This window comes from Thalassospira sp. MIT1004, assembly GCF_001858545.1.
GTDB lineage: Bacteria > Pseudomonadota > Alphaproteobacteria > Rhodospirillales > Thalassospiraceae > Thalassospira > Thalassospira xiamenensis.
Window position 1 is genome coordinate 171,381 of record NZ_MCAO01000042.1, and the last position, 112,603, is coordinate 283,983.

General features: G+C 55.6%; 117 protein-coding genes and 4 tRNA genes (2 of these 121 only partly in view). 85 read left to right on the plus strand and 36 right to left on the minus strand.

The features are described from left to right. A protein-coding gene (locus BC440_RS14830; RefSeq protein WP_063096180.1) for a YeaH/YhbH family protein crosses the window boundary here: on the minus strand, positions 1-1,308 show its 5' portion. The gene continues 42 nt to the left of window position 1, outside the view; the window shows 1,308 of its 1,350 coding nt (coding positions 1-1,308); the start codon lies at positions 1,306-1,308; its stop codon lies beyond the left edge, outside the window. Positions 1,309-1,454: 146 nt separating this feature from the next. After that, positions 1,455-3,401, minus strand: a complete 1,947-nt coding sequence (locus BC440_RS14835) for a PrkA family serine protein kinase (RefSeq protein ID WP_007092241.1) — start codon at positions 3,399-3,401, stop codon at positions 1,455-1,457. A 663-nt stretch (positions 3,402-4,064) separates the two neighbouring features. Between BC440_RS14835 and BC440_RS14840 the strand changes: the two genes are divergently transcribed. The 7 genes from BC440_RS14840 to BC440_RS14870 all read left to right on the plus strand — a co-directional run bounded on the left by BC440_RS14840 (position 4,065) and on the right by BC440_RS14870 (position 9,812). Beyond that, the gene (locus tag BC440_RS14840; protein WP_007092240.1) at positions 4,065-4,400 is read left to right on the plus strand and encodes a rhodanese-like domain-containing protein; all 336 of its coding nucleotides are present in this window, start codon (positions 4,065-4,067) and stop codon (positions 4,398-4,400) included. 209 nt (positions 4,401-4,609) lie between these two features. Next, complete coding sequence (locus tag BC440_RS14845) at positions 4,610-5,164, plus strand: XRE family transcriptional regulator (RefSeq protein WP_063096178.1); 555 nt, start codon at positions 4,610-4,612, stop codon at positions 5,162-5,164. A gap of 10 nt (positions 5,165-5,174) precedes the next feature. Continuing rightward, entirely contained in the window at positions 5,175-5,711 is a 537-nt protein-coding gene (locus BC440_RS14850) for a GNAT family N-acetyltransferase (protein WP_071240393.1), read from the plus strand. Between the two features lie 297 nt (positions 5,712-6,008). Continuing rightward, the gene (gene dctP, locus BC440_RS14855) at positions 6,009-7,007 is read left to right on the plus strand and encodes a TRAP transporter substrate-binding protein DctP (RefSeq protein ID WP_071240394.1); all 999 of its coding nucleotides are present in this window, start codon (positions 6,009-6,011) and stop codon (positions 7,005-7,007) included. A gap of 164 nt (positions 7,008-7,171) precedes the next feature. Continuing rightward, positions 7,172-7,660: a TRAP transporter small permease gene (locus BC440_RS14860; protein WP_071240395.1), complete on the plus strand. Its 489-nt coding sequence runs from the start codon at positions 7,172-7,174 to the stop codon at positions 7,658-7,660. Then, positions 7,657-8,925 carry a TRAP transporter large permease gene (locus BC440_RS14865; RefSeq protein WP_071240396.1) on the plus strand — a complete coding sequence of 423 codons (1,269 nt, stop codon included), beginning with the start codon at positions 7,657-7,659 and terminating at the stop codon, positions 8,923-8,925. Before BC440_RS14860 ends, BC440_RS14865 begins: the two co-directional genes overlap by 4 nt. Positions 8,926-8,930: 5 nt before the next feature. Next, positions 8,931-9,812, plus strand: a complete 882-nt coding sequence (locus BC440_RS14870; RefSeq protein WP_071240543.1) for an isocitrate lyase/PEP mutase family protein — start codon at positions 8,931-8,933, stop codon at positions 9,810-9,812. 66 nt (positions 9,813-9,878) lie between these two features. Here the strand turns inward: BC440_RS14870 and BC440_RS14875 are convergent, their stop codons facing one another. Continuing rightward, positions 9,879-10,271, minus strand: coding sequence for a RidA family protein (locus BC440_RS14875; protein ID WP_071240397.1), 393 nt, complete (start codon positions 10,269-10,271; stop codon positions 9,879-9,881). A 140-nt stretch (positions 10,272-10,411) separates the two neighbouring features. Between BC440_RS14875 and BC440_RS14880 the strand changes: the two genes are divergently transcribed. Continuing rightward, a complete protein-coding gene (locus BC440_RS14880; protein WP_071240398.1) occupies positions 10,412-11,017 on the plus strand; it encodes a TetR/AcrR family transcriptional regulator in 606 nt (201 codons plus the stop codon). Between the two features lie 345 nt (positions 11,018-11,362). On the opposite strand, the gene BC440_RS14885 is transcribed toward BC440_RS14880, so the two are convergent. Then, positions 11,363-11,656, minus strand: coding sequence for a CopG family transcriptional regulator (locus BC440_RS14885; protein WP_071240544.1), 294 nt, complete (start codon positions 11,654-11,656; stop codon positions 11,363-11,365). A gap of 336 nt (positions 11,657-11,992) precedes the next feature. On the opposite strand from BC440_RS14885, the gene BC440_RS14895 reads away from it, so the two are divergent. Beyond that, positions 11,993-12,928: a hypothetical protein gene (locus BC440_RS14895; protein ID WP_175484496.1), complete on the plus strand. Its 936-nt coding sequence runs from the start codon at positions 11,993-11,995 to the stop codon at positions 12,926-12,928. 70 nt (positions 12,929-12,998) lie between these two features. On the opposite strand, the gene BC440_RS14900 is transcribed toward BC440_RS14895, so the two are convergent. Both BC440_RS14900 and rlmB read right to left on the minus strand, forming a co-directional pair. After that, positions 12,999-13,075: transfer RNA gene (locus BC440_RS14900), tRNA-Thr, on the minus strand. 141 nt (positions 13,076-13,216) lie between these two features. Next, on the minus strand, positions 13,217-14,089 hold the full coding sequence (rlmB, locus tag BC440_RS14905) for a 23S rRNA (guanosine(2251)-2'-O)-methyltransferase RlmB (RefSeq protein ID WP_071240401.1): 873 nt from the start codon (positions 14,087-14,089) through the stop codon (positions 13,217-13,219). Positions 14,090-14,282: 193 nt separating this feature from the next. On the opposite strand from rlmB, the gene BC440_RS14910 reads away from it, so the two are divergent. From BC440_RS14910 to BC440_RS15125, 44 genes are all read left to right on the plus strand, one after another. Further along, positions 14,283-14,367: transfer RNA gene (locus BC440_RS14910), tRNA-Tyr, on the plus strand. 37 nt (positions 14,368-14,404) lie between these two features. Continuing rightward, a tRNA-Gly gene (locus BC440_RS14915) sits at positions 14,405-14,478 on the plus strand. Positions 14,479-14,554: 76 nt separating this feature from the next. Beyond that, positions 14,555-15,745 carry an elongation factor Tu gene (tuf, locus tag BC440_RS14920; protein WP_040059651.1) on the plus strand — a complete coding sequence of 397 codons (1,191 nt, stop codon included), beginning with the start codon at positions 14,555-14,557 and terminating at the stop codon, positions 15,743-15,745. Positions 15,746-15,877: 132 nt separating this feature from the next. Next, positions 15,878-15,953: transfer RNA gene (locus BC440_RS14925), tRNA-Trp, on the plus strand. A gap of 49 nt (positions 15,954-16,002) precedes the next feature. After that, entirely contained in the window at positions 16,003-16,200 is a 198-nt protein-coding gene (gene secE, locus BC440_RS14930) for a preprotein translocase subunit SecE (protein WP_007092435.1), read from the plus strand. A gap of 3 nt (positions 16,201-16,203) precedes the next feature. Then, positions 16,204-16,734: a transcription termination/antitermination protein NusG gene (gene nusG / locus BC440_RS14935; RefSeq protein WP_071240402.1), complete on the plus strand. Its 531-nt coding sequence runs from the start codon at positions 16,204-16,206 to the stop codon at positions 16,732-16,734. A 103-nt stretch (positions 16,735-16,837) separates the two neighbouring features. Continuing rightward, a complete protein-coding gene (gene rplK / locus BC440_RS14940) occupies positions 16,838-17,266 on the plus strand; it encodes a 50S ribosomal protein L11 (protein ID WP_007092433.1) in 429 nt (142 codons plus the stop codon). 4 nt (positions 17,267-17,270) lie between these two features. Further along, a complete protein-coding gene (rplA, locus tag BC440_RS14945; RefSeq protein WP_007092432.1) occupies positions 17,271-17,969 on the plus strand; it encodes a 50S ribosomal protein L1 in 699 nt (232 codons plus the stop codon). A 282-nt stretch (positions 17,970-18,251) separates the two neighbouring features. Then, positions 18,252-18,770 (plus strand): 50S ribosomal protein L10, encoded by a 519-nt coding sequence (gene rplJ / locus BC440_RS14950; protein WP_037991699.1) that lies wholly within the window; start codon positions 18,252-18,254, stop codon positions 18,768-18,770. Positions 18,771-18,816: 46 nt separating this feature from the next. Beyond that, positions 18,817-19,194, plus strand: a complete 378-nt coding sequence (gene rplL, locus BC440_RS14955; RefSeq protein WP_071240403.1) for a 50S ribosomal protein L7/L12 — start codon at positions 18,817-18,819, stop codon at positions 19,192-19,194. 364 nt (positions 19,195-19,558) lie between these two features. Beyond that, complete coding sequence (gene rpoB, locus BC440_RS14960; RefSeq protein WP_007092429.1) at positions 19,559-23,725, plus strand: DNA-directed RNA polymerase subunit beta; 4,167 nt, start codon at positions 19,559-19,561, stop codon at positions 23,723-23,725. A 105-nt stretch (positions 23,726-23,830) separates the two neighbouring features. Continuing rightward, entirely contained in the window at positions 23,831-28,024 is a 4,194-nt protein-coding gene (gene rpoC, locus BC440_RS14965; RefSeq protein ID WP_007092428.1) for a DNA-directed RNA polymerase subunit beta', read from the plus strand. A gap of 374 nt (positions 28,025-28,398) precedes the next feature. After that, entirely contained in the window at positions 28,399-28,770 is a 372-nt protein-coding gene (gene rpsL, locus BC440_RS14970) for a 30S ribosomal protein S12 (protein ID WP_007092427.1), read from the plus strand. A 12-nt stretch (positions 28,771-28,782) separates the two neighbouring features. After that, positions 28,783-29,250 carry a 30S ribosomal protein S7 gene (gene rpsG / locus BC440_RS14975; protein WP_007092426.1) on the plus strand — a complete coding sequence of 156 codons (468 nt, stop codon included), beginning with the start codon at positions 28,783-28,785 and terminating at the stop codon, positions 29,248-29,250. A 27-nt stretch (positions 29,251-29,277) separates the two neighbouring features. After that, positions 29,278-31,359 (plus strand): elongation factor G, encoded by a 2,082-nt coding sequence (gene fusA / locus BC440_RS14980; protein WP_007092425.1) that lies wholly within the window; start codon positions 29,278-29,280, stop codon positions 31,357-31,359. Between the two features lie 28 nt (positions 31,360-31,387). Beyond that, positions 31,388-32,578 carry an elongation factor Tu gene (tuf, locus tag BC440_RS14985; protein WP_040059651.1) on the plus strand — a complete coding sequence of 397 codons (1,191 nt, stop codon included), beginning with the start codon at positions 31,388-31,390 and terminating at the stop codon, positions 32,576-32,578. A 118-nt stretch (positions 32,579-32,696) separates the two neighbouring features. Continuing rightward, positions 32,697-33,005, plus strand: a complete 309-nt coding sequence (gene rpsJ, locus BC440_RS14990; RefSeq protein WP_007091508.1) for a 30S ribosomal protein S10 — start codon at positions 32,697-32,699, stop codon at positions 33,003-33,005. A gap of 16 nt (positions 33,006-33,021) precedes the next feature. Continuing rightward, entirely contained in the window at positions 33,022-33,738 is a 717-nt protein-coding gene (gene rplC / locus BC440_RS14995) for a 50S ribosomal protein L3 (RefSeq protein WP_007091507.1), read from the plus strand. A 5-nt stretch (positions 33,739-33,743) separates the two neighbouring features. Beyond that, positions 33,744-34,364, plus strand: a complete 621-nt coding sequence (gene rplD / locus BC440_RS15000; RefSeq protein ID WP_007091506.1) for a 50S ribosomal protein L4 — start codon at positions 33,744-33,746, stop codon at positions 34,362-34,364. After that, positions 34,361-34,663, plus strand: a complete 303-nt coding sequence (locus BC440_RS15005) for a 50S ribosomal protein L23 (RefSeq protein WP_007091505.1) — start codon at positions 34,361-34,363, stop codon at positions 34,661-34,663. The genes rplD and BC440_RS15005 overlap by 4 nt, the downstream gene beginning before the upstream one ends. A gap of 3 nt (positions 34,664-34,666) precedes the next feature. Next, positions 34,667-35,494 carry a 50S ribosomal protein L2 gene (gene rplB, locus BC440_RS15010; protein ID WP_007091504.1) on the plus strand — a complete coding sequence of 276 codons (828 nt, stop codon included), beginning with the start codon at positions 34,667-34,669 and terminating at the stop codon, positions 35,492-35,494. A gap of 16 nt (positions 35,495-35,510) precedes the next feature. Further along, entirely contained in the window at positions 35,511-35,789 is a 279-nt protein-coding gene (gene rpsS / locus BC440_RS15015; protein WP_007091503.1) for a 30S ribosomal protein S19, read from the plus strand. A gap of 2 nt (positions 35,790-35,791) precedes the next feature. After that, positions 35,792-36,172, plus strand: coding sequence for a 50S ribosomal protein L22 (gene rplV / locus BC440_RS15020; RefSeq protein ID WP_007091502.1), 381 nt, complete (start codon positions 35,792-35,794; stop codon positions 36,170-36,172). Next, complete coding sequence (gene rpsC / locus BC440_RS15025; RefSeq protein WP_007091501.1) at positions 36,172-36,858, plus strand: 30S ribosomal protein S3; 687 nt, start codon at positions 36,172-36,174, stop codon at positions 36,856-36,858. The genes rplV and rpsC overlap by 1 nt, the downstream gene beginning before the upstream one ends. A gap of 12 nt (positions 36,859-36,870) precedes the next feature. Continuing rightward, positions 36,871-37,290: a 50S ribosomal protein L16 gene (gene rplP, locus BC440_RS15030; RefSeq protein ID WP_007091500.1), complete on the plus strand. Its 420-nt coding sequence runs from the start codon at positions 36,871-36,873 to the stop codon at positions 37,288-37,290. Positions 37,291-37,296: 6 nt separating this feature from the next. Continuing rightward, positions 37,297-37,497 (plus strand): 50S ribosomal protein L29, encoded by a 201-nt coding sequence (rpmC, locus tag BC440_RS15035; RefSeq protein ID WP_007091499.1) that lies wholly within the window; start codon positions 37,297-37,299, stop codon positions 37,495-37,497. Between the two features lie 26 nt (positions 37,498-37,523). Continuing rightward, positions 37,524-37,757 (plus strand): 30S ribosomal protein S17, encoded by a 234-nt coding sequence (rpsQ, locus tag BC440_RS15040; protein WP_007091498.1) that lies wholly within the window; start codon positions 37,524-37,526, stop codon positions 37,755-37,757. A gap of 34 nt (positions 37,758-37,791) precedes the next feature. Next, positions 37,792-38,160 carry a 50S ribosomal protein L14 gene (gene rplN, locus BC440_RS15045; RefSeq protein WP_007091497.1) on the plus strand — a complete coding sequence of 123 codons (369 nt, stop codon included), beginning with the start codon at positions 37,792-37,794 and terminating at the stop codon, positions 38,158-38,160. Then, positions 38,160-38,477, plus strand: coding sequence for a 50S ribosomal protein L24 (rplX, locus tag BC440_RS15050; protein ID WP_007091496.1), 318 nt, complete (start codon positions 38,160-38,162; stop codon positions 38,475-38,477). Before rplN ends, rplX begins: the two co-directional genes overlap by 1 nt. A gap of 11 nt (positions 38,478-38,488) precedes the next feature. Beyond that, positions 38,489-39,028: a 50S ribosomal protein L5 gene (rplE, locus tag BC440_RS15055; RefSeq protein WP_007091495.1), complete on the plus strand. Its 540-nt coding sequence runs from the start codon at positions 38,489-38,491 to the stop codon at positions 39,026-39,028. A 14-nt stretch (positions 39,029-39,042) separates the two neighbouring features. Then, positions 39,043-39,348, plus strand: coding sequence for a 30S ribosomal protein S14 (rpsN, locus tag BC440_RS15060; RefSeq protein ID WP_007091494.1), 306 nt, complete (start codon positions 39,043-39,045; stop codon positions 39,346-39,348). Between the two features lie 12 nt (positions 39,349-39,360). Next, entirely contained in the window at positions 39,361-39,759 is a 399-nt protein-coding gene (rpsH, locus tag BC440_RS15065; protein WP_007091493.1) for a 30S ribosomal protein S8, read from the plus strand. Between the two features lie 12 nt (positions 39,760-39,771). Then, complete coding sequence (gene rplF, locus BC440_RS15070; RefSeq protein ID WP_007091492.1) at positions 39,772-40,305, plus strand: 50S ribosomal protein L6; 534 nt, start codon at positions 39,772-39,774, stop codon at positions 40,303-40,305. A gap of 11 nt (positions 40,306-40,316) precedes the next feature. Next, the gene (gene rplR / locus BC440_RS15075; protein ID WP_007091491.1) at positions 40,317-40,670 is read left to right on the plus strand and encodes a 50S ribosomal protein L18; all 354 of its coding nucleotides are present in this window, start codon (positions 40,317-40,319) and stop codon (positions 40,668-40,670) included. Positions 40,671-40,681: 11 nt separating this feature from the next. Beyond that, positions 40,682-41,263: a 30S ribosomal protein S5 gene (gene rpsE / locus BC440_RS15080; protein WP_007091490.1), complete on the plus strand. Its 582-nt coding sequence runs from the start codon at positions 40,682-40,684 to the stop codon at positions 41,261-41,263. A gap of 6 nt (positions 41,264-41,269) precedes the next feature. Next, on the plus strand, positions 41,270-41,464 hold the full coding sequence (gene rpmD / locus BC440_RS15085; RefSeq protein ID WP_007091489.1) for a 50S ribosomal protein L30: 195 nt from the start codon (positions 41,270-41,272) through the stop codon (positions 41,462-41,464). A 30-nt stretch (positions 41,465-41,494) separates the two neighbouring features. Continuing rightward, entirely contained in the window at positions 41,495-41,980 is a 486-nt protein-coding gene (gene rplO / locus BC440_RS15090) for a 50S ribosomal protein L15 (RefSeq protein ID WP_071240404.1), read from the plus strand. An 81-nt stretch (positions 41,981-42,061) separates the two neighbouring features. Next, on the plus strand, positions 42,062-43,408 hold the full coding sequence (gene secY, locus BC440_RS15095) for a preprotein translocase subunit SecY (RefSeq protein ID WP_071240405.1): 1,347 nt from the start codon (positions 42,062-42,064) through the stop codon (positions 43,406-43,408). A gap of 37 nt (positions 43,409-43,445) precedes the next feature. Beyond that, entirely contained in the window at positions 43,446-44,090 is a 645-nt protein-coding gene (locus BC440_RS15100) for an adenylate kinase (RefSeq protein WP_037990968.1), read from the plus strand. Positions 44,091-44,210: 120 nt separating this feature from the next. Continuing rightward, positions 44,211-44,579 (plus strand): 30S ribosomal protein S13, encoded by a 369-nt coding sequence (rpsM, locus tag BC440_RS15105; protein ID WP_007091485.1) that lies wholly within the window; start codon positions 44,211-44,213, stop codon positions 44,577-44,579. A gap of 15 nt (positions 44,580-44,594) precedes the next feature. Next, complete coding sequence (gene rpsK / locus BC440_RS15110; RefSeq protein ID WP_007091484.1) at positions 44,595-44,987, plus strand: 30S ribosomal protein S11; 393 nt, start codon at positions 44,595-44,597, stop codon at positions 44,985-44,987. 120 nt (positions 44,988-45,107) lie between these two features. After that, positions 45,108-46,124: a DNA-directed RNA polymerase subunit alpha gene (locus tag BC440_RS15115; protein ID WP_007091483.1), complete on the plus strand. Its 1,017-nt coding sequence runs from the start codon at positions 45,108-45,110 to the stop codon at positions 46,122-46,124. A 196-nt stretch (positions 46,125-46,320) separates the two neighbouring features. Then, positions 46,321-46,752: a 50S ribosomal protein L17 gene (gene rplQ, locus BC440_RS15120; RefSeq protein ID WP_007091482.1), complete on the plus strand. Its 432-nt coding sequence runs from the start codon at positions 46,321-46,323 to the stop codon at positions 46,750-46,752. Between the two features lie 229 nt (positions 46,753-46,981). Then, positions 46,982-48,421 carry a DegQ family serine endoprotease gene (locus BC440_RS15125; RefSeq protein WP_007091481.1) on the plus strand — a complete coding sequence of 480 codons (1,440 nt, stop codon included), beginning with the start codon at positions 46,982-46,984 and terminating at the stop codon, positions 48,419-48,421. A gap of 99 nt (positions 48,422-48,520) precedes the next feature. Here BC440_RS15125 and BC440_RS15130 read toward each other — a convergent pair whose 3' ends face one another. Both BC440_RS15130 and BC440_RS15135 read right to left on the minus strand, forming a co-directional pair. Then, on the minus strand, positions 48,521-49,735 hold the full coding sequence (locus tag BC440_RS15130) for an MFS transporter (RefSeq protein WP_071240406.1): 1,215 nt from the start codon (positions 49,733-49,735) through the stop codon (positions 48,521-48,523). A gap of 45 nt (positions 49,736-49,780) precedes the next feature. After that, positions 49,781-50,188 (minus strand): PadR family transcriptional regulator, encoded by a 408-nt coding sequence (locus BC440_RS15135; protein ID WP_083379383.1) that lies wholly within the window; start codon positions 50,186-50,188, stop codon positions 49,781-49,783. A gap of 152 nt (positions 50,189-50,340) precedes the next feature. Between BC440_RS15135 and BC440_RS15140 the strand changes: the two genes are divergently transcribed. From BC440_RS15140 to BC440_RS15160, 5 genes are all read left to right on the plus strand, one after another. Continuing rightward, complete coding sequence (locus BC440_RS15140; RefSeq protein ID WP_037990961.1) at positions 50,341-51,651, plus strand: replication-associated recombination protein A; 1,311 nt, start codon at positions 50,341-50,343, stop codon at positions 51,649-51,651. 119 nt (positions 51,652-51,770) lie between these two features. Continuing rightward, entirely contained in the window at positions 51,771-52,376 is a 606-nt protein-coding gene (locus BC440_RS15145; protein ID WP_007091477.1) for an NAD(P)H-dependent oxidoreductase, read from the plus strand. Positions 52,377-52,584: 208 nt separating this feature from the next. Continuing rightward, positions 52,585-53,112: a DUF1499 domain-containing protein gene (locus BC440_RS15150; protein ID WP_051682309.1), complete on the plus strand. Its 528-nt coding sequence runs from the start codon at positions 52,585-52,587 to the stop codon at positions 53,110-53,112. Positions 53,113-53,213: 101 nt separating this feature from the next. Next, the gene (crcB, locus tag BC440_RS15155) at positions 53,214-53,606 is read left to right on the plus strand and encodes a fluoride efflux transporter CrcB (protein WP_007091475.1); all 393 of its coding nucleotides are present in this window, start codon (positions 53,214-53,216) and stop codon (positions 53,604-53,606) included. Further along, positions 53,603-54,700 (plus strand): RluA family pseudouridine synthase, encoded by a 1,098-nt coding sequence (locus tag BC440_RS15160; protein WP_071240407.1) that lies wholly within the window; start codon positions 53,603-53,605, stop codon positions 54,698-54,700. The genes crcB and BC440_RS15160 overlap by 4 nt, the downstream gene beginning before the upstream one ends. 88 nt (positions 54,701-54,788) lie before the next feature. Here BC440_RS15160 and BC440_RS15165 read toward each other — a convergent pair whose 3' ends face one another. Further along, on the minus strand, positions 54,789-55,061 hold the full coding sequence (locus BC440_RS15165; RefSeq protein WP_007091473.1) for a hypothetical protein: 273 nt from the start codon (positions 55,059-55,061) through the stop codon (positions 54,789-54,791). A gap of 203 nt (positions 55,062-55,264) precedes the next feature. Between BC440_RS15165 and BC440_RS15170 the strand changes: the two genes are divergently transcribed. Together BC440_RS15170 and BC440_RS15175 are read left to right on the plus strand one after the other, a co-directional pair. After that, positions 55,265-55,963, plus strand: a complete 699-nt coding sequence (locus tag BC440_RS15170; RefSeq protein ID WP_007091472.1) for an HAD-IA family hydrolase — start codon at positions 55,265-55,267, stop codon at positions 55,961-55,963. Then, positions 55,953-56,438: an SRPBCC domain-containing protein gene (locus BC440_RS15175; RefSeq protein ID WP_071240408.1), complete on the plus strand. Its 486-nt coding sequence runs from the start codon at positions 55,953-55,955 to the stop codon at positions 56,436-56,438. The genes BC440_RS15170 and BC440_RS15175 overlap by 11 nt, the downstream gene beginning before the upstream one ends. 6 nt (positions 56,439-56,444) lie before the next feature. Here the strand turns inward: BC440_RS15175 and BC440_RS15180 are convergent, their stop codons facing one another. Continuing rightward, positions 56,445-57,059 carry an HAD family phosphatase gene (locus BC440_RS15180; RefSeq protein ID WP_037990956.1) on the minus strand — a complete coding sequence of 205 codons (615 nt, stop codon included), beginning with the start codon at positions 57,057-57,059 and terminating at the stop codon, positions 56,445-56,447. Between the two features lie 279 nt (positions 57,060-57,338). On the opposite strand from BC440_RS15180, the gene BC440_RS15185 reads away from it, so the two are divergent. Next, positions 57,339-58,163, plus strand: coding sequence for a dienelactone hydrolase family protein (locus tag BC440_RS15185; RefSeq protein WP_071240409.1), 825 nt, complete (start codon positions 57,339-57,341; stop codon positions 58,161-58,163). An 80-nt stretch (positions 58,164-58,243) separates the two neighbouring features. Here the strand turns inward: BC440_RS15185 and BC440_RS15190 are convergent, their stop codons facing one another. The 3 genes from BC440_RS15190 to BC440_RS15200 form a co-directional block, all read right to left on the minus strand. Further along, positions 58,244-59,014, minus strand: coding sequence for an ABC transporter permease (locus BC440_RS15190; protein WP_007091468.1), 771 nt, complete (start codon positions 59,012-59,014; stop codon positions 58,244-58,246). A gap of 18 nt (positions 59,015-59,032) precedes the next feature. Then, positions 59,033-59,827 (minus strand): ABC transporter ATP-binding protein, encoded by a 795-nt coding sequence (locus BC440_RS15195; RefSeq protein ID WP_071240410.1) that lies wholly within the window; start codon positions 59,825-59,827, stop codon positions 59,033-59,035. Positions 59,828-59,904: 77 nt separating this feature from the next. After that, positions 59,905-60,927: an ABC transporter substrate-binding protein gene (locus BC440_RS15200; RefSeq protein ID WP_063093731.1), complete on the minus strand. Its 1,023-nt coding sequence runs from the start codon at positions 60,925-60,927 to the stop codon at positions 59,905-59,907. A 265-nt stretch (positions 60,928-61,192) separates the two neighbouring features. Between BC440_RS15200 and BC440_RS15205 the strand changes: the two genes are divergently transcribed. Beyond that, the gene (locus BC440_RS15205) at positions 61,193-61,912 is read left to right on the plus strand and encodes an ATP12 family protein (RefSeq protein WP_247643581.1); all 720 of its coding nucleotides are present in this window, start codon (positions 61,193-61,195) and stop codon (positions 61,910-61,912) included. Positions 61,913-61,948: 36 nt separating this feature from the next. Here the strand turns inward: BC440_RS15205 and BC440_RS15210 are convergent, their stop codons facing one another. Beyond that, positions 61,949-62,926: an ABC transporter ATP-binding protein gene (locus tag BC440_RS15210; RefSeq protein ID WP_071240411.1), complete on the minus strand. Its 978-nt coding sequence runs from the start codon at positions 62,924-62,926 to the stop codon at positions 61,949-61,951. Positions 62,927-63,233: 307 nt separating this feature from the next. Here BC440_RS15210 and BC440_RS15215 point away from each other — a divergent pair, with 307 nt between their 5' ends. The 3 genes from BC440_RS15215 to BC440_RS15225 all read left to right on the plus strand — a co-directional run bounded on the left by BC440_RS15215 (position 63,234) and on the right by BC440_RS15225 (position 67,575). Further along, positions 63,234-64,766 carry a carboxyl transferase domain-containing protein gene (locus BC440_RS15215; protein ID WP_007091463.1) on the plus strand — a complete coding sequence of 511 codons (1,533 nt, stop codon included), beginning with the start codon at positions 63,234-63,236 and terminating at the stop codon, positions 64,764-64,766. A gap of 32 nt (positions 64,767-64,798) precedes the next feature. Beyond that, complete coding sequence (locus tag BC440_RS15220) at positions 64,799-66,799, plus strand: acetyl/propionyl/methylcrotonyl-CoA carboxylase subunit alpha (RefSeq protein ID WP_071240412.1); 2,001 nt, start codon at positions 64,799-64,801, stop codon at positions 66,797-66,799. Between the two features lie 86 nt (positions 66,800-66,885). Next, complete coding sequence (locus BC440_RS15225; protein WP_071240413.1) at positions 66,886-67,575, plus strand: hypothetical protein; 690 nt, start codon at positions 66,886-66,888, stop codon at positions 67,573-67,575. 113 nt (positions 67,576-67,688) lie between these two features. Here BC440_RS15225 and BC440_RS15230 read toward each other — a convergent pair whose 3' ends face one another. After that, positions 67,689-68,231, minus strand: a complete 543-nt coding sequence (locus BC440_RS15230) for a TetR family transcriptional regulator (RefSeq protein ID WP_071240414.1) — start codon at positions 68,229-68,231, stop codon at positions 67,689-67,691. Between the two features lie 66 nt (positions 68,232-68,297). Between BC440_RS15230 and BC440_RS15235 the strand changes: the two genes are divergently transcribed. From BC440_RS15235 to BC440_RS15255, 5 genes are all read left to right on the plus strand, one after another. Continuing rightward, the gene (locus BC440_RS15235; protein ID WP_071240415.1) at positions 68,298-69,374 is read left to right on the plus strand and encodes an alcohol dehydrogenase family protein; all 1,077 of its coding nucleotides are present in this window, start codon (positions 68,298-68,300) and stop codon (positions 69,372-69,374) included. Positions 69,375-69,606: 232 nt separating this feature from the next. Further along, on the plus strand, positions 69,607-70,353 hold the full coding sequence (locus BC440_RS15240; protein WP_071240416.1) for an HAD family hydrolase: 747 nt from the start codon (positions 69,607-69,609) through the stop codon (positions 70,351-70,353). A gap of 16 nt (positions 70,354-70,369) precedes the next feature. After that, positions 70,370-70,729, plus strand: a complete 360-nt coding sequence (locus tag BC440_RS15245) for a DUF1244 domain-containing protein (RefSeq protein WP_071240547.1) — start codon at positions 70,370-70,372, stop codon at positions 70,727-70,729. A gap of 23 nt (positions 70,730-70,752) precedes the next feature. Then, positions 70,753-71,067: an acylphosphatase gene (locus tag BC440_RS15250; RefSeq protein WP_051682165.1), complete on the plus strand. Its 315-nt coding sequence runs from the start codon at positions 70,753-70,755 to the stop codon at positions 71,065-71,067. A 192-nt stretch (positions 71,068-71,259) separates the two neighbouring features. Further along, on the plus strand, positions 71,260-72,126 hold the full coding sequence (locus BC440_RS15255) for a 5'-nucleotidase, lipoprotein e(P4) family (protein WP_071240417.1): 867 nt from the start codon (positions 71,260-71,262) through the stop codon (positions 72,124-72,126). A gap of 52 nt (positions 72,127-72,178) precedes the next feature. On the opposite strand, the gene BC440_RS15260 is transcribed toward BC440_RS15255, so the two are convergent. From BC440_RS15260 to ftrA, 7 genes are all read right to left on the minus strand, one after another. Continuing rightward, entirely contained in the window at positions 72,179-72,928 is a 750-nt protein-coding gene (locus BC440_RS15260; RefSeq protein ID WP_071240418.1) for a DUF4336 domain-containing protein, read from the minus strand. 39 nt (positions 72,929-72,967) lie between these two features. After that, the gene (locus tag BC440_RS15265; RefSeq protein WP_071240419.1) at positions 72,968-74,383 is read right to left on the minus strand and encodes an FAD-binding oxidoreductase; all 1,416 of its coding nucleotides are present in this window, start codon (positions 74,381-74,383) and stop codon (positions 72,968-72,970) included. Between the two features lie 34 nt (positions 74,384-74,417). Then, positions 74,418-75,413, minus strand: a complete 996-nt coding sequence (locus tag BC440_RS15270) for an L-threonylcarbamoyladenylate synthase (RefSeq protein ID WP_175484497.1) — start codon at positions 75,411-75,413, stop codon at positions 74,418-74,420. A 72-nt stretch (positions 75,414-75,485) separates the two neighbouring features. Next, the gene (locus BC440_RS15275; protein ID WP_071240420.1) at positions 75,486-78,896 is read right to left on the minus strand and encodes a DEAD/DEAH box helicase; all 3,411 of its coding nucleotides are present in this window, start codon (positions 78,894-78,896) and stop codon (positions 75,486-75,488) included. Between the two features lie 516 nt (positions 78,897-79,412). After that, positions 79,413-81,488 carry a HAMP domain-containing methyl-accepting chemotaxis protein gene (locus BC440_RS15280; RefSeq protein WP_071240421.1) on the minus strand — a complete coding sequence of 692 codons (2,076 nt, stop codon included), beginning with the start codon at positions 81,486-81,488 and terminating at the stop codon, positions 79,413-79,415. A 229-nt stretch (positions 81,489-81,717) separates the two neighbouring features. Further along, entirely contained in the window at positions 81,718-82,539 is an 822-nt protein-coding gene (gene cysQ / locus BC440_RS15285; protein WP_071240422.1) for a 3'(2'),5'-bisphosphate nucleotidase CysQ, read from the minus strand. A gap of 153 nt (positions 82,540-82,692) precedes the next feature. Further along, complete coding sequence (gene ftrA, locus BC440_RS15290; RefSeq protein ID WP_071240423.1) at positions 82,693-83,688, minus strand: transcriptional regulator FtrA; 996 nt, start codon at positions 83,686-83,688, stop codon at positions 82,693-82,695. Between the two features lie 134 nt (positions 83,689-83,822). Between ftrA and BC440_RS15295 the strand changes: the two genes are divergently transcribed. Both BC440_RS15295 and BC440_RS15300 read left to right on the plus strand, forming a co-directional pair. After that, on the plus strand, positions 83,823-84,224 hold the full coding sequence (locus BC440_RS15295; protein ID WP_007091450.1) for a rhodanese-like domain-containing protein: 402 nt from the start codon (positions 83,823-83,825) through the stop codon (positions 84,222-84,224). 82 nt (positions 84,225-84,306) lie between these two features. Further along, entirely contained in the window at positions 84,307-84,789 is a 483-nt protein-coding gene (locus tag BC440_RS15300; RefSeq protein ID WP_071240424.1) for a GNAT family N-acetyltransferase, read from the plus strand. Here the strand turns inward: BC440_RS15300 and BC440_RS15305 are convergent. After that, positions 84,779-85,159 (minus strand): DUF2750 domain-containing protein, encoded by a 381-nt coding sequence (locus BC440_RS15305; protein WP_071240425.1) that lies wholly within the window; start codon positions 85,157-85,159, stop codon positions 84,779-84,781. The genes BC440_RS15300 and BC440_RS15305 overlap by 11 nt on opposite strands. Then, the gene (amrB, locus tag BC440_RS15310) at positions 85,156-86,634 is read right to left on the minus strand and encodes an AmmeMemoRadiSam system protein B (RefSeq protein ID WP_071240426.1); all 1,479 of its coding nucleotides are present in this window, start codon (positions 86,632-86,634) and stop codon (positions 85,156-85,158) included. The genes BC440_RS15305 and amrB overlap by 4 nt, the downstream gene beginning before the upstream one ends. 102 nt (positions 86,635-86,736) lie before the next feature. Here amrB and amrS point away from each other — a divergent pair, with 102 nt between their 5' ends. Beyond that, positions 86,737-87,855 (plus strand): AmmeMemoRadiSam system radical SAM enzyme, encoded by a 1,119-nt coding sequence (gene amrS, locus BC440_RS15315; RefSeq protein WP_071240427.1) that lies wholly within the window; start codon positions 86,737-86,739, stop codon positions 87,853-87,855. 73 nt (positions 87,856-87,928) lie between these two features. After that, positions 87,929-88,393 (plus strand): GNAT family N-acetyltransferase, encoded by a 465-nt coding sequence (locus tag BC440_RS15320; protein ID WP_071240428.1) that lies wholly within the window; start codon positions 87,929-87,931, stop codon positions 88,391-88,393. Between the two features lie 6 nt (positions 88,394-88,399). Here BC440_RS15320 and BC440_RS15325 read toward each other — a convergent pair whose 3' ends face one another. Continuing rightward, a complete protein-coding gene (locus BC440_RS15325) occupies positions 88,400-89,635 on the minus strand; it encodes an NnrS family protein (RefSeq protein WP_071240549.1) in 1,236 nt (411 codons plus the stop codon). A gap of 276 nt (positions 89,636-89,911) precedes the next feature. Between BC440_RS15325 and BC440_RS15330 the strand changes: the two genes are divergently transcribed. Next, positions 89,912-91,381, plus strand: coding sequence for a leucyl aminopeptidase (locus tag BC440_RS15330; protein WP_071240429.1), 1,470 nt, complete (start codon positions 89,912-89,914; stop codon positions 91,379-91,381). A gap of 80 nt (positions 91,382-91,461) precedes the next feature. Here BC440_RS15330 and BC440_RS15335 read toward each other — a convergent pair whose 3' ends face one another. After that, positions 91,462-92,409 (minus strand): hypothetical protein, encoded by a 948-nt coding sequence (locus tag BC440_RS15335; RefSeq protein ID WP_071240430.1) that lies wholly within the window; start codon positions 92,407-92,409, stop codon positions 91,462-91,464. A gap of 114 nt (positions 92,410-92,523) precedes the next feature. Here BC440_RS15335 and BC440_RS15340 point away from each other — a divergent pair, with 114 nt between their 5' ends. Next, complete coding sequence (locus BC440_RS15340) at positions 92,524-92,979, plus strand: DNA polymerase III subunit chi (protein ID WP_037988818.1); 456 nt, start codon at positions 92,524-92,526, stop codon at positions 92,977-92,979. A gap of 16 nt (positions 92,980-92,995) precedes the next feature. Here BC440_RS15340 and BC440_RS15345 read toward each other — a convergent pair whose 3' ends face one another. From BC440_RS15345 to BC440_RS15355, 3 genes are read right to left on the minus strand one after another with little or no spacing between them, the layout of a single operon-like run. Beyond that, on the minus strand, positions 92,996-93,613 hold the full coding sequence (locus tag BC440_RS15345; RefSeq protein ID WP_007091440.1) for a hypothetical protein: 618 nt from the start codon (positions 93,611-93,613) through the stop codon (positions 92,996-92,998). Positions 93,614-93,643: 30 nt separating this feature from the next. Beyond that, positions 93,644-95,947, minus strand: a complete 2,304-nt coding sequence (locus BC440_RS15350) for a protein-arginine deiminase family protein (protein ID WP_071240431.1) — start codon at positions 95,945-95,947, stop codon at positions 93,644-93,646. 7 nt (positions 95,948-95,954) lie between these two features. Further along, a complete protein-coding gene (locus BC440_RS15355) occupies positions 95,955-96,806 on the minus strand; it encodes a hypothetical protein (protein ID WP_071240432.1) in 852 nt (283 codons plus the stop codon). 312 nt (positions 96,807-97,118) lie between these two features. Between BC440_RS15355 and BC440_RS15360 the strand changes: the two genes are divergently transcribed. From BC440_RS15360 to BC440_RS15370, 3 genes are all read left to right on the plus strand, one after another. Further along, positions 97,119-97,931 (plus strand): ATP-binding cassette domain-containing protein, encoded by an 813-nt coding sequence (locus tag BC440_RS15360; protein ID WP_071240433.1) that lies wholly within the window; start codon positions 97,119-97,121, stop codon positions 97,929-97,931. 2 nt (positions 97,932-97,933) lie between these two features. Continuing rightward, on the plus strand, positions 97,934-98,593 hold the full coding sequence (locus BC440_RS15365; RefSeq protein WP_007091436.1) for a methionine ABC transporter permease: 660 nt from the start codon (positions 97,934-97,936) through the stop codon (positions 98,591-98,593). Positions 98,594-98,660: 67 nt separating this feature from the next. After that, positions 98,661-99,461, plus strand: coding sequence for a MetQ/NlpA family ABC transporter substrate-binding protein (locus BC440_RS15370; protein WP_007091435.1), 801 nt, complete (start codon positions 98,661-98,663; stop codon positions 99,459-99,461). Between the two features lie 156 nt (positions 99,462-99,617). Here the strand turns inward: BC440_RS15370 and BC440_RS15375 are convergent, their stop codons facing one another. The 7 genes from BC440_RS15375 to BC440_RS15405 all read right to left on the minus strand — a co-directional run bounded on the left by BC440_RS15375 (position 99,618) and on the right by BC440_RS15405 (position 107,515). Then, complete coding sequence (locus tag BC440_RS15375; RefSeq protein WP_175484498.1) at positions 99,618-102,401, minus strand: DUF2339 domain-containing protein; 2,784 nt, start codon at positions 102,399-102,401, stop codon at positions 99,618-99,620. 214 nt (positions 102,402-102,615) lie between these two features. Then, on the minus strand, positions 102,616-103,347 hold the full coding sequence (locus tag BC440_RS15380) for a thioredoxin family protein (RefSeq protein WP_247643583.1): 732 nt from the start codon (positions 103,345-103,347) through the stop codon (positions 102,616-102,618). 150 nt (positions 103,348-103,497) lie between these two features. Beyond that, positions 103,498-104,193 (minus strand): GNAT family N-acetyltransferase, encoded by a 696-nt coding sequence (locus BC440_RS15385; RefSeq protein WP_071240436.1) that lies wholly within the window; start codon positions 104,191-104,193, stop codon positions 103,498-103,500. Positions 104,194-104,198: 5 nt separating this feature from the next. Beyond that, positions 104,199-105,848, minus strand: coding sequence for an MFS transporter (locus BC440_RS15390; protein ID WP_071240437.1), 1,650 nt, complete (start codon positions 105,846-105,848; stop codon positions 104,199-104,201). 139 nt (positions 105,849-105,987) lie between these two features. Beyond that, positions 105,988-106,458: an SRPBCC domain-containing protein gene (locus BC440_RS15395; protein ID WP_071240438.1), complete on the minus strand. Its 471-nt coding sequence runs from the start codon at positions 106,456-106,458 to the stop codon at positions 105,988-105,990. A gap of 6 nt (positions 106,459-106,464) precedes the next feature. Next, entirely contained in the window at positions 106,465-106,830 is a 366-nt protein-coding gene (locus tag BC440_RS15400; protein ID WP_071240439.1) for a metalloregulator ArsR/SmtB family transcription factor, read from the minus strand. 37 nt (positions 106,831-106,867) lie between these two features. Further along, positions 106,868-107,515: a LysE family translocator gene (locus BC440_RS15405; RefSeq protein WP_071240440.1), complete on the minus strand. Its 648-nt coding sequence runs from the start codon at positions 107,513-107,515 to the stop codon at positions 106,868-106,870. 175 nt (positions 107,516-107,690) lie between these two features. Between BC440_RS15405 and BC440_RS15410 the strand changes: the two genes are divergently transcribed. The 6 genes from BC440_RS15410 to BC440_RS15435 form a co-directional block, all read left to right on the plus strand. Continuing rightward, positions 107,691-108,329 (plus strand): VOC family protein, encoded by a 639-nt coding sequence (locus tag BC440_RS15410; protein WP_071240441.1) that lies wholly within the window; start codon positions 107,691-107,693, stop codon positions 108,327-108,329. Positions 108,330-108,438: 109 nt separating this feature from the next. Beyond that, positions 108,439-108,765, plus strand: a complete 327-nt coding sequence (locus BC440_RS15415; RefSeq protein ID WP_071240442.1) for a helix-turn-helix domain-containing protein — start codon at positions 108,439-108,441, stop codon at positions 108,763-108,765. A gap of 33 nt (positions 108,766-108,798) precedes the next feature. After that, positions 108,799-109,884, plus strand: a complete 1,086-nt coding sequence (arsB, locus tag BC440_RS15420; RefSeq protein WP_071240443.1) for an ACR3 family arsenite efflux transporter — start codon at positions 108,799-108,801, stop codon at positions 109,882-109,884. Positions 109,885-109,893: 9 nt separating this feature from the next. Beyond that, positions 109,894-110,313, plus strand: coding sequence for an arsenate reductase family protein (locus tag BC440_RS15425; RefSeq protein ID WP_071240444.1), 420 nt, complete (start codon positions 109,894-109,896; stop codon positions 110,311-110,313). A gap of 10 nt (positions 110,314-110,323) precedes the next feature. Continuing rightward, on the plus strand, positions 110,324-111,019 hold the full coding sequence (gene arsH / locus BC440_RS15430; RefSeq protein ID WP_210766364.1) for an arsenical resistance protein ArsH: 696 nt from the start codon (positions 110,324-110,326) through the stop codon (positions 111,017-111,019). Positions 111,020-111,296: 277 nt separating this feature from the next. Continuing rightward, on the plus strand, positions 111,297-112,603 hold the 5' portion of the coding sequence (locus BC440_RS15435) for an autotransporter domain-containing protein (RefSeq protein WP_071240446.1). Its footprint extends 856 nt past the window's final position; 1,307 of the gene's 2,163 nt are visible here — the first part of the coding sequence; its start codon is at positions 111,297-111,299; its stop codon lies off the right edge, out of view.

Here is a 112,603-nt window from a genome sequence, read left to right on the forward strand (position 1 = left end):
AAACAGTTCCCGGAAGACCGGGAAGATATCGGCGGCCTTGGTCACCCGTTTAAGGGCAAATCGCGCATTGGCGCGGGCAACCGGGGCATAGGCCTTCCAAAGCGCGGTTTCGCCTTCGGCGGAGGAAAAAATCTCGGCCTCGCGCTCGTCGGTGATTTCGATATAGGCGTAGTACTGGCATTTCGGCAAAAGGTCCTCGGCCAGCAAGGCCGTGCATTTTGCCCCGTCGTTGGAATAATTATCGCCGTCCGATGCCTGGGCGGCATAGATGTTCCATTGATCGGTCGGGTAACGATCCTTCATCACCCGTTTCATTTCTTCCAGCGCGGTCGAAACGATGGTGCCGCCGGTTTCGCGTGAATAGAAAAACGTTTCCTCGTCCACTTCGGCGGCGCGCGATGTATGGCGGATGAACACCACATCGACATGTTCGTAGCGGCGATGCAAAAACAGATGCAGCAGCATGAAGAACCGTTTCGCCAGTTCCTTCATCTGTTCGGACATCGATCCCGACACATCCATCAGACAGAACATGACGGCCTGGGTGTTCGGATCGGGGATTTGCTGAAACTGGTTGTATCGCGTGTCGATGGGATCAATGAACGGGATCGCCTTCATGCGGCGCTTGGCTTCTTCAAGATCGGCCAGAAGCCCGTGAAGGGTATCCTCATCGGGCTTGGTCAGTTTGCTGGACGGGCGTTTTTCGGCCTTGGCCTGAAGGGCGGCGATTTTTTCTTCAAGGTCGCGGATTTCGGCGGTTTTCGGGCGGCGCAGGCCAATCCGGCGCGCCAGAGAATTGCGCATGGTGCGCACAAGGCTAAGGTTGGCGGGGGTTCCGTCCGATGAAAAACCCGCGCGCGCCGTGCGAAAGGCGGTGGTCTGTTTCAGGCTTTTTTTCAAAAGGTCGGGCAGTTCCAGATCTTCGAAAAAGATATCAAGGAACTCGTCACGCGACAGGGTGAACTGAAATTCGTCTTCACCGTCGCCATCGGGGCTGGCCTGTGATCCGCCTGCACCGCCATCGCCACCTTGCGGACGGGCAATCCGGTCGCCGGGGACAAACTTTTTATTGCCGGGCAGCACATAATTGCGATCCCCGCCGCGGCGTGCGTGATGAAAACCCGGTTCATGCAGGGTCTTGCCCGGAATGGTGATGGAATCGCCGCTATTGATATCGGTGATGCCACGCGTGCGAATGGTGTCTTCTACCGCCTTTTTGATCTGTGCCTTTGCGCGCCGCATAAAGCGCTGCCGGTTGCCAAGACTTTTGCCTTTCGGGTTCTTGCGGCGGTCGACGATATAAAGCATGGGCAGTTACATCCTTGCTTGCGCACGTATCGTTTCGAGAACCCCGGCCGACGGATCGTTGGAAAACCGTCGACCGGGAGCTCGGTGCACCGGGCGGACAAGGGGACAAACCGCCCGGTGCGGGTCGGCAAAGCCGCAGCTTGGGCTTAACCGGCCTTATTGACACGCATGTACCATTCGACCAGACGGCGTGTCTGACGTTCGGTATAGCTTCGATCAATCATGCGTTTGACGAACTCGTTGTGTTTCTTCTCGGTGTCGCTGTCTTTTTTCGATCCGAATGAAATCACCGGCAGCAGGTCTTCGACCTGGCTGAACATGCGTTTTTCGATGACTTCGCGCAGTTTTTCATAGGACGTCCATGCCGGGTTCTTGCCCTTGTTATTGGCGCGTGCGCGTAGGGCAAACTTGACGACCTCGTTGCGGAAATCCTTCGGATTGGCGATGCCCGCGGGTTTTTCGATCTTGGACAGTTCCTGATCGATGATCTTGCGATCCAGCAACTGACCGGTATCGGGGTCCTTGAAGTCCTGATCCTCGATCCAGGCATCGGCATAGGCAACATAACGGTCAAACAGGTTCTGGCCGTAATCGGAATAGCTTTCGAGATAGGCCTTCTGGATTTCCGCCCCGATGAACTCCGCATAACGCGGGGCCAGTTCGGATTTGATGAAATCCATGTAATCCTTTTCGCGTTCTTCGGGGTATTGTTCACGCCGGATCGCCTGTTCGAGCACATACATCAGATGTACCGGGTCGGCCGCGACCTCGTGGGTGTCATGGTTGAAGGTTTCCGAAAGCACCTTGAAGGCGAAACGGGTTGAAATGCCGTCCATGCCTTCGTCGACACTGGCGGTATCGCGATATTCCTGCATCGATTTTGCTTTGGGGTCGACATCCTTCAATGTTTCGCCGTCATAGACGCGCATCTTGGAATACAGGTTTGAATTTTCGTGTTCTTCAAGGCGCGACAGAACCGAAAACTGTGCCAGCATTTTAAGCGTACCGGGCGCGCAGGACCCCTGTTCCAGTTCGGATCCCTGCAATAGTTTGTCGTAAATCAGGGTTTCTTCTGTCACCCGCAGGCAATAGGGAACCTTGATCACGCTGATACGGTCGATAAAGGCCTCGTTATTCTTGTTGGCCTTGAAGGTTTGCCATTCGGCCTCGTTCGAATGCGCCAGAATAAGGCCCTGGAACGGGATCGCACCAAGGTTTTCGGTGCCGATATAGTTGCTTTCCTGCGTTGCCGTCAGCAACGGATGCAGCATCTTGATCGGGGCCTTGAACATCTCGACAAATTCAAGAAGTCCCTGATTGGCGCGGTTAAGCCCGCCGGAATAGCTATACGCGTCCGGGTCGTTCTGGCTGTAATATTCAAGTTTGCGGATATCGACCTTGCCGACCAGTGACGAAATGTCCTGATTGTTTTCATCGCCCGGTTCGGTTTTGGCAATCGCAATCTGGCGCAGGCGCGACGGGATCAGTTTTACGACCGAGAATTTGGAAAGATCGCCGTTGAATTCATCAAGCCGTTTCACCGCCCATGGCGACATCAGCCCGGTCAGGCGGCGTTTGGGGATGCCGTATTTGTCTTCGATGGCATCGCCCATTTTGGCCGGATTAAACAGGCCAAGCGGGCTTTCGAAAACCGGGCTGATCTGATCGCCGGCTTTGAGCACGTAGATCGGCTCGACCTCCATCAGTTCCTTTAACCGTTCGGCAAGCGAGCTTTTACCGCCGCCAACCGGGCCCAGCAGATAAAGAACCTGTTTGCGTTCTTCCAGTCCCTGGGCGGCATATTTGAAGAAGCCAACGATGCGTTCGATGGTTTCTTCCATGCCAAAGAAATCTTCAAAGGCGGGATATCGTTTGATGGTGCGGTTCAGGAAAATTCGGCCGAGACGGGAATCGGTCGAGGTGTCGATCATTTCGGGTTCGCCGATTGCCTTGATCATCCGCTCGGCTGCGGATGCGTAGGCTGATGGATCATCGCGACATAGATTAAGATAGTCCCGGATGGTTAGTTCGGTTTCGCGTTTTCCGTCATAGCCTTCCGCATACAGCTCGAAGATGTCCTTGTCTTCAGCCATGGCGCGGTCTCCTTTCCAACGTTATCGCACTTCTGTCAGATGTCGTTTCCTGTGTTCTTTTGATCTTGGGGCTTAACCGGCATGATGGCCGGATTGCCCGATCCTGTTGCAAGACGGCAGCGGGTTTGCTGCACTGCGGTGGCATTGAAAGTAGCCGCCGTTCATTCTGTCTACGTCCGAAATAAACGAATCGTTCAATCGGTCGGTGAGTAAATAAACTAATGAACTTTATTTAAGGTTCGTTTAAAGGTCTGCCAGATGATGGCAAAGAAAATGGGTTTGATGACTTTTTAGAATGGCTTGCAATATTTGCAACCGGCAATGGTAATAGTCAAAGTCCCGCTTTGCGGCGACCCAAAGTCACTTTTTCCTAGGGGCGGGCGTAGCCGGTGAATGCACCCGGATAAGGTCCGCTCCTGTGACCCTGTCTCTTTGACGTGGGGCTTCCGGTATCATTCCGCAATGGTCAAGCTACGAATATTGTTGGTAAAAACGCTTGCGAAACGATCACGTCGAAGTGACCGGGCCGGATGCCGGGAAACCGGCACTCTGACGGCGAATTCATCCGCCGTACCCATTTTGCAATTGCACAGTCAAACAGCAAAATTATATCAGTTCTGTCTTTCTACTGTGCGCCAAACCCGCCCCGAAGGGAAGTATCGAATGACCGATGGTAGCGTGAATTTCGTCGAAAGTGGTGAACTTGATCACCTGATCGCACAGGGTAACGTGACCCTGATTGACGTCCGCGAACCCGACGAATTCAGGTCCGGTCATATCAGCGGGGCGATCAATATGCCGACCTCGACTTTCGATATTCCGGCACTTGTCGACCTTGCCGACGATACAGAGACGGATTTCGTGTTCATTTGTGCCGTCGGACAGCGATCTTTCGGGGCTGCCAACGCCGTTCTGCCGCATCTTGATTGCAAGGTGATGAACCTGAAGGGCGGTTTGCAAAGCTGGACACGCGACGGGTTTGATCTCGCCCAAGGCTAACAAACGCGCCTTGTGCCCCCGTCCCTATGTGCTTCTGTATGTGTTTCTGTGCTCGAAGCGCAATGCAGAGGCGGCTTGGCATTGCAAACCGATCCTCTCAGAGCTGCTTCTTTCTTCGTCCCTTCATTCGCTGCCTCATTCAATAACGACGATGATTCTCGTTGACGATTTCCCGTATATGGGATTAATTCCCTGATATGAAATTTTGAATGAGTAATATGATGGATCGGAAGATTGCGGAGCGGCTTGCTGCGTTGCGGGCGGAGCGGGGTTGGTCGCTTGAGGAGCTGGCGGCGCGGTGCGATGTCAGTCGGGCCAGCCTGTCGCGGCTTGAGAATGGCGAGGTCAGCCCGACGGCGCATGTTCTGGGCAAGCTTTGTGCCGCCTATGGCCTGCCGATGTCACGCCTGATGCAGATGGTCGAGGACGGGTTTGTTCCGCTCGTGCATCGCGGTTTGCAGCGGATCTGGGTCGACCCCGAAACCGGCTTTTTCCGGCGGTCGGTTTCGCCGCCATCGCGGGATTTGATGGCAGAGGTCCTCGAATGCGAACTCGATCCCGGCACACGGATCGAGTATGGGGGATCGCCACGCGACGGGCTTGAACATCATCTGGTGATGCTGGCCGGGCAACTGCGTGTCACGGTGGAGGGCAAGACCCATGAGCTTGATGTCGGGGATTGCCTGCGATACCGGCTTTCGGGGCCCAGCAGCTTTGAAGCACCTGCGGAAACCAGCGCGCGCTACCACCTTTTTATCGTATGAGGCCCCAAAAATGAGCGATCAGATCACCATTGCAAGCTTTGACGCCGATCAGCTTGAAAGCCACCTTGAGGCGTTTGGCGAGATGCTGCATGCCTGCGTACATGACGGGGCCAGCATCGGGTTTATCGACCCGTTTGACACCGAGGATGCGGTGGCATTCTGGCGCGATATGGTCCTGCCTGCAATGCGGGGCGGGAAGCGTGATCTGTTTGTCGCATTGGCGGACAACAAGGTGGTCGGAACCGTGCAGCTTGATTGCGCGACCATGCCCAATCAGGTCCATCGTGGCGAGGTCTGCAAACTGATGGTCCATCCGCACTATCGTCGTCTGGGCATTGCGCGGAAACTGATGGAGGCACTGGAAAAACGGGCGTTTGCGAAAGCACGTCATCTGCTTACACTTGATACGAGAACAGGCGACAGTGCCGAGCCGCTTTATGCCTCGCTCGGTTTTGAAACGGCGGGCGTGATCCCGGCCTATGCCCGCGATCCGTTTTCCGAAAAACTGAGTGCAACCACCGTGATGTATAAGCGGCTTGCTGTGTAATACGCTGGTGGACGATTCCCGTATTCTGTATTCAAAACCGTTTTGCTGGCATGCCAGATTGCGTAGAAAAAGTGAATAATCAGCCCGATTATTCATGTTTTGCGGCGCAGCATGACATGGCCTGAATGGTCGATTTTTCCCTGAAATAAAGGACATTCATGCTGCTGTGCGGTGCACTAAGGGTTAATGCGTGTGACAGTGGTATGACCAAAACATCTTGAATGCCAAACCGGGTTGAGCGCATCTTTGCGCCTGAAAGCTTTTGTATAAAATAAAAAAACCCGGAGGACGTTCGTCATGAAGAAATTTGCCCTTGCGGCGGCCCTGATGGCTGCCGTTGGTTTTACCGGCATGACCCATAATGCCGTTGCGGCCGATCTGACCCTGCGGATTTCGCTGCAACTGCCGATGAAAAGCCACCTTGGCCAGAACCTTTTGATGTTCAAGAACGAGGTCGAGGAAAAATCGAACGGCGATATCGCGGTCGAGATTTATGACAGTGCGCAGCTTTACAAGGACAAGGAAGTTCCCGCCGCCGTCGGTTCCGGGGCGATTGAAATGGGTGTGGCGTCGCTGACCCGTTATGTCGGGGATGTTCCGGCGGTTGACGTGTTCTATCAGCCGTTCCTGCTTGATTCCGAAGAGAAAGTCCGTGCCGCCGTTGCCAAGGGATCGCCGGTGCGTGGTCCGCTGGACGAGGCGATTGCCGATACCGGTGCGACCGTTCTGTGGTGGCAGGCTTATGGCGGATCGATCATGCTGTCGAATGGTGGCCCGATCAAAGGCCCGGAAGGTCTTAAAGGCCAGAAAGTCCGCGTCTTTTCCAAAACCCAGGGCGATTTCATTTCAGCAGCCGGTGGTGCGCCGACCCTTGTTTCCGGGTCCGAGCAGTATATCGCCTATCAGCGTGGCACGGTTGATGTCGGCATGACCGGCATGTCGGGCGTCAAATCCCGCCAGCTTTGGGAAGTCATGGATACGGTGACCGTCACCAACGATGCCGATGTTGAATTCATCGTGGTGATCAATACCGATTTCTGGAACGGCCTTTCGGATGCGCAGCGTGACATCATTTCGACCGCAGCAATGAACGCGGAAAAAGACGTCCGTGATCGCATGTCATCGATCGAAGCCGAGGCCTATGCCGAAGCCAAAGCCAACGGCATGACCGTCTATACCCCGACCGACGAGGAAATGGCGGCATGGCGTGAAGTAGCCAAACCGGTTTACGATGAATTCCTCAACCATACCGGCGATCTGGGCAAGCAGGTTTTTGATGCGGCCAGCAAGCTTTAAGCCTTGCCCGGTGATTGCAGACTGAACTGCCAATAAGGAAGACGTCACCGCATTTTGGGCAACCAAGCCGTTGCGGTGATGTCTTTTCATCTATTCATCTGTCTCTCTTTTCAGGAGGCGGTCGTGACCGGGGCGCATATTCCCGGCACGGCCAAGATTTCATAATGTTTGATCGTTTGATGCTTTTGCTGGCCTGGATCGCGGCCCTGCTGTTTGTCGCAGCGGGTGTGATGCTGACCTATGAGGTCGTGGCCCGGTATTTCTTTATCCGCCCCACCATCTGGGCGGCAGAGCTTTCGCAGCTTTGCCTGATCTGGGGATCGTTGCTTGGCATGCCATGGGCATTGGCGGCACGGCGGCATATTTCCGTCGACGCGGTGACCCGCCTTTGCAAACCTTCGATGCGCCGTCTGCTTGAAATCATCGCGATGGCGGTGGTTCTGGTGTTTTCCGTGATGGTGACGGTCAAGGGCTGGGAAATCTTTTTTGAAAGTTTCGAGCGGGGCCGCACCAGCGGCACGATGCTTGACCTTCCGGCATGGGTTGCCGAAATCCCGGTCGTGATCGGTTTTGCGCTTCTGGCTGTTCAGGCCGTCATTGAAATTGTCGGCGTGATCCGCGGCAAGGATATTCCGGAAGGGGCGCACGAATGACGATTATCCTGACACTTGCGGCAATGTTCGCCTTGCTGCTTATTCGTGTGCCGGTGGCCTTTGCGCTGGGCGGGCTTGGCCTTGCCATGCTGATCCTTGGCGGGTTTTCGCCGCTGATGGCACCGCAGGCGATCCTGTCGACACTGGATGGTTTTATCCTGCTGTCGGTGCCGCTGTTTTTGCTGATGTCCAATATCCTGCTGCGTGCCGGGGTCGGTAATGACCTGTTTGCCGCGGTCAGTGCGTGGGTCGGTCATTGGCCGGGCGGGCTTGCGGTGGCGACGATCCTGTCGTGTGGTGTGTTTGCCGCGATTTCGGGATCATCGGTGGCAACCGCGGCCACGATTGGCACGGTGGCCATCCCGGAAATGGTCCAGCGCGGCTATAACAAGCGTTTCGTCTATGGCCTGATGGCGGCGGGCGGCACGCTTGGCATCCTGATCCCGCCATCGATCCCGATGATCATTTATGGTTTCGTGACCGAAGAATCGGTGATTTCGCTTTTCCTTGCCGGGGTCGGGCCGGGCATTGCGTTGCTGTTGCTGTTTATCGTCTATTCGATGATCTATGCCCGTTTCGGCGGGCAGGAACGTGAACCCAAACGCGGCTGGGAGGAGCGCAAGCGCGCCACGTTAAAGGCCCTGCCTGCGGTTCTTCTGGCGGTGCTGATCATATCGGGGATCTATTCCGGGGCCTTTACCCCGACGGAGGCCGCGGCGATTGGCTTTGCCGCTGCCCTTCTGATTACGGCGGGGATGCGGGTTCTGACCTGGAAGGCGTTGAAGCTTGCGATTTTCGATACCATGGCGACCACGGTTGCGATCATTCTGATCATTGCCGGGGCCAAGGTGTTTGGCAAGGCGATCACGCTGTATCGCATCCCGCAGGATATCTCGATGATGATCAGCCAGGGGATCGATACCGAATTTGGCTTTATCATCGTGGTGACGGTCGTGTTGCTGATCATGGGGCTGGTGTTTGAAGCATTATCAATGGTGCTGATCATGACGCCGGTTCTGTTGCCAGCGGCCCTGGCGCTTGGCTTTGATCCGATCTGGTTCGGGGTCTATATGGTGATCATGGTTGAATGCGCGCTGATCACGCCGCCGGTGGGGCTCAACCTTTATGTCATTCAGTCGGTGGCGAAAACGCGATTGGGCGAGGTGGCGCGCGGTGTGTTGCCGTTCCTGCTTCTGATGTTCCTGACCGCGGCCATTCTGTATGTCTGGCATGATCTTGCCCTTTATATACCCTTTAAAATGTGACGCTTATGACCAAACAAATCTCTCCTGCCGATAAACTCCGTGCGCTTCTGGCAACGGGTGATCTGATTACCATGCCGTGCTGCTTTGATGCGCTGTCGGCCAAGCTGATCGAACAGGAAGGCTTTGGCCTGACTTTCATGTCGGGCTTTTCGGCCGCGGCATCGCGGATTGGCGAACCTGATCTTGGCCTGATGTCTTATGGCGAAGTGCTTGATCAGGCGCGCAACATCACTGATGCGGTTTCGATCCCGGTGATCGGTGATGGCGATACCGGTTATGGAAACGCGATGAATGTGAAACGCACCGTGGCGGGCTTTGCCAAGGCCGGCTGTGCCGCGGTGATGATCGAGGATCAGCTTGCGCCGAAGCGTTGCGGTCATACCAAGGGCAAGGAAGTTGTTGGCCGGGACGAGGCATTTGATCGTATCAAGGCCGCCGTCGATGCCCGCGAGGCCGGGGCGGATATCCTGATCCTTGCGCGTACCGATGCCCGGCATCAGCATGGTTTGAGCGAGGCGATTGATCGGGCCGCGAAATTTGCCGAACTGGGTGCGGATATCCTGTTTGTCGAAGCCCCGAAAACCGTCGCGGAAATGCGTGAACTTTGTGCGGCCCTGCCGGGGCCGAAAATGGCCAATATCGTCGAGGGCGGGGAAACCCCCGATCTGACTCCCGATGAACTGAGTGATATCGGCTATCAGATTGCGGCTTATCCGTTATCGCTTATGGCGGCCGCCATGAAGGCGATGGTTGAAACCCTGCAATTGATGAAAGCGGGCAAGCCGCGCACCGATATGCTGATGGATTGGGGCCAGTTGCGCAATCGCATCGGGTTTGATGCCTATTACGAGGAATCGGAACGCTACGCGACCTCGAAACGCGGGTAGGGCAAGCGTTCATCTGATTGTCGGTCAAACGGCGCGCGAGGGGATTCTCGCGCGCCGTTTGGTGTTTTAGCCCGGAATGCGGGCGATAACCTTGATTTCGAAGTCAAACCCGGCCAGCCAGTTGACCCCGATTGCGGTCCAGTTCGGATAGGGGGCTTCGGGGAAAACGTCACCCTTTACCTTCATGATCGTTTCAAACTGGTTTTCGGGATCGGTGTGGAAGGTCGTGACATCGACGATATCGTCAAGCGTGGCTCCACCAGCCTTGAGCGTTGCTTCAAGATTGGCGAATGCCAGACGCACCTGTGCCTCGAAATCCGGTTCGGGCGAACCGTCAGAGTGGCTGCCGACCTGACCGGAAACGAACAGAAGATCGCCCGATTTGATCGCGGCGGAATAGCCATGTTCGGCATAAAGGGCATGCCGGTTGGCCGGGAAAACGGCGTTACGCTGTGCCATGTGGATTTATCCTTGTATCCGGGTGTGCAGTTTCACATACGATACGTATATAAAACTCAGATACATTGCGTATGTCAAGTTTTATATACGTAGCGTATGTGGAGTGATATGTGTCGGGTAATTTACCAAGGAGGATCGCAATGGCCGCACGGCGTCGCCAGGAAACGATGGAAGAAAACCGCGAAAAGCTTGTTTCGGCGGGGCGAAAGGCGTTTGGAACGCAAGGCTTTGCCGCGGCGTCGATGGATGAATTGACCGCATCGGTTGGCCTGACGCGGGGCGCGCTTTATCACAATTTCGGCGATAAAAAGGGGCTGCTTGCGGCCGTTGTCGCGCAGGTCGATGGCGAAATGGCCGCACGTGCGCGGGCGGCCAGTGCCAGCGCCGGGGACGGGTGGCAACAGCTTCTCGCGGAGGGGGCGGCCTATATCGCGATGGCGCTTGATCCCGAGGTGAGGAGAATCGTTCTGCTTGACGGGCCAGCCATTCTTGGCGATCCGTCACATTGGCCCAGCCAGAATGCCTGCCTTGAGGCCACCAAAGAAGCGGTCGAAAGGCTGATTGCCGACGGGGTTATGAAGCCCGTCGATACCGATGCCGCCGCCCGGCTGCTGTGCGGTGCTGCCCTGAATGCGGCGTTATGGGTTGCGGACAGTGATGATCCGAAATCAGCCTTGCCCAAGGCGGTTGATGCCTTCAGCCTGATGGCCGAGGGGTTTCTGGTCGAGAAACGCAAAGGGCTTTAGTTCCCGATTTTCTGACGGGAACCGGGCGTGTTGCAGGCCGTCGGACCCGGCCAGTTGTTTGATATCAGTCGTCGCCAAGCTGAACGGTCGCGTCGCGGGCGGTGTGCAAAACACGCATGATAGCAAGCCCCGACGGTATCACGCGGTAGTAGATCGCATAATTTCTGTGGTGATGAACACGAAGGCCCGGTGACAGGTAATCGCGTTTCGGGCCAAGTTCGGGATTCAGACAAAGAGGATCAAACCGTTCCCTGATTTCATGGAGCAGTCGTGTCGCCGCATCGGGATTATCCGTGGCGATAAAGGCCCAGATTTCAGCAAGATCATTCTGGGCCGTGGCGGTGATCAGGAGCGGGAGCGGCTTTGTAATATCTTCTGCCCCCGTTCTGCGATTCTGTTGACGTCGAATGTGTCAACCCGTCCTTCTGCAATGTCCCTGTCGGCAACGGCGATATCTGCCCGCAAGGTTTCAAGCTCGGTTGCGCGGAGCTTGCGCTTATGCTGCCAGTCACGAAGGGCTTCACGGATGATCTCGCTGCTTGACGCATAGGCACCTTCGTTCAGGGCGGAACGCATGGTATGGGCCATTTCCCGCGTCACAGTGACAGTCATTCGTTCTATCGCATTGTTCTCGCCCATGATCATTCTCCAAGTCTTGATAGTATGACTATATCATACTTTATTGCCTTCATCATCTCTGATTGCGCGCATGGCGGGGCTGGGAGAGCGCACACAGGATTCCCGTTCCGGTTTTACCGAAAAACTGGCACTATCGCGCAAATCCCGCGATACGGGTCTATCGCGCCATTCAGGGCGTGATGGGGACGGCATTTGTTTTACTGGGTGGGCGGTTGATTGCGAATTGATTGATCTTTCGCAAATTGGAAAAGGCGATATTTGCTAAAGCAGGGGCATTTATTGTTACGTTTATCTAAGGTGCTAATTTGTACCTTTAAGGGTTTTAGGGGATATTTAGTGGCGCATCGGAACTTCAAAATTCCTTGGAACCTAGAAGATTGCTGTCCGTGTGGTAGTAATAATTCTTTTGGAAACTGTTGTTTCGATAAGAACTTTGGTTTTAAGGCTCGACGGCCAAATTTGAAACCGACAGGAGAATGCACTGGATATAGAAACCCTCGCTGTTATTTGGGGGTTAGTGCCAACTGCAGTAAAGAAATATCAAAGGAACACTATATTTCTCATAGCTTGCTTAAACAATTTGAGAGGCTAAGAGTTACCGGAATTCCTTGGGATCCAAATCCCATTGAGTTACCTGCAAAAAAACTAACTTCAAAAATTCTCTGTCAAAGGCACAACAACGCTCTATCAAAATTGGACGCTGAAGCAGGGCGTTTTTTTGAAGCCATAGATGACGCTATGAAGCATGCCTCAGAAAAATCACTTTCCAGAAAGGCAAAAAACTTTCTTCTTAATGGAGATGCTTTTGAATTGTGGGGAGTAAAGACCATAGCTGGTTTATACCACGCTAAAGTTTCTCAGGCTCATGGTCAGATTTTGAAGGGAAAGTACAGTATTTCAGACTCTACTATTTCCACTTCTTTGATGGGCCGTGGATTGCCTCAACCTTTAGGCTTGTATATCGGGCAGGCTGGGAACGCGATCCTCCCATCTCTAAAGTTTAGTCCATTCATTTCTGAAAAATTAGCTCTCACATCTGGCCTTAAGGTAATTATGGCTGGAGCTGAATTTGATTTTTTAATCGATACAAATGGCGCGAACTCGAGCTTCCTTCATAACAATCGTTACTACAGGCCAAGTATGGTCGAAATAATTGGAGCACGTAGAAATGCGAGGATTTTTCTAACTTGGGCTAATGATCTTGGAGTGATTAAAAAGGCCGTCACATTGAATCTGAGCAAATTCAAACGGCCTAATCCTGATTTCTTTTAAATGATTACGAAATTTAAGCAGCCAAAAGAAAACCCCGCAGCCAAAAGGCGATGCGGGGTTTTCTTTTTAATGGTGCCGGCAGAGAGACTCGAACTCCCAACCTTCGAATTACAAATCCGCTGCTCTACCAGTTAAAGCTATGCCGGCGTGGGCGGCGCGAAACATAGTCCGGGATGCGCGCGATTGCAAGCCTTTGATGCAGGGAAAATAGCATCAAATTTTGCGGCATATTTTCCCTGCTTCTGGCGGTGCCCTGGCTGCCGGGAATCCCGGCTTTGGGCCTTGTTCCTAGCGACGATACAGCTCGTACAGGGCAACTGCTGCCGCGTTGGACACATTGAGGCTTTCGATGCGGTCCGACATCGGTAGTTTGACGAGGAAATCGCAATTTTCACGCGTCAGACGGCGCAGGCCTTCGCCCTCGGAGCCCATGATGATGCCGACCCGGCCCTTGAGCTTGGCTTCGGCCAGTGTTTGTTCGGCATAGCCATCCATACCGGCCAGCCAGAAATTCGCACCTTTAAGTTTCTCGATGGTCTGGCTGAGGTTGCCCGCGTGAATATAGGGCACGGTTTCAAGCGCGCCGCTGGCCGATTTTGCCAGAACACCGGTTTCGGGCGGGGCGTGACGGTCCGGCACGATGACGGCAGCCGCGCCAAAGGCCGCCGCACTGCGGAGAATCGCGCCGACATTGTGCGGGTCGGTGACCTGATCAAGGATCAGGACCGTGCATTGTTCCTCGTCCCTTGTGTCGGCAATCAGTTCTTCGACCGAAATCTGGGGCAGGGGGGCGCAATGCATCGCCATGCCCTGATGGACGGTGCCCGGTGGCAGCATTTCATCCAGATCGGTGCGCCCGGCTGCGTCCAGCTGGACATCGGTGCGTTCGGTATCGGCGAGGGCAGCGACAATTTCATCACGCACGGCCTCGGACGCCCAGATTTTGTGAATCGTGCGTTGCGGATTGTAAATCGCGTTCAGAACCGGGTGACGACCAAATAGAATCAGGCGCGAAGCCCCACCGGCATTGCCGCCGTCACGACCGCGTTTTCGTCCGCGACGCGAATTGCCATCGCGTTTATCATCGTCTTGCGGGAAGCTGTCGCCCGGACCCGTCCCGGTCGAACGGTTGGCAGAACGTGAATTGTTGCGACGCGACATAATGGCGGAAACCTCCGGACGGTAAGGGTGTGAATGCTGTTTGTTTCGCTTTGGAACGAAAGCACGGGGAACATATAGGAAAGGAAATACGATTTCGTGTTTTTTTTGCTGTTGACAAGGAAGGGCCCTGCAACGTATTCCCTCCCTCGCCGAACGAAGCCGGGGGCAACCCCGACAACGTTTTGACCCTGATGGAGGGGTGGCAGAGCGGTCAAATGCAGCGGACTGTAAATCCGCCGACTTAGTCTACGCAGGTTCGAATCCTGCCCCCTCCACCATTCTCTCGCCCTCGCGAGAGCTCGCAATAAAAAATATGCGGGTGTAGCTCAATGGTAGAGCAGAAGCCTTCCAAGCTTACGACGAGGGTTCGATTCCCTTCACCCGCTCCAGATTTTATATGATCCCGTCGGCTCGTGCGGTGGGTTCTTACGTGTTTTTTTTGGTTCGGATTAGGATCTGAGTGTAATGGCTAAAGAAAAGTTTGCGCGTACAAAACCGCACGTGAACGTTGGCACCATCGGCCACGTTGACCACGGTAAAACCACGCTGACCGCAGCGATCACCAAAGTTCTCGCAGAGAGCGGCGGCGCATCGTTCCAGGACTACAGCATGATCGACAAAGCACCAGAAGAGAAAGCTCGTGGTATCACGATCTCGACCGCGCACGTCGAATATGAAACGGCGAACCGCCACTATGCGCACGTCGACTGCCCGGGCCACGCTGACTATGTCAAGAACATGATCACCGGTGCGGCACAGATGGACGGCGGCATTCTGGTTGTTTCGGCAGCTGACGGCCCGATGCCGCAGACCCGCGAGCACATCCTGCTCGCCCGTCAGGTTGGCGTTCCGGCCCTCGTCGTGTTCATGAACAAGGTTGACCAGGTCGATGACGAGGAACTCCTCGAACTCGTCGAAATGGAAATCCGTGAACTTCTGTCGTCCTACGACTTCCCGGGCGACGATATTCCGATCGTTAAAGGTTCGGCTCTTGCTGCCCTTGAAGGTCGTGATGACGCGATTGGCAAAGAAGCGATCCTGAAGCTGATGGAAGCTGTTGACAGCTACATCCCGGCACCGGAACGTCCGAAAGACCGTCCGTTCCTGATGCCGATCGAGGACGTGTTCTCGATCTCGGGTCGTGGTACGGTTGTTACCGGTCGTGTTGAAACCGGTATCGTCAAGGTTGGTGAAGAAGTCGAAATCGTCGGTATCAAAGACACCGTCAAAACGATTGTCACCGGCGTTGAGATGTTCCGCAAGCTGCTCGATCAGGGTGAAGCTGGCGACAACATTGGCGCGCTGCTGCGCGGCACCAAACGTGAAGACGTCGAACGTGGCCAGGTTCTGGCGCATGTCGGCTCGATCAAGCCGCACACCAAGTTCACCGCAGAAGCTTACATCCTGACCAAGGATGAAGGTGGCCGTCACACGCCGTTCTTCTCGAACTACCGTCCGCAGTTCTACTTCCGTACCACTGACGTCACCGGCTCGATCGAGCTGCCGGCAGGCACGGAAATGGTTATGCCGGGCGACAACGTCCAGATGACCGCGACCCTCATTGCACCGATCGCAATGGACGAAGGTCTGCGTTTCGCAATCCGTGAAGGCGGTCGTACCGTCGGTGCGGGTGTTGTTGCGAAAATCATCGAATAATTTTTGAAGATTTGCACCATTGGGTGCTTGATCTTTGATGTGCGGGCGGATATAAGCCGCCCGCACACCCTGCCGCCCGGGCAGGACTGTGTCGGAAAGGCCTGAAGAAATTCAACTTTCTGATTACCTTGTAGGAGTGTAGCTCAGTTGGTAGAGCATCGGTCTCCAAAACCGAGGGCCGTGGGTTCGAGTCCCTCCGCTCCTGCCATTTACCCGGGTCCTGGAATTGAATTTTTGAAAGCGGTGTAACCCCGACAATGGCTAAAACGTCGCCGGCACAATTCGTACAGCAGGTTCGCACCGAGGCCAAAAAGGTCTCGTGGCCGTCCCGCAAGGAAACAACCGTTTCGACCATCATGGTTTTCGTCATGGTGGCCTTGGCGTCTGTTTTCTTTTTTGTTGTCGATCAGCTTCTCGCCTGGGGCGTTCAGTTGATCTTTGGTGTCGGGGGTTAAGTCATGGCGCATCGCTGGTACGTTTTGCACGTCCATTCGGGTTTTGAGAAAAAAGTCGCCCAGTCGATCCGCGAGCAGTCCATCAAGAAAGGTCTTGAGGGCGAAATCAAAGAGGTCCTGGTTCCGACGGAAGAAACTGTCGAGGTTCGTCGCGGTGCGAAGGTTAATGCCGAGCGGAAGTTTTTCCCCGGTTACGTGCTGCTGAATATGGACCTGACGGATGAGAGCTGGCATCTGGTGAAGAACACCGCCAAGGTCACCGATTTCCTTGGCAGCCGTGGCAAGCCGATGCCGATTTCCGAAAAGGAAGCCCAGCACATCCTGCATCAGGTGCAGGAAGGTGTCGAGCGTCCGAAGTCGACCATTTCGTTCGAGGTTGGCGAGGAAGTCCGTGTTTCCGACGGTCCGTTTGCATCGTTTAACGGTGTCGTCGAAGGGGTTGATGAAGAACGTTCGCGCCTTAAGGTGTCGGTTTCGATCTTCGGTCGTTCAACCCCGGTCGAGCTGGAATATACCCAGGTCGAAAAGCTTTAACGAGCTTATCAAGTGAAGTTTCTGTTTGCGTGATGCAGGCAGTTTTTAAAGCGCGGGAGGTCAGCCATGATCGTACCGCGCGCTTCTGTAATGAGGTACTCTAATGGCGAAGAAAATCGACGGCTATATCAAGCTGCAGATTCCCGCCGGCAAAGCCAACCCGTCGCCGCCTGTCGGCCCGGCTCTTGGTCAGCGCGGCGTGAATATCATGGAATTCTGCAAGGCGTTCAACGCAGCGACCCAGCAGATGGAACCTGGGATGCCGATTCCGGTCGTCATCACCGTTTATTCCGACCGTTCCTTCAGCTTTGTCACCAAAACCCCGCCGGCATCCTACTTCCTGAAAAAGGCAGCAGGCATTCCGAAAGGTTCCGGTACGACCGGTAAAGGTTACATCGGTAAAGTGACCAAAGCACAGGTCAAGGAAATCGCGGAAGCCAAAATGGCTGACCTCAACGCATTTGACGTTGAAGGCGCGATGTCGATGATCGAAGGTTCTGCCCGTGCTATGGGCCTCGAGGTTGTGGAGTAAGACGATGGCCAAGACTGGTAAGCGCCTTGCCCAGGCTTATGAGGGCATCGACCGTAACACCCAGTACGAACTGACCGCAGCGGTCAAGCTCGTCAAGGATGGTGCAAAAGCGAAATTCGACGAAACCGTTGAAATCGCAATGAACCTTGGTGTTGATCCGCGTCACGCAGACCAGATGGTCCGTGGTGTTGTTTCGCTTCCGCATGGTACCGGTAAAACCATGCGCGTCGCCGTCTTCGCAAAAGACGCCAAAGCAGAAGAAGCCCAGAAAGCTGGTGCGGACGCTGTTGGTGCCGAAGACCTGATGGAAGCAATGCAGAAAGGCGATCTGAACTATGATCGCGTTATTGCAACCCCGGACATGATGGCTGTTGTCGGTCGTCTCGGTAAGGTTCTGGGCCCGCGCGGCCTGATGCCGAACCCGAAACTCGGCACCGTGACCATGGATGTTGCCCAGGCTGTTTCCGATGCCAAAGCTGGCCAGGTTCAGTTCCGCGCTGAAAAGAATGGTATTGTCCATGCCGGTATCGGCAAGGCATCCTTCAGCGAAGAACAGCTTGTTGAAAATGCCAAGGCATTCGTTTCTGCGATCGTCAAAGCAAAACCGACAGGCGCAAAAGGTGTATACCTTCAGCGCGCCGCCATCAGCTCGACCATGGGCGCTGGCGTGAAACTGTCGATTGCGGACATCGCATCGAAGTAATTCAAGAATTCTGACCGGTCGCATGCGGCCGGTCAGGACCGGAGAGGGTTGCAAGATCCTCTCTACCTGTCTGTCCCAGACTGCAGGTGAACGGTATCTGCCGTTCTTAATCTCCTGCATAGGCAGAGGTTCCGGTTTTTAGTTTTCCCCGGTTAACGGGGCATCACAAAAGGCTTGGACATCTGGCAAACGGACGGGCGTCACAGACCGGTTCGAAAGGACTGGTCACGTCTGTGAACCCCCCATGGGGTTCAGGGCAATAAGCAATGTCGGAGACTTAAAGTGAACCGCGATGATAAAACACAGTTCGTAGCAGAAATGCGCGAAGTGTTCGAAGGTGCGGAAGGCGTTATCGTTACCCAGTACAAAGGGTTGACGGTTGCGGAAATCACCGCTCTTCGTGCGCAGATGCGTGATGCTGGTGCGGGCTTCAAGGTCACCAAAAACCGGCTTACGCGACTTGCTCTGGAAGGCACCAAATTTGCTGGTCTTGCAGACCACTTCACCGGCCCGACCGCGATCGCCTATTCGGCTGATCCTGCGTCGGTCGCGAAAGTGGCCTCAACGTTCGCAAAAGCCAATGACAAGCTCGTTCTTGTTGCTGGCGCCATCGGTGAACAGATTCTGGACGAACAGGGCGTTAAAGCTCTGGCAGAACTGCCGTCGCTGGACGAACTGCGCGCGAAACTGGTGGGTATGATCCAGACCCCGGCACAGCGTATCGCTACGCTGACCTCCAAGCCGGCGGCCCAGATTGCCCAGGTGCTGAAGGCATACGCCGAAAAAGGCGAAGCCGCGTAACCCAATTTACCAACTTATCCAAGTTCAAGCCTAGGAGTTTATACAAATGGCCGATCTTAAGGCACTCGTTGACGAGCTTTCGAAGCTCACCGTTCTTGAAGCTGCAGAACTTTCCAAACTTCTCGAAGAAGAGTGGGGCGTTTCCGCCGCTGCTCCGGTTGCTGTTGCTGCTGCTGGTGGCGCTGCTGCCGGTGCTGCTGCTGCAGAAGAAAAAACCGAATTCGACGTTATCCTGGCTTCTGCTGGTGACAAGAAAATCAACGTCATCAAAGAAGTTCGCGCAATCACCGGTCTTGGCCTGAAAGAAGCCAAAGACCTGGTCGAAGGCGCACCGAAAGCTGTTAAAGAAGGCGCGTCGAAAGACGAAGCCGAGTCGATCAAGAAGCAGCTTGAAGAAGCTGGCGCAACCGTCGAACTCAAGTAATCGACGGCTTCTTGCCAAGGTTTGGGTCGGCGGCCTTCGGGTCGCCGACCTATCCGTCTCTACGGTGCGGGCAATGGGTGTCCGGTCTGTCGGGACGCGAAAAGGAAATTTACGGTTGACGCTGCCAAAGGTAATCGTACATAACGTAAGGCCGTTTAGGTCAGAGGTTATCTTTGACGGCGTCGACAGCCGAGGGATCAGTGATCTCATTCATGTTGGATGTCACATAACATCCACGGTCATAATCAAGTGAACGCCCGCCCCGTACGGGGCTCGGGCGTCGTTGTGCTGTATGCTTTCCGCATAATGGCACGGGGACGAACGAGTTACGACGGTGTGGGGAGGCGCGATTAAAGGAACGATGATGGATAAGTCCTTTACCGGTCGAAAGCGCATCCGCAAGAGCTTTGGACGGATCAGCGAAGTCGCTCCGCTCCCGAACCTGATTGAGGTTCAAAAGAATTCTTACGACAAGTTTTTGCAGACTGGTACCCCGCGGGAGCAGCGGGACGATGCCGGCCTCCAGGAAGTGTTCAAGAGCGTCTTTCCGATTAAAGATTTCTCAGAGCGCGCAACCCTCGAATTTGTGTCGTATGAGCTGGAGCAGCCCAAATACGATACCGAGGAGTGCCGTCAGCGTGGCATGACCTTTGCCGCGCCGCTGCGCGTGACACTGCGTCTGGTTGTCTGGGATATTGACGAAGATACCGGTGCCCGTTCGATCCGCGATATCAAGGAACAGGACGTGTATATGGGCGACATGCCGCTCATGACCGAACACGGTACCTTTATCGTGAACGGCACCGAGCGTGTTATCGTCTCGCAGATGCACCGCTCGCCGGGCGTCTTCTTCGACCACGACAAGGGCAAAAGCCACAGCTCGGGCAAGTACCTGTTTGCTGCGCGCGTGATCCCGTATCGCGGGTCGTGGCTCGATTTCGAATTCGACGCGAAAGACATCCTGTATGTCCGTATCGACCGTCGCCGCAAACTGCCGGCGACCACGCTGCTTATGGCTCTTGAAAACGAAGAGTCCCAGGCCCTGCGTGCCCAGCGTGCCGAAGAAGGCCGCTCGGTTGATCCGTCGGAAATCGAAGGCCTGACGCCTGAAGAAATCCTCAACTATTACTATGAGTCAGCAGAATACCGCCGGACCAAGGATGGTTGGGTAACCGATTTCAATGCAGATCGCTATATCGGTCAGAAGCTGGTCTTTGACCTGCTTGACGCCGACAGCGGTGAAGTTGTTGCCGCGGCTGGCAGCAAGATCACCAAGCGTTCGGCAGCCAAACTGGTCGAGCAGGGTGTCAAACACATCCTGGTGCCGGAAGAACAGCTTAACGGCTGGTTCATGGCAGAAGACCAGATTGACGGTGAAACCGGTGAAATTCTTGCCGAAGCCGGCCACGAACTGACCGAAGGTGTGTTCGAGCAGCTGAAAGAATGGGGTGTCGACACCGTTCGTCTGCTGATGATCGATCACAACAATGTCGGTGCGTATCTGCGCAACACCGTTGCCCTTGACAAGAACAGCAACCGCGAAGAAGCCCTTGTGGACATCTATCGCGTCATGCGCCCAGGCGAGCCGCCCACCATCGAGGGTGCGGAAGCCATGTTCAAGGGTCTGTTCTTTGACTCGGAACGTTACGACCTCTCGGCTGTTGGCCGTGTGAAAATGAATGCGCGCCTTAATCTGGAATGCCCGGATACGGTTCGTGTTCTGCGTCGTGAAGACATTCTGGAAGTCGTCCGCGTTCTGATCGACCTGAAAGATGGTCGTGGCGAAATCGACGATATTGACCATCTTGGCAACCGTCGTCTGCGTTCGGTCGGCGAGCTGATGGAAAACCAGTTCCGTGTTGGCCTGCTGCGTATGGAACGTGCGATCCGCGAGCGTATGAGCTCGGTCGAGATCGACAACGTCATGCCGCATGACCTGATCAATGCGAAGCCGGTTGCGGCTGCTGTTCGTGAATTCTTCGGCTCTTCGCAGCTGTCGCAGTTCATGGACCAGACCAACCCGCTTTCGGAAATCACCCACAAGCGTCGTCTTTCGGCACTTGGACCGGGCGGTTTGACCCGTGAGCGTGCAGGCTTTGAAGTTCGTGACGTTCATCCGACCCACTATGGTCGTATCTGCCCGGTTGAAACGCCGGAAGGTCCGAACATTGGTCTGATCAACTCGCTGGCGACCTTTGCCCGCGTCAACCAGTACGGCTTCATCGAAAGCCCGTACCGCAAGGTTGTCGATGGTGTGGTTACCCCGGAAGTCATCTATCTCTCGGCCATCGAAGAAGGTCGCTATGTCATTGCACAGGCGAACGAACCGCTGACCAAGGAATTCGGCTTCGAAAACGAACTGATCAACACCCGTAAAGCCGGTGACCACTATATGGCCCGCTCCGAAGAGATCGACCTTATGGACGTCTCGCCGAAGCAGCTGGTGTCGGTCGCATCCGCGCTCATTCCGTTCCTTGAGAACGATGACGCGAACCGCGCACTGATGGGTTCGAACATGCAGCGTCAGGCGGTTCCGTTGATCCGCTCCGAAGCGCCGTATGTCGGGACCGGTATGGAAGTTCCGGTGGCACGTGATTCGGGTGCAACCCTGATCGCACGCCGTGATGGTGTTGTTGAATCCGTTGACGCGACCCGTATGGTTATCCGCGCAACCGGTGACATCGCCGCATCGGAATCGGGTGTCGATATTTACACCCTGCTGAAATATCAGCGTTCCAACCAGGGCAGCTGCATCAACCAGCGTCCGCTGGTGAAGGTGGGCGATGTTGTCGAAAAAGGCGACATCATCTCGGATGGTCCGTGTACCGATATGGGTGAACTTGCCCTCGGCCGTAACGTGCTGGTCGCGTTCATGCCGTGGAACGGTTACAACTTCGAGGATTCCATCCTTCTGTCCGAGCGTATCGCACGTGATGACGTTTATACCTCGATCCATATCGAGGAATTCGAAGTCATGGCCCGCGATACCAAGCTGGGTCAGGAAGAGATCACCCGTGACATTCCGAACGTCGGTGAAGAAGCGCTCAAAAACCTCGACGAGGCGGGCATTGTTTACATCGGCGCGGAAATCAAACCGGGCGATATCCTTGTCGGTAAAGTGACGCCGAAGGGCGAAAGCCCGATGACGCCGGAAGAAAAACTTCTGCGCGCCATCTTCGGTGAAAAAGCATCCGACGTCCGTGATACGTCGCTGCGTGTCCCGCCGGGACAGTTCGGTACCGTTGTTGAAGTCCGCGTGTTCTCGCGTCGTGGCGTTGACAAGGACGAACGTGCCCTGGCAATCGAACGTTCCGAAATCGAACGTCTTGCAAAAGACCGTGATGACGAACGTGCGATCCTGGAACGCAACTTCTATGGTCGTCTGAAAAACCTGCTGCTTGGCCAGACCCTGGTCGATGGACCGAAAGGTCTGAATGGCGAGATCACCGAAGACGCCCTTGCGGGTGTTGCACGTGGTCTGTGGCGTCAGATTGCCGTTGCTGATGACAGTGTCATGTCCGACATCGAAGCCCTGAAGAAACAGTTCGAGGAATCGATTGCTGTTCTGCAGGCTCGTTTCGACGACAAGGTCGACAAGCTTCAGGCTGGTGACGAACTGCCGCCGGGTGTGATGAAGATGGTCAAAGTCTTTGTTGCGGTTAAGCGTAAAATGCAGCCGGGCGATAAAATGGCCGGCCGTCACGGGAACAAGGGTGTCGTATCGCGCATCATGCCGATGGAAGACATGCCGCATCTCGAAGACGGTACGCCTGTCGATATCGTTCTGAACCCGCTTGGTGTTCCGTCGCGTATGAACGTCGGCCAGATCCTTGAAACCCACCTTGGCTGGGCGTCACGTGGTCTGGGTGAACAGATCGGCGAGCTTGTCGATGCTGTTACCGATGGTCGTGCCGAGATGGACAGCCTGCGTGGCAAGCTCAATGAAGTGTACGAGGACGAGCAATACGTCACCGGCATCAAAGAGCTGAGCGATGGCGATGTTATCGAGCTTGGGAACAACCTGCGTCGTGGTGTGCCGATGGCAACCCCGGTCTTTGACGGTGCACGTGAACCCGATGTGGTTCGCATGCTCGAAAAAGCAGGCCTTGATGGTTCTGGCCAGGTCGACCTTTATGATGGTCGTACCGGTGAGAAATTCCATCGCAAGGTGACCGTGGGCTACATCTACATGCTCAAGCTGCATCACCTGGTTGACGACAAGATCCATGCCCGTTCGATTGGTCCGTACTCGCTTGTTACCCAGCAGCCGCTGGGTGGTAAGGCACAGTTCGGTGGCCAGCGTTTCGGGGAGATGGAAGTGTGGGCACTCGAAGCTTACGGTGCTGCCTACACCCTCCAGGAAATGCTTACTGTCAAGTCGGACGACGTTTCAGGCCGTACCAAGGTCTATGAGGCGATCGTTCGTGGCGAAGACACCTTCGAGGCGGGCATTCCGGAATCCTTTAACGTTCTCGTTAAAGAACTTCGGTCGCTTGGTCTCAATGTCGAGCTTGAGCAAGACGACGTTTAAGAGCTTGGCGGGCGGGTACCATTCGGGTAACCCGTCCGCCATCAAGCATCTTTCGGCCTGAAATTGGCGAAACCCGGCGAGACCGGGCATAGCGGGAGAGCCTTTATGAACGAGTTGATGAAGATCTTCGGGCAGCCGCAGGGCACCCAGAGCTTCGATCAGATCCGGATTCAGATCGCCAGCCCGGAGCGTATCCGCTCCTGGTCGTTCGGCGAGATCAAGAAACCGGAGACCATCAACTACCGGACCTTCAAACCGGAACGCGACGGCCTGTTCTGTGCGCGCATTTTTGGTCCGGTGAAGGATTACGAATGCTTGTGCGGCAAGTACAAGCGTATGAAATATCGCGGCATTATCTGTGAGAAATGCGGCGTCGAAGTGACTCTGGCCAAAGTTCGTCGTGAACGTATGGGCCATATCGAACTGGCGGCACCTGTTGCCCATATCTGGTTCATGAAGTCGCTGCCGAGCCGTCTGGGGCTGCTGCTGGACATGACGCTCAAGGATCTTGAGCGCATTCTGTATTTCGAAAACTATGTGGTCATCGAGCCGGGGCTGACCCCGCTCAAGATGGGTGAGCTTCTTTCAGAAGATCAGTACATGACCGCACAGGAAGAGTATGGCGAAGACAGTTTCCGTGCCGGTATCGGTGCCGAAGCGATCCGCGACATGCTTGCAGCGATCGATCTTGATGACGAACGCGAAACCGCGAAAATCGACCTCAAGGAAACCAATTCCGAAGCCAAGCGCAAGAAGCTGGTCAAACGCCTGAAGCTGATTGAAGCTTTCCAGGAGTCCGGTGCGCGTCCGGAATGGATGATCCTTGAAGTGATTCCGGTCATTCCGCCAGAACTGCGTCCGCTGGTTCCGCTGGATGGTGGCCGTTTCGCAACGTCCGACCTTAACGACCTTTACCGTCGTGTGATCAACCGTAACAACCGTCTGAAGCGCCTGATCGAGCTTCGTGCGCCCGATATCATCGTGCGTAACGAAAAACGTATGCTTCAGGAATCGGTTGATGCGCTGTTTGACAACGGCCGTCGCGGTCGTCCGATCACCGGTGCCAACAAGCGTCCGCTCAAATCGATGTCGGACATGCTTAAAGGCAAGCAGGGCCGTTTCCGTCAGAACCTTCTGGGTAAACGCGTCGACTATTCCGGTCGTTCGGTTATTACCGTGGGTCCGAACCTGAAACTGCATCAGTGCGGCCTGCCGAAGAAAATGGCGCTCGAACTGTTCAAGCCGTTCGTCTATGCGAAGCTTGAGCTGTACGGGATGGCAACCACCATCAAGGCTGCAAAGCGTATGGTGGAAAAAGAGCGTGCCGAAGTCTGGGATATCCTTGAGCAGGTTATCCGTGAACATCCGGTCATGCTTAACCGTGCACCGACCCTTCACCGTCTTGGTATCCAGGCGTTCGAGCCTACCCTGATCGAAGGTAAGGCGATCCAGCTGCATCCGCTCGTTTGTACGGCTTTCAACGCCGACTTCGACGGTGACCAGATGGCCGTTCACGTGCCGCTGTCGCTTGAAGCACAGCTTGAAGCACGTACCCTGATGATGTCGACCAACAACATCCTTTCGCCGGCTTCGGGTAAACCGATCATCGTGCCGTCGCAGGATATTGTCCTTGGTCTGTACTACATCTCGATGGAACGCGACGGTCAGCCGGGCGAGGGCATGTCCTTTGTCAATATCGCTGAAATCGAACAGGCACTTGATGCCGGTGTTGTGACCCTGCATTCGAAAATCAATGCACGTTACAAAACCGTCGATGAAAACAACGAGCCGATCACCATCCGTGTTCAGACCACGGCTGGCCGTATGTTGCTGTCCGAACTGCTGCCGCGTCATCCGCGCATCCCGTTCGCGACCATCAACAAGCTGCTGACCAAGAAAGACGTGTCGAACGTTATCGACGTCGTCTATCGTCACTGTGGCCAGAAAGAGACCGTTATCTTTGCTGACCGCATGATGGGTCTTGGCTTCAACTGGGCATGCAAAGCCGGTATTTCGTTTGGCAAGGATGACATGATCATTCCGGAAGCCAAGGAAACCCTGGTTGGTGCGACCCATGACAAGGTCAAGGAATACGAGCAGCAGTATCAGGACGGTCTGATCACCCGCGGTGAGAAATACAACAAGGTCGTCGACGCCTGGTCGCAGTGCACCGATGACGTTTCCGAAGCGATGATGAAAGTCATCTCGGCAACGGCAGAAGGTGACAATGTGAACTCGGTTTACATGATGGCGCACTCCGGTGCCCGTGGTTCTGCTGCCCAGATGCGTCAGCTGGCTGCCATGCGCGGCCTGATGGCAAAGCCGGATGGCTCGATCATCGAGACCCCGATTATCTCGAACTTCAAAGAAGGCCTGACCGTGCAGGAGTACTTCAACTCCACCCACGGTGCCCGTAAAGGTCTGGCCGATACCGCATTGAAAACGGCGAACTCGGGTTATCTGACCCGTCGTCTCGTCGACGTCGCGCAGGACAGCATCATCACCCAGCATGATTGCGGTACCGAACGTGGCCTCGACATTGCTGCGGTTGTCGACTCCGGCGAAGTTATCGAGACGCTGTCTGATCGTATCCTCGGTCGTTTCACCGCTGACGAGATTGTCAATCCGTCAACCGGCGAAGTCATCGTTCCGAAGAACGAAATGGTTGTCGAAGATCACCTTGATCTGATCGAAAAAGCAGGCGTCGAAATGGCGCGTATCCGCTCGGTCCTGACCTGTGATGCCGAAACCGGCGTTTGCGGCCATTGCTATGGTCGTGACCTGGCACGTGGTACCACGGTGAACATTGGTGAAGCTGTCGGTGTTATCGCCGCGCAGTCGATCGGTGAGCCGGGCACGCAGCTTACGATGCGTACGTTCCACATTGGTGGTGCGGCACAGCGTGGTGCGGAAGTTTCGGGTGTCGAAGCCAACTTCGATGCGACCGTCAAACTGAAGAACCGTGCCGTCGTTACGAATTCGAGCGGTGTCATGATTGTCATGGCACGTAACCTCGAAATCCTGCTGATCGACAAGACCGGCCGTGAACGTGCGAAATACCGCGTCCCGTACGGTGCGAAATTGCTTGCTGATGACGGTGACCAGATCACGCGCGGCCAGAAACTGGCCGAATGGGATCCGTACACCCTGCCGATCATCACCGAGAAAGAAGGTTATGTGAACTATGTCGACCTTCTCGAGAACGTAACCATTCGCGAAGTCTATGACGAAGCGACGGGTATCGCCTCGAAAACGGTTATCGACTGGAAGAGCATGCCGAAGGCATCCGACCTTAAGCCGCGCGTTACGCTTCGTAACGAAAACGGCGAGGTCATCAACCTGGATAACGGCCTTGAAGCCCGTTACTTCCTGTCGGTTGATGCCATTCTCTCGGTTGAGAACGGTCAGAAAGTCAACGCCGGTGACGTGCTTGCACGTATTCCGCGCGAAGGGTCGAAAACCCGTGACATCACCGGTGGTCTGCCGCGTGTGGCTGAATTGTTCGAGGCACGCAAGCCGAAGGACCACGCCATCATCGCCGACATCGCTGGTCGTGTCGAGTTCGGTAAGGACTACAAGAACAAGCGCCGTGTCATCGTGCACCCGCTTGAAGATTCTGGTCTGACCGAACCGGTTGAATACATGATCCCGAAAGGCAAGCATCTTGCCGTTCAGGAAGGGGACTTCGTAGAGAAGGGTGACCAGCTGCTTGATGGCTCGCCGGTTCCGCACGATATCCTTCGCGTCATGGGCGTTCCGGCACTGGCCGATTACCTGGTCAACGAAATCCAGGAAGTCTACCGTTTGCAGGGCGTTAAGATTAACGACAAGCACATCGAAGTCATCGTTCGTCAGATGCTTCAGAAAGTGGAAGTGACCAAAACTGGTGACACCACGCTTCTGGTTGGCGAAATCATCGACCGTGTCGATTTCGATGCCGAAAACGAACGTGCCGTTAAAGAAGGCGGCGAACTGGCCGAAGCTGCACCGGTCCTTCAGGGGATCACCAAAGCATCGCTCCAGACGCATTCCTTCATCTCGGCCGCGTCGTTCCAGGAAACCACACGCGTTCTTACCGAAGCAGCCGTATCGGGCAAAACCGATACCCTGATCGGTCTGAAAGAAAACGTGATTGTGGGTCGTCTGATCCCGGCAGGTACCGGTGCGGTGATGAACCGCTTCCGCGCCCTTGCCGCCGAACGCGACAAGAACGTACAGATCGAGGCAGAAGAGGAAATCGGCGACAATTTCGGCCCGCAGGCCGGTGCCGAGTCCCCGTCCTTGCCTGCCGGCGAGTAATATCGCCGCGCAAGCTTGTTAAAGAATCAGAGGCGAACCGGGAATTTTCTATCGATGCACCGGTTCGCCTCGGCGTTTGAAGCGCCAACTCGAAGGCCCACAGGGTTTTGCTTGACGCGAAATGGGGCCGTCACTAGTATGCGCCCACCGAATCTCGGGGGGTGTAGCTGTGTCGGTGCCATTTTGTTTGGCAGCGGGCGGTTTTGCCCCCCGTCGCTTGAGTGCGACTCTAACGGCCGTCGAGGGCAGGGTGATCCTGCGTAATGGGCGGTCCGTATTTGCGTTTGCAGGTTTTGCAAAGGCATGCGGTCGTTCGTCGTGCGTCGATAGAGCAGCGCCCTTGTGGCGTCCGTTAAAGTACAAAGGGAAAGTTAATGCCCACTATCAACCAGTTGATCCGCAAATCGCGGACTCCGCGCACCCAGCGCGACATGGTTCCGGCACTGGAAGCCTGCCCGCAGAAACGCGGCGTATGCACCCGTGTCTACACCACGACCCCGAAGAAGCCGAACTCGGCACTTCGTAAGGTTGCTCGTGTCCGTTTGACCAACGGCTACGAAGTGACCAGCTATATTCCGGGTGAAGGTCACAACCTGCAGGAACACTCTGTCGTCATGATCCGTGGCGGCCGCGTAAAGGATTTGCCGGGTGTGCGTTACCACATCATTCGCGGTACCCTCGATACGCAGGGTGTCAAAGACCGTAAACAGCGTCGTTCGAAATACGGCGCGAAACGCCCGAAATAAGGAGCAGCTCAGATGTCACGTCGTCACGCTGCTGAAAAGCGCGAAGTTTTGCCTGACGCCAAATATGGCGATAAGGTTCTGACCAAATTCATGAACGGCCTTATGCTCGACGGTAAGAAATCCGCCGCAGAAAAGATCGTTTATGGTGCACTGGAAGTTATGGAAGGCAAGGGTGCCGATCCGGTTGCCCAGTTCCATGAAGCCATGGACAACGTCAAGCCGAACGTCGAAGTGCGTTCGCGCCGTGTTGGTGGTGCTACTTACCAGGTTCCGGTTGAAGTTCGTTCCGAGCGCCGTCAGGCACTGGCCATTCGCTGGCTGGTTGACGCTGCTCGCAAGCGTTCCGAAACGACCATGGTCGGTCGTCTCGCCGGTGAACTGATGGACGCAGCCAACAACCGTGGCTCGGCCGTCAAGAAGCGCGAAGACACCCATCGTATGGCCGAAGCCAACAAGGCTTTCGCTCATTACCGCTGGTAATTCAGACCTCAAGATCAAGAGTCGATTATGGTACAACGTACTCCGATCTCTCGGTATCGCAACATCGGCATCATGGCTCACATCGATGCTGGTAAAACGACGACCACCGAGCGAATTCTATTCTACACCGGCAAGTCCTACAAAATCGGCGAAGTCCACGACGGCGCCGCAACCATGGACTGGATGGAACAGGAACAGGAACGCGGCATCACGATTACGTCTGCTGCGACGACCTGCTTCTGGAAAGATAACCGCATCAACATCATCGATACCCCGGGCCACGTTGACTTCACGATTGAAGTTGAACGTTCGCTTCGTGTTCTCGATGGTGCATGCGCTGTTTTCGATGCCGTTTCCGGTGTTGAACCGCAGACCGAAACCGTATGGCGCCAGGCTGACAAGTACAACGTTCCGCGTATGTGCTTTGTCAACAAGATGGACCGTACCGGTGCGGACTTCTTCCGCTGCGTCAAGATGATCAAAGACCGTCTCGGTGCCAACGCGGCTGTCATGCAGCTGCCGATTGGTTCCGAAATGGAATTCGAAGGCGTTGTCGACCTTGTTGCCAACAAGGAAATCGTCTGGAAAGACGAAAGCCTTGGCGCCGAGTTCGAATATCGCGACATTCGCGATTCGCTCAAAGACCAGGCTGAAGAGTACCGTGAAGCTCTGATCGAACAGGCTGTTGAGTGTGACGAAGCTGCCATGGAAGCTTACCTCGAAGGCGAAATGCCGTCCGAGGAAGTTCTCAAGAAGTGCATTCGTAAAGGTACGCTGAAAGGCGAACTGGTTCCGGTCCTTTGCGGTACTGCGTTCAAGAACAAAGGCGTTCAGCCGCTTCTTGATGCCGTCATCGATTACATGCCGGCTCCGGACGACATCGAAGACGTGCGCGGCATCAAGCCGGGCACCGAAGACGAGCCGGACTCACGTCCGCTGAACGACGAAGCACCGTTCTCCGGTCTTGCATTCAAGATCATGAGCGACCCGTTCGTTGGCTCCCTGACCTTCGTTCGTATTTATTCCGGTATGCTTGAAGCCGGTTCTTACGTTCTGAACTCTGTCAAAGAGAAAAAAGAACGTATCGGCCGTATGCTGCTTATGCATTCAAACAACCGCGAAGAAATCAAATACGCTTGCTCGGGCGACATCGTTGCTCTGGTTGGTCTGAAGGATACCACCACCGGTGATACCCTTTGTGACACGGCCAAGCCGATCATCCTTGAGCGTATGGAATTCCCGGATCCGGTTATCGAGATCGCTGTAGAGCCGAAATCGAAAGCCGACCAGGAGAAAATGGGTCTCGCCCTTGCACGTCTTGCACAGGAAGATCCGTCGTTCCGCGTCAAAACCGACCACGAATCCGGCCAGACCATCATTTCCGGTATGGGCGAGCTTCACCTCGACATCATCGTCGATCGCATGAAGCGTGAATTCAAAGTCGAAGCAAACGTCGGCGCGCCGCAGGTTGCTTATCGTGAGACGATTTCCCAGGAAGTCGACATCGATTACACCCACAAGAAACAGTCGGGTGGTTCGGGTCAGTTCGCACGTATCAAGTTGACCTTCACCCCGGGTGAACCGGGCAGCGGGTTCTCCTTCAAGGACACCGTCGTTGGCGGTAACGTTCCGAAGGAATACATTCCGGGTGTTGCCAAGGGTCTTGAAACCTCGCTTAACAGCGGTGTGATCGCCGGGTTCCCGGTCACCGACTTCTCGGTCACCCTGACCGACGGTGCGTATCACGACGTTGACTCGAGCGTGATGGCCTTCGAAATCGCAGCTCGTGCCGCATTCCGTGAAGGTCTTGCGAAAGCTCGTCCGAAGCTTCTCGAGCCGATCATGAATGTCGAAGTTGTGACGCCGGAAGAATACATGGGCGACATCATTGGTGACCTTAACAGTCGCCGTGGTCAGGTCCGTGACATGGATTCCCGTGGTATTGCACGCGTTGTTAGCGCGTTTGTCCCGCTGGCGAACATGTTCGGTTACGTCAATACGCTGCGTTCCATGTCCCAGGGCCGTGCCCAGTTCGTGATGCAGTTCGATCATTACGCCGACGTCCCGCAGGCAGTTGCGGACGAAGTCAAGGCCAAGTCGGCCGGCTAAGGCGAAGCCAGAATAAACGGAGTTAGAAATGGCTAAAGAAAAATTTGCCCGTACAAAACCGCACGTGAACGTTGGCACCATCGGCCACGTTGACCACGGTAAAACCACGCTGACCGCAGCGATCACCAAAGTTCTCGCAGAGAGCGGCGGCGCATCGTTCCAGGACTACAGCATGATCGACAAAGCCCCGGAAGAGAAAGCTCGTGGTATCACGATCTCGACCGCGCACGTCGAATACGAAACGGCGAACCGCCACTATGCGCACGTCGACTGCCCGGGCCACGCTGACTATGTCAAGAACATGATCACCGGTGCGGCACAGATGGACGGCGGCATCCTGGTTGTTTCGGCAGCTGACGGCCCGATGCCGCAGACCCGTGAGCACATCCTGCTTGCGCGTCAGGTTGGCGTTCCGGCCCTCGTCGTGTTCATGAACAAGGTTGACCAGGTCGATGACGAGGAACTCCTCGAACTCGTCGAAATGGAAATCCGTGAACTTCTGTCGTCCTACGACTTCCCGGGCGACGATATTCCGATCGTTAAAGGTTCGGCTCTTGCTGCCCTTGAAGGTCGTGATGACGCGATTGGCAAAGAAGCGATCCTGAAGCTGATGGAAGCTGTTGACAGCTACATCCCGGCACCGGAACGTCCGAAAGACCGTCCGTTCCTGATGCCGATCGAGGACGTGTTCTCGATCTCGGGTCGTGGTACGGTTGTGACCGGCCGTGTTGAAACCGGTATCGTCAAGGTTGGTGAAGAAGTCGAAATCGTCGGTATCAAAGACACCGTCAAAACGATTGTCACCGGCGTTGAGATGTTCCGCAAGCTGCTCGATCAGGGTGAAGCTGGCGACAACATTGGCGCGCTGCTGCGCGGCACCAAACGTGAAGACGTCGAACGTGGCCAGGTTCTGGCACATGTCGGCTCGATCAAGCCGCACACCAAGTTCACCGCAGAAGCCTACATCCTGACCAAGGATGAAGGTGGCCGTCACACGCCGTTCTTCTCGAACTACCGTCCGCAGTTCTACTTCCGTACCACTGACGTCACCGGCTCGATCGAGCTGCCGGCAGGCACGGAAATGGTTATGCCGGGCGACAACGTCCAGATGACCGCGACCCTCATTGCACCGATTGCAATGGACGAAGGTCTGCGTTTCGCAATCCGTGAAGGCGGTCGTACCGTCGGCGCGGGCGTTGTTGCCAAGATCATCGAGTAATTTTCTCTTGATCTTTGTGAAGCGGGCGGCTATGTAAGCCGCCCGCAACACTTTTGCGGCAATCGTCAACTCCAGTTGAGGGGCCGGTGTCCTTTTGAGGGCTCCGGTACATAATTACATGGATAGTCAGAACATTCGCATTCGCCTGAAGGCGTTTGACCATCGCGTGCTGGATCAGTCCACGCGCGAGATCGTCAATACGGCGAAGCGCACTGGCGCAGAGGTCCGCGGCCCGATTCCGCTGCCGACCCGCATTGAGAAATACACTGTTCTGCGGTCTCCGCACATCGATAAGAAATCGCGTGAGCAGTTCGAAATCCGTACGCATAAGCGTCTTCTCGACATTGTCGACCCGACTCCCCAGACCGTTGATGCTCTGATGAAGCTCGACCTGGCTGCAGGCGTCGACGTCGAGATCAAACTTTAATCGGGAGTAAGCCGCAATGCGTAGTGGACTTATTACCCAGAAGGTTGGCATGACTCGCGTCTTCACGGACGAAGGCGTGCACCTTCCTGTCACCGTTCTGAAAGTCGATAACCTTCAGGTCGTTGCTAATCGTACCAGCGACACCGACGGTTACGTTGCTGTTCAGCTTGGCTATGGCAAAGCAAAAGTGAAAAACGTATCGAAGCCGATGCGCGGTCACTTTGCAAAAGCCAAGGTTGAGCCGAAAGCCAAACTTGCTGAATTCCGCGTTAGCGAAGATGCGCTGATCGAAGTCGGTGCCGAACTTTCGGCAACCCACTTTGTTGAAGGCCAGTACGTTGACGTCATCGGCACCTCCATCGGTAAAGGTTTTGCCGGTGCGATGAAGCGCCATAACTTCGGTGGTCTGCGTGCGTCGCACGGTGTGTCTGTATCGCACCGTTCGCATGGTTCCACTGGTCAGTGCCAGGATCCGGGCCGCGTCTTCAAAGGTAAGAAGATGGCTGGTCATATGGGTGCGGCGCGCGTAACCGTTCAGTCCCTGAAAATCGTCTCTACCGACGAAGCAAAGGGTCTTGTTCTGGTTCACGGTGCTGTCCCGGGTCATGCCGGCGCTTATGTCCTTGTCAAGGATGCCGTGAAACGTGCTGCACCGGAAGGTCTGCCGTTCCCGGCCGCGCTAAAGGGTGCTGCCCCGGCTGCTGAAGAAGCTGCCGCCGAGGATAAGGAATAAGCATCATGAAGCTCGACATTCTTAAACTTGACGCGTCCAAGGCCGGTAACATCGATCTCGCAGAAGAGATCTTTGGTCTGGACGTTCGTCGTGACATCCTGCACCGCATGGTGAACTGGCAGTTGGCAAAACGCCGCGCCGGTACCCACAAGGTAAAGGAAAAAAGCGAGATCTCTGCGACCACGAAAAAGTTCGTACGTCAGAAGGGCAGTGGCGGTGCACGTCACGGTTCCCGTAAAGCCGTACAGTTCCGTGGTGGTGGTGTAGCGCATGGTCCGCGTGTTCGCGATCATTCGCACGATCTGACCAAGAAATTCCGTAAGCTCGCGCTGAAAACCGCTCTGTCGGCCAAAGCAAAGGACGGTAAGCTTATCGTTCTGGACTCCGCGGAATTCTCGGACGCCAAAACCAAGAATCTGGTCGCTGCTTTCGCTAAGCTCGGCTGGAAATCTGCACTGATCATTGACGGTGCGCAGATCAATGAGGGCTTTGCACGCGCTGCGCGCAACATCCCGCAGGTTGATGTGCTGCCAGAGATTGGTGCTAACGTCTATGACATCCTGCGCCGTGACACCCTGGTGCTGACCAAGGGTGCGGTCGAAGCGTTGGAGGCACGTCTCAAATGACGATCATCAGCAAAGAGCGGATGTACGAAGTCATCCGCGCCCCGCATATCACTGAAAAGTCGACGCTGATTTCTGAACACAACGCCGTTGCGTTCAAAGTTGCGATCGACGCCACCAAGCCGGAGATCAAGGCTGCTGTGGAAGGTCTGTTCGGGGTGAAGGTCAAGGCGGTCAATACCTCTGTGGTAAAAGGCAAGACCAAGCGTTTTCGCGGTACTGTCGGTCGCCGGAGCGATTTCAAGAAAGCGATGGTTACCCTCGAAGAGGGTCAGTCCATCGACGTGACGACGGGAATCTAAGACATGGCTTTGAAGAAGTTTAAACCAACCTCTCCTGGTCGCCGTCAGCTGGTTCTTGTCGATCGTTCCGATCTCCACAAGGGCAAGCCGATCAAAGCGTTGACCGAAGGTCTTCGCAAGAAAGGTGGCCGTAACAACTCTGGTCGTATCACCGCCCGCCGTATTGGTGGTGGTCACAAGCGTCGTTACCGCATTATCGACTTCAAACGTACCAAGTTTGATGTCGTTGGTACGGTCGAACGTCTGGAATATGATCCGAACCGCACGGCGTTTATCGCCCTGGTTCGTTATTCCGATGACGAGTTGGCCTACATCCTCGCACCGCAGCGTCTTGCTGTCGGCGACAACATTGTTGCAGCCGAACGCGTAGACATTAAGCCGGGTAATGCCGCACCGCTGAAGAATATTCCGGTCGGTACCATCGTCCATAACGTCGAACTGAAAGCCGGTAAAGGTGGTCAGATCGCACGTTCGGCAGGCACCTATGTGCAGCTTGTCGGCAAGGACCAGGGTTACGCCCAGCTTAAGCTGTCCTCCGGTGAGGTACGTTTGGTTCGTGGTGAATGCATGGCTACCATCGGTGCCGTGTCCAACCAGGACCAGCAGAACACAAACCTTGGTAAAGCAGGCCGCAATCGCTGGCTTGGCAAGCGTCCTTCGGTTCGTGGTGTTGCCATGAACCCGATCGATCACCCGCATGGTGGTGGTGAAGGTCGCACTTCGGGTGGTCGTCACCCGGTTACGCCGTGGGGCAAGCCTACCAAGGGCAAACGTACCCGCTCGAACAAAAAGACTGACGCGCTCATCATGCGCCGTCGTCATAAGAGCTAACGGAGGAGGCTAGACTATGGCGCGTTCCGTTTGGAAGGGTCCGTTTGTAGACGGATACCTTCTTAAGAAAGCCGAAACAGTCCGTGCTTCAGGCCGGAATGAGGTAATTAAGACCTGGTCGCGGCGCTCGACGATTTTGCCGCAATTCGTAGGCCTCACCTTTGGGGTTTACAATGGCCAGAAGTTTCTGCCGGTACTTGTGAACGAAGATATGATCGGTCATAAGTTCGGTGAGTTTTCGCCGACCCGTACCTACTATGGTCACGCGGCCGACAAGAAGGCGAAGAGGAAGTAACGATGGGTAAAAAAGCTGACATCCGTCGGCTGGCGGACAACGAGGCTGCGGCTTCGCTCCGGGCAGTACGCATTTCCCCGCGTAAGCTCAACCTCGTCGCCGAGTCGATCCGTGGTATGAAGGCAGAGGCTGCTTTGGCAGAGCTCACCTTCTCCAACAAACGCATTTCGCAGGACGTCAAAAAGCTGCTGGAATCGGCAATCGCTAATGCCGAGAACAACCACCAGCTCGATGTTGACCGTCTCTTTATCAAAGAGGCGACTGTTGGTAAGGCATTCGTGATGAAACGTTGGCGGGCCCGCGCACGCGGTCGCGTCGGCAAGATCATCAAGCCGTTCTCCAACATGCGCATCGTCGTCTGCGAACGTGAGGAGGCCGAGTAATGGGTCAGAAAGTAAATCCGATCGGTTTACGCGTTGGCATCAACCGCACGTGGGATTCCCGCTGGTACGCCAACAAGGCCGATTTCGCTGGCCTTCTTCATGAAGACCTGGCGATCCGTAAATACATCTTCGACCGTCTGAAACAGGCGGGTGTTTCGAAGGTGATTATCGAACGTCCGGCGAAAAAAGCCCGCATCTCGATCCACTCTGCCCGTCCGGGTGTTGTGATCGGGAAAAAAGGCCAGGACATCGAGAAGCTCAAGAACGATCTGCAGAAACTGACCAAGTCGGAAGTGCAGGTTAACATCATCGAAATCCGTAAACCGGAAATCGATGCCAAGCTGGTCGCTGACAACATCGCCCAGCAGCTTGAGCGCCGTGTTTCGTTCCGTCGCGCCATGAAGCGCTCGGTTCAGAACGCAATCCGTCTCGGTGCTGGTGGCATTCGTATTAATGCCGCTGGTCGTCTTGGTGGTGCTGAAATCGCTCGTACCGAATGGTACCGTGAAGGTCGCGTTCCGCTGCATACCCTGCGTGCGGACGTTGATTATGGGACTTCGGAAGCTCACACCACCTATGGTGTCTGCGGTCTGAAGGTCTGGATCTTCAAGGGCGAAATCATGGCTCACGATCCGTTGGCTTCCGAGCGTAAAGCGCTCGAGTCGGCTGGTTCAGGTCGTAAGTAAGGAGATAGAGAGATGCTTTCTCCAAAACGTACAAAGTTCCGTAAAGCACACAAGGGCCGCCTTAAAGGTGAGGCCAAAGGTGGTACGGAACTTAATTTCGGCGCTTATGGCTTGAAAGCCTTGGAGCCGGAGCGTATAACGGCGCGTCAGATCGAAGCGGCCCGCCGCGCGATCACCCGCCACATGCGCCGTCAAGGCCGTGTGTGGATCCGCGTTTTCCCGGATCTCCCGGTATCGCAAAAGCCTGCTGAAGTCCGTCAGGGTAAAGGCAAAGGCTCGGTCGAATATTGGGCGGCACGTGTAAAACCGGGTCGGATTATGTTTGAACTTGACGGTGTTCCGCTGGATCTTGCACGTCGGGCTTTCGAGCTCGCAGCGGCAAAATTGCCGATCAAGACCAAGTTTGTCACGCGTCTTGGTGAAGGGGAGTAATTAGTGATGAAAATTGCTGATCTCCGCGCGAAAAGCGCTGATGAACTAAAACAGATGCTGCTCGACCTGCGTAAGGAATCGTTCAATATGCGTTTCCAGCAGGCTTCCGGTCAGTTCGAGAACACTGCGCAGGTCCGTAAGGTCCGCCGTGATATCGCCCGCATCAAAACCCTTCTCGGAAACGAGAAGGGTGCTACTGCGGCCTAACTGGACACGCATAGGAGTTAAGACACATGCCGAGGCGTGTATTGCAGGGGACAGTCGTTTCGACAAAAAACGACAAGACTGTGGTGGTCCGTGTGGAACGCCAGGTCATGCACCCGCTGTATAAAAAGTATGTGCGCAAGTCGAAGAAATTCCACGCGCATGATGAAGAGAACCGCTTCAAGACGGGTGACGTCGTTCGTATTCGCGAATGCCGGCCGATCTCGAAATTGAAGTCTTGGGAAGTAGTGGTCGAGGAGTGAGTCCTCAGCCCAACCATAGTCAAGGGGTAAACCCATGATCCAGATGCAGTCCAATCTGGACGTTGCCGATAATAGCGGCGCTCGCCGTGTTCAGTGCATCAAGGTGCTGGGCGGCTCGAAGCGCAAAACCGCTAATGTCGGTGATGTTATCGTGGTTTCCGTCAAGGAAGCCATTCCGCGCGGTCGTGTTAAGAAGGGTGCAGTACACAAAGCTGTCATCGTTCGGACCGCAAAGGAAATTCGTCGTTCCGATGGTTCGGCGATCCGCTTTGACCGTAATGCTGCCGTTCTTATTAATGCGAACGGTGAGCCTATCGGTACGCGTATTTTCGGCCCGGTGACCCGTGAACTCCGTTCGCGTGGTTACATGAAGATCATTTCGCTTGCCCCGGAGGTGCTGTAATGGCTGCCAAGATTAAAAAGGGTGATCGCGTCATTGTTCTTACGGGTAAAGACAAAGGGAAAACCGGCGAAGTTATCGCCGCTTTCCCGACCGAGAACAAAGTTCTGGTTTCGGGCATCAACCTGGTGAAACGTCACCAGCGTCCGACCGGTGCTGATGCTGGCGGCATCGTCGAGAAGGAAGCGAAAATCAACGTTTCCAACGTGGCGATTGTCGACCCGAAAGAAAACAAGCCGACCCGCGTCGGTTTCAAGACCCTCGATGATGGTCGCAAGGTTCGCGTAGCGAAGCTCAGCGGCGAAGTCATCGACAACTGAGGGACGGAAAAATGACGCGCCTGCGCGAACATTACAAAGAAGTGGTGCGTGACGCACTCCAGAAGGAGTTCTCCTACGAGAACTCCATGGAGGTTCCGCGCCTCGAGAAGATCGTGATCAATATGGGTGTCGGCGACGCCACCCAGGATCGCAAAAAGCTGGAAGGTGCGGCTGCGGATCTCGCTGCCATCACCGGTCAGAAGCCTATCTTCACCAAGGCGAAAAAGTCGGTAGCGGCTTTCAAGCTTCGTGAAGGCATGAACATCGGTTGTAAAGTGACCCTGCGTCGCGACCGTATGTACGAGTTCCTGGACCGTCTGGTTTCGGTCGCGCTTCCGCGCGTTCGTGACTTCCGCGGCCTGAACAAAAAATCCTTCGATGGTCGTGGCAACTTTGCCATGGGCCTCAAGGAACAGTTCGTCTTTCCTGAAGTCGAGTACGACAAAGTCGACTCGGTCCGCGGGATGGACATCATCATTTGCACCACGGCAAAGTCCGACGCCGAAGCTCTCGCCCTTCTCAAGGGCTTTGATCTTCCGTTCGGAAACTAACTGGAGGTTGGCCCATGGCCAAGAAAAGCGCCGTTCAGCGCGAACTTAAACGTGAGCGCCTGGCTAAGCAGCATGCTGCCAAGCGTGCCGCCCTTAAAGCGGTCATTAACAATCGCGAGACCTCTCCTGAAGAGCGTATCGCGTGCGTGATCAAACTCGCCCAGCTGCCGCGTAACTCGGCCCGTATCCGTCAGCGTATCCGCTGCCAGGTTTCCGGTCGTCCGCGCGGTGTCTATCGCAAATTCCGCCTGTCCCGTATCGCGCTTCGTGAACTTGCTTCGCGTGGTCAGATCCCGGGCATGGTGAAGTCGAGCTGGTAAGGAGGACATCACATGTCGATGACTGATCCCGTAGGCGATATGCTCACGCGTATCCGCAACGGTCAGCGCGTTGGTAAATCCAACGTTGCTTCGCCGGCTTCAAAACTGCGTACCGGTGTGCTGGATGTTCTCCAGCGCGAAGGTTACATCCGCGGTTACAGCATTAATGAAATTCGCAAGGGCGTCAGCGAAATCAACATCGAACTCAAATATTTTGAGGGCGAAGGCGTGATTAAGCAGATCGACCGCGTCTCGACCCCGGGTCGTCGTGTGTATTCGAAGATCAAAGATCTTCCGAAAGTATATAACGGCTTGGGCATTGCAGTCCTATCCACTCCGAAAGGGGTTCTGTCGGATCAGGAGGCTCGCGAGCAGAATGTCGGCGGCGAAATCCTCTGCAAGGTATTCTAAGGAGGGCCAACGATGTCGCGAGTAGGAAAAAACCCGGTGGTCGTGCCTAGCGGCGTTACCATCACCCTGACCGAAGAACAGATCAGTGCAAAAGGCAAGCTCGGTGAGCTTCGTCTGCCGCTGACCTCGGACGTAACTGTTTCACAGGATGACAACCAGATCACCGTGAAACCGGCCAACGATACCAAGCGCGCCCGTGCCCTTTGGGGTACCACACGCGCCAATATCGCAAACCTCGTAACCGGGGTTTCGGACGGCTTCACCAAGAAACTGGAAATCACCGGTGTTGGTTACCGTGCGCAGGTCCAGGGCAATAAACTGGTTCTGCAGCTTGGCTTCTCTCATGACGTGGAAATGGAGATCCCCGCGGGTCTTAACGTCGTCGCAGAAAAGCCGACCCTTATCGCCATCTCTGGCGCAGATAAACAGCTCGTTGGTCAGTTCGCTGCAAATGCACGCGGCTGGCGCGGTCCGGAGCCTTACAAAGGCAAAGGTGTCCGTTACGAAGGCGAGTATATCTTGCGCAAAGAAGGCAAGAAGAAGTAAGGACTGGCACGATGAAAAACGCGAGAAACCTCTTCGAGCGCCGCAAACGCCGCGTTCGTTTTGCGATCCGCCAGAAAGCGGCCGGTCGCCCGCGCCTCAGCGTGCACCGTTCCAACGCGCATATCTATGCACAGATTATCGACGATCTGGCAGGCAAGACTCTTGTCTGCGCTTCGTCGGCCGAGAAAGATCTCGGTGGCAAAGGCAGCAATGCCGAAGCAGCTGTGCTGGTCGGTAAAGCTATTGCCGAACGTGCCGTTGCCGCTGGTGTGAAAACGGTCGTATTTGATCGTGGCGGGTATTTGTTCCATGGCCGGGTGAAAGCTCTGGCCGATGCCGCCCGTGAGGGCGGTCTGGACTTCTAAGGAGCACGACCATGGCACGTAATCAGAATACACAACAGCAGCAGCAGGCGCCGAAAGCCCGTGAAGAAAACGAACTCGTCGACAAGCTGGTTGGTATCAACCGCGTCGCGAAAGTCGTTAAGGGCGGCCGTCGCTTTGCTTTCTCCGCAATGGTTGTCGTCGGTGACCAGCGCGGTCGCGTCGGATACGGCACGGGCAAAGCCCGTGAAGTTCCGGAAGCGATCCGCAAGGCTACCGAAGCAGCCAAGCGCAACATGATCCGCGTTCCGTTGCGTGAAGGCCGTACCCTTCACCACGATGTGCAGGGCCACTTTGGTGCAGGTCGGGTTATTCTCCGTTCTGCTCCGGCTGGTACCGGTATCATTGCTGGCGGTGCGATGCGCGCAGTTTTCGAAACCATGGGTGTTCAGGACGTTGTGTCCAAATGCACCGGTTCGAACAACCCGCACAACGTTATCCGTGCAACTCTTGACGCTCTGGTCAACGGCGCTTCACCGCGTCAGGTCGCTGCAAAACGCGGCCTGAAGGTTGGCGAGATCGTTGCCCGTCGCGATAGCGGTTCGGCTGCGGCCGCCGTTCTCGAAAAGGAGTAATTCGATATGGCTGCTAAGAAAAAAGCGACCGTTCGCGTTACCCAGACGGGTTCGCCGATCGGACGTCCGGCTGATCAGCGCCAGACCCTTGTGGGTCTTGGCCTGAACAAACTGCACCGGACTCGTGAGCTGGAAGATACTCCGGCTGTTCGCGGTATGATCGCCAAGGTCAAGCACCTCGTCCGCGTGGACGAGGCCTGATTGGCCCCCAGATCGAAAAGGTGTTGATTAATGAAACTCAACGAACTTGCCGATAACCCGGGTGCCCGCAAGGCGCGCACCCGCGTCGGTCGCGGTATCGGTTCGGGCAAAGGCAAAACTTCTGGCGCAGGTCAGAAGGGTCAGACGTCCCGTTCCGGTGTAGCGATCAATGGCTTCGAAGGCGGGCAGATGCCAATCTACCGTCGTCTTCCGAAGCGCGGCTTTAAAAATCCGTTCCGGAAACTGTTCGGTGTCGTGAACCTTGGTACCCTTCAGACCGCCGTTGATAACGGTGTTCTTGAAGAAGGTGCGAATGTCACCATCGAAGTTCTGGTCGAAAAAGGCCTGGCCCGTCCGCAGAAAGACGGTCTGCGTCTGCTCGCTAAAGGCGAACTGAAAGCGAAACTGAACATCGAAATCACCGGTGCTTCCAAGTCGGCTATCGAAGCCGTCGAGAAAGCTGGTGGCTCGGTCAAGGTTCTTGCTCCGGTTGCCGCAGCAGAAACCGCAGAATAAGCCTCTATGACTACGTGAGGGTCCGGTTCCCAAGATTACGGGACCGGACCCTCCAGTTTTAGCCTATTGGGAGATAAGTGCATGGCATCGGCCGCCGAGCAGCTTGCCGCGAACCTGAACTGGTCGTCTTTTTCTAAGGCAACCGAGCTTAAAAAGCGCATCTGGTTCACGTTGGGCGCGCTTATAGTTTACCGTCTGGGAACATATATCCCGATTCCCGGCGTTGACCCGTCCATTCTTGCTGATATTTTCCAGCAGAATGCTGGTGGCGTCCTGGGCATGTTCGACATGTTTGCTGGTGGTGCGCTTGGGCGTATGACCATCTTCGCGCTGAACATCATGCCTTACATCTCCGCCTCGATCATCATTCAGCTGATGACCACTGTTTCGCCAAGCCTTGAGGCTATGAAAAAAGAGGGCGAACAGGGGCGTAAAAAGATTAATCAATATACCCGTTATCTGACCGTTGTGATCGCCACGATCCAGGCATGGGGCATTGCCGTTGGTCTTGAAAGCATGAGCGGTTCATCCGGCTCTGCGGTTCATGATCCGGGCATGTTCTTCCGCTTTACTGCGGTTGTGACCCTGGTTGGCGGCACCATGTTCCTGATGTGGCTGGGCGAACAGATCACCCAGCGCGGTATCGGTAACGGCATTTCGCTTATCATCTTTACCGGTATTGTTGCGGGCCTTCCGGCCGCGATTGCGGGCACTCTTGAACTGGGCCGTACCGGCGCGATTTCGGCACTGGTGATCGTTGCGATCATCGTGCTGGCGATTGCCGTCATTGCCTTCATCGTGTTCGTGGAACGTGCCCAGCGCCGTGTTCTGATCCAGTACCCGAAACGCCAGGTCGGCATGAAGGTCATGGAAGGTCAGAGCTCGCACCTGCCGCTCAAGATCAACACGGCCGGCGTTATTCCGCCGATCTTTGCAAGCTCGCTTCTGCTGATGCCGCTGTCGGTTGCACAGTTCACTGCCGGTGCGGATGCGCCTGCGTGGCTTAGCACCGTGACAGCACTGCTTGGCCGTGGCCAGCCGCTTTATATCGGTCTGTATATCGCGCTGATCGTCTTCTTTGCCTTCTTCTACACGGCGGTTGTTTTCAACCCGGAAGATACGGCAGACAACCTGAAAAAGCATGGCGGCTTCATTCCGGGCATCCGTCCGGGCAAGAATACCGCCAACTATCTGGATTTCATCCTGACCCGCCTGACGGTCATCGGTGCAGCGTATCTGGCATTTGTCTGTATCCTGCCAGAGCTTCTGATCGCCGAATGGTCGGTGCCGTTCTACTTTGGTGGGACTAGCTTGCTGATCGTTGTCACGGTAACCATGGATACCGTAGCACAGATCCAGTCGCATATGCTGGCACACCAGTATGAAGGCCTGATCAAGAAATCCAAATTGCGTGGACGCCGCCGCTAAGGCGGCGCCACCAAGACCATCAGGGGGACGGACAACAATGAACATTATCCTTCTTGGCCCTCCGGGGGCTGGCAAAGGGACCCAGGCAAAGCGTCTTGAAACGGGACGCGGCATGATTCAGCTTTCGACCGGTGACATGCTGCGTGCAGCGGTCGCGGCCGGGACCGAGCTGGGGCAGAAGGCAAAGGAAGTCATGGATGCGGGCAAGCTCGTCTCCGACGATCTGATGATCGGTCTGATTTCCGAACGACTTGATCAGGATGATACCAAGAACGGTTTCATCCTGGACGGTTTTCCGCGCACCACAGCCCAGGCACATGCCCTGGATGTGATGCTGGAAACCAAGGGACTGGCACTTGATTATGTGATCGAGTTGCGGGTTGATGATGCCGCCCTTGTGGCACGTATCGTTGGTCGCTACACCTGCGCGAAATGCGGGCAGGGATACCATGACGAGTTCCAGAAACCCAAGCAGGACGGTGTTTGCGACGTATGTGGCAGCACCGAATTCAAACGCCGTGCGGATGACAATGCCGAGACGGTCACCTCGCGACTGGAAGCTTATCACAAGCAGACAGCACCGATCATTCCCTACTATGAGAATGCCGGTAAGCTGAAAACAGTTGACGGGATGGCCGAAATCGACGAAGTTACGCGCGAGATAGAAGCCATCCTGGGGTAATTTCCCGGGCAGGGCATTTTTTTGCTGGCGGGTTGGCAGTATTGCTGGCCCGCTTTTGCAGCGCCCCGTCCTACCGGATCTGCCGCAGGGTTTGTTAACAGGAAACAGGAGTCTCACACAGTGGCTCGTATTGCTGGCGTAAACATCCCGACCGCTAAGCGCGTCGTGATTGCGCTTACCTACATCACCGGCATTGGCCCGGCGAAAGCTAAAGAAATTTGCGCAAAGGTTGGCATCGAAGCAGCAACCCGCGTTCATCAGCTCTCTGATGACCAGGTTCTCAAGGTGCGTGAAGTCATCGACGCTGATTACACCGTCGAAGGCGACCTTCGTCGTGAAACCGCAATGAACATTAAACGTCTGATGGATCTGGGTTGCTATCGCGGCCTGCGTCATCGTCGCGGTCTCCCGGTACGCGGTCAGCGTACCCACACCAACGCCCGCACCCGCAAGGGCCCGGCTAAGCCGATCGCTGGCAAGAAGAAGTAAGGTAGGGGACAGACAATGGCAAAAGCTCCTCAGACTCGCGTGCGTCGCCGCGAGCGGAAGAACATTACGAACGGTATCGCGCACGTAAACGCGACCTTCAACAACACCATGATCACCATCACCGACGTTCAGGGTAATACCATTTCCTGGTCGACCGCTGGTGGTATGGGTTTCCGCGGTTCGCGTAAATCGACCCCGTATGCTGCACAGGTTGCTGCCGAAGACGCAGGTAAAAAAGCTGCTGAACACGGCATGAAAACCCTTGAAGTTCAGGTTAAAGGCCCGGGTTCGGGACGTGAATCTGCTCTTCGTGCGCTTCAGGCGGTTGGTTTCACCATTACGTCGATCAAAGACGTAACGCCGATCCCGCATAACGGTTGCCGTCCGCGTAAACGTCGTCGCGTCTAATCGCGCCGATCTGCGGACGACCCCGCGTTTGGGCCCGGGCGACCGGGCCTCTTCGCGTTTCTCGCGGGGGCCAATTTTGTGCCCCCCTTACCATAGGCTCCAGTTGCGAAGGTGGGTCTCGTGATTCAAAAGAACTGGCAGGAACTGATTAAGCCGACCAAGCTTGATGTTACTCCGGGTACGGATGCCAGCCGCATCGGTACGATCGTGGCGGAACCGCTGGAGCGCGGTTTTGGTCAGACTCTGGGTAACGCGCTGCGTCGCATTCTGCTGTCGTCGCTCCAGGGTTCGGCGGTTACTGCGATCCAGATTGACGGTGTATTGCACGAATTTTCGTCGATCCCGGGTGTGCGTGAAGATGTCACCGACATCATCCTGAATATCAAGACCATGGGTGTGCGCATGCATGCCGAAGGTCCGAAGAAAATGGCGCTTAAAGCGACTGGTCCGGGTGCTGTCACCGCGGGTCAGATCGAAACCGGTGCCGACATCGAAATCCTTAACCCGGATCTCGAGCTGTGCCATCTTGATGATGGTGCGACGCTGAACATCGAATTTACCGTTGATAACGGTAAAGGCTATGTTGCTGCGACCTCGCATCGTTCGTCGGATGCGCCGATCGGTCTTATTCCGATCGATGCAATCTTCAGCCCGATCCGTAAAGTGGCCTACAAGGTGGAAAACACCCGTGTTGGTCAGGATACCGATTATGACAAGCTGTCGCTGACCGTTGAAACCAACGGCTCGGTCACCCCGGAAGATGCAATGGCACTTGCTGCCCGTATCCTTCAGGACCAGCTGTCGCTGTTCGTCAACTTCGACGAGCCGGAAGCGGTTGTCGAAGAGAAGAAAGAAGACGAACTGCCGTTCAACCGCAATCTGCTGCGCAAGGTCGACGAGCTCGAGCTCTCGGTCCGTTCGGCAAACTGCCTCAAGAACGACAACATCATCTATATCGGTGATCTGGTTCAGAAAACCGAAGCAGAAATGCTTCGTACGCCGAACTTCGGCCGTAAATCGCTGAACGAAATCAAGGATGTTCTGGCGCAGATGGGCCTGCATCTTGGTATGGAAGTCGGCGGTTGGCCGCCGGAAAACATCGAAGAACTTGCTCGTAAGTTCGAAGACCCGTTCTAAGACGGGGCTTCGGCCTTCGGGGCGGTGCTTTTTGACTGACGGGGCAGGCGTTCTGCCCCAACCAGAAACCCGGTTTTCGGAATTTCTGGCGGGCTGGTGCCCAAAACCGCACGTGCATGACCTGATTTAGTCAGGGTGGCGGCGCGGTATCACAATCGGTTTCGTGCGCGAAGCCAAGGCAATAAGGAGAGTTCCTATGCGTCACGGTATGCAAGGCCGTAAGCTTAATCGTACTTCGTCCCATCGTAAGGCGATGTTCTCTAACATGGCGGTTTCGCTGCTCACCCACGAGCAGATCAAAACCACTCTTCCGAAGGCCAAGGATCTTCGCCCGTATGTCGAAAAACTGATTACGCTGGGCAAGCGGGGCGACCTGCATGCACGCCGTCAGGCCATTTCGATCCTGCGTGACGAGAAAGTCGTTGCCAAGCTGTTCGGCGAAATTGCTGATCGCTACAAAGAGCGTTCGGGTGGTTACACCCGCGTTCTGAAGGCTGGCTTCCGTTATGGCGATGCTGCTCCGGTTGCTGTGATCGAACTCGTTGATCGCAACCCGGAAGCCAAAGGCGCGGAAGACCGTGCTCGCCTTGAAGCAGAGGGCGAAGGCGAAGAAGCGTCTGCTGAATAAGCAACGTTTCGGCCTTTAAGATAGAAACGGGCGGTGCCAATGGTGCCGCCCGTTTTCTTTTGGTTTTATCGCGGCAGCGAAATATTTCAAAATTCATCATATTTCCGCCAAGGTTGCGCGTAAATCCTGATCACCCTACTTTCTGTCGGGTATCCAGGGTTCTGACCCTGACCCTAACCAGACTGTTTTCCGCGCTGACCCGCTTTACGAAGAAAAGAGAGAGTTCGACGTGCAGGCACGATTGATTGCGACCGTCATGACCGGGATCATGATTGTATCGGGGGCCATGTTTGGCCAGATTGGCGTAGCATCCGCACAGGATCGGCGCCTGCCCGAAAGCCAGACCGAAATAAAGATGTCGCTGTCGCCGCTGGTGAAGCAAACCGCGCCGGCCGTTGTGAACATCTATACCAAAAAGGTCGTCACCACCCAGCAACGCAGCCCGTTTTTCAACGATCCGTTCTTTCGGCAGTTCTTTGGCGAACGGTTCGGCGGGGCGTTTGGCGCCCCGCGCCAGCGGGTTGAACGGTCGCTTGGTTCCGGGGTGATTGTATCGTCGGACGGCACAATCGTGACCAACCATCACGTGATTGATGGTGCCAGCGAGATCCGCGTTGTTCTGCATGACAATCGCGAATTCGATGCCGATCTGGTCGGTTCGGACGAACGCACCGATCTGGCCGTTCTGCGTCTGCGTGATGTGAAGGACGAATTGCCGGCCATCACGCTTGGCGATTCTGACGCGGTCGAGGTCGGCGACCTTGTCCTTGCCATCGGCAACCCGTTCGGGGTGGGACAGACCGTGACCAGCGGCATCGTTTCCGCACTGGCGCGTGCCGGTGTGACCGGGCAGGATTACCAATCCTTTATCCAGACCGATGCCGCGATCAATCCGGGGAACTCCGGCGGGGCGCTTGTTGATATTGATGGCAATCTGATCGGGGTGAATTCGGCAATCTTTACCAAATCGGGCGGGTCAAACGGCATCGGTTTTGCCGTGCCGGTCAATATGGTCAAGGTGGTGATGCGTGGCCTGATCAGTGGCGATCTGCGTCGCCCGTGGCTGGGGGCGGCAGGGCAGTCGGTAACCGCCGATCTGGCGGCGTCGCTTGATCTGGATCGCCCGCATGGTGTTCTGATCAACGAAGTCCGCGATGGCAGCCCGGCGGATCGTGGGGGCCTTAAACCCGGTGATGTGGTGGTTGCGGTGAATGGTCTTCCTGTCGATAACCCCAACGAGCTTAAATTCCGCATCGCAACACTGGAACTTGATCACAATGCCGAGCTTTCCGTGCTGCGCAAGGGGCAGGAAGTGATGCTCCGGATGCCGCTTGAAGTCGCACCCGAACTGCCTGCGCGTGATGAAACCGAGGTCGAAGGCCGCAATCCGTTCAGCGGATCAAAAATCGCCAATGTGAACCCCGCACTTGCCGATGAAATTGGCATTGATACGCTGAGCAACGGTGTCATCGTCCTTGCCGTGCAGCGCGACAGCCTTGCGCGCCGTGCCCGCATTCAACCCGGTGATTATATCGTCGAGGTCAATGGTGTGCCGATTGACACGGTGGCCCGCCTGAAGGACGTTATCAAAGCCGGTGAACGCGGGCGGGACTGGTCCATTGCGGTCAAACGCGATGGCAAGGTTCTGACGGCTGAATTCCAGCTTTGATTCTTGTCAGCCGATAGATAGACAGAACCGGGGATCATTCCCCGGTTCTGTCGTTTTTGTCGCTGACAATCGATAGCGGCAGATGGTCGATCTGGCTTTTCATGATGCCGATGATCTGGCCGTATCGGTTTTAAGAAACATCATAGCCAGACAGCTGAGTAAACCCAGCCCCACGGTCAGAAGCACTGCCCGGACGCCATATCCGTCGATCAGCAATCCGAACAGGAACGGGGCGGCGGCCTGCGCAAAGCGCGACGGTGCCATCAGAAATCCCTGCCGCAGGCCATAGCCAACCGGCCCGAACAGGGCAAGGGGCAAGGTCCCCTTGGCGATGGTCAGGATACCATTGCCCGCTCCATGCAGGCTTGTGAATATCATGCCGACGGGACCGGCAAAAACCAGCAGAAGCGATGCGCCAAGCGGATGGGCAAAGCCTGCTATCCGGGCGGAAATCAGTGGATGCATGCGTTGCAATACACCGAATTCCAGCAATCGTCCCGCGACCTGTGCCGGGCCGACGAGCGAGGCGGCGATAATCGCATCCGTCGTATCCATCCCCGAAATTTGCAACAATCGCGGCAAATGGGCAGCCATGGCGGTTGCGATAAACCAGCTTGCAGCGAAAACGAATGCCAGCAGGATCATCGGTAGGGTGAAATATCCCGGCTTTGCTGCGGGGGCTGTTTTGAATTTAACATTGTCGGTGTTGTCAGCAGGGGCCTTGGCCGGTGCCATATGCTGGCCGTTTCCGGCCGGGATGATCCGGCGGTTTAACGGCAACCCGACAAGCAAATGCATCGCTGCCCAGAAAAAGCAGGCGGCACGCCAGCCATATTCGATTTCAAGCCCGGCCGATATCGGCCAGCAGATCGTGCTGGCGAATCCGGCAATCAATGTGATGCCGGTAATCGGCCCGCGTGCACCGCGCCCAAAGATCCCGGCAAGTGTTGCAAAGGCCGCCTCGTAAAGTCCCATCGCCATACCGGCCCCGATGATGAGCCACGCCATGCACATGGCGATCATACCGTTCGACAGGCCAAGCAAACCAAGGCCAAGCGCGAAGACAAGGCTTGAAACCGTCAGGATATTGCGCCCGCCAAACCGGTCGATCCGCGCACCTGCCATCGGGCCCAGAAGGGCCGCAACCACAAGTGCCAGCGAAAAGGCACCAAACGCCCAGCCGGTCGGAATGGCGAATTCCTCTGCCATTGGGGCGGACAGAATGGCCGGCAGATAAAGTGTCGATCCGAACCCCAGTGTTTGTGCGCTGCCAAGTGCGATAATGATCGGCATTTTTTTGGGGGCTTTGGTCATGATTTGATGCCTCGATCATCGAGGTATGATGGCCTGAAAAAAGGACTACTCACAGCATGCCTTTCCCTGTTGCGGGGAAACCGGTGCGATGCCGGTCTGGATCGCATCCCGGCTGGCAAGGATATGCCGGGTCACATCCATCCATGCCTCGGTCGCGACCCGGAATGCATCGCGCCCCTTGTCGGTCAGATCGTAAACCTTGCGCTGGCGGCCCTGAACGACTTCGGGGTGCGATGTCAGGTATCCACCGGCCTCGAATTCGTTCAGAACCGGATAGACGGTTCCTTCGGAAGGGGAACAGCAGCCATTGGTGGTTTTTTCGACGGCCTGAACGACCTCGTAGCCGTGCATCGGCTTGCGATGCAAAACGCACAGCACGAAAAACTTCGACAAGGACATTTTGATTGTGCCCTGCCAATAGGAACGGTCAGTATAATCGGCAATCTGTTTCACGTCGGTGTTTCCGGCTGGTTTGACGGCGCGAACCGTATACCTCGATGGTCGAGGTGTCAATATTCTTGCCTTATCGCTATAAACCGGTCGATGTTCGTGATAAGTTCCGCGCAAAACCGGTCGCAAGATAACAATAGGAACATCTGCCCGATATGGCGTCACTGTTTGAAAGTCAGGCATCCCGGCCCTTGGCCGACAGGCTGCGTCCGGCCAAGCTGGATGAGGTTGTCGGACAGGGGCATCTGTTCGGGGATGAGGGACCGATTACGCGCATGATCAATACCGGGCGTGTGCCATCGGTCATTCTTTGGGGGCCGCCGGGCTGCGGTAAAACGACGCTGGCGCGCCTGATGGCCGATGTTGCCGATATGGCGTTCGAGCCCTTGTCGGCGATCTTTTCCGGGGTTGCGGACCTTCGCAAGGTGTTTGACCGGGCACGCGGGCGGCGGGCAACCGGGGCATCGACCCTTTTGTTCATTGATGAAATCCACCGTTTCAACAAGGCACAACAGGACAGCTTCCTGCCGTTTGTTGAAGACGGCACCATTACCCTGATCGGGGCGACAACCGAAAACCCCTCGTTCGAGCTGAACGCGGCGTTGCTGTCGCGCTGTCAGGTGCTGGTGCTTAAACGCCTCGATGATCAGGGGCTTGAAGAGCTTCTGGTGCGCGCGGAAAAGGAAATGGGGTTCGAGCTGCCCCTGTCGCCCGAAGCACGGGTGACGTTGCGCGCCATGGCCGATGGGGATGGCCGTTATTTGCTGAACCTTGCCGAAGAACTGTTTTTGCTGCCGCCCAGTGACGATGGACCGCTTGGCGTTGCCGAACTGTCGCGCACGGTGCAAAAGCGCATGCCGCTTTATGACAAGGGCGATGACAGTCATTACAATCTGATCAGTGCGCTGCATAAATCGGTGCGCGGGTCGGACCCGGATGCGGCCCTGTATTGGTTTAATCGGATGCTGGCCGGGGGCGAGGACCCGAAATTCGTCGCGCGCCGCATCACCCGCATGGCGGTCGAGGATATCGGACTTGCCGATCCGCAGGCGCAGCAGATTTGTGTTGGCGCGTGGGAGGCGTATGAACGCCTTGGCAGTCCCGAAGGCGAACTGGCGCTGGCGCAGGCGGTGATCTATCTGGCGCTGGCGCCCAAATCAAATGCCGGTTATGCCGCCTATAAACGATCATTAAAGGTCGCACGTGATACCGGGTCGCTGATGCCGCCGGCCCATATCCTCAATGCGCCGACCAAGCTGATGAAGGATATCGGCTATGGCAGTGGCTATGCCTATGACCATGATCAGGAAGATGGATTTTCCGGGCAGAATTATTTTCCCGATGGCATGCGCCGCCAGAATTTTTACGAACCGGTCGAACGCGGTTTTGAACGTGATTTGAAAAAGCGGGTCGACTATTTCGATAAATTACGCCGGGAACGTCAAAAGCAGCGCGGCGAAGACTAACCGGCAGGTGTGTTGTTCTCTTTTGGTCAACAATCTGGTGAAAAGACATCGGATAATCATCGTCATGGAAACTGTTAAAGTCGGGGTAACAGAAACAAACCCGGACTTGGAGAATTCACATGACTTCGATCCTGCATATCAATGCCTCGGTTAACGGCGAAAATTCCAATTCGCGTCAGATCGCATCAAAGCTGATCGAACGTATTGTTGCCGCAACTCCGGCTGCCAATGTTGTTGAACGTGACCTGAATGACAAATCGATCCCGGCCCTGACCGGCGAGATTGTCGGCGCGTTCTATACCCCGGCTGAAAACCGTACCGAGGCACAGAAAGACGTGATCGCCGTTTCCGACAAACTGGTTGCCGAGCTTCAGGCATCCGACGTCGTTGTGATCGGTGCACCGATGTATAACTTCTCGGTCCCGTCGACGCTTAAGGCCTGGGTTGACCTGATCGCCCGTGTCGGTGTGACCTTCAACTACACTGAAAATGGTCCGAAAGGCCTGCTTGAAGGCAAGAAAGCCTATATCGTTGTTGCCACCGGCGGTGTTCCGGTCAACAGCCCGGCCGATTTCGCGACCCCGTATCTGAAACAGGTTCTTGGTTTCGTCGGTATTTCCGATATTGACGTTATCGATGCATCCGGTTTCGCGGTAAACGCCGAAGAAGCCATGGAACGTGCGATTGCCAATGTGGCTGCTGCACCGCTTCCGACGGCGGCATAACGCTTACCCCTGTTGCATTGCCCGCGGGAAATCGATCATCGCAATCCATCCCCCCCCGTTGCGGTCCATTGGTTTCCCAAAAATGCCCGAACGAGCATCTCGTTTGGGCATTTTCGTATTTGTTAACTTGACGAATTACAGGAATTAACCGGTATTTAGGGAGTCTTGCGTTACAGCAGGGCACGCAAAACGGGAACGGGGAATTTTTGTGAAACGCGTAGCGATTGTACTGGCATGGCTTCTGTTTGTCGGCGGACTGACATTTGCCGTAATCCGTTTCAGCGGATTGCTCGACAGTATGCTGATGGCAGATGAGCCGGCAGACATCAGTCTGGGACCGGATATCGACCTGCCGCAATCACCGACCTATTTCCTGGTCTGCCCGCCGGATGCCTGCCCATCGACCGATCGCAACGTGCCAAGCCCGGTATTCGATGCATCGCCCGATACCGTCGCAACCGCCTTGCAGGCAACCGCGGGCGCACAAGGCATGAAACTTGTCGAGGGGAATGGATTGGCGCTTGAATTGCGCTTCCTTGCCCGGACGCCTGTTTTCCGTTTTCCCGACTGGGTTGATGTCAAGGTCATTCCCGGTGAAAATGGCGGCAGCCGCGTTTTTGCCTATTCCCGATCCGTCTATGGCAGTGACGATTTCGGCCAGAACGAAAAACGCCTGAAATCATGGATGGCGGCAACCGTCGCCCTGATTGGCCGGCAGGCCGCGCCGCAGAACTGATTGTTCGTTTGCGACGGGGTTTGGTTGGTGTAACGGAATGCGACCCGCCCATGATGTTTTCACACGTGACTTTTCAGAACTGAAAGACTAGGTTCCGCGCCATGCAATTTTCACCGTTGTTTATCGCATCCATCGCATTGGGCGGGGCTATCGGGGCGGTTGCCCGATATGGTGTTTCGGCCCTGATGGGCGCGACACTTGGTCATGGATTTCCATGGGGGACTTTGACGGTCAATATCGTCGGCTCCTTCCTGATGGGACTTCTGATCGAGCTTTCGGCGGTCAAGCTGTCGCTCAGTCCTGAAATGCGGGCCTTCCTTGTGACCGGCTTTCTGGGGGCGTTTACAACGTTTTCGACTTTTTCGCTCGATGTCGCGACCTTATATGAACGCGGTAATATCGGCCTTTCGGGCCTTTATGTCGCGGTTTCGGTCTGCGTTGGCATCGCAGCATTGTTCGGCGCAATCGCGCTGGTAAGGGGAGTTCTGCAATGAGTGGCGTCACTCTGCGCAAGGTTAAGAATGACGAAGCCGAAATGCGGCTGGATCGCTGGTTCAAACGGAACTGCCCGGAATTTACCTTTGGGCAGGTTCAGAAGTTCCTGCGGGGTGGTCAGATCCGTGTTGATGGCAAACGTGCCAAGGCCGGTCAGCGCCTTGAGCCTGGTCAGGAAGTCCGTGTTCCCCCCGCGCCGGTCATGTCGGGCGGCGGTATGGGGCCATGGGCGGAGGGCAATTACGATGCGGCCAATGCGGCCCAGCATGTAAAATCCGGCCCGGCCAAATCGAACGCGACCGAGGAAGAACTTCAGGCGCTGCGCGATTCCGTCATTTTCTATGACGAGGTGGTTCTGGCGATCAACAAGCCCGCCGGTCTGGCGGTGCAGGGCGGGACCAATACCGACCTTCATGTTGATGGCATGCTTGATGCGTTAAAGCTTGATAGCAAGGAACGCCCGAAACTGGTGCATCGTCTTGATAAGGACACCAGCGGCGTGCTGTTGCTTGCACGTTCGGCATCGGCGGCCAATGCCCTGACCAAGGCATTCAAGGACAAGACCACGCGGAAATTGTACTGGGCGATTGTATCGGGTGCGCCCGATGAACGCGAAGGTCTGATTGATGCCCCGCTTGCCAAACATGGCGGCAAGGGCGGTGAAAAGATGGTCATCGACGAAAAAGAAGGCAAATCCGCCCAGACGATCTATCGTCAGTTGGCCCGTGCCGGTCGTCGTGCGGCGTGGCTTGCCCTGTCGCCGCTGACCGGTCGTACCCACCAGCTGCGCGCGCATTGTCAGGCGATGGAATGCCCGATCCTTGGCGATGGGAAATATGGCGGGGCCAAAGCATTCATGGATGGTCTGTCAAACCAGATGCATCTGCATGCGCGCGCGATTGACTTTCCCCATCCGGTGACCGGCCATCGCGTCGTGATCGAAGCCCCGGTGCCCGAACATTTCAGTGCAACCATCAAAGCGCTGAACTTTGATCCGAAAACGCCGACCAAATTCCTGACGCCGGAAATCCACCGGGAAAAGGAAATCAAACCGAAACCCAAGGCAAAGCCGTCCCGGTTGCGTAAAAGATAACGGATGCGGTCAGTGTCCGAAACGCGAAAAGCCGACGCAGTGCGTCGGCTTTTTCGTCCCTGTCAACGGCGTTGATGACAATCGATCTTTAAGGGCGCGCGACCATTTTGTCGAAGCGGTTGATAAACGCATCATGAACCCGGCGCAGATGTTGGGCGTGGACCGTATTTCCCGTACGTTCGCACATTTCCGCCTGGCTTTTGATCATAATAGCAATCCGTTTGCGCCCCCGTGGGGTGTGCACCATGCTTTCGCCTTCCTCAAGGGCGGTCAGAAGGGGGATGTGTTCACACTCGGCAATCGCGAGGATTTCCTCCTCGCTCAGATCGCTGAAATCGATGCAGTCCCGAAGTGTGAGCATGTTCAGCCTCCGCAGTTTGCGTGCTAACAGGATCATCCTAATCCTACCTTGGGGTGTTCGGAAGTGTGTTTAAATTTACCATTGGTTTCCATTGCTTGCCGCAGAGCAAAAAATGCGTCGACTTTGCATGGGCTAGAGACTCGATCTTTGGCGGACTTTGGAATAATCTCCGCCGCGATATGAACAGAACTGGATGACTTTTGATGGCGAACGATCCGCTCAGGCTTGTGGTTTTTGATTGTGACGGTACGCTGGTTGATAGCCAGCATGCGATTGCGCATTGCATGGATCATGCCTTTGCCGCACATGACCTTGATTGCCCCGGCCTTGAAAAGACACGTACCATCATCGGTCTGAGCCTGCCTGAAGCGATCCGCAAGCTTGCAGCACCGGGCATGATCGATGACGCAATTATTGAAGGCGTCACCGCGGCCTATAAGGCGGCATTCTTTGAATTGCGCCAGACCCCGGATTTTTACGAGCCGCTTTTCCCCGGTGTGCGCGAAATGCTGGCCGCACTGGATACGCGCAACTGGCTTTTGGGGGTTGCGACGGGCAAGGCGCGCCGCGGACTTGATGCCGTGCTGGCGCGCAACGCACTTGAAGGCCGGTTCGTTACCCTTCAGACATGCGACAATCATCCGTCCAAACCCCACCCGTCGATGTTGCATGCCGCCATGGATGAAACCGGCGTGGATGCGCCCAATGCGGTGATCATTGGCGATACCGCCTATGATATCGAAATGGGCCGGGCGGCGGGGATGCTGTCGATTGGTGTCAGTTGGGGGTATCACGATATTGAAACGCTGAACAAGGCCGGGGCGCATGCCGTGATTGATCATTTCGATCAACTGCCCGGATTGCTGGAAACCATGTGGGGAACTGGCCGCGATGCTGCCTGAAGCCGATCACAAAGATGACGATCTGAAACCGATCCGGGTGGAAATCACCGTTCCGGTCGAACCGGAATACGCGTTCGAGGCATTCACCAATGGCTTTGGCAATTGGTGGCCGACCGACAGCCATTCGCTGGCGCGTGAAAACTGCAAATCGGTCGAAATCAATCCGGGCCTTGGCGGCAGGATTGTCGAGCATGCCAAAGGCCGCGATCCGGTGGTCTGGGGCACTGTCGATATCTGGCAGGTGGGCGAGCATATTGCCTTTACCTGGCATCCCGGTTGGGAAGAGGGGGCCTATACCCGCATCAGTGTCACGTTCGAACAGAATGCCTTTGGCCGCTGTGTGATCCGGCTCAAGCATTGGGACTGGAAAAATCTGGGCGAAATCGCCCCGATGGTCCGCGACGGCTATGAAAGCGGCTGGAAATATGTTTTCGAACAGTGCTTTGCCAATTACCTGACGGCCAAGCGCCACTGACTGCTTTTAAAGCAGGCCATATTCCATCAGGTCACGGCGCAGTCGGATCGGGTCACGGAACCAGTGGGTGGCAAAGCCCATTTCGCGCGCCTGCTGAATGTTCTTTTCGCTGTCATCGATAAACAGGGTTTCGCGCGGATCAAGCTTGAACCGCGCGGCGGTCAGATCGAAAATCTGCGGGTCGGGCTTGGCCAGTTTTTCCTGACCCGATACCAGAATGCCTTCGAAATGGCTTAGGAAACCGAACCGTTCAATCGCATGCGGCCAGGTATCCGCCGACCAGTTGGTCAGCGCAAACAAACGCACATTGCCGCGTGATTTCAGTTCTTCAAGAATATGAACGGTGCGGTCAATCGACCCCTTCATCATTTCCGGCCAGCGGTCCATCCATGCCGCGATCTGGTCGCTATATTCCGGATAGCGATGCTGAAGATCGGGGATCGATTTGGCAAAGCGAAGCGCACCCTTGTCATGCAGGAAATTCCAGTGCGGATGACAGATTTCTGTCAGGAAACGTTCCATTTCGGCATCATCTTTGAAAATCTTGCGATACAGATGCCGTGGATCCCAATCGACCAGAACGCCGCCCAGATCAAAAAGAACCGTTTCGATAGTACGCATGATTTCCTCGGATGATTGGGAACGGGATCGACGTTTGGCTGTTAAAGCAGGCAACAGCAGACAGGGCAAGGGGACATTTGCATGACAATTGCCAGGATGGCGGTACAAAGGGTTGATCTGTAACGGGTTTGAGTGCGTACTCTTTGGGGTGACAGGGATTTATGACGCGCGCGTGATTTGCAAATTCTTCGCTTCTTGCGAAATGATGACGCGAAGAGCATCATATCAAATACAACCTGATAAAACGCCTGATCGTAACAAGACAGAGGAGGCTTGAATATGTGCACGCTTGACGGATGTGGCGTAAACGACCATCTCGGCCCGCCGCCGAAGGCCACGGATGAAGATCGCCGTCTGTTCCTTAAAGGCGCGGTTGCCTTGCCGCTTGCGGTTATTCTGGCCGATCCGATTTTGGCCCATGCCGCCGGATCGACATTGTCCCCCGTGACCATCACCACGCCGGGCGGGGAAAAAATGACCGCCGAAATCGCCATGCCGGCAACCCTTCCGGCCCCGACCGTCATTCTGATCCATGAATGGTGGGGGCTGAATGATCAGATCCGCGCGGTTGCGGCAGAATATGCCAAGCAGGGCTATATCGCGCTTGCGGTTGATCTGTATGGTAAGCCGCCCGCAACCTCGGCCGACGGGGCAAAGGCGCTGATGTCGGCGGTCAATCCGGCGATTGCCACCGAAAAATTGCAGGAATCCGTCAAATTCCTTAAAAATCACAAGGATTCAACCGGCAAGGTGGGAACGGTTGGCTGGTGCTTTGGTGGTGGCTGGTCGCTCAATACCGCGCTTGCCGTCGATGTCGATGCGGTTGTTGTCTATTACGGCAATGTCAAAAAGACCGCCGAGCAGGTTTCAACCCTGAACGCGCCGCTGATGGGGCATTTCGGCACCCTTGATAAAAGCATCAACAAATCGATGGTCAACGGGTTCGAGGAATCCCTCAAGGAAGCCGGGAAAGCCGACTATCAGATTTTCTGGTACGAAGCCGATCACGCCTTTGCCAATCCGACCGGCGGCCGTTATGACGCCGAGGATGCCAAACTGGCGTGGGAACGCACGATGGGTTTCTTTGACGCCCATCTGTCCTAAGGCTTTATCGCAATCGCCAGAACATCAAAAGGCCGGGGTTTTCCCGGCCTTTTGCGTGCCCAAGCGGTGCGACGACGCTCTTAATTGGTCGGATTTCCGCGATTGGCCCATTTGGTGGACCGGCGTTCGATGATGTTAAACAGCTCGTACATCGCAATCCCCATCACCGCGATCACCAGCAACCCGGCAAACACCAGCGGCATGTTGAATTTAGACGATGCCGACAACATCAGATAGCCAACACCAAGGTTTGATGCGACGGTTTCGGAAATCACCGAACCGACAAAGGCCAGCGTGATCGCAACCTTGAGCGATGCAAAGAAATACGGCATGGCGCGAGGGAAGCCGACCTTGACCAGAATATCGCGCCGGGTCGCGCCAAGGGACCGCAACACATCGCGCAATTCCGGTTCAAGCGTTGCCAGCCCGGTTGCCACATTGACGACAATCGGGAAAAACGAAATCAGGAATGCGGTGATGATCGCGGGCACCGTACCGATGCCAAACCACATGACAAGGACCGGAACCAGTGCCACCTTTGGCACCGAATTGAACCCGACCAGAAGCGGGTTGGCCGCGTCATAAACCGCCTTGCTGGACCCGACAAGCGCGCCCAGAACCACACCAAACACTACCGCAATGGCAAAGCCCGCCAGGGTCGTATAAAGCGTATGAACCGCATGCATCCAGATCGCACCGCGGAAATCCCAGCCGACCATGATGCTTTCCGACGGGGTCGGCAGGATATAGACCGGAATATTGAAAATCCGGACAATCAGTTCCCAGATCACGAAAAGCCCGATTGCACTGATCCAGGGGGTGGCTTTGGACAGGTCTTTTTTCTTGGCCATGATGCTTTCAACCTTCCCTTATGCCGCGCGCACGTCACGGATGTGACTGCGCAATTCGTGGACCAGATCGGTGAAGGGCTGCGTGAATGTCGTTTCCTGATCGCGCGGACGGGGCAGGGTGTTTTCACGCTGGACCAAAATCGTACCCGGGCGCTTGGACATCACATAAATCGTATCGGCGAGATAGGCTGCTTCGCGCAGATCATGGGTCACCAGGATCACGGTGAAAGGCCGCACCATCCAAAGATTTTGCAGGATGTCCCAAAGCTCTTCGCGGGTGAAGGCATCAAGGGCACCGAACGGCTCGTCGAGCATCAGAAGATCGGGTTCATGGATCAATGACCGGCAGAGCGACGCGCGTTGCTGCATCCCGCCTGACAATTCCCACGGGTATTTGTCTTCGTGCCCGGCAAGCCCGACACTGGCGAGAAGCTTTCGCGCGCGGTCTTCATATTCGGCACGGTGCTTGCGCAGGCGGTTGCGATGCGGCTTGACGATTTCCATCGGCAGCAGGACGTTATCAAGGGTCGTTCGCCACGGCAGAAGGGTCGGGTTCTGAAACGCCATGCCGACGATCTTAAGCGGCCCGGAAACTTCCTTGTTATCGACGATAACCGTGCCTTCGCTGGGCGGCATCAGCCCCGATACCAGTTTCAGCAGCGATGACTTGCCACATCCCGAAGGTCCGACAACAGCAATGAATTCGCCCTTGTTGATCTTCATGTTTGTTGTTTCCAATGCCAGATCGTCACCTTCGCTGTAACGAAGCCGGACATTGTCGAGTTCGACAAAGCTTTTCGACACGGCAGTCATCCCCCTGCGTATCCTGATGATTTATTATGTATCGGGGCCGGTTTGCCCGGCCCCGTTTGCGTGGTCTGGCGTGCCAGTTATTTCAGCATCCGGTCTTTATCGCCGGGCATGAAAATGTCGGTGAAGATGTCCGCAACGGTTGGCTTGTTTTCAATGCCAAATGCCAGGCTGACCTGGTCAATCGCCTTGTTCATGCGGTCGGTCTTGATCTGGCCCATGCCTTCTTTAAGCGTTACCTCGGTGACGACATTGTCATCAATCGTCATCTGAAGGCGCTGCAATTCAAGGGCCGGGTCAATCAGCGGATCGGTATCCTTAAGGGCCGCAATGGCTTCTTCGGGGTTGGCAATCGCATCACGCCATCCCTTTACGACCGCACGCAGGAATGCACGCAGTTCTTCCGGATGGTTTTCCATCATGTCGGGTGATGCAATCATCGCATTGCCATAGAAATCCATGCCGTAATCGAAATATTTGAAAACGGTCAGATCGTCCTTGGAAATGCCCTGTGCCTGAAGGTTCAGGATTGATGTGAAATAGTGACCGGTGATCGCATCAACGTCACCACGCACCAGCATCGGTTCGCGCAGCGGCGGGTCCATGCTTTCCCATTTGACATCGTCAAGCTTAAGCCCGGTTGCCTGTGCAAAGGCCGGGAACAGTTTGCGCGAAGCATCGAAAACCGGCGCGCCCAGCGTCTTGCCAATCAGGTCTTCGGGCTTGGTGATGCCGCTTTTTTTCAGCATGAACAACGAAAACGGCGGGCGGTCATAAACCATGAAGACCGACTTCATCGCGCGATCCGGGTTCGATGCATTGAATTCCAGCATCGAGTTGATATCGGCAAAGCCGACATCATAGGCGCCGCTGGCAACGCGTGTGATCGAACCGACCGATCCGTTGCCCGAATCAATCGTTACATCAAGGCCCTCGTCGGCGAAATAGCCCTTTTTCTTGGCCAGCACATAGGGGGCTGCCGGGCCTTCGAATTTCCAGTCGAGTGTAAATTTGATCGCCATCTGGGCCATGGCGGATTGCGCACCAAGTGCAACGGCAATGCCGACGGTCGCGCCAAGTAGCCGCGCTTTAAGTCTCACCATTAATGAAGCCTCCTGTTTCGGGTCTTTTTGACGACCCATTGACCGAATGATACCCCTGATCGCACAGCAATGCCTGTGCCAAATCCCTTTTTTGTCGGTTTTCCTGATATGAAGGGACTGTTACGGGCAGAGTACGGTTGTTTAATAAATGGTCAATGGGGTAAATTGATCAAAAATTATACATAAATTCTTGATAATCGCCTTTGAACATGGCGGTCCAATCAAATCGCTTGCACATGGAAACGGATTTGGGCATATCGCCATTATGCTTACAAAATCGATCAAACGTTTTTACAAAAAAGCCGAAGCCGTGCGCGACGAAGATGCGCAGGGCTGGCGTATCCATCTGGACGGAAGGCCGGTAAAATCGCCGTCCAAGGCCGAATTCGTGTTGCCGGCGGAACAGCTGGCGCATGAAATTGCGGCCGAATGGGATGCGCAGGGGGAAAAGGTTCTGCCGACCACGATGCCGATCATGCAACTGGCCGCAACCGCGATTGACCGCGTGCGCCCGCACCGGTTTGGCGTGATTGCGGAACTGACCGGATTTGGCCGGTCTGACCTGTTATGCTATCGCGCATCCTTCCCCGATGACCTTGTCCGCCAGCAGGCCGAAGCATGGCAGCCGTTGCTTGACTGGGCGCATCATGAACTGGGTGTGTCGCTTAAAGTGACCGAAGGTGTCATGCCGATCTCGCAGGAAGACGAAGCTCTTCTGCGTATTCAGGACGAGATCGAGGCGCTTGATGATTACTACCTGACAGCCCTTCACACCCTGACAACGGTGTCGGGATCGGTGATCATCGGGCTTGCGATCCTGCGCGACCGGATCAGTGCCGAGCAGGCGTTTGAGGTTTCCCAGCTTGATGAAAGCTATTCCATCGAGCATTGGGGTGCTGATGCCGAGGCGGTTGCACGCCGCGAACGTCATCGCGCGGAACTGCTGGCCGCGGGGCGGTATCTTGATCTTATCGGTCGGCAATAGGCATTTGCCGACCTGATCTGGCGTGATGCGATCCCGTCAGTTCATCCATTTCGCGATCATTCTGTGCTGTACGGCGGCCTGTGCCGCCATCCGGTAATAGGACAGCAATTCGCGCATTGGCGATGACATCCGGTCAAAACCGGAAATGAACGCGACAATAATCCCGACCGATGTTTCGCCCCTGATCGCAAGATAGCCGCCGACAATCAGCACCGAAAGCGGGGCAAGCGCATTAAGCAGATTGATCAGGGTTTTCATTCCGAACTTGAGGATGAAAAACCACATGCGGTTGTTATAAAGGTAACTGATGCCGCGATGGATCGGGTCCAGAAGTTCCTTGTGATCGTCATCTTCGCCGGGGTGGAGTTCGCTTAGTTCGTCGCTGACTTCGCGCATTTTTTCCACGCGCTTTTCAATCAGCCGGTTGATCTGTTTTTGAATGACCGGTACCAGCGCGATTTGCGGGATCAGGGCAAGAATGCCGATCAGCCCGATGATCGGCTCGACACTGACCATATAGCCGATCCCGAAAATCAGCATCCCCGCATTCACGACCGGCTGCGACAATCCATCGCCCACAAACCCGCCCAGTTTTTCGATTTCCGATCCGATGATTGATACCGCCCGGCCGTTTTCGCCTTCGCCATTGCCGGTGCGGTCTTCGGCGTAAAGGCGGCTGAGATGGTGGCGGTTGTGGCGGATCGCACTTTCACTGAGCCAGCCTTCATACATCCGAAGCATGAATTTGGCCGCCGAATGCACCACAACAACCGCTAGATAGATCAACGCCAGCACGGTCAGAAGCGACATATCCTGTTTGCTGATCGCATCATCGACAAGGCGGCGTTGCAGTTCCAGCGGCACAATGCCAAGGACGGCAACCGATATGGCAATCAGGCAGACAACGATCTGGTGCCGGCCGCTCATAAGCCAGATATAACGCCATAAGGATTGCGCAGGGCGATCATCGCCGGTGGATTTCGGCTCGTGCGGGCGGATGCGAAACAGCTTCATGAAATGACCGTTCTGATGGATATCATAAGGCCTTAACGCGCCAGAAGCCGTTTGGTGCCCGGCTTGTTCTGAATATTGGTATTTGCCGACCTGCTTCTAGACTTTAGTCCAGCCCGTCCTTACATATCGCAATGACGTTAGGGAAATCAGGTGTTTGCACACCATTTTGTTCTTGCACCAGACTGTGAAAAATAATTGGCATTCCAGTACCGAATAATGCTATTTCAATTCATCATTCAGATTGCATCACCGGCATGACCATCGTCATGAATGCATTCCGGGCGGCCCAAAATAAGGATCACGCAATATGCAGGATATTATCGCCAAGCTCGAAGTCAAACGCGCAGAGGCGGCCATGGGCGGCGGTCAGCGCCGCATCGACAATCAGCATGCCAAGGGCAAGCTGACCGCGCGCGAACGGCTTGATGTTCTTCTTGACGAGGGCTCGTTCGAAGAATGGGACATGTTTGTCGAACATGATTGCGTTGATTTCGGCATGCCCGAAAACCGCATTCCCGGCGATGGCGTGGTCACCGGGCATGGCACGATCAATGGTCGGTTGGTGTTCGTCTTTTCGCAGGATTTCACCGTATTTGGCGGTGCGCTTTCGGGTGCCCATGCGCGCAAGATCTGCAAGATCATGGATCAGGCGATGAAAGTCGGCGCGCCCGTGATCGGGCTTAACGATTCCGGCGGGGCGCGTATTCAGGAAGGTGTCGAAAGCCTTGCGGGTTATGCCGATGTGTTCCAGCGCAATGTCGAGGCATCCGGCGTTATCCCGCAAATTTCCCTGATCATGGGGCCATGTGCGGGCGGGGCGGTCTATAGCCCGGCCATGACCGACTTCATTTTCATGGTCAAGGACAGTTCCTATATGTTCGTGACCGGCCCCGATGTGGTCAAAACCGTCACGCACGAGGAAGTCACCCACGAGGAACTCGGCGGGGCGATGACCCATACCAGCATTTCCGGGGTGGCCGATCTGGCGTTTGAAAACGATGTTGATCTGTTGTTGCAGACCCGTCGTTTCATGGATTTCCTGCCGCTATCCAATAAGGAAAAACCGCCCGCCCGCCTGTGCGAAGACCCGATCATGCGCGATGATTTCTCGCTTGATACGCTGGTGCCTGAAAATCCCAACATGCCCTATGACATGAAGGAACTGATTACAAAGGTCGTCGATGAAGGCGACTTTTATGAAATTCAGCCCGATCACGCCAAAAACATCATCATCGGCATGGCGCGCATGGATGGCCGCACGGTTGGTATCGTTGCCAATCAGCCAATGGTTCTGGCGGGATGTCTTGATATCGCCAGTTCGAAAAAGGCCGCGCGGTTTGTGCGGTTCTGCGATGCCTATAACATTCCGATTGTCACCTTTGTCGATGTTCCGGGCTTCATGCCGGGCACCGCACAGGAATATGGCGGGATCATCAAACACGGTGCCAAACTGCTTTATGCCTATGCCGAGGCGACGGTGCCAAAGGTCACCGTCATCACGCGCAAGGCTTATGGCGGGGCCTATGACGTGATGGCGTCCAAGCATCTGCGCGGTGATGTCAACTATGCCTGGCCGACAGCCGAAATCGCGGTGATGGGGCCAAAGGGCGCGGTGGAAATCATTTTCCGGGCCGATATGAACGACCCCGAAAAGATCGAGGCCCGCACCGAAGAATACCGTGAAAAATTTGCAAACCCATTTGTCGCGGGGCGCAAGGGTTTCATTGACGATGTCATCATGCCGCATGGCACGCGCAGGCGCGTTTGCAAGTCGCTTGCGATGCTGCGCAACAAGGACATCAAGAACCCGGCCCGCAAACACGGCAATATTCCGCTTTAACGCCGCGACAATCCATTGGGGAGAGCACCTTTATGTTCAAGAAAATCCTGATTGCCAACCGCGGTGAAATTGCCTGCCGCGTGATCAAATCAGCCCGCAAAATGGGCATTGCCACGGTGGCGGTTTATTCCGACGCCGATAAAAATGCCCTGCATGTGCAGATGGCCGACGAGGCCGTGCATATCGGCCCGGCACAGAGCAACCAGTCCTATCTGGTGATTGATAAAATCATCGATGCCTGCAAATCGACCGGGGCAGAGGCCGTCCATCCCGGCTATGGCTTCCTTTCGGAAAATCAGGCATTCGCCAAGGCGCTTGATGTCGCCAAAATCGCCTTCATCGGCCCGCCGGTTGGCGCGATTGCCGCGATGGGCGATAAGATCACGTCCAAGAAAATCGCTGCGGAAGCCGGTGTTTCAACCGTGCCGGGCTATATGGGCGTGATCAAGGACACCGACGAGGCGATCAAAATCGCCAATGATGTCGGCTATCCGGTGATGTTAAAGGCATCTGCTGGTGGTGGTGGCAAGGGCATGCGCATTGCGCGCAATGACGCCGAATGCCGCGAAGGCTTCGAACGTGCCACGTCAGAAGCTGCAAGCTCGTTTGGTGATGATCGCGTCTTTATCGAAAAATTCGTCGAAGAGCCGCGCCATATCGAAATTCAGGTGCTGTGCGACAAGCACGGGCATGGCATTTACCTTGGCGAACGCGAATGTTCGATCCAGCGCCGCCATCAAAAGGTCGTCGAAGAAGCCCCGTCACCCTTTATTGATCCCGAAACCCGCAAGGCCATGGGCGAACAGGCCGTCGCACTGGCGCATGCGGTGAATTACTGCTCCGCCGGGACGGTGGAATTCATCGTCGACAAAGACAAGAACTTCTACTTCCTTGAAATGAACACAAGGCTTCAGGTCGAACATCCGGTGACCGAACTGGTGACGGGCGAGGACCTTGTGGAATGGATGATCCGCATCGCCAATGACGAAAAACTGACGCTCGCGCAGGATGACGTCAAGCTGACCGGCTGGGCGATGGAAACCCGCATTTATGCCGAGGATCCGTTCCGCGAATTCCTGCCTTCCACCGGGCGTCTGGTGCGGTATCAGCCGCCGGCTGAAAGTGCATCCGTGCGTGTTGATACCGGTGTGTTCGAAGGCGGCGAGATTTCGATGTATTACGACCCGATGGTCGCAAAACTGGTGACGTATGGCGAAACCCGCGATGATGCGATTGCGGAAATGCGGGCCGCCCTTGATGCCTATTACATCCGCGGCATTTCGCACAATATCCCGTTTGTTGCCGCCGTTATGGCCAATAAACGGTTCCAGTCGGGCAATATCACCACCAATTTCATCGCCGAAGAATATCCCGACGGCTTTTCTGCTGATGATCTGCCCAATGATGATCCGGCGATGCTGGTGGTTGTTGCCGGATACCTCAATCAGCGGGTGGCCGAACGCAATGCGCGCGTGACCGGACAGGTCAGCGATCATCCGTTGCAGGTTGCCGAAAGCTGGGTCGCGGTATCGGGTGATGATCACACCGCGTTCGATATCGAAATTGACGGTGTTAACAATGACTACATCGTCGCCATCGGGGATCGCAGCTATGGCGTGTCATCCGACTGGAAAATCGGCGATGCGATGTTTGTCGGCGACATCGACGGTGCGCCGGTCTGTGTGCAGATCGACGTCGAAGGTGTTGGCTATCGCCTGTCGGCCAATGGCATCCAGCGCAGCTTCAAGGTGATGCTGCCCCGTGTCGCCGAATTGCAAAAACTGATGCCGTTCAAGGCCCCGCCGGATATGTCAAACTTCCTGCTGTCCCCGATGCCGGGGCTGCTCGTCAAGGTATCGGTGACCGAAGGCCAGACCGTCCAGCCGGGCGAGGAACTTTGCATCCTTGAAGCGATGAAAATGGAAAACGTGCTCAAGGCCGAAAGCAAAGGCGTGGTCAAGAAAATCCACGCCGAGCAGGGCGCAAACCTGTCGGTCGATGCGATCATCATCGAGTTCGAGAAGGACGAATAATAGTTAGGTTTGCATAATATAATGTTTCCAGAAAAGGCGTAGCAACTTATGGTTGCTGCGCCCTTTTTTGTTTTGAGGATTGTATTATGACGAACGCGCTGCGTCTAAATAAAAGACTGTCTTTTTTGGAGCCCGCCTTCCTGCAACTGGAAAAAAATATTGAACAATACGTGGAAGCTTTTAATCGGGAGGAACTGCCATATTATTTCAATGAAAGAGCGACGGTTTCTCTTTTGCAGGGGGCGGCGTGGCAAGCTGATTTGCTCGCAATGGAAGAGTACGTTACGGTAAAGACCCATCGCACTGACCCAAAGGAAGAAGCTGCCGGGCGCTGTGACATTTACATTGCTGAAAAAGCAGGGCCAAAGGCAATTGAATTTGAGGTCAAGCAAAAGAAGATCAAATTCAGATATCACACAGGTTCTGTGAAAAAATGGCTCTTAAATGGCGATAATGACTCTAAGCGAAACAGTAATACAACAATTCAAGCCAGTCTAACTTTTGTAGTTCCAATGATAGCCCCAGATAAAACCAAAGAAGACCACACCTCGCTTGTTAATAGGATTGTCAAAGAAGCGCTAGAGACCGGGATTGATGGCCTTCATTTTTGTATGCCTTCTAATACATGGAATCATTTGGCGAAGGATGTTGGGCCGGGGTCTGATTATCGATGGCCTAGTTTGATTACCCTGATCAGGGTTTCAAAAGTTCGCGGAAAAGAACTTTCTGCGTCCAATATCAACCGTCTGCCACGGTCGATTTCAATACCCCTATAGACGCATCGTATTTGATGGCGGCAGATATATAAGCACTGGCAGGTTATGTCTCTGCCTTTGGTTTTCCGCTGATCCAGCTGGTGCTGTCTTGATGCATTCTGTGCAAATCAAATTTAAGGAATGGTGTTTGAGGTGCTGATGGATGACGGAAGCCCGCCCGCCAGACGCTTCGCTGCGGCAATGGCTTCTGCTCCGTGCAGGGTGAAGCTTTGCGTTAATCCTTCAAGGATCAGGTTAAGCTCTATCTCGTATCCCTGTCGCCCTGTGGCGATGGCGACTTTGGTGGCGACCTCGGTCTTGTGGCGTGCCAGCAAATCGCGCAGCACCTGATCGCCCGGTGATGCGGCAACGGCGGCGTGGAACAGGCAGCCGTGGCTTGCCTCTGTTTCCATCCAGACACCGACGCGATCAATGATTGCCGAGAGGGCTCTGTCGGGGGCTTCGGGCAGGTCGGTAAACAGCAAATCAATGTAGCGCTGATGGCGATGTTCAAGGGCCAGATGCACCATATCGGCCCGCGAAGGTGTGTATTTATAGAGCGTGCGCAGGCTGACATCGGCGGCTTCGCGCAGGTCGTCAACACTGGGTTCGGCAAAGCCGCCCTTGGCAAAGGCCCGCTCAAGACCGGCGGCGATTTTCAGTTTTGTATCCGTCATGTTGACAAATGTAGAACGTTCCCTTTACCTTGGCAAGTAGAGTAATCGTTCTACATGGAGTAACCAATGACCGATATCCCGACAAAAATGCATGGCGTCGTCCTGACCGGGCATGGCGGGCTTGATAAGCTCGAATGGCGCGAAGACCTGGAAACGCCAACCCCCGAAGCCGGGCAGGCCCTGATCAAGGTCGGTGCGTCTTCGGTCAACAATACCGATATCAATACGCGCATCGCCTGGTATTCAAAGGCCGTTCGCGGCGCCACAAGCGAGGGCAGCGATGCCGGTTTTGGCGAGGATGCCCTTGCCGATGCCACCTGGTCGGGCGGTACTTTGGCCTTTCCCCATATTCAGGGGGCTGATTGTTGCGGCACGATTGTCGCACTCGGGCAGGGTGTTGATCCCGCGCGCCTTGGGCAGCGTGTTCTGGTCCGTGCCCTGCAATCCGTTCCCAACGAGGACGGAACACACCGGGTCGAAACATTCGGCAGCGAAACGAACGGGGCCTTTGCGCAATATGCCGTGGTCGCGGATAAAAACGCGATTGCCATCAAATCGGACCTGTCGGACACCGATCTTGCATCCTTCCCATGCGCGTTTTCAACCGCCGAGGGGATTATCCAGCGCACAGGCCTTGGGGCGGAACGCGTCCTTGTAACCGGGGCATCCGGCGGTGTTGGTTCGGCGGCCATTCAGCTTGCCAAGCGGCGCGGGGCCTATGTCGTTGCGGTGTCAAGCGCGTCAAAGGCCAAGGCCCTGCGTGATCTTGGCGCGGATGAGGTTCTTGACCGTGCAGATGAATTGCCGCGCAACCGCTTTGATGTCGTGATCGATCTGGTCGGCGGGCCGCGCTGGCCCGAACTGCTTGAAACTCTTGTTTCGGGCGGTCGGTATGCCACGGCCGGGGCAATCGCCGGGCCGATTGTCGAACTTGATCTGCGCACGCTTTATCTTAGGGATTTAACACTTTATGGCTGCACCCATCAGGAAGATCGCGTTTTCACCGATCTGGTGAAATATATCGAAAAGGGTGAAATTCGTCCGCTGGTCGCGGAAGTTTACGACCTTCGCGATCTCGCCAAGGCACAGGAAGCATTCGTTGCGAAATCGCATATCGGCAAGATCGGTATTCTTGTCCGCTAGGGCTGGGGGGCCACCTAGAGATGGCCGGGAAACGCGCCGGGGGAACATTCCCCCGGCGTTTTTGTTCCATACCTGTTCGATTGGACGGGTTTGCAACCCCTTTCGAACAGTTATTGCGCATATTAAATACAGGAAACGGGGCTTTACGGGGATTTCCGGCTGACTTATGGTCGCGGATTGAGGCCGGGTGCTTTCTGCAAGGCCATCCAAGAACAAGAAACGAGGCGTGAATATGTATAAACTGATTGCTTTTGATGGCGACGATACGCTGTGGCATAACGAACCGCTGTTTCGTGATGCCCATATCCGCCTGCGCGAAATGCTTTCCCACTATGTCGATGCTGATACGGTCAATGATCGCCTCTATCAGGCGGAACTGGCCAACCTATCGATCTATGGATACGGCATCACGGGCTTTACCCTGTCGATGATCGAAACCGCGATTGAGCTTTCCGACAAGAAAATAAGTGCTGCCGACATTCATGAACTGGCCGAAATCGGCAAATCCATGCTGCGCGCGCCAACCCGTCTGATTGACGGGGCCGAAGAGGTGCTGCGCCATTATGTCAAACAGTCTGATCGCAAGATCGTCCTGATCACCAAGGGTGATCTGATTGCCCAGCAGCTTAAAATCGAGCGTTCCGGGCTTGAAAGCCTGTTTGCCGGTGTTGAAATCGTTTCGGAAAAAGATCCGCTGACCTATCGCAATATCTTTGGTCGCTATGGGGTTGAGCCGTCCGAAGCCGTGATGATCGGCAATTCGTTGAAGTCCGATATCCTGCCGGTGCTTGCGTGTGGCGGGTCGGCGATCCACATTCCCTATGAAATCACCTGGGTCCATGAAATGGTCGATCAGACCGAAATCGACAATGATCATTTCGTGACGGTCGAAAGCATTGCCGAGGTCCCGGAAAATATCGAAAAACTTGAACAGGACCTGCCAGCCTATGGCAGGGTCGGGAGTATGGAAAATGTCTGATTGCGCCGGTTCGGAAATGTCGACCGAGGCATCCCTTGCCAATGGCCCGGCGGCAAAGCTTGATCCGCAAATCAAGCTGGAACTTGAAGCCGCCGCCTTTCGCGGCCTTGTGCAGCATCTTCAGGACCGCAAGGATGTGCAGAATATCGATCTGATGAACCTTGCCGGTTTTTGCCGCAACTGCCTTGCCAAATGGTATCTGGCGGCAGCGCGTGAACGCGATGTGCCTATGGATTATGACGGTGCGCGCGAGGTGGTCTATGGCATGACCTATGATCAATGGAAAGACAATCATCAGGCCCCGGCAACAGCGGAACAGAAACAGAAGTTTCAGGATACCGCCCATCTGCACGCCAATATTCCCGGCGCGAAGTAAACATCACATCAAAGGATGTTGCCATGACCACCACCGAACCCGATCCGCAAACCGGCACCGGAAACATTTCCGTCCTTGCCCGGATCGAAGGCCGGGTGCAGGGCGTATGGTATCGTGCCTGGACGGTGGAGGAAGCGCGTAAACGCGATCTGACCGGCTGGGTGCGCAACCGTGCGGATGGTACGGTCGAGGCGCTGTTTTGCGGCCCGGTGGCCGGGGTGCAATCCATGATTGCGGCCTGCCATGATGGCCCGACGCATGCGAATGTCACCCGCGTGCATGAAGAACCCGGCCTTGAAGACGGGTTCACCACCTTTGAAAAACGCCCGACGGCCTGATTGCCGGGCCGCCGGATTGGCGCCTTTATCCAATCGCGATCAAAGCCTTTTTCCGCCCCTATGCAGAAAAAGGCTTTTTCTTTGGTGCGGTGCGGTGGCATGCTCTTGCGATCCTGTCCGGCTGGTCAGATCGCTGTTTTGCGTATCGGGTGTGCGATGGCCGGATCGGGAACCAAACAGGGAGAATAAAACATGAAATTGACGACGAAATCATTTGGCGTTGCTGTTCTTCTGGCGGGTTCGGCCTTTGGCGCGTTTGGTGCGCAGGCTCAGGAGGCTACACAGGAACCGGCACAGAATGACGGTTTGAATGCCTCGCTTTGGTATCAGACCTCGGTCGAATACAAAACCACCGCCCTTTCGGTTTATGCAGGCGCGCAGCGTCTTCTCGATGCCGCGATTGGCGATCATGACTGGACCGCGGCCCTTGAACAGGATGGCAATTATTCGGCCAAGCCACCCGCGATCATCCTTGATGTTGATGAAACCGTTCTGGATAACTCGGCCTATCAGTCATGGGTTGTGACGGCCAATACGTCTTACAGCTCCAAAACCTGGGCGGCATTTGTCGAAGACGCGATTTCAACCCCGACGCCGGGCGCGCTGGAACTGACCAAGGCCGCGGCCGACAAGGGCGTTGAAGTCTTCTATGTCACCAACCGCAAGGCCGCCGAAGAAGCCGCGACCATCAAAAACCTGCAGGAATATGGCTTCCCTTATGCTGATGCGGATCATGTGATGGTGCGCGGTGAAAAGGAAGAATGGGGTTCGGCCAAGGCCACCCGCCGCGAAGCGGTGGCGGCGGATTTCCGCGTCATCATGATGTTTGGCGATAACTTCGGCGATTTCACCGACGATATCGATGGCACCATCGACGAACGCCTCGAAGTCATGGACAAATACGCGACCTATTGGGGGGAACGCTGGTTCATGCTGCCAAACCCGACCTATGGATCATGGGAATCCGCGGCATTTGGCAATGACTGGAAAAAATCCCCCGAAGCCCGCCGTCAGGACAAGCTTGACGCGCTCAATAGCTGGTCGGGCCCGAAAGAATAATTTCTTTCGCATCTGACGGTAGAAAGGGGGCGTGCCATGATCGGCGCGCCCCTTATTTCATGACCCAGCGGAATGCGCGTTTAAGCTCGGCTGTGCCGTTGTGATCATACCAGCGACCATGCGACATAATCACCCGTTCCGGGTTCCAGTCGATCATCTGATCGACTGCCTTGCGCAGGCTTTCCTTATGCCCGGCAAAGGTCATGCGCATATCACGCGGCGCACATCCATCCGGGTCCATCGAGCCAAACATCCGCACCAGCCACCGCCAGATCGGGCTTTTGATCTTGTGCGCCTCGAAATTCTCGATCAGGTCGGTAAGGACAAGCGTTCTGGATTTCGGATGGTAAAATACCGCCTCGGACAAATAGCCGCCGCGTACCATCAGCTGTTTGATTTCATCCGCCCATTCCGGTTCGGCAGTATCGGCAAGTTCGGCGTCAAACGATACCGTCATGTCGACCGACTTCGCCCGCTTGATCACACCGGGCGCACAGAAACTTTGCGCCGCCGGATAGGCCGCCTGCCATTCCGGCACCCCAGCATAATGGATGGTGTTGGGCGCAATCAGACAGGCAACTTCGCCCAGTGCATCAACACTGGCCTTAAGCTCTGCCGTCAAGCGGATCGGTGAATGGATAAACAGCTTCTCGGACGCCAGCCGGATGATCGTCATCCGGGTCGGAAACGGCAATTTCATGCCGAGATACTGAAACCCGATCACCGGGCCGTCAATGATCCAGATTTCGTCCCCAACAGCCTTGGGAACATTCAGCGGATCATAGGTATCAATCGAAAACATCGCAGACCTTTATGGGGTTGGGGGCGCCCATGATGTGGTTTATTTTACGATCTTGCCGGGATTGAGCATACCATCGGGATCAATCGCGTCCTTGATCACACGCAAAAGCTTCATCTTTTCCGGGCTGGCATAGCGCACGAGTTCATCAAGCTTCAGCTTGCCAATGCCATGTTCGGCACTGATGGAGCCGCCAAGATCGGCGACAATGTCATGGATCAGACGGTTAAGTGTTTCCCAGCAATCGAGAAATGCCTGTTTTTCCATCTCGACCGGCTGGGTGAAGTTGAAATGGATATTACCATCGCCAACATGGCCAAACGGGCAGGGACGAATGCCCGGGATCAGATCCCCGGCGGCTGCCATGCCACGCATAAGCAATTCCGGCACCCTGGAAACCGGGACCGATACATCATGCTTGATACTGCCGCCTTCAAAACCTTGCGCCTCGGGGATGCCTTCGCGGATCGCCCAAAGATTGGCGCGCTGGGCTTCGGACTGCGCCAATGCCGCATCGCTGGCAAGGCCGGCCTCAAGGGCGGCTTCCAGAAGGTCGCTTAGGACCTCGTTCAGGTCATCCTTGGGCCGTGACGAGGTCAGTTCGATCATCACATACCAGTCCGAAGGGGCGGCAAGCGGGGCGGATAGCCCCGGCAGGTGTGCCACCGTCATATCATGGGCAAAGCCGCAGATCAGTTCGAACGCGGCAATTGCATCACCGCTTTCGCGCCGTGCGAGTGCCAGAAGGTCAAGAGCCGCATCCGGTCCGGGGACGGCAACCCACGCGGTCGCGACATGGCGGGGCTTGGGAAACAGTTTCAAGCTCGCCTTGGTGATAATGCCAAGCGTCCCTTCGGCCCCGATAAACAGATCGCGCAGGTCATAGCCGGTATTATCCTTGAGCAATTTCGAAAGCCCGTTCCACACGCTGCCATCGGGCAGAACAACCTCAAGCCCCAGAACCAGATCGCGGGTATTGCCATACCGGATGACGTTCAACCCGCCGGCATTGGTCGCAAGGTTACCGCCAATCTGGCAGGTTCCCTCCGACCCAAGGCTAAGCGGGAAGATCAGATCACGCTCAAGGGCAGCTTCCTGAAGAGTTTGCAGGATCGCACCGGCTTCGACGGTGGCGGTAAAATCGCGCGCATCGATATCAATGATCCGGTTCATCCGGCGAAGGTTTAAAATGACCTCTGCCGCATTGGCAACTGCCCCGCCGCATCGCCCGGTATTGCCGCCCTGGGGCACAATCGCAATGCCATGGGTTGCACAGATCGCGACACATTTGGCGACTTCATCGGTATTGGCGGGATAAAGCACCATGCCCGCGTCGCCTGCAAACTTGCCACGTGCCTCGGCATTGTGCGTGGCCAGTATATCGGCCTCCATGCTCCAGCCTTTCGGGCCAAGGGCATCCTGAAGTTCCTTGATCGCGCTGGCGGGCAGGATGTGCATGGGGCTGTTTTCCGCTCGGCTGAGGTTGGAAGAATTACGGGGTCGGATGAAGGGCGCGCGGCGCGCTGGCGCGTTTCATCCGGTCATTGATCGCAAGCCCAAGACCGGTATCGGGGATCGGCGCAATCGCGATCCCGTCAAACCGCTTCTGATCGGCTTCGTGCAGTTTGGCAAACAGGTTGGCGGCTGCCTCGCGGTCATCGCCGGTTTTCGAAAGCCACAGGACCTTGTCAAACCCCTTGGTCACGCAATCCCCGAATGCCAGTAATATTTCATGGCCGTATTTCTTCTGATCCGGTGCCGTCGCATTCAGCCGCACCGGCAATCCCGGGGCATAATGGCTGGTCAGCATGCCGGGGCTTTTGGGCGCGTTGTCATCGGTTTCGGCCATGACAACGTCGGTGCCCAGAACCTCTGCCACCTGATCGCGGGTAATCCCGCCGGGGCGGAGCATCACGACGCGGTCGGTGGTCAGATCAATCACCGTGCTTTCAAGCCCGACCCCACATGGGCCACCATCCAGAATCATGCCAATCGCCTTGCCAAGGGATGCTGCCACATGGGCGGCTGTCGTCGGGCTGATCCGGCCGGACCGGTTGGCCGAAGGTGCTGCAATCGGGCGGCCGACCGCGCGCAACAATGCGCGCGCCATTTCATGTGCGGGCACACGCACCGCAATGCTTGGCAACCCGGCGGTGGTCAATTGCGATACATTGCTGTCGGAACGCTTTGGTAAAACAAGCGTCAGCGCACCGGGCCAGAACGCATCGGCAAGCTTATCTGCCCGCGCATCAAAAACTGCATGCTGGGCCGCGGCATCGCGGTCAGGAAAATGGCTGATCAGCGGGTTGAAGCTTGGCCGTTGTTTGGCTGCAAAAATGCCCGCCACCGCATCGTCATTGGTCGCATCCGCTCCCAGCCCGTAAACCGTTTCGGTCGGAAAGGCGACAAGCTCGCCCGCGCGCAACTTGGCCGCGGCCTGCGTCAGGGCACCTTCGGAATAGGGGCGGATCGTCAAAGCCGGGGACATCAAGCATTCCATAAAAAATATAGCTCTATGAAATACCTAGCGATGATGTGTTTGTAAGACAAGGAAGAACGTCTAAAGTTGTTCTTCTTGTACATTCAGCCTTTCCATAAATTCGCTTTCACCAACCTTCGGAAGAGCCTTTAGGGCTGTACTGAAGTATTTTTGCTGTCCCCAAAGATCTGGGTCACCAACAATGAATATGCGTTGCTTGGCACGTGTTAGTGCCACGTTCAGTAAATTTGGTTTTGACGCAGCCCATTTTGCAGACCCGTCATGTTCATGATCTGCGCCAAGGACGAACATCACAATCGCGGCTTCCTTCCCCTGAAAGGTATGAACGGTGCCGACTGATGTTTTACACCACTTATCAAATTGTGATTTTTTAAGGCGCCTTGGTTTTCGGATTTTTTCATTTAGTTCTTTAACAAGATTTTGGCGGATTTCTTTAAAGGGAGTGATGACAAAAACATCCTGTGGGAGATCGCCGTTAATCGAGATACTTTCAATCATTTTCGTGACGAAAGATACCTGTGCATCAACTGTTTGTTTGCCTCGAACGCTCCCTTTTACATTAATCCAGCAACTGTCCTGGGCAATCGAAATGTTTTGTTCTTTTCTATGGCTCTTTAAACCAAAGACCATGCTGTCTTCATAGGCAATCCTGTTGGCGATGGAAAACATTGGATTGATGCATCGACGATGGACTCTCAAAGGGCTGCCAATCCATATCTCGTTACCCATTCCGTTATCGACATAGGCACCAAATCGGTTCCCTTTATCCGACAACTCCTGAACAGATGTTTGGTTCGGTGCAAAAACACCACCTTCTGTATGGTGTGACTGTTTGGACAACGCTTCGATCAAAGTTGTCGGAACGGTGAAAACAGGTTCGATCTGGCGTGGGTCTCCGACCGCAATAACACGCTTTCCGCGCCAGAATGCACCAACAGAAGCCTGGGGGGGTGCCTGTCCGGCCTCATCAATAAATACCCAACCCAAAGAGTTTCTACCCAAGAACGAAAACTGATTTCCGAATGAGGCAAAGGTCGTTGATACAACGGGCACCATCATGAACAGACTTTGCCAAAGAGCTAAAACATCCTCGCGGTTTGTGATGCTGCGGGGTTGTTTAAGCATTTGCGAGACAAGGAATATATTACTTCTGAATGGCCCCGACCCTCTGTCATCTTTGCGGCCGACCTCAGCTAGCCAAGCCTCATGAAGTGATAACGCAGCCTGAAAAAGCTCTGATCGTGCCTTTGCCAGTTCTTCAGTGTGCCAAAGCCCGCCAATCTGGAAACTTTCTTGTTCAATTTCAGAGCAAGCCTGAGGAACTGTAATATCAGGGTATTTGCTTTTGAACTGCTCGAGTTGTTCTTGCGCCTGTTCCCATTCATACCTTCTTGTTTCAAGCTCATGTCTAGCGTGTTCGAAGTCATCTTTTGCCTTTGCAATAGCTGGCGCGATGATTGCCGATAGCTCCTGATTGATGGCGGCAATTTTGGCAGATAAAGGACGTTGCTCGTTGGCATTGTGCCGCACATCAATTTTGTGACGCCGTGCCGCTGATGTTGCGAACAGCTTTTCCCACCATGCTGGCGCGGCCCGGTCAAGCAATCGCTCCTGCTCTTTCAGAGTCTGGAGCGTGGATGTAAGTGGCTTGATACTTTCTTCAAGTGCGGTCTTTTCCTGGATACGCACGTGATATGTTTTTTCGGCGCTTTCGCATTTTTCTTGTGCTGCCGACACGAATGTTTCCAGCGATGTTACTCCGAATCGTTCTATCAAGTTTTCATAACACGAGAGATCTTCTTTGAGTGCTCTGACGTTATCTTTTTTCTGATGAAACTGGCTGCGAGCTTCTGAAAATGAGGCACCTGCATAAGTTTTAAGCCAATCCCATAGGCCTTGTGCCTTTGTTTGTGGTTTAAATTTTGGATAAACATCCTGCGCTGAAAACAGAAACGTTTCCTGAAAACTCGATCTGTTTTTTGCTTTTCCGAGAACGCAAGAAACCAAACCCCAAGGTATTTCTTTATCGGGGAGTTGACGGAATTTATGGTCATTGATCTTGGCCGCAACGTTATATGCGATGGGCTTGAGATATTCCGGGGCCTTGCCTTCATTCCAGAATTTGCCAAGTGATCCAGATTGGGGCAATTCGCGGGAAATATTTTCGACAGCGGCATTGTTGGTTGAGACAACAACCATCTCAAATCCGGTCAGGTCTTGTTTCAGTTTGTAGTATTGGCTGTTCGAAGTCCGAATAGGGTCTCTTTCAAACGCATCATCGGCATGCTTCAGGTTTGCAAGAACGTTTGCTCTTCGGACAATGTTTTCAGCGAACATTTCACGTAGCAAAGTCGTCTTGCCTGTACCCGGCGGCCCGTTAACCGAAAATATGCCGCTCTCTTGAAGATCAACAAATGCGGCATTAATCGAAAATTGCTGCATAAGGCTCATCATATGATGAGGCTCATCAAACCAGCGACCATCAACGTTCATGGTTGGAGACAGGTGTTTGATGATTGCCTTTTGACCATCAGCCTCAAAAAGGTTGGTTCTATTATCAGAAACATCTGAGGTTATATACTTGTGAAGGTTGGTTTCTTCGTCAGGCTTATGGCGAACGTCCGATGATGAACGCTCGATGTCTCGGATGAAGAAGCTGTTCAGAATGCCAATTTCGGTTGATTGATCTGCTTGCTCATCGTCATCGTCTTCCTCGTCATTTTCATTGTTTGTGCTTGAAGGGCTTTCAGTTCCTGTTTTTTCTTTTTGTGGCCGTTTTTCCTTGATCCACATTTCGATGAAAGCAAGATCATTTTCTGCCAAAGGTGTAAAGTCTGCCCAGTCAGTCAAGATTTTAGAAAGCTCAACGATCTCAAAGAACTGAAGACTGTTTGTTTTAAGGTTTTCATCTTTGTCTTGGCGCTTCCGGAATGCTTCATCCCGTTTGCAACGAAAGTTATAAATTTGTGTTTCGAGACTTCGCCAATCGGATTCAAAGTTGGCGGTTGATAGAAAATCCAAGCCGTATTTGCGGGTTTTCCCAAGCGCCCAAGGCAAGGTCGAAACCTCTATGTCTTCAAAACTTGGTTCGCCTTCAGAAGACAGTTTGATTTTTGCGAAGCAGGTTGCCCCCTCGATCTCGGCACGTTCCTGATCATCTGTCTGGTGGACTTCGTTGCTTTCCGCTGGAACGAGTTCCTTACACAGTGACGTGACTTCACTTTTATCGAAAACGCCTATGAAAAGTCTGTACCCACCGATTGATTTATCAGGTGTCAGTTCCGTTTTTCTTAAGTCTTCGAGTGCCGTTGCCCCATGATTGATATCAAGCCGTCGTGCGGGTGTATCTTGGGCATTGGCCTGATCGATCTGAGACTTAAGGTCATAAGGAATGAAAAATTCTATCTTGTGCCAGTATTCGAGGACATCGAGCACCAGTTCGTCATTCGGGGAAACTTGATCACGAGGCATGAAACACAGATCTTCTATTATAGGATTTATGCATTTCATTTAATGCAACTGAAATGATTTTCGCAATGCATTTCACGTAAATTGGGAAAGATATGTTCTGGGGGAACTTAACATCAAACAGCGCAGAGCCGCCATCAGGATGGCGGCTCCATTTTACGCTCTAGCCCGGCGGTCGCCCTGCAGCAGTGACCCGGACCGCGTCGCCGTGATTCCGGCGGCTATTTACGTCACCAACACGTTGTGTGGCGATAAGGATCGTATAGCAAGAAATACGCTCAAAGTCAACAAAACTGCGGTGTTTGGCTCTTTTGATATAGGCTGTCAAATAGCGGCTGATGCCCGTTGCAGCGCATCAATGGCAAACTACTGATCGGGCTTTGCTATTCGTTTTGATGCCGCTTTCGCGAAATGATTTTCGAGGGAGCATAGCTGCTTTCGTCACCAAAAAATCGGGCAGCGTGCATAAGGCCGCTGCCCGATTTTTCTATCTGACGTTGCTTGGAGACATCGGATCGATCAGATGCCCCTGACCCGGGACAGGAATTCTTCAACCTCCCGTCCAAGGGCATCCGCCTGGCTTGAAAGCTCTGACGATGCTTTCAGGACTTCGGCAGACATTTGCCGAGTGTCGCGGGCCATCTCGGTCACAGACGCAATGTTATCTGAAACCTCTGATGTGCCGGTCGCGGCATGCTGGACATTTCGGGCAATTTCCTGCGTCGCCGAAGATTGTTCTTCGGTGGCCGCCGCAATCGCCGAAATCGCCTCGTTGATGGTGTGGATTTTGGTGCCGATTCCGGTAATCGCCTCAATGCAAAGCCCAACGGCGGTTTGCATGCCGCCAATCTGGCCCGAAATTTCCTCGGTTGCCTTGTGCGTCTGGGTGGCAAGGGTTTTGACCTCGTTGGCGACCACGGCAAAACCCTTGCCCGCGTCGCCGGCTCTTGCCGCCTCAATCGTCGCATTCAACGCCAGAAGGTTGGTCTGCGATGCGATGTTCTGAATGAGCTCGACAACCTCGCCAATCTTTTCGGCCGCTTCCTTAAGATCCGAGAACGACTGATTGGTTTGTTCAACCTCGTCAACCGCATCATTGGCCATGCGTGATGATCCATTGATCTGCTGATTGACTTCGATGATCGATGCGCTCAGTTCTTCGGACGCGGCGGCAACGGTTTGCACATTGCCCGATGCCTCGCCCGATGCCTTGGCAACGACCTGGGTACGCTGATCGGTGTTTTCGGCAATGGTGGACAATTGTTCGGCATTTCCCTGCATATCTCCTGATGCATGGCGAACTGCCTGTACGATCCTTGCTGATCCCTGTTCAAACGCACTGACCGCCTCGGCCAGTTTCTTGCCTTTCTCGATTTGCTCCTGCTGGGCTCTTTGCTGTGCCTGTCGCAGTTCTTCGGTCTGCAACGCATTTTTGCGCAACTCTTCAAGGGCCTCCGCCAGACGACCCAGCTCGTCAGGGGTGCCGGTTTCCGTGACCTTGGTTTTATAATCAGCGTGTGACAGGCGTTCGACATCGGCCATAAGATGGCCAATCGGGGTTGAAAAACGCCGCAGCACGGATGCAATCGCAATCGCCGAAAGCCCGAGGGCGATGACAAGCCCGATGCTGACGGTCACAAGCCCGATATTTGCCGATGCTTTTTTGCTTTCCGCACTTAACACGGCCTCTTTCATGGCGGTGTGACCGATTTCGACAATCTGATCAAACGGCCCATTGCAAAGGGCGGTATATTCGGTCGGTGGCATGGCTGGTGCCGTGCCACCATTCAAACCGGTATAAAGGGCATCGAGCTGCGTCTGTGCTGAGGTCGTAGCACTTTCAGCCGCTTTTACTTCATTTAAAAGACGCTGTGGAATGCCTGGGCGGGCCATGACGGAATCAATCTCGTCCCACATAAGCTGATAACCGCCTTTAAGCTGGTTCCAACGCGCGAAGGATTCGGGGCTTAAAGGTTCGTTTTTCGAGACATTCGGACGCAAAAGCGAACATTGGCTGCCGAACTTGTCGCGCACCATCCATGCCGCACGCCGGACCTGAATCATTTCGCCGACAAACGGGTCAAGCAGCCGAACATCATTTCCAACCGCAAGCGACACACCCAGAATGGTGTCAACGACGTTGCGGACGGAATCTGACCATTCCTTGACTTCGGGGACGCTGCGCTGGTCTTTGGGCCGCTTTGCCAATGCATCAATATTTTCTTCAAGGCGGTTCTGTTCCGCCCATGCTGCCTGAAGGTCGGAAATATATTTATCAACCCCATCGACCTCGACATCTTCAAGGGCCGCCATTGCGGTGTCAAAACTCTGGTCGGCAATCGCGCGTGTCTCGGCAAAGGCCGCGGTCGGGTCGTCTTGCGACACCAACGCGGTCTGGGTACCGGAAATCTGCTGTCGGACGCCAAGGACTGCGGAAAACAAAAGCTGGTCTGCGCGGGTTGCATTCAGGATTTCCGATGCATTGTCCGAGTCATGCCAACTGATAAAGGCCAGAACGCCCGTAACACTTACAAAGCCAATAAGCAAAAGGCTCTGCAAGGAAATGATCAGGCGCGAAATTGAATTCCGGAACATCAATTCTCTCTCCCAAAGGGGAAAATATCTCAACCCAAACGTATAGCGATTTTTCGGTGTTATACAGTTTGTGCCGCAGAATTGAATTTCAACCAGAGAACTGAAATAGCGCGCTTTTTTCCTTCAGCGAAGATTTACGCGTGATCAGCAGACGTGATCAATCATGCAATCACGCCTTGCGGGATGCGTAAATCGTGCCTTGATCCTGCAATGCGGAAAGTAACGAAGCTTAACCTTGGTATTTCACCGGCACGGATGGGCTGCGTGCGATGAAGAACGGATTGCGGAAATCGGCCTTGCCATAGGCAAACCGGGTGCCGTCCATATTCTCGACCACGCCCCCCGCCGCCGCCAGAACCGCATGACCGGCCCCGATATCCCATTCCATGGTCGGGCCAAGGCGGGGATAAAGGTCGGCCACCCCTTCGGCCAGAAGGCAGAGTTTAAGCGAACTTCCCGCCGGGCGCAGTTCCTTGACCGCGAGGTCGCCCAGAAACGCCTTCATCGCGTCGGGATCGCCATGTGAACGTGAACCGACGACAACCACACCATCGTCAGGCATGTCGCGCACCGTGATGGCGCGGGTTGTGTCATCAATATCGCCATTGCCTTCAATCAGCTTCGCGCCATCCGGCCCGCCGTAATAAAGCTTTTCAATTGCTGGGGCATAAACCACGCCCAGAACCGGGACGCCCTTGGCAATCAGGGCGATATTGACGGTGAATTCGCCGTTGCGTTTGATGAACTCCTTGGTCCCGTCCAGCGGATCCACCAGCCAGAAGAAATCGGTATCCCCGTTAACATCGGGAATGTCACCCGCAGCCGCACTTTCCTCGGACACGATTTTGACATCGGGGGTCAGGGCGCGAAGACCGGGCAGGATCACCGCTTCGGCGGCGTCGTCGGCCTCGGTCACCGGGGATGCATCATCCTTGGACCGGACTTCGAAATCGGTGTCATAGATTTTCATCATGGCGGCACCGGCACGGCGCGCAATTTCAATCAACCCGTTTTCAAGGGCACTGGCATCGGCCGGAAGGGCAATCGTCATGGCAATCTCGTCTGGTTAATCTTTTTGCGTGCAAAGGGCATAGGGAATTTTGCCCATCACGTCCAGTAAGACCGTTCCATTATGGCGAGATCACGTTCACTTTCCTGTTCACGTTCATCATCGCCATCGCCTCTCATCAGGCCATATGCCCGGTCACGCCGGTTGACCGATCCGAAACCGGTTGCGATAGCGGGCCGGGGGCACGTGGGCGATATCGCGAAACGCGATGCGAAATGTTTCCATCGACTGGAACCCGCATTGCTCGGCAATGTCACCCAGCGGCAAACTGGTTTCTTCAAGCAATTTCATCGCACGCAATACCCGTTCACGCCGCAGCCATTTAAGCGGCGCCATGCCGGTGCCTTCGCGGAAACGCCGTAAAAACGTTCTTTCGCTTAGTCCCGAAAAGTTGGCCATTTCGCCGATTTCAATCGGTTCGGCCAGTTTGCCGCGTGCCCAGTCCAGAACGGCTGCAATCGATTTGCCCGGTCGTTCCTGTACAGGTGCTTCGACATATTGCGCCTGTCCCCCATCACGATGGGGCGGCATCACCAACCGCCGTGCGACCACATTGGCAACCTGCGCGCCATGATCGGACCGGATCACATGCAAACAGGCATCAATCCCCGCACTGCTGCCCGCCGATGTGATGATCTGGCTGTTTTCGACATATAAAACATCATCGACAATCTCGATATCGGGATACATCGCGTGCAGCCGGTCGGTATATCGCCAATGCGTCGTCGCCCGCCCGTTTGCCAGCAACCCGCTTGCCGCCAGAACAAACACGCCCGAACAGATGCTTACCAACCGGCATCCGCGGGCATGAGCACGCCTTAACGCATCACAAAGTGCCACATCGGGCATCACATCCGCCCCGCGCCAGCCGGGGATGATCACGGTATCGGCCTGATCAATCAATTCGATCCCGGCATCGGTCGCCACCCGAAATCCGCCCATCGCCCGGATTTCCGGGTCAATTCCCGCAATCGAACAGCGATACCACGGAAAATCAAACTCCGGCCGGGGCAGGGCAAATGCCTCCAGGGCGATGCCAAATTCAAATGTGCAAAGCCCGTCATAGGCCAGCACCACAACATGATGCAGGGCGTCGGTTGGTTTGATGTCTGTGGCACGATGATCGGGCATGACCGGATTTGATTCCGTTAAAATGCGGTTTGGCGAAAAATTACCGAATAATGGCATTTTGGCCACTATCGCAAAAAATGGCAATCGTTACGTTTATCCCATCACCCATGATGATTGAAAACGGAGCCACCCGAATGAAAAGCCTGATCAATGAAATCAACCCCGCACCGTCGCATATTGCACGCGCCCATTTTGATGCGATGCTGCAATTTGAAACCGATTGCTGGGATACTCATGCAAGCCTGCAATCCGGGGCCGATGATTTCATTCTTGTCGATGTCCGGTCCCCCGCGCTGTATCACGGCGGCCATATCGAAGGCGCGATCAACATCCCGCACGGCAAGATGACCGAACGCCGCATGGCCGAATATCCCGCCGGTAAAACCTTTGTGGTTTATTGCGCCGGTCCGCATTGCAATGGTGCCAACAAGGCCGCCTGTCGGCTGGCCGCGCTTGGCCTGCCGGTCAAACTGATGATTGGCGGTGTGACTGGTTGGATCGACGAAGGCTTCAACCTGACGGAACCGGTTGCCTGATCTGACGGTAACCATCGCTAATACTGGCCGACAGGATCGCTGCCTGTCGGCCCATCCTATTCTTTGCCACCGGATCGCACCAATGACGTCATCACCAGTGCCATATGAAATCCGCACCGCCGTCCCGAATGATCTGCCCCGTCTGATTGACCTGATTGCCGATCACGCGGATTTTGAACGCCAGAAGGTCAATCGCGCCCATCTGGCCGAAAACCTGCCCCGATATCTGTTTGGCGCGGATGCCCGCCTGAGCGTGATGGTGGCGGGCAGGGGTGGGAAACTGGTCGGCTATGGTGCGGCCAGTATCGAATTTTCAACATGGAAGGCCGCCTGCTTCCTGCATCTGGATTGTCTTTACCTTGCGCCGCAAAGCCGTGGGGCCGGGCTTGGCGCGCGGATGCTGGCCGCGTTTGAAAATCTCGCACGGCAGCAAAACCTTGGCTGGATGGAATGGCAAACGCCCGACTGGAATATCGATGCTGCCCGGTTTTATGAACGCAATGGGGCACGGGCCCTGCCAAAGCTGCGCTTTGCGAAAACGCTGTCCCACATCCCTAGCCGGTGATCGATTTCTTTAACGCCGCCATCAAATCATCATGCAATGCCAAATACCCCGGCAGGATCGGGCCATCATCGCCGGTCGGTGAAATACCGGGTTCAATCCTGTTTCGGGCAAGATCGGGCAACAGATTTTCGGTCAGTTCAACCAGTGTGATGGCGGTTGGGACATAGCCGGTTTGCGCAATCTCGTTCCATGCTTCGGCATGGTCATGGCTTGCGAAAAACGGGCAATATCGGGTGCCATCATTGCCGGGGCACAACAGCCAGCCCTTATCATAAAGCCCCCAAACACCTTCCCACGCGATCACGCTTTCAATGAAGTAACGATAGCGTCCTCCACGGGCATTGATGTTGTCCGATCCTGCAATGCTCATGACATCGGGGTCGGTTGCTGCCAGAAATCCCTGGGCGCGATGTCCTTGCCCGATATGCCGCGCGTGACAAACCGTTGGGCGCGCATGCGATCCGACCAGTGATCCGCCGAAAGCCCGGCCTTGCGTTTCAATTGTGCCACGAAATCCGCCGGATCAGGCAATTGCTCCCAGACTTGAGGCAGGAACAAGCCACGATGATTGCCATCCGACAGGATGATGCCATCCTCATGGGGTGTCAGTTTGGCGATCAGATCGGCCTCGTTTTCAAACGGAAAATCACGCGGCGGGGAAAGGACCGAGATCGATAATTCCAGATCGTCATTCAATTCATCCTGGCGAAGGGCCGGAAAACGCGGGTCGCCAAACCCGGCCTTGAAGGCATTTTCACACAGATCCGTCGCCAGATCGCGATGCGCCATCACCGACCCGATGCAGCCGCGAAGCTGGCCGGATTTCTTTAATGTCACAAAGCACGCACCTGGTTGCAGAAGTTCGGGCGAAACCGATGCCGGATCAATGCGAAGCGGCCCGCCATGCGTGATCCCGTGCCAGATCGATTGCCGTGCAAGGTCGATCATCATGGCCCCGTGATCGGCCAGAAGCCTATCGGTCGCGCCGACGAAAGACCCGTTCTCATTGTCAGAACTGCGCATCTTTTCCGTTCCCGCATAAACTGCCCACGCGCCATAGCCGACCACACGTGATTTATCGCCCGTCACATCGCCGGAATTGCACATGCCAAGCGTCCTGATCCGCATGCCGCGCTTGCGGGCCGACATCAACATGCCCGCAACCGGTAACGCGCCGCATGCATCGCCGCTTGTGATGCTTTCGGCGTCAAACCGTTCGATCATTGCGCGCGTATTGTCGTCGATGCGTTTGGCAGTGTCGTAATCATGAAAATGCGACAGGTCCGATGAAATCACGATCAGGGTTTCCGGCCCGCCCCAAAGCGCCTCGATCACCTCATGCACCTGCCATGTGCTGCATCGACTGACCAGCAGGGGCACAATCCCGATATCGGCATCTTCGCCAAACAATCGCTGGATAAACGGCAATTCGATCTCAAGCCCGTGCTCCAGCCGGTGCGCCTCGTCCAGAACCTGTACCTGCGGCCGTGCAAGGGCAGCCTGCAACCCGGCCAGATCACAGCGCACATCGCCAAGCGGTGTGGCAAACCCGTCCGCCTTGGCAATCGCAATCCCCTGAAACGCCATGCGATGCGCCGGACCAATGATCACGATCCGTTTGACCTTGCCCTTTAACGCCCGAACCGTGGCAAAACCCAAACCGGCAATCGCGCCCGAAAACATCAACCCGGCATGGGGCACAATGATTGCCTTGGGGATTGGCGTATCATTCTCCGTCTGGCTCTCGACCGCCGCATGGATCAACCCGTCAATCTCGCTACGCAACATATCGGGTGCTGCGGGATAAAACGTTCCGGCAATGGCGGGCGGGCGAATAATCGTCATGACGCTTCCGATAATGAGCTTTCTTTGAAAAACATAGCGATCAGGACTACACTTTGAAAGGACAAGCTAACAATCGTGAACCCGGTCAGGGTCCAAAACGCCATGAATGTCACGACCCCGCAAATAGGAACCGTCCCCGGACGCTACTGGCACCATCTTGATGATGGCCGTATCCAGTGTGATGTCTGCCCGCGCTTTTGCAAGCTGAAGGACGGGCAGCGGGGGCTGTGCTTTGTCCGGGCGCGCGAGGGCGATCAGGTGGTTTTGACCACATGGGGCCGGTCATCGGGTTTTTGCATTGATCCGATCGAGAAAAAGCCGCTTAACCATTTCCTGCCCGGCACACCGATCCTGTCATTCGGTACGGCGGGCTGCAATCTGACCTGCAAATTCTGCCAGAATTACGAGATTTCCAAGGCACGTGAAATGGACAGGCTGGGATCGCTCGCGACGCCTGAAATGATCGCCAGAACGGCAAAGGAATATGGCTGTTCGGCAGTCGCCTTTACCTATAACGATCCGGTGATTTTTCTGGAATATGCGGTGGATGTGGCGCAGGCCTGCCGCGAAGCCGGCATTCGCACCGTCGCCGTCACGGCGGGTTATATTGGGGATAAAGCCCGCGAGGAATTCTTTCGCCATATGGACGCGGCCAATGTCGACCTCAAGGGCTTTACCGAGGATTTCTATCATAAGCTTTGTTCCGCCCATCTGGCCGATGTTCTTGAAACCCTGAAATATCTTAAACATGAAACCGGGGTATGGTTTGAGCTGACCAATCTGGTGATCCCCGGCGAGAATGACAGCGACGCCGAATTTGATGAAATGACGTCATGGGTGCAGCGTGAACTCGGCCCCGATGTGCCGATGCATTTCACCGCGTTTCATCCCGACTGGAAAATGATGGATCATCCGCGCACCCCGCCCGCAACCCTGGTCCGGGCGCGTGAGATCGCGATGAAAAACGGCATTCGCTATGCTTATGTCGGCAATGTCCATGACAAGGCGGGATCAAGCACTTTTTGCCATCATTGCGGTCGCATCCTGATCGGGCGGGACTGGTATCAGTTATCGGACTGGAACCTTGATGCGCATGGGGCCTGCACCCATTGCGGCACCCATTGTGCGGGTGTGTTCCAACCGCGCCCCGGCACTTGGGGGCCAAAGCGCCAGCCGGTGCGTCTGGTCGCGCCAAGTGCGGGTTCGGCACCAGCATCCTGATGGCGTTTTTGCTTCCATTTCGGGCAAAGCAGGCTAAATTGCCGCCAGTTTCGTTTGGACCCAAAATCACCCCATGAAAATCCGCAAAGCCAGCATTTCCGACGTCAGCGCCATTTTCGCCATCCGAAGCCGGGTGCGCGAAAACCATCTGTCCGTCGATCAGTTGGCCGAACGCGGCATCACCAAGGCCGCCTTTGGCAAATGGATTGCCGATGGCTATGGCATGTGGGTGGCCGATCTGGATGGGGCGGCGGCGGGCTTTGCCATTGCCATCCCGCGTGAGGCAACATTATGGGCATTGTTTGTTGATCCCGATTTCGAAGGCCGCGGGGTGGGCAGAGCGCTTTTGCGCGTGGCCGAGGAATGGTTGTTTGCCCAAGGCTGCAACGACATTTCGCTGACCACCGATGCCGATCCCAAAATCCGCGCGCACCGCTTTTATGAAAACAATGGCTGGCATTGCACCGGCGATGCGGACAAGGGGCAGGTTGAATACATCAAATCCAACCCGACCCTGTCGCTGTTTGATTTTGGTTAACGCCGTTCACTTTACCGGAATGCCGCGCGTTTTCTTCTGGCTTGGCCCGATCAGGATCGGCGCATAGCCAATCAGAAACGCCAGCCACCCGATCAGCCAGCACAGGGTCGCCGCCGCCAGAACCGGAAGGTAAGCATCCGGGAACTGCCCGACCAGAAGCCGCAGCACGGTCGACATCCACACCAACCCGAATGCCGCATTCAAGGCCCAGCTTGCGCGCAATTCCCGCCCGGTATGGCCAAGGGCTGCCCGCCCGCCAATCGCAATAATCATACACGCCATCGCCCCGCCGGTAAGCCCGTGCAGGGCATCACGCGCCGCAATCACGTCCGGCCAGATATGGGCGATGCCAAACGCCGCCAATCCGGCAGGCACCCAGAAATAGGCGAAATGCAACATCGCCACCAACGGATCGCGCAGCGTCAGGTGCCCGCGCCAGCGTACCATGCGAAGCCCGTGCAAGGTGGCGGTGATCAGCAACGCCGCGCCAAAGATGACGCCATCCGTATCCACCATCCCGATCACGATGGTGATGGCAAGGGCGGCAAGGCACACGCCGTCAAAACGCGTAAACATCACCGGCATCGTGGCATCCGGCCGTTCGCGTTGCAGCCAGTTGCGTGTAAAGGCCGGGATGATCCGCCCGCCAATCAGCGCGATCAGAAGCACGATCAGCAAAATTGCGCTTTGATAAATCACCATTGCATCAAGCGCGATCAGGCCAAGTGCGCTTGCAATAAACATCCCGTCAAAGGCGGTAATCGGCCCCAGAATACCAAGGATTTTAAGGTTGCGATAATTCCGACCCAGCACAAGCTCCCGCCCGGCAATCACGATAAGGGCGATGAAATAACCAAGCCCGCCAATGATGGTCAAGGCGGGCGGCAATGCCTCGCCAAAGCCAACCGCCAGCCGCGCGATAAGCCAGCACGCGGCAAGCACCATCAGCAATCCGCCCGCAACGCCGGGCCGCCCCGTCCAGTTGGCAATCGCGGTCAGCAGGAACCCGCCAATCGCCGCCCCGCCAAAGCCGAAAATCATTTCATGCCCGTGCCAAAGCGACGGCGTGCCAAGCGACGGCGTCGGTACGCCATGCGCCATCCCCGCCACCCACCAGACCACGGCCACCACCGCAATCAGCCCGGCAAACAGAAACATCGGGCGAAACGCGCCACTCCAGAATGGGTGCGGTGCGGGGGCGGGTTCGGATATCGAGATCGGCGTGGTTTTCGCATTCATCATGGCACCGTCAAACAAGCAGGGGACTAAGTTGGAACAGTTCCATCATAGGCCGCGATTGTGCGCCTGCCTTGACATTGAGCAATCGGCCAAAATCACCGTGGAAACACTTGGTCGGTCGTCATGGGCCTGTCATATCGGTAAAATCCCGCAGGTTTTTGAGCAATAAGCCTTTTCTTCGCCATTTAACGCGCTAGATTAGGGAAAGCATTCAAGCATCGGCGGGATTGCCGGTGCAGACACCACATATGCCCGAAACATGACAGGAGCCTTTTTCTCATGAAGATCACGTTCTCCGATCTCGCCATCCCGACCTCGGGCGCTGTGATCGCCTTTGCCACCGATGGCGGCGATCTGATGCCAAGTGCCGTGGCGCTGGACGAAGCAACCGGCGGCGCACTTGCCAAGGCGATCAAGGGATCGACCTTCAAGGGGAAAGCAGGGCAAAGCCTGCAGCTTCTGGCACCGGCCAATACCGATCTTTCGCGCATCATCGTGTTCGGGATTGGCAAGGAAGCCGAATTTGACGTGATCGCCGCCCAGAAACTTGGCGGCAATGTCACCGTACGGGCCCTTTCGACCGGCGAGAAGGACGTGACCGTCCTGTTTGACATGGAAGGCATGGCCTGTGATTTCGCCACCGGTGCGATGCTGCGCGATTATCGTTTCGATAAATACCGCACCACCGAAACCAAGGAAGATAAACCGGTCCTGAAATCCATCGCGATTGCCGCCCGCGATCACAAGGACGCCAAAAAACAGTTCGACAGTGCCAAAAAGGTCGTCGAAGGCGTGTTCTTCACCCGCGATCTGGTGTCTGAGCCTGCCAATGTGCTTTATCCCGAAAGCTTCATGAAAGAAGTCAGCGCGCTTGAAAAGCTAGGTATCGAGATTGACGTGCTTGACGAAAAAGAAATGAAAAAGCTTGGCATGGGCGCACTTCTGGGCGTCTCGCAAGGTTCGGCGCACAAGCCCTATATGGTTGTCATGCGCTGGAACGGTGGCAAGAAAAAAGACGCACCGGTCGCGTTTGTTGGCAAGGGTGTGACCTTTGATACCGGCGGTATTTCGATCAAACCGGCTGCTGGCATGGAAGACATGAAATTCGATATGGGCGGGGCCGGTGTGGTTTCCGGCCTGATGAAGGCCCTGGCCGGGCGCAAGGCCAAGGCCAACGTGATTGGCGTCATCGGCCTTGTTGAAAACATGCCATCTTCCACCGCACAGCGTCCGGGCGATGTTGTGACCTCCATGTCGGGGCAGACCATCGAAGTCATCAATACCGACGCCGAAGGTCGCCTTGTCCTGTGTGATGCCCTGACCTATGTGCAGGAAAAATACGATCCGAAACTGATCGTTGATCTGGCGACGCTTACCGGCGCGATCATCATTGCGCTGGGCCATGAAAATGCCGGGCTGTTTTCCAACAATGATGAATTGTCCACCCAGATCACCAATGCAGGTCTTGCAGTCAATGAAACCGTCTGGCGCCTGCCACTGTCGAAGGCCTATGACAGCCAGCTTAAATCCGACATCGCCGATATGAAAAACGTCGGCGGTCGTCCGGCTGGCTCCATCACGGCGGCCCAGTTCCTGCAACGCTTCATCACCAAGGATCGCCCGTGGGCGCATCTTGATATCGCCGCCATGGCCTGGGCGACGAAGGATAGCGAAGTCACGCCAAAGGGCGGCACTGGCTTTGGCGTGCGTCTGCTGGATCGCTTTGTGGCCGATAATCACGAAGCCTGATCAAAGATCAAACGCATATCGCAAACAAAAATGCACCAAGGCCGGGGAATTTCTCCGGCCTTGGTTTTAGAAAATACCTTTTACTTCACGCCGATCTGATCAATGGCTTTATTCCAGTCGTCATCATCCTGAAGGTCTTGGCGATCATTATTATGGCCCGAAACCCAGACGTCAAAGTTCTGGCTTCCGGCATTGGGATTCTGACATCTGGCGCGTGCTGCGATCCAGGGATTCACGCCCAATGTGTTCATGATCGTCTCATATGCCTCAACGTCGTAATATTTGTCATAGATGACATTGACGCAGCTTGAGTACCCCTCGGGTGCCGGGGCTGTGTTTCGTGACAAAACGTATCCTTGACCATACTGTGTACGGTCCCGGAAATAGAAGGTTTGCTGATAAATACTCTCCTGACTTTGGGAAAGCGATGTCGTGTTATAGAAGGCTTCGGCGGCTGGTGTTGCCGTTATGCTCAATGTGACGGATTGATTGCCAGCATCCGGGTTGTTCGGGGAAATCTTGCCAAAGGCATCTGCGGCCGCCTGATTGAGAAGCTGCAGGCCGACCCCTTGGCCCGGCGGGTTGGCACAGGCCAGCTGCAAGACCATGGAACCGATATTCTGGCTGCTGGGTGTCGGTTGCCATTCGGTGGCATACAGTCCGACATTTGCACCATTTGCCGTGCAGATATAGCGCTGCATTGTCGGGTTTTTATGCCCGCGGGAACTGATGTACTGCCCGATTTGCGTGCTGCCTTCCTTGATTTCCTGCCCCTGATAAAGCGGGTAGTAATCGCCGTACCGCCATAGATCAAGGGGATCGGTAATGCGTTGACACAACGAGGCAACAATTTGACTGTCATTGGCGGTGTGCACCTTGTAGCCAACATTGACACCCTTGACCTGGGTCTCCTTGCTTTCTCGTTGCTCGGCTTGCAGTGTGCAGGCGATCTGGGCATTTGCCGCTTGGGGCAAGCCAAGAACAGCAATGGCAGTGCTGAGGTAAATTAAAACAAGACCAGACTTCATAACCGTTTTAACTCCATGCGGTAACGTCAGTCTTTTTGACGATGACAAGCTTATTTCGTGATGGGTTAGGAGGACTGACTTGCCCGTTCTGACGGATCAGGGTAGAAATCCACCATGGCTGACATCTGGTTCTATCATCTGACCGCGTCCCCGCTGGAACGTGCATTGCCGACCCTGCTGTCCAAGACACTGGAGCGGGAAAAACGTGCTGTCGTCATGACCGGGACGGAGGAACGGATCGAGGCGCTCAATACCCTGCTTTGGACCTATGACGCCGCAAGCTGGATGCCCCATGGTTCGAAATCCGATGGTGACCCGGAAATGCAGCCGGTCTGGCTGACATCCGAGGATGAAAATCCCAACGGGGCGCAATTTTTGTTTCTGACCGACCGGGCGATAAGCGAGAAGATCGCCGATTATGAACGGGTCATCATGCTGTTTGATGACCGCGATCATGAGGCGGTGGCCGAGGCACGTACACGCTGGAAAGACTGGAAAGATGCCGGGCACAAGCTGTCTTACTGGCAGCAGACCCCGCAAGGGTCGTGGGAAAAGAAGGCCGAAAGCTGAGGGCTTTTGGCAACGCTTAGGGCGTGCCGGACCCCGACGTCACATCCTCAAACAGGATTTCTACCAGCGCCTTGGTGACGTCATTCTGGCTTAGTTTTCCGGCGGCCATTTCATTGATTGCCGGGAAACTGTCCGCCGACAGGGCAAACAGCTTTGTCTGGATTTCCGATGCCCGCACCGGCCAGTCCGGGTCAATTTGTGCCAGGCCCAGCAACATTGCGCGTGCCATCTGATCGGCATCACCACTTTTGATCGCGTCCTGAACCTGCGGGATTTGTTTGGCCTCGGACACGGCAACGTCAAGCGTCGCCAGAAGATCGGCCAATGCCTTTGCCTGAATCTGAATATCCGTCACCGGGTAATTCTGTTCGATGTCGCGCAACGGGGCGACGGCGGCCGATGTGCCGTAGCTCGACAGATAGGCAATCGCTCCGCCCAACTGCCAGCTTTCCCACTTTTTCCACGAACCGGCTTTAAGGTCATCGATCATCGGCGTGGCGATGGTGCCGCCATATTGCCGGAAAATCTGGTCAATCGCCTGTGGGGCCGGGCGGCCTGTCACGCGGGTTGCTTCCTGCGTTGCAAGGGCGGCGATATCTTTCAGGGCCTGTTGATAGTCGCTTTGTGCCGTCATCGGAAAGCTCCCGTTTCATATGTCACGATATCACGCATCAACCGCTGTCCACCAGTTGGCATAGCGCACATTGCCAAACGCCGCCTGACCGTCATAGGGCGTGCGCAATTCGTTGGTGCCACAGTGAATTTCGCCAAGTGCAACGTGATAGTCATCCCAGTCATCAATGAAGTCGCAGGTGGGGCCATTGACAATGGCAGCGATTTTCTGGGTCAAATCACGTTCAAAAAGATCATATCCGTGATTGGGATTTGTATTGTCCTCGATCCACGGGCCGAAAGGCTTGGGAATCATCAGGCGGTCATTACCAACAAACATATTGGGCATGTCACCGGTCAAGGCACCGCACTGGAAGCCGCCCTGTTTTCCCGGATAGACGTTAAAGCCGTTGTCCCGCCCGATTGTCCAGCCTGAAACCTTGTCGGCAAAGGTGAAATCACCGGGATTATAGCCTTCCGGGAAGAAGATGACCGGAACCTTGATGATATCGGTATCGACCAGATCGAATGCATTTTTCAGAACCGCGACATTTCTGGCGATAACTGTTTCAACCCCGCCAATGTTCCAGTCGCGCAGTTGCTTGTATGTGTAATTGCTGTGATCGCGTGGATTGGTCAAGGGTGCCGGGCCGTTGCCCAGAAAGGCATTGATGGTCGCGCCAACATTGGTCCCGTTGATTTGCAGGCTGGTATAATCAAAACGATTATGAACACCATCCCATGCCGCACGATTAAGCACATTTGCGGCACCATGTGCACCTTGGGCTGCGGTCATCAGGCGGTATGCCTCTGCCGGGCTTGCCACCAGAAGCTTCCATTTTTTGAAGGCATTTCCCGGATTGTTGTCAGGTACAAAGGTCATCATTTCATCGACATGACCAACCAGTAGCCAGTCCGTATCCAGAATGATCGGTGTTTGCATGTTCTGGGCGGCCATGAAGTCGCGGCTGCTGGCATCGACCCTGTGATACCGGTTATGGCCGTAATAAATCCGGCCGTATCGATATGCTGTGACGATGCCATTCGCCGTTTTCTGAACCGGTGGGGTTACGGCAATATTTCCACCCGAATTGGCCGAGGCAATGGCATCTGCGCTTCCCGCTGCCGGATAGGAAATGCCGACATTTGCATTCAGCAATGTCTCATACACCCAGTTTTGCAGGGGCCGCCAGCGGTGGGCCTTCATGAAAACATCCTTGTTTTCAACACCTGTTCCGTTACCGGGCCATGAACAGTGACCCGATACAATGGTGTCGCGCATCCAGCGGTCATCCCCGGCGGGAACGGTGCCCCCGCGATAGTTTGCCCATGCATTGCCGTTCAGATAAGGAACACCTGTTGGGGTTGCTGCGGCGGGATCGCCTACCGTGACCGGGATAACCGGATTGTCTGCACCGGCTGCCGCGCCAAGATCAACGCGAAACTGTGCATTGTTTGCGTTGGCGACATACATGCGGGCAACTGTTTGCAAATGGTGATTGCCGACCCACCGTGCTGCGACAACCCGGTCTGCATAAAGATAGCTTGGATTGCCTGCTCCTGTGACCTCGGGCTGGATCACATGCAAAACGATGCGGACTTGACCAGAGGTAAACCCGGTGCCGGCAAACCGGACGGCTTCAAGGGCAAAGAGTTTGGAAGCGGCGACATTGCCGGTTGTAATTGCTGCGATGTCCGTCGTTTCGGGACCAATGATTTCGGTGCTGTTATTCAGAATACCATTGAATATCCGCAAATGTTGCCGGGCCGGGTTTTCACCCCCAGCCCCGATAACGCGCAGTTCCAAACCCCAACCGCCGGGTACAACAGGGGCACCTGCATTCGGGCCAAGTGCATTTCGCCGGATTTCAAGGCGGGAGGTGCCGGTCACCAGGTCATTGTTACCGTTTACCCGCTGATCCTGATTGTCGGCATAGCCGACAGCGGTGTTATTGCCATCGCGGTTGCAGTTAACCGGAATGATCGCACCAACACCCCCTACGCCATATGTGATGGCGGGTGGTGTCACCTGATTAAGGATACCGGCATCGTCCAGATTGCCGTCACGATTGCGATCCGTATGAAGCGTATACCAGACAACATCAAGATTTTTGGCATTGGTGGCATCACCATTCACGACAATACCCGGCTCGTCCACCGGGACGAACCCGGCTCCGCTAACCTTCAGCCGCCACGTACCATCCGCAATATCAAAAACATGCGAAACCGTGACATTTGGTGTCACAACCAGATCCTGTGTCTTTTGCGGATGGGCATCGCTGGTGAGCGAGATGCGTACCGAGTTGAACGGATAAACTCCGGCGGGGGCATTAAGCTGGACGGTGTAATTTGCCATGACGTCCTCAGCGGCTGGTAGGGGCGGGTGATGGGCTGCCATTCATCGCATCGGCCATCAGAAGCCGTGCCTGAAGCGCGTTGTTCAGAATGGCAATCCGGTCATCGATGGTGCCAAGCCCGGCATCCTTCAGGATTGCACTCGCCCACGGCTGGCTGGTGATGTCCGGGCCACCTGCGAATTGTATGGTGGCGTAATCGGTAATCCCGTCCGGCGTTTTAACGCCAAGCCTGATCGCGGCATCCCCGGCGGCCTTGCTGGCAATCGCCAGGCTGTCGGCGTCATATCGGGCAACCGCATCGGGAATGGTGATCTGTAAATAACCGGGAAGCGATGCGATGACATCGTCAAGCGACGGCACCGGTGACGGGGTGGGGGATGGGGATGGCGTCGGTGACGGTGTCGGCGTTGGTGTGGGTTGCGGTTTCGGGCCACAGGGCGAAGCTGGCAGGGCGGCAACGCTGCTGGCCTCTGCCGCCATCAGTTTCGCCACCTCGTCGGCAAAGCGTTTCTCGGCCTGAAGGCGGCTGGCAGCACTCGCATCGAATTTCTGCTTGCTCATGATGCTCAGCGTCTTGAGCCGTTCGGCATCCTGTGCGCCAAACGCCGCCAGAAGATTGCCGATCTGCGGGCCGGCATCGGCAATGCGTTGCGACAATGCCTTGGCGTCCTTGCCGCTACCTGCTGCAATCAGGGCATCGCCATCACGTGCAAGCTTCTGATCGTTGCTGATCTGCGCATTCAGGCTTTCAAGCTGCTTGGCGGTGCGAATGTCGATCCTGGTGCCGGTAATGGTCACACTGGTCGGGTATTGCGCCAGTGTTCGGGCAAGGTCGCTGATCCTGTCGGCATAGGCCATTTGTCCGGTCCCGCTTTGGTGAAGACGTCCTATGACGCCGACAGGCCGCTTTTGTGATGGGCGGGATTAATACAAATATTTCATGTTGATCGTGCCTGTCTCATGCAAGCCATGCGTAAATTGCATGTTGATGGGGATTGATGAATGACGTCCGGTTCGCTATACATGTCATATCGAACGCGCCGATTTGCTCCTCAGCTTGCGGGCGCGCTAAAAATGCGGCTAAAGCGAGAGGGCGTGCACGCTCCGACATGTACGACCGCCTCGGTTTCGCCGCGGCGGTTTTTTTATGTTCGGAAAAGGTTGGGATCCATGATCAGGCTCTCGAACGTCCAGAAGACCTACCCCGCACGGCGCGGAAGCCCGGCGCATACCGCGCTGCACGGCATCGATCTTGATATCGCGGCCGGTGAAATCGTGGGGGTGATCGGTCGGTCCGGTGCGGGAAAATCCACGCTTATTCGTTGCATCAACCTGCTTGAAGTCCCGACATCAGGCAGTGTCATTGTTGATGGCACCGATGTCACGCAACTGGCAAAACGCGATCTGCCGCTGTTTCGCCGTCAGCTCGGTATGGTGTTCCAGCATTTCAATCTGCTGTCGTCACGCACGGTTTACGACAATATCGCCCTGCCGCTTGAACTGGCCGGGGCCAGCAAGGCCGACATTGCCGCGGCGGTTGATCCGTTGTTGCCGCTGGTCGGGCTAGAAGACAAACGGGACCGTTATCCCGCCGAACTTTCCGGCGGCCAGAAACAGCGCGTTGGCATCGCACGCGCCCTTTCAAGCAATCCCAAGGTCGTTCTGTGTGACGAGGTCACATCCGCCCTTGACCCGGAAACCACCCGCCAGATCCTCAGCCTCCTGCGTGACATCAATAAACGCCTTGGCCTGACCATGGTGGTGATCACCCATGAAATGGCGGTGGTCAAACAGCTTTGCGACCGGGTGGCGGTCATGGATGGCGGCGTGATTGTCGAGGAAGGCAAGGTTGACGCGATTTTCGCCAATCCGACCCACGCCACGACGCAATCGCTTCTGGCCGATGAATTCCTTGATTACCCGGCGCGGCCGAATGCGGCTGCGACCGCGACTGTCGATACAACCACCGGGCAGGAGGCTTAATCATGTTTGCAACACTTGCACCGATCCTGCTTCAGGCAACGCTTGAAACCTTTGCGATGGTGATATCCGCCCTTGCTCTTGGCACGGCGTTCGGTCTGCCGCTTGGCGTTTTGCTGGCGACGTCTGGCCGGGGTGAACTGTTCGAAGCCCCGCTGTTTCAGAAATCCATCGGGCCGATTGTCAATGCCACCCGATCCGTACCCTTCATCATTCTGGCCGTCGCGATCATTCCGTTTACCCGCCTGATTGTCGGTACATCGATTGGTACGTCGGCTGCGATCGTGCCACTGACCGTTGCGGCCATTCCGTTCATTGCCCGCATCATCGAAGGTGCGATCCGCGAAGTCGATGGCGGCCTTGTCGAAGCCGCCCAGGCGATGGGCGCCCGCCCGTTCCAGGTGGTGACCAAGGTGCTGTTGCCCGAAGCATTACCGGGCATCATTCACGGCCTGACCTTAACCGCGGTCACCCTGATCGGGTATTCGGCGATGGTTGGCGCGGTGGGTGCCGGTGGCCTTGGCGATCTTGGCATTCGCTATGGCTATCAGCGTTTCCGTCCCGATGTGATGGCGGCGGTTGTCATCACCCTGATTGTGGTGGTGCAGATGGTGCAAAGCCTTGGCGACTGGATGGCGCGCAAGGCGGACAAACGCAATATCTGAACCCGTTTTCGTTTCTTTATCTTCTTTGAATTCCCGCAAAACACCACAGTAAACAAGGAGTTTTACCATGCGGTTTCTGCTTAAACTGACGGCTGCTGCCGTTCTGACCGCCGCCCTGACCGGGCAGGCATTGGCGAACGAGAAAATCAAGATCGGCGTTACCCCCGGCGCGCACGAAGAAGTCATGGAAGAAGTCGTCAAAGTGGCGGCAACCAAGGGCCTTGATATCGAAATCGTCAGCTTCTCGGACTATGTCATTCCGAACCAGGCGCTTGATGATGGCGACCTTCAGGCCAACAGCTTCCAGCACAAGCCCTATCTTGATAACCAGATCAAGGATCGCGGTTATGATCTTTCGGTGGTCGGCTATAACATCCTGACCCCGATGGGCATCTATTCCGACAAGATCAAGGATCTGAGCGAGCTTAAAGACGGTGCTGAAGTCGGGATTCCGAACGACCCGACCAATGGCGGTCGTGCGCTTCTGGTCCTTCAGTCCGAAGGCCTGATCAAGGTTGATCCGGCGGTTGGCCTTGTCGTCAGCCCGCTTGATGTCATCGAAAACCCGAAAAACATCAAATTTGTCGAACTTGATGCGGCACAGCTTCCCCGTTCGCTGGCTGATCTCGATGCCTCGGCGATCAACACCAACTACGCGCTTGAAGCCGGTCTGAACCCGATCAAGGATTCAATCGCGATTGAAGGCAATGACAGCCCGTACGCCAACGTGATTGTCACCCGCACCCAGGACAAAGACGCGCCGTGGGTCAAAACGCTGGTTGAATCCTATCACGATGATGCGATCCGTGAATTCATCGAAACCAAATATGAAGGCTCGGTCCTGCCGGTTTTCAAAATTTCTGAATAATCCCCGCGATTATTCATAAAAAATTGCGCCCGCGCTCGGATCAGAGCGCGGGCGCTTTTGTTATGTGCAGGCATATGCACGATTTAACGCGGTTCAACCATATCGCTGGTCGTGTACGACACCCGGTTTCTGATCCTCTCAGACATAAAAACCGGTTTAGTCCTGATTTCCTTTTGGTGGCTCTGGCGGCGCATTTTCGGCGATTTCCCCGTTCTCGTGATCGTTTTCGGGGCTGGTGCCGTTTTGGCGTGCCAAAAGGCGCTGATAGAACAGCCCGATACAGATCAGAACGACGCCAAGCCCGATAAAGGAAAGCGCCCGCCAGATGCCTTCAAGGCCCGACATATCAAACAGGAACGCCTTGGCAACCGCCATAAAGACAAAGGCCGCCGATGCCATGCGGACATGCAGCGATCCGCGCCACAACCCATAGGCCAAAAGCGCAATCCCAAAGCCCAGCCACGCCGCGGAATAACTGTAAAGTTCCGGCGATGTCCAGGGCTGATACATGCCGATATAACCGCCGTGGAAGAAATGGCGGATTTCAAAGGTGATCCAGCAAAAGGCCAGCAGGATCGACAGAACCTCCGCCGTCCGGCGATAGCTTTCCGGTTTGCCCCCCGAAAGCCGGGTCGCCAGAAGGCCGGTCAGGATCGCAGGCAGCAGATAGGCCGAAAGCAGCAGGTTAAAGAACAGGCCATTGCCGACAAACTCGCCACTCATCAACGGGTTGAGCAACAGCAGGTTCAGCATACCGAGCATGAAGAACCCGGCAAAACCAAGCCCCAGAATGCACCGGGACATCACGGGGCTTGCCAGCGACCGGTCAAGCCGCTGCAAACCGATTGCCGCCGAAAGCGCCAGAAGGGATTGAAGGCTCCATTCCATCAGGGTATCGGGCACGGTATGGAAAATACCCTGATTGGTGACGTGATGCAGGATCACGGCACCGGTCGCAAGGCTTGTGAAAATTGCAAGTCCTTCGAAAACAAGACGATGGCGCACATCACCCGATTGGCGAAGCATCCAGACGCAGGCCCAGAATGCCATCGCCGGACCGCCATAGCCCCACAGCAATGCATTGAAAACCGGTGTGGTGCCAAGCTGATCAGCGGGAACAATGGTCGGCTGCCAGAAGATCGTCACAAGAACCAGACCGGCAATGCCAATCGCCGTCTTGGCAAGCCCCGGCAGGGGCCAGCGCCCGCCAAACCAAACGGTCGCAACTGCAAGGGCGGCAAGCCCCAGCGGCAGCCAGCCATCCCCCAGCAGGATGAACATCGCGGTGGCAATCATGCCGATGGTGCCCACCGTATAGGTGGCAAGTGCCCCGTCCCGGCCATGTGCGGTGGCGGGCATTCTGCGGTCGATGATACTTAAGGCACCAAGGAACCCTGCCGCCAGCGCAAGGGCAAAACCGCCAAAGAACATATCGACATCAAGAATATCACTACGCCAGAGCGCAATCAGGAACAGCCCGATCGGGCCCGATACCCCGGCAACCGCCATAAACAGGCGGGCGGTGGAAAATACCGCCCCGGCAAAGCCACCAAGACCAAGAATCAGGCCAAGCCCAAGCCCGGTCAGAAGGAAGGATTGCGTATCGGGCAGGACGGAAAATTTATCAATCGCATCGGTGATAATCGGCTGATCATATAGCAGCGGATCGATGGAAAGACGGATATCCCAACCCAGATAACCAATCAGTGCCAATACCGGCGCACCAAGTGCAACCGGCCCCAGAACCGGGAACAGGGCCGCCGTCGCCAGCAGCAGGGCCAGCATGATCATCAGGGTCGCGGTGCCGGTCGCATCAAACCCGCTGTGATGAAGCAGATAAATCACAAGCCAGCCATTCCCGGCGACCATAAGTGACGATTTCCAGTCGATGCGTTCGGGAATGCGGGCAGGATCGCGGGGGTAAATGCCAATGGCATAGGCCGCAATCGCGGCCAGCAGAATGGCAATATCATAAACCGCAAGCGACGCCCCCATATCGGCCGGGGCGGCAAAGGCCAGAAGATGGCCCCAGACAAAACCCGCAATCGCGGTTGTCATGGCAAACCAGTGCCAGCCACGCAATCGCGCAATTCCATAGCTGCCCGCCGTGATGATCAAACCGTAAAAGGCCAGAACCCAGGGGGCGGGTTCACCCGACTGCACCATAAACGGCACGATGTAACTGGCCAGAAGCCCGGTCGATGCCACCAATGGCCCCTGCAAAAGCGAAAGTGCCAGCGCGCCCAGCGCCACAAGCGCCATCAGGACAAAGGCCATCGCCGGGCCGATCATGCCATAAAGCATATGGGCCGAAAAAACCGTGGCAAAGGCCGTTGTTGTCCCCGCAAGGGTCAGAATGCCCGGAATATAACCGGCATTGTTGCCGGTCTTGGCCGCAAGCAGGGTGGGCTGACGGCGAAGATATTCGCCACTGCCAAACAGGGCCGTGGCAAAAAGGGCCGCAAGCAGAATGCGCACCAGCGGGCTGAGCAAACCGGCCTCAATGGAATAATGCACAAGGAAAATGCCGCCAAACACCAGCGCGATGCCGCCAATCCACACCGCCCAGCGCGTGCCGATCTTTTCTTCAAAGCCGATGGCGCGTTTGGGGGCTGCTTGCGGCACGGTGCGTTGTGGTCTTGGCACTACCGCCGCCGGTTTTGCAGGGTGGGCTGGTGTGTCGGTCCTGGCCGGTTTGGCCTGATCAGCAGGATCAGCAGGATCAGCCGCGTCGGCTTTTGCCGTTTTATCCGGTTGGGCCGCAGCAGGTGTGACCGAAGGAGCCGGAGGCACCGACAGACCGGCTTTCAAAAGCCCGATCTGTTGTTCCAGCATTTGCAGTTTCTGTTTGAAACCGCGTATCCGGAAAAAAGCGATGATGCCCATGATCGCGCCGACCAATATGGTCAGGCTGAAGACACCTGTGAAAAACAGCTCCATGTAATCCTCTTTTTCGCATTGCTCGTGCGGGGGCGGATTTTTATCCGCGATTATTTCCGCCATCATAGCGCGAAAAAGCGAATTGTCTTGTCTTTACAGGAGTGTATGGGATTGCGCCGGGTTTGGCCGCGGCAGAGGGATATTCATGGGTATTGCCCCGCAACACCGACAAGGGGGAGGCAATACCCGTAAGGCAAATGTCAGAGCAGCCTGATCAGTGACAGCAGGAATGCACGGGTTGGTATTCCTCGTACTGATCATGCAGCTTGACCCAGTCCATCACCCCGTCCTCGTTACGGCCAAAGGGCGTCATGTCAAGGAAGGCGTGCGCCCCGATCAGGGCATCACCGGCGCGCGCATAACTGGAATAGGTGTGGAAAATCTCGCCGCTGTCGGGATCACGCACAAAGACGCTTTCGCCGTGAAGGTCTTCCATCTTGCCGGTATAGGGCGCGTAGTTATAGGTCGCGGTGCCGGTCTTGACGTCATCAGGGCGAAACGACGCATCGAAATCGTAATTGAAATCCGATCCTGCCGAAGAAAACCAGGGGAAGTTCCAGCCCATCCGTTTCTTGAAATCCTGAAATTCCGCAAGTGGGGCCCGCGAAACGACCGCGAGTGTTACGTCATGATGTTTGAGATGCAGGTTGGCACCGTCAAAGTGATCGGCAAGGAACGAACAGCCCACACAGCCCTCTTTCCAGCCGGGGCCAAACATGAAGTGATAGACAATAAGCTGATTGCGGCCATCAAACAGATCGGCAAGCGATTTCTGACCATCGGGCGTGTCAAAGACATAATCCTTGTCCACCCGCACCCATGGCAGGGCACGGCGTTCCTCGCACAGGCGGTCATAGGCACGCATATGTTCCTTTTCCCTTGCAAGATGTGCCTTGCGGGCATCAAGCCATTCCGCACGAGAGACGATTTCGGGGCGTTTCATCATATTCTCCTTGTTGATCGGTTGGCGCGCTGATCAAAAGGCAATGCAAATACGTGTCGTCCGGGAAATGGGTGGGCAATTCAGGCAGGCATCAGGCACCGATCAGGGGGCAGGCCGTTTTACCGGCAATATGTCCGTCCAATCGGATCTGACTTACATTCCCTCGCAGGCCTGTTTTTGCATCTCAGCGGCAGTGCCGGTTTTGTGATTGCAGTTGGCATAGAAAAAGCTGTCGGTACGGCGTGACGCATCGGGTGTACCATGTTCCCAAAGATTGCGTTTAAGCGACCAGTCGACCTTTGCGGTTCCGCATTCGGTGGTCCATTCGGTGGTAAATTCGGGGGGATTTTCCGACCCATGGCGTTCTGCCACGACTTCGGCCCCGAACCAGTCAGCCAGACGGGCAATGCGTTTATTGTCGCTGGCCGTAACGCCCATGATCGACGCAAGATCAAGCTCGCGGAAACCAAAGGCGATCATCATCGTGCTGGCCTCGATGGCGGCGCGGTGACGCCCCCAATGGGTCGGCGACAGCTCGATCCCGAAAATCGCGCTATCCACCGGTAGGTCCTTGCCGCGCAGGCCGACACAGCCAAGCAGATCGCCCGACGATTTATCAAAAATCCCGACCTGAAAATTGCGCCGCGGCTGTTCTTCCTGCCATGCAAGGAACCGGTCAAACAGCGCATTGCTGCTGGCGCGCGTGCTGTCGTTATCAGCGGTACCGTAAAGGGCGCGATACCGTTCATCCATCTGATAGGCGACAAACGCCGCCCGATCCGAGGGCGTGAAATCGCGCAGGATGAAACGCTTGCTTTCAAGTCTTGGGGGGAGTTCCGGACTTCGCATTGTGATTACTCCACATTTCCGGTGGCGCAGGCCGCCTGTTTGATGGCCGGGTCGTAAGGGGTATCGCCATTTACCCCATCGGTCCCATCATCGTTATTTGTGTCACAATGCACATCGCGCAACGCGAACAGGGTGCCAATCGCCGATAAAACCATCAAAATTGTGCAGATAATCGAAATAACCTGTAAACCGTCCGTAAAGGCCGCGCGCGCCAGTGGCAAAATATCCGATGATATTGCCGCAGGCAGATCATGCAGCGCATTGACCGCCCCGCCAAGGGTGCTGCGGATGGCGTCTGCGGCCTCGTTCCCGATCCCGGTCGGTACGGCTTCGATCATGACATCGCGATAGATCGCGGTGCCGACACTGCCCAGAATGGCAATGCCAAGCGCACCGCCAAGCTCCGCACTTGTTTCCGACATCGCGGCGGCCGATCCAGCCCGATCAGACGGGGCCGATGCCACCACCATATCCGTAGAGATCATCGCAACCGGCGTGATGCCAAGCGAGAAGATCGTCGCACCAGCCACAAGGACATAAAGGCTGACGACGCTGCCCGGCCATGACAGCATGCCAAAGCCAGCCGCGGTCAGGATCAGGGCACCGGTCATCACCTGTCCCGGTTTGAACCGGCCCATAAGGACCGGCGCCCCCATCGAGCCGACAATACCGGCGACAGTTGCGGGCAACATCGAAAGCCCGGCTTGGATCGGGGTAAGGCCGATGACCAGTTGCAGGGCCTGGGACAGGAACAGGAAATAAGCCATCCCGGCAAAGATCACGGCGGTCTGAATGACGATGGGAAGTGCGATGGTCTTCTGTTTGAGCAGATCAAGATCCAGCAGCGGATCGGCAAGCTTGCGCTGACGGCGGATGAAAACCCATGCGCCAAGCAGGCCAAAGACAAGGGCAGAAAGGGCATCACTGCCAAAGCCATAGGCAGCAATGACCTTGACCCCATAAATGATTGCCAGTACCGAGCCAAGCGACAGCGCGGCACTGAACAGGTCCAGCCGGCCAAAGCTTTTGGCCTTGTGTTCCGGAAGCAGGATCGGAGCAACAATCAGCAAAAGCCCCATCACCGGCACATTGAGCAGGAAAACAGCGCCCCACCATAAATAGCTGAGAACAAGTCCGCCCAGAAGCGGCCCGGCAGCCGTGCCGACCATAAAGGTTGTCATCCATGCGGCAATGGCAAAGGACCGTTCCTTGTCATTGTGAAACATCGAACGGATCAGCGACAGGGTAGAGGGCATAAGCGTCGCCCCGGCAATGCCCAGAACCCCACGGGCAAAAATCAGCATTTCGGGCGTATCGGAAAAGGCCGCCAGCACGGAGGCCGCGCCAAAGCAGCCACCGCCGATCATCAGCAATTTGCGCCGACCGATCCGGTCACCCAGTGTCCCCATGGTGATCAGCGATCCGGCAATGAAAAAGCCATAGATATCAACAATCCACAGCAACTGGTCACTTGTCGGGTTAAGGCTTGCGGTCAGGGCCGGTACGGCAAGATGCAGAACCGTCATATCCATCGCGATCAGAAGGCACGGCAGGGTCAGCACCAGAAGGCCGATCCATTCGCGGCGGGTGGCCTTGTTGTCGGTCTGGGCGGTATCGTCGGTTGGTGACGCGACGGGGGTGTTCGGGGCGCTCATGTCTTGTGTTTCCAGTATTTCTTATGGTGGCGCAGGCCGCAATGGATTGGGGCATCGCGGAATTTATTCTGCGGTCGTTATTCGGGGCGATGTTGGGATCTTAACCGTGGTTGAGGTCAAGACGGAAATCGGGGCAAATTCATGCCGAGGTGCAACCCGAAGTACAACAGACTTCGAGCTTGTCGAGGGCGCTGCTCCACCCTTCCTGATGTCCATCACGCGCAGCCTCGTCAAAGAACTGCGTGTGATGGAGGGTTAATATGGTCGCCGCCCCGCGATCCTCGGCCATAAAGGTCAGGGTCACATGCGATTTGCGTTCGGGCATTGTGATCCATTGCCAGGAAAAGGACAGCTTTGCATCGGTTTCAACCGCATCATAGGTGCCGCTGACATCGTGGATTTCACCATCAGGCCCCGGTTCCTTGAAACGGATGCGAAAGGTGCCGCCGATTTTTGCATCAATGCTGGCATCAATCATCTCGCAACCTTCTGGTCCCCACCATCTGGCGAGTTTTTCGGGCTGGGTCCATGCGGCGTAAACCTTTGCCGGTGGGGCGGCAATCCGGCGCCGGATCATCAGGCTCGGCTTGTCTGGTGTTGTATCGGGCATCAGTCCCTAATCCTGCTTCTTTTCGGTTTTGGTGGCGTCGTCGTCTTCTTGTTCAAGGAAGGCGGCAAGCTGATCGAGTTTGTGCGACCAGAAGCGCTGATAGCGGGCCAGCCATTCCATGGCGTGCTCCATCGGTTGGGCATTCAGGCGCACATTGACCGTGCGGCCGGTCTTCTGCCGCGCAATCAGCCCGGCATCGGACAGAACATCAAGATGTTTCATCACCGCAGGCAGCGAAACGTGAAACGGTCGCGCCAGTTCACTGACCGACAGGTTTTCTTCCGTCTCCAGCCGGGCCAGAAGCGCACGGCGGGTTGGATCGGCAAGGGCGGCAAAGATGTCGTTCAGTTCGGCTTCTTGATACTTAACCATGAAGTTAAGTATTTATCAGGCCACACCGCCCTGTCAATCAAAAGTTGATCCCGGTTGTCACCATCCCCTGCCACGCGGTCAGAAGGGCAACACCGATAAACAGCAAACCCGCCGTCCGCCCGATGAAAATCGTTGCCACCGGATTGCCGGTAATCAGGTTGCGGCTGGTCCCGGCGGCAAGGGCAAGCGCGCCATAAACCGCAAGCTGTACGGCCGCCGTCATGATCCCCATGATCAGCGCCTGTGACCAAAGCGGCCCGTAATGCGGACGGATGAATTGCGGATAAACCGCGAAAATGAACAGATAGGCCTTGGGATTAAGCATGCAGGTGATCATGCCCTGACGAAATGCGTCCCAAAGCGATGCGGTTCTGGCCGCCCGGATCCGTTCCACCGTGATGGCACTGCGCAAAAGCGTAATACCGATCCAAACCATATAGGCCGCCCCGGCAAACAGCATGACATTCAAAAGCCATGGTGCGATGGCGAGAAGCGCGCTGATGCCGACGGCACCCAGCAGCGTGTGATACACCCCGCCCAGCATGATCCCGGCGGTGGCCGATAACCCTGCGCGTTTGCCCCCGGTCAGGGAATTGGCAATAACGAAAAACATATCCATGCCGGGCACAATGATGATGCCCGACAGCAGAACGAAGAACAGCCAGAGATTTTCAGCATATGTCATGGGGCGCTCGTAGTTTATCCACCGAACGGCTTGATCGGCAGGGACAAACTAGCAGGGCGTTCCTGACAGGCTCATGTCAGGATGGTGGAGGATTCTGTGTTCGACGTTGCATTTACTTTTCGTGTCAGATTGGATCAAATGCATGCATTGGGTGGCATTGGAGTTTTCCCCAAGCATGCTGAAACTTGACCATATTACTGTTATTGCGCCGACGCTGGCCGAAGGTGTGGCGCATGTCCGGGCGTGTCTTGATCTTGATGTGCCGTTCGGGACACGTCATGGCTATATGGGCACGCACAATCACCGGCTTCAGCTTGGTAACAATGTCTATCTGGAAATCGTGGCGCTGGACCCGGACGGTATTACGCCGGGCAGGGCACGATGGTTTGGATTGGATAATCAGGACAAGATCAGATCGGATTGGGAAGAAGGCCGTCGTTTGCGGGGCTGGGTTGCCGCGACAAAATCCATTGATTCCGTTGTTTCAGCCCATGGCGCGATTTTTGGCGAAAAGGTGCTTTTGCCGACAACGGAGCCGACTTTCGCCTTTGCCATTCCTGCTGATGGCTCGTTACAGTTGGATGGTGCTGCACCATCGATCATTGATCATCAGGGTGACCCGACATCAATGGCGGAAATCCCCGATTTGGGCGCGCGCCTTGTTTCGATGAGGATGGAGCATCCCGACCCAGCGTTCGTCGAGGCACTCTATCGCGAACTTTCCATTGATCGTCCACCTGCGATCATTCAGGGGGCCGAAGTCCGTTATCGGGCGCAGATCGAGACACCGACAGGATTGAAAGAGCTGACTTGAGCCAGTTTTGAAACTGTCCCAGTTCGGGGGAGCACGTCACGGGAACCTGATCGTAATTTGCGCATATTTTCCATTGCACTTATCTTTATAATTCGATATTTCATGAATTATGGAAAAGATAGGTACCTTAAACGCATTATCGGCGCTGGCGCATGATGTTCGGCTTGATATTTTCCGGCTGCTGATCAAGGCGGAACCGGAAGGCATGATTGCCGGGGATATTGCCGCAACACTTGATATCCGCGCCAATACGCTTTCGAACAATCTGAACATCCTGTCGACTGCCGGATTGGTTCGGTCGGTGCGCGAAGGGCGGGCGATCCGCTATTTTGCCGAGATCGGCACGATGCGCGATCTTCTGGTGTTTCTGATGGAAGATTGTTGTGGCGGGCGGGAGGATATCTGTCTGCCGATGTTGAACAAAACCTGCCGATAATCACAGCGCCCACAGCGATCACAGGGAATTCCGATGACAGAGAATAATCGCGCAAACAATGGTGCCGATTGCAGTGCCGATAGTGGCAAACTTGGCGTGTTCGAACGGTTTCTGACCCTTTGGGTCGGGCTTGCCATGATTGGCGGGGTTGTGATCGGCGTGGTTGCCCCGGGGCTTGTCGATGCGATTGCCGCAAGCGAGGTGGCGTCGATCAATCTTGTGGTCGCCGTCCTGATCTGGGCGATGGTCTATCCAATGATGGTCGGGGTTGATTTCGCCGCCGTGGCCGGGGTGGCCCGCCAGCCCAAGGGGCTTCTGGTGACGCTGGTGGTCAACTGGCTGATCAAGCCGTTCACCATGGCGTTTTTGGCGGTGGTGTTTTTCGAACATGTTTTTGCCCCCTGGATCGCACCAGTTGACGCCGCGCAATATATCGCCGGTCTGATCCTTCTGGGGGCGGCACCGTGCACGGCGATGGTGTTTGTCTGGTCGCAACTGACACGGGGTGATGCGACCTACACGCTGGTACAGGTATCGGTCAATGATCTGATCATGGTCGTGGCATTTGCGCCGATTGTCGCATTGTTGCTCGGCGTGACCGACATTGCCGTTCCTTGGGAAACACTGGTTCTGGCAACCGTGCTTTATGTGGTTCTGCCGCTTCTGGCCGGGTTGGTAACGCGCCGGATCCTGGGATCAAAGGACGCAATCGAAAGATTTTCCGCCCGGGTCAAGCCATGGTCGATCCTTGGCCTGATTGCGACGGTCGCCATTCTGTTCGGGCTTCAGGGCGATGTGATCCTGCGACAGCCCTTGGTGATTGTCCTGATTGCGGTGCCGATCCTGATTCAAAGCTACGGGATTTTCGCGCTGGCCTATGGGGCGGCGTTCCTGCTGCGTATTCCGCATCGGATGGCTGCCCCCTGCGCGATGATCGGGACATCAAACTTTTTCGAACTGGCGGTTGCGGTGGCGATCAGTCTGTTTGGCCTGAATTCCGGGGCGGCATTGGCAACCGTGGTGGGTGTTCTGGTCGAGGTGCCGGTGATGCTGTCGCTGGTGGCTTTTGCCAACCGGACACGCGCCCATTTCCCCGAAGCACAAAACAAGGTTTCATAAGGTTCTGCCATGATCGTTGTCCACCACAATCCGGATTGCGGCACATCGCGCAATGTCCTCAATATCATCGAGAAATCCGGCGATCCCTATCAGGTGATCGAATATCTGAAAGAAGGCTGGACCCGACCGCAGCTTATCGCTCTTTTTGCCGCTGCCGACCTGACGCCGCGCACGGCATTGCGCACGACCAGATCACCCGCCGCAGAATTGGGCTTGCTTGATGACGCGATATCGGACGATGCCATGATCTCGGCGATGCTGGCACACCCGGTTCTGGTCAACCGGCCGATTGTCGCATCGCCCAAAGGGGTTCGGTTGTGTCGCCCATCCGAAACGGTACTTGATCTGCTCGATCACCTGCCGGCCGGGCCGCTTTACAAGGAAGACGGCGAAATGATTTTAAACGAGAAAGGAGCGCGCGTTGGCTGATACCCCCAATATTCAGGACGAACAGTTCGCGCCGATCCCGGCTGCGGCATTGTTCCCCAAGGCACACAGTACCCATGCGCCGCGCATATTGGTGCTTTATGGCTCGCTTCGTGAACGCAGCTTTTCGCGTTTCGCTGCCGAGGAAGCCGCGCGCATCCTGACCCGGTTTGGTGCAGATGTCCGGATATTCAACCCCGCAGGCCTGCCCCTGGTCGACGAAACCGGTGCCGATCATCCCAAAGTGGCGGAGCTTCGCGATCTGGTAAGCTGGTGCGAGGGGATGGTGTGGTCCTCGCCCGAGCGGCATGGGGCGATGACCGGCCTTATGAAAAGTCAGATCGACTGGATACCGCTGTCGCTTGGCGCGGTGCGCCCGACGCAGGGCAAGACATTGGCCGTGATGCAGGTGTGCGGCGGCAGCCAAAGCTTTAACACGGTCAATCAGTTGCGCATTCTGGGGCGCTGGATGCGGTTATTGACCATTCCCAATCAGTCATCGGTTGCCAAGGCATGGAACGAGTTTGATGAGGCGGGGCGCATGAAGCCGTCCCCCTATTACGACCGGATTGTCGATGTGATGGAAGAACTGGTGAAGTTCACGCTGTTAACCCGCGATGTTCGCGATCACCTTGTCGATCGGTATTCCGAACGGGTGGAAAGCCACGCGGCCCTTTCGGCCAGGGTCAATCAGCCCACCGCAACCTGAACAGAACAAAGGCCGCCCTGTCATAATCGGGCGGCCTTTCGTTTTTCTGGATCAGGGCAGGTGAAATCGCGACGAAGCCTGAGAATAAATCTTTGTCTTTAAATGCGTTACTCACCGAATTATTGGCGCATCAATGCCCAGCCAAAGTCAGGACTGGTTTCGGATCAAAGCATGTCGTTCTGTACGCTCGTAACAGTAATTTGGGATGCTCAGTCAAAACAAAGATCTTAGGCGTGTTATTCTCTCCGGCATCATTGGGGGCGTCCGAGGGGGATAAATGGCTAAGGGATTCAGATTGTTACGTCGACGGGTAGTTCCCTTGGCGTTTGTTGGTGCAGCATTATCGGGTCATGCGGCGCAGGCCGCAGATTTTACCGTTTCTGGCGGTGTCACCGATACGGTTGCCAAAACCCTGAGCGCCGGGGAAACCGGATTGATCGAGCAGGGCGGGGTTCTCAGTGTTACGGCGCCGGCGAATAGCGCCGCCATCACCACCAACGCGGACGGCGTGCGTGTGACCAATAACGGCACGATCACGACGGTGGGTGGTGGCCGCGTGGGCATATTTGGCTCTGGCGGGGGGGCTTCAAATGTGCAGTTTGTTAATAATGGTACAATTCGGACAGACGCAAACAACGGTTACGGAATGGGCAGTCTCGGGGAGCGGTCTACAATTATTAATAATGGCACCGTTACGACAAGCGGTACGACTGCCTATGCCATATATAGCAACGGAGCCAATTCGACCCTTGTCAATAACGGCACGATTACGACAAGCGGAAATAGTTCCTACGGTCTATACAGCGTCCAAGGCAATTCGACCCTTGTCAATAGCGGTACGATCACGACAAGCGGAGATGACGCCTATGGCATGGACAGTGCCGGAGACAGTTCGACCCTTTCCAATAGCGGTACGATCACGACAAGCGGAGTTGGTTCCCGTGGCATGTACGCTGACGGGAATGGCGTAACAGCTGTCAATAGCGGGACGATTACCACAAGCGGCAGCGATGGCGAGGGCATGCGGAGCGACGGGAACAATTCGACACTTGTCAATAGCGGTGCGATTACCAGCACGAATGCCGACGGAATACGATCAGTCGGTAGCGGCAGCATCCTTACGGTCAGTGACGGCGGGACCGTTACCGTATCGGGTGCAGGACGGGCCGGGATCAGATCCACTGGGGCCAACGGGACGATCAATGTCAGCGGGAAGGTGATCGCAACCGGGTCGGCGACCGAGGCGATTGTGGGGTCTAGCAACCAGACCCTGAACATCAAGCCGGGTGCGACGATTGTCGGGACGATTAATCTTGGTGCAGGCACCAATGTGGTCAATATCGATACATCGGCCGGGGCGCGGTCATCGACCCTGAGCATCAGCAATGCCGGTACGGTGAATACATCGGCTGGCGGTGAGGGGCTTGTCCGGCAAAGTGGATCGACGGTGGTGATCGCAGATCCGACAGGGCTTGCTGCCAATCGGGCGGCGCTGGGAACGACGGCAGCCGGCATTCATCAGGCGGTCAGCCAGCAACTGGCACGATCAAACAAACCGCAATCGGTTGTGGTCGCGGCCAGCGA

Excerpts from the sequence above, each read along its gene's own strand:
- rpsG (WP_007092426.1), top strand. The coding sequence starts at position 28,783 with ATGTCACGTCGTCACGCTGCTGAAAAGCGCGAAGTTTTGCCTGACGCC.
- rplN (WP_007091497.1), top strand. The coding sequence starts at position 37,792 with ATGATCCAGATGCAGTCCAATCTGGACGTTGCCGATAATAGCGGCGCT.
- BC440_RS15160 (WP_071240407.1), top strand. The coding sequence starts at position 53,603 with ATGAGTGGCGTCACTCTGCGCAAGGTTAAGAATGACGAAGCCGAAATG.
- BC440_RS15330 (WP_071240429.1), top strand. The coding sequence starts at position 89,912 with ATGAAGATCACGTTCTCCGATCTCGCCATCCCGACCTCGGGCGCTGTG.
- BC440_RS15375 (WP_175484498.1), bottom strand. The coding sequence starts at position 102,401 with ATGGAGCTGTTTTTCACAGGTGTCTTCAGCCTGACCATATTGGTCGGC.
- rplC (WP_007091507.1), top strand. The coding sequence starts at position 33,022 with ATGCGTAGTGGACTTATTACCCAGAAGGTTGGCATGACTCGCGTCTTC.
- BC440_RS15425 (WP_071240444.1), top strand. The coding sequence starts at position 109,894 with ATGATCGTTGTCCACCACAATCCGGATTGCGGCACATCGCGCAATGTC.
- rplX (WP_007091496.1), top strand. The coding sequence starts at position 38,160 with ATGGCTGCCAAGATTAAAAAGGGTGATCGCGTCATTGTTCTTACGGGT.
- BC440_RS15220 (WP_071240412.1), top strand. The coding sequence starts at position 64,799 with ATGTTCAAGAAAATCCTGATTGCCAACCGCGGTGAAATTGCCTGCCGC.
- cysQ (WP_071240422.1), bottom strand. The coding sequence starts at position 82,539 with ATGACGATTGCCCTTCCGGCCGATGCCAGTGCCCTTGAAAACGGGTTG.
- BC440_RS15230 (WP_071240414.1), bottom strand. The coding sequence starts at position 68,231 with ATGACGGATACAAAACTGAAAATCGCCGCCGGTCTTGAGCGGGCCTTT.
- BC440_RS15365 (WP_007091436.1), top strand. The coding sequence starts at position 97,934 with ATGTTTGCAACACTTGCACCGATCCTGCTTCAGGCAACGCTTGAAACC.
- BC440_RS14835 (WP_007092241.1), bottom strand. The coding sequence starts at position 3,401 with ATGGCTGAAGACAAGGACATCTTCGAGCTGTATGCGGAAGGCTATGAC.
- BC440_RS15280 (WP_071240421.1), bottom strand. The coding sequence starts at position 81,488 with ATGTTCCGGAATTCAATTTCGCGCCTGATCATTTCCTTGCAGAGCCTT.
- BC440_RS15190 (WP_007091468.1), bottom strand. The coding sequence starts at position 59,014 with ATGGCCAAGAAAAAAGACCTGTCCAAAGCCACCCCCTGGATCAGTGCA.
- rplL (WP_071240403.1), top strand. The coding sequence starts at position 18,817 with ATGGCCGATCTTAAGGCACTCGTTGACGAGCTTTCGAAGCTCACCGTT.
- BC440_RS15380 (WP_247643583.1), bottom strand. The coding sequence starts at position 103,347 with ATGATGAAACGCCCCGAAATCGTCTCTCGTGCGGAATGGCTTGATGCC.
- rpsC (WP_007091501.1), top strand. The coding sequence starts at position 36,172 with ATGGGTCAGAAAGTAAATCCGATCGGTTTACGCGTTGGCATCAACCGC.
- rplO (WP_071240404.1), top strand. The coding sequence starts at position 41,495 with ATGAAACTCAACGAACTTGCCGATAACCCGGGTGCCCGCAAGGCGCGC.
- BC440_RS14840 (WP_007092240.1), top strand. The coding sequence starts at position 4,065 with ATGACCGATGGTAGCGTGAATTTCGTCGAAAGTGGTGAACTTGATCAC.
- BC440_RS15325 (WP_071240549.1), bottom strand. The coding sequence starts at position 89,635 with ATGATGAATGCGAAAACCACGCCGATCTCGATATCCGAACCCGCCCCC.
- BC440_RS15275 (WP_071240420.1), bottom strand. The coding sequence starts at position 78,896 with ATGCCTCGTGATCAAGTTTCCCCGAATGACGAACTGGTGCTCGATGTC.
- BC440_RS14885 (WP_071240544.1), bottom strand. The coding sequence starts at position 11,656 with ATGGGCGAGAACAATGCGATAGAACGAATGACTGTCACTGTGACGCGG.
- rpsJ (WP_007091508.1), top strand. The coding sequence starts at position 32,697 with ATGGATAGTCAGAACATTCGCATTCGCCTGAAGGCGTTTGACCATCGC.
- BC440_RS15140 (WP_037990961.1), top strand. The coding sequence starts at position 50,341 with ATGGCGTCACTGTTTGAAAGTCAGGCATCCCGGCCCTTGGCCGACAGG.
- rpoB (WP_007092429.1), top strand. The coding sequence starts at position 19,559 with ATGGATAAGTCCTTTACCGGTCGAAAGCGCATCCGCAAGAGCTTTGGA.
- dctP (WP_071240394.1), top strand. The coding sequence starts at position 6,009 with ATGAAGAAATTTGCCCTTGCGGCGGCCCTGATGGCTGCCGTTGGTTTT.
- BC440_RS15305 (WP_071240425.1), bottom strand. The coding sequence starts at position 85,159 with ATGAGCATTGCAGGATCGGACAACATCAATGCCCGTGGAGGACGCTAT.
- BC440_RS15205 (WP_247643581.1), top strand. The coding sequence starts at position 61,193 with ATGCTTACAAAATCGATCAAACGTTTTTACAAAAAAGCCGAAGCCGTG.
- BC440_RS15350 (WP_071240431.1), bottom strand. The coding sequence starts at position 95,947 with ATGGCAAATTACACCGTCCAGCTTAATGCCCCCGCCGGAGTTTATCCG.
- BC440_RS15185 (WP_071240409.1), top strand. The coding sequence starts at position 57,339 with ATGTGCACGCTTGACGGATGTGGCGTAAACGACCATCTCGGCCCGCCG.
- BC440_RS15240 (WP_071240416.1), top strand. The coding sequence starts at position 69,607 with ATGTATAAACTGATTGCTTTTGATGGCGACGATACGCTGTGGCATAAC.
- BC440_RS14880 (WP_071240398.1), top strand. The coding sequence starts at position 10,412 with ATGGCCGCACGGCGTCGCCAGGAAACGATGGAAGAAAACCGCGAAAAG.
- BC440_RS15355 (WP_071240432.1), bottom strand. The coding sequence starts at position 96,806 with ATGGCCTATGCCGACAGGATCAGCGACCTTGCCCGAACACTGGCGCAA.
- rpmC (WP_007091499.1), top strand. The coding sequence starts at position 37,297 with ATGAAAATTGCTGATCTCCGCGCGAAAAGCGCTGATGAACTAAAACAG.
- rpsE (WP_007091490.1), top strand. The coding sequence starts at position 40,682 with ATGGCACGTAATCAGAATACACAACAGCAGCAGCAGGCGCCGAAAGCC.
- rplD (WP_007091506.1), top strand. The coding sequence starts at position 33,744 with ATGAAGCTCGACATTCTTAAACTTGACGCGTCCAAGGCCGGTAACATC.
- BC440_RS15175 (WP_071240408.1), top strand. The coding sequence starts at position 55,953 with ATGCTGCCTGAAGCCGATCACAAAGATGACGATCTGAAACCGATCCGG.
- BC440_RS15405 (WP_071240440.1), bottom strand. The coding sequence starts at position 107,515 with ATGACATATGCTGAAAATCTCTGGCTGTTCTTCGTTCTGCTGTCGGGC.
- BC440_RS15260 (WP_071240418.1), bottom strand. The coding sequence starts at position 72,928 with ATGTTTTCGATTGATACCTATGATCCGCTGAATGTTCCCAAGGCTGTT.
- secE (WP_007092435.1), top strand. The coding sequence starts at position 16,003 with ATGGCTAAAACGTCGCCGGCACAATTCGTACAGCAGGTTCGCACCGAG.
- BC440_RS14875 (WP_071240397.1), bottom strand. The coding sequence starts at position 10,271 with ATGGCACAGCGTAACGCCGTTTTCCCGGCCAACCGGCATGCCCTTTAT.
- rpsN (WP_007091494.1), top strand. The coding sequence starts at position 39,043 with ATGGCCAAGAAAAGCGCCGTTCAGCGCGAACTTAAACGTGAGCGCCTG.
- BC440_RS15195 (WP_071240410.1), bottom strand. The coding sequence starts at position 59,827 with ATGACTGCCGTGTCGAAAAGCTTTGTCGAACTCGACAATGTCCGGCTT.
- rplQ (WP_007091482.1), top strand. The coding sequence starts at position 46,321 with ATGCGTCACGGTATGCAAGGCCGTAAGCTTAATCGTACTTCGTCCCAT.
- fusA (WP_007092425.1), top strand. The coding sequence starts at position 29,278 with ATGGTACAACGTACTCCGATCTCTCGGTATCGCAACATCGGCATCATG.
- BC440_RS15335 (WP_071240430.1), bottom strand. The coding sequence starts at position 92,409 with ATGAAGTCTGGTCTTGTTTTAATTTACCTCAGCACTGCCATTGCTGTT.
- BC440_RS15215 (WP_007091463.1), top strand. The coding sequence starts at position 63,234 with ATGCAGGATATTATCGCCAAGCTCGAAGTCAAACGCGCAGAGGCGGCC.
- arsB (WP_071240443.1), top strand. The coding sequence starts at position 108,799 with ATGACAGAGAATAATCGCGCAAACAATGGTGCCGATTGCAGTGCCGAT.
- BC440_RS15410 (WP_071240441.1), top strand. The coding sequence starts at position 107,691 with ATGCTGAAACTTGACCATATTACTGTTATTGCGCCGACGCTGGCCGAA.
- amrS (WP_071240427.1), top strand. The coding sequence starts at position 86,737 with ATGAATGTCACGACCCCGCAAATAGGAACCGTCCCCGGACGCTACTGG.
- rpsS (WP_007091503.1), top strand. The coding sequence starts at position 35,511 with ATGGCGCGTTCCGTTTGGAAGGGTCCGTTTGTAGACGGATACCTTCTT.
- tuf (WP_040059651.1), top strand. The coding sequence starts at position 31,388 with ATGGCTAAAGAAAAATTTGCCCGTACAAAACCGCACGTGAACGTTGGC.
- crcB (WP_007091475.1), top strand. The coding sequence starts at position 53,214 with ATGCAATTTTCACCGTTGTTTATCGCATCCATCGCATTGGGCGGGGCT.
- tuf (WP_040059651.1), top strand. The coding sequence starts at position 14,555 with ATGGCTAAAGAAAAGTTTGCGCGTACAAAACCGCACGTGAACGTTGGC.
- BC440_RS15165 (WP_007091473.1), bottom strand. The coding sequence starts at position 55,061 with ATGCTCACACTTCGGGACTGCATCGATTTCAGCGATCTGAGCGAGGAG.
- rplV (WP_007091502.1), top strand. The coding sequence starts at position 35,792 with ATGGGTAAAAAAGCTGACATCCGTCGGCTGGCGGACAACGAGGCTGCG.
- BC440_RS15265 (WP_071240419.1), bottom strand. The coding sequence starts at position 74,383 with ATGCACATCCTGCCCGCCAGCGCGATCAAGGAACTTCAGGATGCCCTT.
- BC440_RS15295 (WP_007091450.1), top strand. The coding sequence starts at position 83,823 with ATGAAAAGCCTGATCAATGAAATCAACCCCGCACCGTCGCATATTGCA.
- BC440_RS15250 (WP_051682165.1), top strand. The coding sequence starts at position 70,753 with ATGACCACCACCGAACCCGATCCGCAAACCGGCACCGGAAACATTTCC.
- rplB (WP_007091504.1), top strand. The coding sequence starts at position 34,667 with ATGGCTTTGAAGAAGTTTAAACCAACCTCTCCTGGTCGCCGTCAGCTG.
- rplR (WP_007091491.1), top strand. The coding sequence starts at position 40,317 with ATGAAAAACGCGAGAAACCTCTTCGAGCGCCGCAAACGCCGCGTTCGT.
- BC440_RS15370 (WP_007091435.1), top strand. The coding sequence starts at position 98,661 with ATGCGGTTTCTGCTTAAACTGACGGCTGCTGCCGTTCTGACCGCCGCC.
- ftrA (WP_071240423.1), bottom strand. The coding sequence starts at position 83,688 with ATGCCCGATCATCGTGCCACAGACATCAAACCAACCGACGCCCTGCAT.
- rplF (WP_007091492.1), top strand. The coding sequence starts at position 39,772 with ATGTCGCGAGTAGGAAAAAACCCGGTGGTCGTGCCTAGCGGCGTTACC.
- BC440_RS15255 (WP_071240417.1), top strand. The coding sequence starts at position 71,260 with ATGAAATTGACGACGAAATCATTTGGCGTTGCTGTTCTTCTGGCGGGT.
- BC440_RS15390 (WP_071240437.1), bottom strand. The coding sequence starts at position 105,848 with ATGAGCGCCCCGAACACCCCCGTCGCGTCACCAACCGACGATACCGCC.
- rpsH (WP_007091493.1), top strand. The coding sequence starts at position 39,361 with ATGTCGATGACTGATCCCGTAGGCGATATGCTCACGCGTATCCGCAAC.
- BC440_RS14865 (WP_071240396.1), top strand. The coding sequence starts at position 7,657 with ATGACGATTATCCTGACACTTGCGGCAATGTTCGCCTTGCTGCTTATT.
- BC440_RS14850 (WP_071240393.1), top strand. The coding sequence starts at position 5,175 with ATGAGCGATCAGATCACCATTGCAAGCTTTGACGCCGATCAGCTTGAA.
- BC440_RS15245 (WP_071240547.1), top strand. The coding sequence starts at position 70,370 with ATGTCGACCGAGGCATCCCTTGCCAATGGCCCGGCGGCAAAGCTTGAT.
- nusG (WP_071240402.1), top strand. The coding sequence starts at position 16,204 with ATGGCGCATCGCTGGTACGTTTTGCACGTCCATTCGGGTTTTGAGAAA.
- BC440_RS15170 (WP_007091472.1), top strand. The coding sequence starts at position 55,265 with ATGGCGAACGATCCGCTCAGGCTTGTGGTTTTTGATTGTGACGGTACG.
- BC440_RS15005 (WP_007091505.1), top strand. The coding sequence starts at position 34,361 with ATGACGATCATCAGCAAAGAGCGGATGTACGAAGTCATCCGCGCCCCG.
- BC440_RS15270 (WP_175484497.1), bottom strand. The coding sequence starts at position 75,413 with ATGTCCCCGGCTTTGACGATCCGCCCCTATTCCGAAGGTGCCCTGACG.
- BC440_RS15300 (WP_071240424.1), top strand. The coding sequence starts at position 84,307 with ATGACGTCATCACCAGTGCCATATGAAATCCGCACCGCCGTCCCGAAT.
- BC440_RS15235 (WP_071240415.1), top strand. The coding sequence starts at position 68,298 with ATGACCGATATCCCGACAAAAATGCATGGCGTCGTCCTGACCGGGCAT.
- BC440_RS15360 (WP_071240433.1), top strand. The coding sequence starts at position 97,119 with ATGATCAGGCTCTCGAACGTCCAGAAGACCTACCCCGCACGGCGCGGA.
- BC440_RS15415 (WP_071240442.1), top strand. The coding sequence starts at position 108,439 with ATGGAAAAGATAGGTACCTTAAACGCATTATCGGCGCTGGCGCATGAT.
- secY (WP_071240405.1), top strand. The coding sequence starts at position 42,062 with ATGGCATCGGCCGCCGAGCAGCTTGCCGCGAACCTGAACTGGTCGTCT.
- BC440_RS15145 (WP_007091477.1), top strand. The coding sequence starts at position 51,771 with ATGACTTCGATCCTGCATATCAATGCCTCGGTTAACGGCGAAAATTCC.
- BC440_RS15385 (WP_071240436.1), bottom strand. The coding sequence starts at position 104,193 with ATGCGAAGTCCGGAACTCCCCCCAAGACTTGAAAGCAAGCGTTTCATC.
- rplK (WP_007092433.1), top strand. The coding sequence starts at position 16,838 with ATGGCGAAGAAAATCGACGGCTATATCAAGCTGCAGATTCCCGCCGGC.
- BC440_RS14870 (WP_071240543.1), top strand. The coding sequence starts at position 8,931 with ATGACCAAACAAATCTCTCCTGCCGATAAACTCCGTGCGCTTCTGGCA.
- BC440_RS15345 (WP_007091440.1), bottom strand. The coding sequence starts at position 93,613 with ATGACGGCACAAAGCGACTATCAACAGGCCCTGAAAGATATCGCCGCC.
- BC440_RS15320 (WP_071240428.1), top strand. The coding sequence starts at position 87,929 with ATGAAAATCCGCAAAGCCAGCATTTCCGACGTCAGCGCCATTTTCGCC.
- BC440_RS15395 (WP_071240438.1), bottom strand. The coding sequence starts at position 106,458 with ATGCCCGATACAACACCAGACAAGCCGAGCCTGATGATCCGGCGCCGG.
- amrB (WP_071240426.1), bottom strand. The coding sequence starts at position 86,634 with ATGACGATTATTCGCCCGCCCGCCATTGCCGGAACGTTTTATCCCGCA.
- rpmD (WP_007091489.1), top strand. The coding sequence starts at position 41,270 with ATGGCTGCTAAGAAAAAAGCGACCGTTCGCGTTACCCAGACGGGTTCG.
- BC440_RS15130 (WP_071240406.1), bottom strand. The coding sequence starts at position 49,735 with ATGACCAAAGCCCCCAAAAAAATGCCGATCATTATCGCACTTGGCAGC.
- rpsK (WP_007091484.1), top strand. The coding sequence starts at position 44,595 with ATGGCAAAAGCTCCTCAGACTCGCGTGCGTCGCCGCGAGCGGAAGAAC.
- rplA (WP_007092432.1), top strand. The coding sequence starts at position 17,271 with ATGGCCAAGACTGGTAAGCGCCTTGCCCAGGCTTATGAGGGCATCGAC.
- rpsL (WP_007092427.1), top strand. The coding sequence starts at position 28,399 with ATGCCCACTATCAACCAGTTGATCCGCAAATCGCGGACTCCGCGCACC.
- BC440_RS15100 (WP_037990968.1), top strand. The coding sequence starts at position 43,446 with ATGAACATTATCCTTCTTGGCCCTCCGGGGGCTGGCAAAGGGACCCAG.
- rplE (WP_007091495.1), top strand. The coding sequence starts at position 38,489 with ATGACGCGCCTGCGCGAACATTACAAAGAAGTGGTGCGTGACGCACTC.
- BC440_RS15200 (WP_063093731.1), bottom strand. The coding sequence starts at position 60,927 with ATGGTGAGACTTAAAGCGCGGCTACTTGGCGCGACCGTCGGCATTGCC.
- BC440_RS15180 (WP_037990956.1), bottom strand. The coding sequence starts at position 57,059 with ATGCGTACTATCGAAACGGTTCTTTTTGATCTGGGCGGCGTTCTGGTC.
- BC440_RS15400 (WP_071240439.1), bottom strand. The coding sequence starts at position 106,830 with ATGGTTAAGTATCAAGAAGCCGAACTGAACGACATCTTTGCCGCCCTT.
- rpoC (WP_007092428.1), top strand. The coding sequence starts at position 23,831 with ATGAACGAGTTGATGAAGATCTTCGGGCAGCCGCAGGGCACCCAGAGC.
- rlmB (WP_071240401.1), bottom strand. The coding sequence starts at position 14,089 with ATGTCGCGTCGCAACAATTCACGTTCTGCCAACCGTTCGACCGGGACG.
- BC440_RS14860 (WP_071240395.1), top strand. The coding sequence starts at position 7,172 with ATGTTTGATCGTTTGATGCTTTTGCTGGCCTGGATCGCGGCCCTGCTG.
- BC440_RS15210 (WP_071240411.1), bottom strand. The coding sequence starts at position 62,926 with ATGAAGCTGTTTCGCATCCGCCCGCACGAGCCGAAATCCACCGGCGAT.
- BC440_RS15225 (WP_071240413.1), top strand. The coding sequence starts at position 66,886 with ATGACGAACGCGCTGCGTCTAAATAAAAGACTGTCTTTTTTGGAGCCC.
- rplP (WP_007091500.1), top strand. The coding sequence starts at position 36,871 with ATGCTTTCTCCAAAACGTACAAAGTTCCGTAAAGCACACAAGGGCCGC.
- BC440_RS15340 (WP_037988818.1), top strand. The coding sequence starts at position 92,524 with ATGGCTGACATCTGGTTCTATCATCTGACCGCGTCCCCGCTGGAACGT.
- rpsQ (WP_007091498.1), top strand. The coding sequence starts at position 37,524 with ATGCCGAGGCGTGTATTGCAGGGGACAGTCGTTTCGACAAAAAACGAC.
- BC440_RS14845 (WP_063096178.1), top strand. The coding sequence starts at position 4,610 with ATGAGTAATATGATGGATCGGAAGATTGCGGAGCGGCTTGCTGCGTTG.